Source organism: Jiangella aurantiaca, from assembly GCF_004349105.1.
GTDB lineage: Bacteria > Actinomycetota > Actinomycetes > Jiangellales > Jiangellaceae > Jiangella > Jiangella aurantiaca.
In genome coordinates, this window is record NZ_SMLB01000006.1 from 115,344 (window position 1) to 219,595 (window position 104,252).

At 72.7% G+C, this 104,252-nt stretch carries 99 protein-coding genes and 1 pseudogene (1 of these 100 only partly in view); 65 read left to right on the plus strand and 35 right to left on the minus strand.

Features of this window, described 5'->3' with window-relative positions:
* The 3 genes in view from E1262_RS06670 to E1262_RS06680 are tightly spaced (at most 2 nt apart) and all read left to right on the plus strand, a layout consistent with a single transcriptional unit that may run on beyond the window.
* Window positions 1-1,041, plus strand: partial view of a vWA domain-containing protein gene (locus E1262_RS06670; RefSeq protein WP_132102355.1) — the 3' portion only. It extends 165 nt beyond the left edge of the window; only the last 1,041 of its 1,206 coding nucleotides appear in the window; its start codon lies off the left edge, out of view; it ends in the stop codon at window positions 1,039-1,041.
* A gap of 2 nt (window positions 1,042-1,043) precedes the next feature.
* Window positions 1,044-2,162, plus strand: a complete 1,119-nt coding sequence (locus E1262_RS06675; protein WP_132102446.1) for an XdhC family protein — start codon at window positions 1,044-1,046, stop codon at window positions 2,160-2,162.
* Window positions 2,152-2,730: a nucleotidyltransferase family protein gene (locus E1262_RS06680; RefSeq protein WP_132102447.1), complete on the plus strand. Its 579-nt coding sequence runs from the start codon at window positions 2,152-2,154 to the stop codon at window positions 2,728-2,730. Before E1262_RS06675 ends, E1262_RS06680 begins: the two co-directional genes overlap by 11 nt.
* 102 nt (window positions 2,731-2,832) lie before the next feature.
* Here E1262_RS06680 and E1262_RS06685 read toward each other — a convergent pair whose 3' ends face one another.
* Genes E1262_RS06685 through E1262_RS06695 form a run of 3 tightly spaced genes read right to left on the minus strand, consistent with a single transcriptional unit; the run spans window position 2,833 to window position 6,669 of the window.
* A complete protein-coding gene (locus tag E1262_RS06685; RefSeq protein ID WP_132102356.1) occupies window positions 2,833-4,311 on the minus strand; it encodes a YlbE family protein in 1,479 nt (492 codons plus the stop codon).
* Window positions 4,304-5,800: a hypothetical protein gene (locus tag E1262_RS06690; RefSeq protein ID WP_203453631.1), complete on the minus strand. Its 1,497-nt coding sequence runs from the start codon at window positions 5,798-5,800 to the stop codon at window positions 4,304-4,306. The genes E1262_RS06685 and E1262_RS06690 overlap by 8 nt, the downstream gene beginning before the upstream one ends.
* Window positions 5,797-6,669: an oxamate carbamoyltransferase subunit AllH family protein gene (locus E1262_RS06695; protein WP_132102357.1), complete on the minus strand. Its 873-nt coding sequence runs from the start codon at window positions 6,667-6,669 to the stop codon at window positions 5,797-5,799. Before E1262_RS06695 ends, E1262_RS06690 begins: the two co-directional genes overlap by 4 nt.
* A gap of 76 nt (window positions 6,670-6,745) precedes the next feature.
* Here E1262_RS06695 and E1262_RS06700 point away from each other — a divergent pair, with 76 nt between their 5' ends.
* Window positions 6,746-8,461: a PucR family transcriptional regulator gene (locus tag E1262_RS06700; protein WP_132102358.1), complete on the plus strand. Its 1,716-nt coding sequence runs from the start codon at window positions 6,746-6,748 to the stop codon at window positions 8,459-8,461.
* Between the two features lie 60 nt (window positions 8,462-8,521).
* Here the strand turns inward: E1262_RS06700 and E1262_RS06705 are convergent, their stop codons facing one another.
* Window positions 8,522-9,496, minus strand: coding sequence for an RNA polymerase subunit sigma-70 (locus tag E1262_RS06705; RefSeq protein ID WP_132102359.1), 975 nt, complete (start codon window positions 9,494-9,496; stop codon window positions 8,522-8,524).
* Between the two features lie 83 nt (window positions 9,497-9,579).
* On the opposite strand from E1262_RS06705, the gene E1262_RS06710 reads away from it, so the two are divergent.
* Window positions 9,580-9,972: a nuclear transport factor 2 family protein gene (locus E1262_RS06710; RefSeq protein ID WP_132102360.1), complete on the plus strand. Its 393-nt coding sequence runs from the start codon at window positions 9,580-9,582 to the stop codon at window positions 9,970-9,972.
* Window positions 9,950-10,108: pseudogene (locus E1262_RS06715) on the plus strand (PPOX class F420-dependent oxidoreductase); the annotation flags it as partial. The gene E1262_RS06710 and the pseudogene E1262_RS06715, both read left to right, overlap by 23 nt.
* Window positions 10,109-10,123: 15 nt before the next feature.
* Here E1262_RS06715 and E1262_RS06720 read toward each other — a convergent pair.
* Window positions 10,124-10,660 (minus strand): GNAT family N-acetyltransferase, encoded by a 537-nt coding sequence (locus E1262_RS06720; protein ID WP_132102361.1) that lies wholly within the window; start codon window positions 10,658-10,660, stop codon window positions 10,124-10,126.
* A 685-nt stretch (window positions 10,661-11,345) separates the two neighbouring features.
* Between E1262_RS06720 and pyrR the strand changes: the two genes are divergently transcribed.
* The 13 genes from pyrR to E1262_RS06785 all read left to right on the plus strand — a co-directional run bounded on the left by pyrR (window position 11,346) and on the right by E1262_RS06785 (window position 26,743).
* Window positions 11,346-11,921, plus strand: coding sequence for a bifunctional pyr operon transcriptional regulator/uracil phosphoribosyltransferase PyrR (gene pyrR / locus E1262_RS06725; protein WP_132102362.1), 576 nt, complete (start codon window positions 11,346-11,348; stop codon window positions 11,919-11,921).
* On the plus strand, window positions 11,918-12,859 hold the full coding sequence (locus E1262_RS06730; protein WP_132102363.1) for an aspartate carbamoyltransferase catalytic subunit: 942 nt from the start codon (window positions 11,918-11,920) through the stop codon (window positions 12,857-12,859). Before pyrR ends, E1262_RS06730 begins: the two co-directional genes overlap by 4 nt.
* Entirely contained in the window at window positions 12,856-14,169 is a 1,314-nt protein-coding gene (locus tag E1262_RS06735) for a dihydroorotase (RefSeq protein WP_132102364.1), read from the plus strand. Before E1262_RS06730 ends, E1262_RS06735 begins: the two co-directional genes overlap by 4 nt.
* Window positions 14,166-15,311, plus strand: coding sequence for a glutamine-hydrolyzing carbamoyl-phosphate synthase small subunit (gene carA / locus E1262_RS06740; protein WP_132102365.1), 1,146 nt, complete (start codon window positions 14,166-14,168; stop codon window positions 15,309-15,311). The genes E1262_RS06735 and carA overlap by 4 nt, the downstream gene beginning before the upstream one ends.
* Window positions 15,311-18,595 carry a carbamoyl-phosphate synthase large subunit gene (gene carB / locus E1262_RS06745; protein ID WP_132102366.1) on the plus strand — a complete coding sequence of 1,095 codons (3,285 nt, stop codon included), beginning with the start codon at window positions 15,311-15,313 and terminating at the stop codon, window positions 18,593-18,595. The genes carA and carB overlap by 1 nt, the downstream gene beginning before the upstream one ends.
* Before the next feature lie 121 nt (window positions 18,596-18,716).
* Window positions 18,717-19,784, plus strand: coding sequence for a quinone-dependent dihydroorotate dehydrogenase (locus tag E1262_RS06750; RefSeq protein ID WP_132102367.1), 1,068 nt, complete (start codon window positions 18,717-18,719; stop codon window positions 19,782-19,784).
* A complete protein-coding gene (pyrF, locus tag E1262_RS06755) occupies window positions 19,784-20,641 on the plus strand; it encodes an orotidine-5'-phosphate decarboxylase (RefSeq protein WP_132102368.1) in 858 nt (285 codons plus the stop codon). Before E1262_RS06750 ends, pyrF begins: the two co-directional genes overlap by 1 nt.
* Window positions 20,642-20,825: 184 nt before the next feature.
* Window positions 20,826-21,140: an integration host factor, actinobacterial type gene (mihF, locus tag E1262_RS06760; RefSeq protein ID WP_026875881.1), complete on the plus strand. Its 315-nt coding sequence runs from the start codon at window positions 20,826-20,828 to the stop codon at window positions 21,138-21,140.
* Complete coding sequence (gene gmk, locus E1262_RS06765) at window positions 21,137-21,739, plus strand: guanylate kinase (RefSeq protein WP_238992861.1); 603 nt, start codon at window positions 21,137-21,139, stop codon at window positions 21,737-21,739. The genes mihF and gmk overlap by 4 nt, the downstream gene beginning before the upstream one ends.
* 2 nt (window positions 21,740-21,741) lie before the next feature.
* A complete protein-coding gene (gene rpoZ, locus E1262_RS06770; protein WP_420810511.1) occupies window positions 21,742-22,077 on the plus strand; it encodes a DNA-directed RNA polymerase subunit omega in 336 nt (111 codons plus the stop codon).
* A 31-nt stretch (window positions 22,078-22,108) separates the two neighbouring features.
* The gene (coaBC, locus tag E1262_RS06775) at window positions 22,109-23,314 is read left to right on the plus strand and encodes a bifunctional phosphopantothenoylcysteine decarboxylase/phosphopantothenate--cysteine ligase CoaBC (protein ID WP_132102370.1); all 1,206 of its coding nucleotides are present in this window, start codon (window positions 22,109-22,111) and stop codon (window positions 23,312-23,314) included.
* Window positions 23,315-23,447: 133 nt separating this feature from the next.
* Window positions 23,448-24,638, plus strand: coding sequence for a methionine adenosyltransferase (gene metK / locus E1262_RS06780; RefSeq protein ID WP_132102371.1), 1,191 nt, complete (start codon window positions 23,448-23,450; stop codon window positions 24,636-24,638).
* An 83-nt stretch (window positions 24,639-24,721) separates the two neighbouring features.
* A complete protein-coding gene (locus tag E1262_RS06785; RefSeq protein ID WP_132102372.1) occupies window positions 24,722-26,743 on the plus strand; it encodes a primosomal protein N' in 2,022 nt (673 codons plus the stop codon).
* Window positions 26,744-26,839: 96 nt separating this feature from the next.
* Here E1262_RS06785 and E1262_RS06790 read toward each other — a convergent pair whose 3' ends face one another.
* Both E1262_RS06790 and ypfJ read right to left on the minus strand, forming a co-directional pair.
* Entirely contained in the window at window positions 26,840-27,517 is a 678-nt protein-coding gene (locus E1262_RS06790) for an energy-coupling factor ABC transporter ATP-binding protein (RefSeq protein WP_132102373.1), read from the minus strand.
* On the minus strand, window positions 27,514-28,413 hold the full coding sequence (gene ypfJ / locus E1262_RS06795) for a KPN_02809 family neutral zinc metallopeptidase (protein ID WP_132102374.1): 900 nt from the start codon (window positions 28,411-28,413) through the stop codon (window positions 27,514-27,516). Before ypfJ ends, E1262_RS06790 begins: the two co-directional genes overlap by 4 nt.
* 107 nt (window positions 28,414-28,520) lie before the next feature.
* On the opposite strand from ypfJ, the gene E1262_RS06800 reads away from it, so the two are divergent.
* The 3 genes from E1262_RS06800 (at window position 28,521) to E1262_RS06810 (ending at window position 33,051) form a co-directional block, all read left to right on the plus strand.
* Entirely contained in the window at window positions 28,521-30,119 is a 1,599-nt protein-coding gene (locus E1262_RS06800; RefSeq protein ID WP_132102375.1) for an ABC-F family ATP-binding cassette domain-containing protein, read from the plus strand.
* A 125-nt stretch (window positions 30,120-30,244) separates the two neighbouring features.
* A complete protein-coding gene (locus E1262_RS06805; RefSeq protein WP_074946318.1) occupies window positions 30,245-30,466 on the plus strand; it encodes a helix-turn-helix domain-containing protein in 222 nt (73 codons plus the stop codon).
* Between the two features lie 695 nt (window positions 30,467-31,161).
* On the plus strand, window positions 31,162-33,051 hold the full coding sequence (locus tag E1262_RS06810; protein WP_238992868.1) for an ABC transporter ATP-binding protein: 1,890 nt from the start codon (window positions 31,162-31,164) through the stop codon (window positions 33,049-33,051).
* A gap of 85 nt (window positions 33,052-33,136) precedes the next feature.
* Here the strand turns inward: E1262_RS06810 and E1262_RS06815 are convergent, their stop codons facing one another.
* From E1262_RS06815 to E1262_RS06825, 3 genes are all read right to left on the minus strand, one after another.
* Entirely contained in the window at window positions 33,137-33,898 is a 762-nt protein-coding gene (locus E1262_RS06815) for an SDR family oxidoreductase (RefSeq protein ID WP_132102376.1), read from the minus strand.
* Between the two features lie 70 nt (window positions 33,899-33,968).
* Window positions 33,969-35,756 (minus strand): glycoside hydrolase family 15 protein, encoded by a 1,788-nt coding sequence (locus E1262_RS06820; protein WP_132102377.1) that lies wholly within the window; start codon window positions 35,754-35,756, stop codon window positions 33,969-33,971.
* A 10-nt stretch (window positions 35,757-35,766) separates the two neighbouring features.
* Window positions 35,767-36,528: an SURF1 family cytochrome oxidase biogenesis protein gene (locus E1262_RS06825; protein ID WP_132102378.1), complete on the minus strand. Its 762-nt coding sequence runs from the start codon at window positions 36,526-36,528 to the stop codon at window positions 35,767-35,769.
* Between the two features lie 111 nt (window positions 36,529-36,639).
* Here E1262_RS06825 and moaA point away from each other — a divergent pair, with 111 nt between their 5' ends.
* Window positions 36,640-37,629 carry a GTP 3',8-cyclase MoaA gene (gene moaA / locus E1262_RS06830; protein ID WP_132102379.1) on the plus strand — a complete coding sequence of 330 codons (990 nt, stop codon included), beginning with the start codon at window positions 36,640-36,642 and terminating at the stop codon, window positions 37,627-37,629.
* A 203-nt stretch (window positions 37,630-37,832) separates the two neighbouring features.
* On the opposite strand, the gene E1262_RS30215 is transcribed toward moaA, so the two are convergent.
* Window positions 37,833-38,156: a DUF3099 domain-containing protein gene (locus E1262_RS30215; protein WP_162605804.1), complete on the minus strand. Its 324-nt coding sequence runs from the start codon at window positions 38,154-38,156 to the stop codon at window positions 37,833-37,835.
* Window positions 38,157-38,234: 78 nt separating this feature from the next.
* Between E1262_RS30215 and E1262_RS06840 the strand changes: the two genes are divergently transcribed.
* Genes E1262_RS06840 through E1262_RS06855 form a run of 4 tightly spaced genes read left to right on the plus strand, consistent with a single transcriptional unit; the run spans window position 38,235 to window position 41,263 of the window.
* Window positions 38,235-38,444, plus strand: a complete 210-nt coding sequence (locus E1262_RS06840) for a dodecin (protein WP_132102381.1) — start codon at window positions 38,235-38,237, stop codon at window positions 38,442-38,444.
* A gap of 52 nt (window positions 38,445-38,496) precedes the next feature.
* Window positions 38,497-39,201, plus strand: coding sequence for a beta-ketoacyl-ACP reductase (locus tag E1262_RS06845; protein WP_132102382.1), 705 nt, complete (start codon window positions 38,497-38,499; stop codon window positions 39,199-39,201).
* Window positions 39,201-39,965: an enoyl-ACP reductase FabI gene (fabI, locus tag E1262_RS06850; protein WP_132102383.1), complete on the plus strand. Its 765-nt coding sequence runs from the start codon at window positions 39,201-39,203 to the stop codon at window positions 39,963-39,965. Before E1262_RS06845 ends, fabI begins: the two co-directional genes overlap by 1 nt.
* Window positions 39,962-41,263 carry an alpha/beta fold hydrolase gene (locus E1262_RS06855; protein WP_238992862.1) on the plus strand — a complete coding sequence of 434 codons (1,302 nt, stop codon included), beginning with the start codon at window positions 39,962-39,964 and terminating at the stop codon, window positions 41,261-41,263. Before fabI ends, E1262_RS06855 begins: the two co-directional genes overlap by 4 nt.
* A 111-nt stretch (window positions 41,264-41,374) precedes the next feature.
* Here the strand turns inward: E1262_RS06855 and E1262_RS06860 are convergent, their stop codons facing one another.
* A complete protein-coding gene (locus E1262_RS06860) occupies window positions 41,375-42,475 on the minus strand; it encodes a polyprenyl synthetase family protein (RefSeq protein ID WP_203453634.1) in 1,101 nt (366 codons plus the stop codon).
* Window positions 42,476-42,705: 230 nt separating this feature from the next.
* On the opposite strand from E1262_RS06860, the gene metF reads away from it, so the two are divergent.
* The gene (gene metF, locus E1262_RS06865) at window positions 42,706-43,623 is read left to right on the plus strand and encodes a methylenetetrahydrofolate reductase [NAD(P)H] (protein WP_132102384.1); all 918 of its coding nucleotides are present in this window, start codon (window positions 42,706-42,708) and stop codon (window positions 43,621-43,623) included.
* A gap of 13 nt (window positions 43,624-43,636) precedes the next feature.
* On the opposite strand, the gene E1262_RS06870 is transcribed toward metF, so the two are convergent.
* The gene (locus E1262_RS06870; protein WP_132102385.1) at window positions 43,637-44,794 is read right to left on the minus strand and encodes a phytoene desaturase family protein; all 1,158 of its coding nucleotides are present in this window, start codon (window positions 44,792-44,794) and stop codon (window positions 43,637-43,639) included.
* Window positions 44,795-44,800: 6 nt separating this feature from the next.
* Window positions 44,801-45,301, minus strand: coding sequence for a YbaK/EbsC family protein (locus E1262_RS06875; protein ID WP_203453635.1), 501 nt, complete (start codon window positions 45,299-45,301; stop codon window positions 44,801-44,803).
* A gap of 109 nt (window positions 45,302-45,410) precedes the next feature.
* Here E1262_RS06875 and E1262_RS06880 point away from each other — a divergent pair, with 109 nt between their 5' ends.
* Together E1262_RS06880 and E1262_RS06885 are read left to right on the plus strand one after the other, a co-directional pair.
* Complete coding sequence (locus E1262_RS06880) at window positions 45,411-45,926, plus strand: SAV_6107 family HEPN domain-containing protein (RefSeq protein WP_162605805.1); 516 nt, start codon at window positions 45,411-45,413, stop codon at window positions 45,924-45,926.
* A 119-nt stretch (window positions 45,927-46,045) separates the two neighbouring features.
* Entirely contained in the window at window positions 46,046-46,978 is a 933-nt protein-coding gene (locus tag E1262_RS06885; RefSeq protein WP_132102387.1) for a proteasome assembly chaperone family protein, read from the plus strand.
* A gap of 35 nt (window positions 46,979-47,013) precedes the next feature.
* On the opposite strand, the gene E1262_RS06890 is transcribed toward E1262_RS06885, so the two are convergent.
* Window positions 47,014-48,042, minus strand: coding sequence for a M48 family metallopeptidase (locus E1262_RS06890; RefSeq protein ID WP_132102388.1), 1,029 nt, complete (start codon window positions 48,040-48,042; stop codon window positions 47,014-47,016).
* Between the two features lie 92 nt (window positions 48,043-48,134).
* On the opposite strand from E1262_RS06890, the gene E1262_RS06895 reads away from it, so the two are divergent.
* The 3 genes from E1262_RS06895 to E1262_RS06905 are packed head-to-tail and all read left to right on the plus strand — an operon-like array spanning window position 48,135 to window position 51,111.
* Window positions 48,135-49,196: a permuted SH3 domain-containing protein gene (locus E1262_RS06895; protein ID WP_132102389.1), complete on the plus strand. Its 1,062-nt coding sequence runs from the start codon at window positions 48,135-48,137 to the stop codon at window positions 49,194-49,196.
* Complete coding sequence (locus E1262_RS06900) at window positions 49,193-49,915, plus strand: ABC transporter ATP-binding protein (protein ID WP_132102390.1); 723 nt, start codon at window positions 49,193-49,195, stop codon at window positions 49,913-49,915. The genes E1262_RS06895 and E1262_RS06900 overlap by 4 nt, the downstream gene beginning before the upstream one ends.
* Window positions 49,912-51,111, plus strand: coding sequence for an ABC transporter permease (locus tag E1262_RS06905; RefSeq protein WP_132102391.1), 1,200 nt, complete (start codon window positions 49,912-49,914; stop codon window positions 51,109-51,111). Before E1262_RS06900 ends, E1262_RS06905 begins: the two co-directional genes overlap by 4 nt.
* Before the next feature lie 5 nt (window positions 51,112-51,116).
* Here the strand turns inward: E1262_RS06905 and E1262_RS06910 are convergent, their stop codons facing one another.
* Window positions 51,117-54,137, minus strand: a complete 3,021-nt coding sequence (locus E1262_RS06910; protein ID WP_132102392.1) for a S8 family serine peptidase — start codon at window positions 54,135-54,137, stop codon at window positions 51,117-51,119.
* A 203-nt stretch (window positions 54,138-54,340) separates the two neighbouring features.
* Here E1262_RS06910 and E1262_RS06915 point away from each other — a divergent pair, with 203 nt between their 5' ends.
* From E1262_RS06915 to E1262_RS06930, 4 genes are read left to right on the plus strand one after another with little or no spacing between them, the layout of a single operon-like run.
* Window positions 54,341-55,309, plus strand: coding sequence for an ABC transporter ATP-binding protein (locus tag E1262_RS06915; RefSeq protein WP_132102393.1), 969 nt, complete (start codon window positions 54,341-54,343; stop codon window positions 55,307-55,309).
* Entirely contained in the window at window positions 55,306-56,115 is an 810-nt protein-coding gene (locus E1262_RS06920) for an ABC transporter permease (RefSeq protein ID WP_132102394.1), read from the plus strand. Before E1262_RS06915 ends, E1262_RS06920 begins: the two co-directional genes overlap by 4 nt.
* Window positions 56,097-57,377 (plus strand): sensor histidine kinase, encoded by a 1,281-nt coding sequence (locus tag E1262_RS06925; protein WP_132102395.1) that lies wholly within the window; start codon window positions 56,097-56,099, stop codon window positions 57,375-57,377. The genes E1262_RS06920 and E1262_RS06925 overlap by 19 nt, the downstream gene beginning before the upstream one ends.
* The gene (locus tag E1262_RS06930; RefSeq protein ID WP_132102396.1) at window positions 57,374-57,979 is read left to right on the plus strand and encodes a response regulator transcription factor; all 606 of its coding nucleotides are present in this window, start codon (window positions 57,374-57,376) and stop codon (window positions 57,977-57,979) included. The genes E1262_RS06925 and E1262_RS06930 overlap by 4 nt, the downstream gene beginning before the upstream one ends.
* Window positions 57,980-58,020: 41 nt before the next feature.
* Here E1262_RS06930 and E1262_RS06935 read toward each other — a convergent pair whose 3' ends face one another.
* A complete protein-coding gene (locus E1262_RS06935) occupies window positions 58,021-59,343 on the minus strand; it encodes a DNA polymerase IV (RefSeq protein WP_132102397.1) in 1,323 nt (440 codons plus the stop codon).
* Window positions 59,344-59,434: 91 nt separating this feature from the next.
* On the opposite strand from E1262_RS06935, the gene E1262_RS06940 reads away from it, so the two are divergent.
* The 6 genes from E1262_RS06940 to E1262_RS06965 all read left to right on the plus strand — a co-directional run bounded on the left by E1262_RS06940 (window position 59,435) and on the right by E1262_RS06965 (window position 65,308).
* The gene (locus E1262_RS06940) at window positions 59,435-59,845 is read left to right on the plus strand and encodes a universal stress protein (RefSeq protein ID WP_119661514.1); all 411 of its coding nucleotides are present in this window, start codon (window positions 59,435-59,437) and stop codon (window positions 59,843-59,845) included.
* A 16-nt stretch (window positions 59,846-59,861) separates the two neighbouring features.
* Window positions 59,862-60,434: an HhH-GPD-type base excision DNA repair protein gene (locus E1262_RS06945; RefSeq protein ID WP_132102398.1), complete on the plus strand. Its 573-nt coding sequence runs from the start codon at window positions 59,862-59,864 to the stop codon at window positions 60,432-60,434.
* Window positions 60,435-60,439: 5 nt separating this feature from the next.
* On the plus strand, window positions 60,440-62,044 hold the full coding sequence (locus tag E1262_RS06950) for a SpoIIE family protein phosphatase (RefSeq protein ID WP_132102399.1): 1,605 nt from the start codon (window positions 60,440-60,442) through the stop codon (window positions 62,042-62,044).
* A 126-nt stretch (window positions 62,045-62,170) separates the two neighbouring features.
* Entirely contained in the window at window positions 62,171-63,685 is a 1,515-nt protein-coding gene (locus E1262_RS06955) for an RNA polymerase sigma factor (RefSeq protein WP_132102400.1), read from the plus strand.
* 144 nt (window positions 63,686-63,829) lie between these two features.
* On the plus strand, window positions 63,830-64,570 hold the full coding sequence (locus E1262_RS06960; protein ID WP_203453636.1) for an arginase family protein: 741 nt from the start codon (window positions 63,830-63,832) through the stop codon (window positions 64,568-64,570).
* A gap of 141 nt (window positions 64,571-64,711) precedes the next feature.
* The gene (locus E1262_RS06965) at window positions 64,712-65,308 is read left to right on the plus strand and encodes a rhomboid family intramembrane serine protease (protein ID WP_132102401.1); all 597 of its coding nucleotides are present in this window, start codon (window positions 64,712-64,714) and stop codon (window positions 65,306-65,308) included.
* On the opposite strand, the gene E1262_RS06970 is transcribed toward E1262_RS06965, so the two are convergent.
* Window positions 65,262-65,702: a hypothetical protein gene (locus E1262_RS06970; RefSeq protein WP_132102402.1), complete on the minus strand. Its 441-nt coding sequence runs from the start codon at window positions 65,700-65,702 to the stop codon at window positions 65,262-65,264. The two genes, E1262_RS06965 and E1262_RS06970, sit on opposite strands and share 47 nt — an antisense overlap.
* A 58-nt stretch (window positions 65,703-65,760) precedes the next feature.
* On the opposite strand from E1262_RS06970, the gene E1262_RS06975 reads away from it, so the two are divergent.
* Both E1262_RS06975 and E1262_RS06980 read left to right on the plus strand, forming a co-directional pair.
* Window positions 65,761-66,066 (plus strand): ArsR/SmtB family transcription factor, encoded by a 306-nt coding sequence (locus E1262_RS06975; protein ID WP_132102403.1) that lies wholly within the window; start codon window positions 65,761-65,763, stop codon window positions 66,064-66,066.
* 12 nt (window positions 66,067-66,078) lie between these two features.
* Window positions 66,079-66,255, plus strand: coding sequence for an SRPBCC family protein (locus E1262_RS06980; protein ID WP_132102404.1), 177 nt, complete (start codon window positions 66,079-66,081; stop codon window positions 66,253-66,255).
* 163 nt (window positions 66,256-66,418) lie between these two features.
* Here the strand turns inward: E1262_RS06980 and E1262_RS06985 are convergent, their stop codons facing one another.
* The gene (locus tag E1262_RS06985) at window positions 66,419-66,637 is read right to left on the minus strand and encodes a DUF7455 domain-containing protein (protein ID WP_203453637.1); all 219 of its coding nucleotides are present in this window, start codon (window positions 66,635-66,637) and stop codon (window positions 66,419-66,421) included.
* 236 nt (window positions 66,638-66,873) lie between these two features.
* Here E1262_RS06985 and E1262_RS06990 point away from each other — a divergent pair, with 236 nt between their 5' ends.
* The 8 genes from E1262_RS06990 (at window position 66,874) to mnhG (ending at window position 75,857) form a co-directional block, all read left to right on the plus strand.
* Window positions 66,874-69,003 carry a DNA gyrase/topoisomerase IV subunit B gene (locus E1262_RS06990; protein WP_132102456.1) on the plus strand — a complete coding sequence of 710 codons (2,130 nt, stop codon included), beginning with the start codon at window positions 66,874-66,876 and terminating at the stop codon, window positions 69,001-69,003.
* 157 nt (window positions 69,004-69,160) lie between these two features.
* Window positions 69,161-69,565: a hypothetical protein gene (locus E1262_RS06995; RefSeq protein WP_132102405.1), complete on the plus strand. Its 405-nt coding sequence runs from the start codon at window positions 69,161-69,163 to the stop codon at window positions 69,563-69,565.
* A 93-nt stretch (window positions 69,566-69,658) separates the two neighbouring features.
* On the plus strand, window positions 69,659-72,610 hold the full coding sequence (locus tag E1262_RS07000) for a Na+/H+ antiporter subunit A (protein WP_132102457.1): 2,952 nt from the start codon (window positions 69,659-69,661) through the stop codon (window positions 72,608-72,610).
* Window positions 72,607-73,092 carry a Na(+)/H(+) antiporter subunit C gene (locus tag E1262_RS07005; protein WP_132102406.1) on the plus strand — a complete coding sequence of 162 codons (486 nt, stop codon included), beginning with the start codon at window positions 72,607-72,609 and terminating at the stop codon, window positions 73,090-73,092. Before E1262_RS07000 ends, E1262_RS07005 begins: the two co-directional genes overlap by 4 nt.
* A complete protein-coding gene (locus E1262_RS07010; protein ID WP_132102407.1) occupies window positions 73,089-74,669 on the plus strand; it encodes a Na+/H+ antiporter subunit D in 1,581 nt (526 codons plus the stop codon). The genes E1262_RS07005 and E1262_RS07010 overlap by 4 nt, the downstream gene beginning before the upstream one ends.
* Window positions 74,666-75,244: a Na+/H+ antiporter subunit E gene (locus tag E1262_RS07015; RefSeq protein ID WP_132102408.1), complete on the plus strand. Its 579-nt coding sequence runs from the start codon at window positions 74,666-74,668 to the stop codon at window positions 75,242-75,244. The genes E1262_RS07010 and E1262_RS07015 overlap by 4 nt, the downstream gene beginning before the upstream one ends.
* Window positions 75,241-75,513, plus strand: coding sequence for an MrpF/PhaF family protein (locus E1262_RS07020; protein WP_132102409.1), 273 nt, complete (start codon window positions 75,241-75,243; stop codon window positions 75,511-75,513). Before E1262_RS07015 ends, E1262_RS07020 begins: the two co-directional genes overlap by 4 nt.
* Window positions 75,510-75,857 (plus strand): monovalent cation/H(+) antiporter subunit G, encoded by a 348-nt coding sequence (gene mnhG, locus E1262_RS07025; RefSeq protein ID WP_132102410.1) that lies wholly within the window; start codon window positions 75,510-75,512, stop codon window positions 75,855-75,857. The genes E1262_RS07020 and mnhG overlap by 4 nt, the downstream gene beginning before the upstream one ends.
* Window positions 75,858-75,886: 29 nt before the next feature.
* Here the strand turns inward: mnhG and E1262_RS07030 are convergent, their stop codons facing one another.
* Both E1262_RS07030 and E1262_RS07035 read right to left on the minus strand, forming a co-directional pair.
* Entirely contained in the window at window positions 75,887-76,435 is a 549-nt protein-coding gene (locus E1262_RS07030) for a dihydrofolate reductase family protein (RefSeq protein WP_132102411.1), read from the minus strand.
* A gap of 58 nt (window positions 76,436-76,493) precedes the next feature.
* Entirely contained in the window at window positions 76,494-76,976 is a 483-nt protein-coding gene (locus tag E1262_RS07035; protein ID WP_132102412.1) for a GNAT family N-acetyltransferase, read from the minus strand.
* A 61-nt stretch (window positions 76,977-77,037) separates the two neighbouring features.
* Between E1262_RS07035 and E1262_RS07040 the strand changes: the two genes are divergently transcribed.
* A complete protein-coding gene (locus tag E1262_RS07040) occupies window positions 77,038-77,898 on the plus strand; it encodes an LLM class F420-dependent oxidoreductase (protein WP_132102413.1) in 861 nt (286 codons plus the stop codon).
* Window positions 77,899-77,912: 14 nt separating this feature from the next.
* Here the strand turns inward: E1262_RS07040 and E1262_RS07045 are convergent, their stop codons facing one another.
* From E1262_RS07045 to E1262_RS07060, 4 genes are read right to left on the minus strand one after another with little or no spacing between them, the layout of a single operon-like run.
* Entirely contained in the window at window positions 77,913-78,413 is a 501-nt protein-coding gene (locus E1262_RS07045) for a beta-class carbonic anhydrase (RefSeq protein WP_132102414.1), read from the minus strand.
* Between the two features lie 10 nt (window positions 78,414-78,423).
* Window positions 78,424-79,344, minus strand: a complete 921-nt coding sequence (locus tag E1262_RS07050) for a sucrase ferredoxin (protein ID WP_132102415.1) — start codon at window positions 79,342-79,344, stop codon at window positions 78,424-78,426.
* Window positions 79,341-81,104: an MFS transporter gene (locus tag E1262_RS07055; protein WP_132102416.1), complete on the minus strand. Its 1,764-nt coding sequence runs from the start codon at window positions 81,102-81,104 to the stop codon at window positions 79,341-79,343. The genes E1262_RS07050 and E1262_RS07055 overlap by 4 nt, the downstream gene beginning before the upstream one ends.
* Window positions 81,088-81,810 carry an LppX_LprAFG lipoprotein gene (locus E1262_RS07060; protein WP_132102417.1) on the minus strand — a complete coding sequence of 241 codons (723 nt, stop codon included), beginning with the start codon at window positions 81,808-81,810 and terminating at the stop codon, window positions 81,088-81,090. The genes E1262_RS07055 and E1262_RS07060 overlap by 17 nt, the downstream gene beginning before the upstream one ends.
* A 203-nt stretch (window positions 81,811-82,013) precedes the next feature.
* On the opposite strand from E1262_RS07060, the gene E1262_RS07065 reads away from it, so the two are divergent.
* Window positions 82,014-83,618: a DHA2 family efflux MFS transporter permease subunit gene (locus E1262_RS07065; protein ID WP_132102418.1), complete on the plus strand. Its 1,605-nt coding sequence runs from the start codon at window positions 82,014-82,016 to the stop codon at window positions 83,616-83,618.
* A gap of 6 nt (window positions 83,619-83,624) precedes the next feature.
* Window positions 83,625-84,227 carry a TetR/AcrR family transcriptional regulator gene (locus E1262_RS07070; protein ID WP_132102419.1) on the plus strand — a complete coding sequence of 201 codons (603 nt, stop codon included), beginning with the start codon at window positions 83,625-83,627 and terminating at the stop codon, window positions 84,225-84,227.
* A 164-nt stretch (window positions 84,228-84,391) separates the two neighbouring features.
* On the opposite strand, the gene E1262_RS07075 is transcribed toward E1262_RS07070, so the two are convergent.
* From E1262_RS07075 to E1262_RS07095, 5 genes are all read right to left on the minus strand, one after another.
* Window positions 84,392-86,908 (minus strand): DNA gyrase/topoisomerase IV subunit A, encoded by a 2,517-nt coding sequence (locus E1262_RS07075; protein ID WP_132102420.1) that lies wholly within the window; start codon window positions 86,906-86,908, stop codon window positions 84,392-84,394.
* A 60-nt stretch (window positions 86,909-86,968) separates the two neighbouring features.
* On the minus strand, window positions 86,969-87,565 hold the full coding sequence (locus E1262_RS07080; protein WP_132102421.1) for a hypothetical protein: 597 nt from the start codon (window positions 87,563-87,565) through the stop codon (window positions 86,969-86,971).
* A gap of 414 nt (window positions 87,566-87,979) precedes the next feature.
* A complete protein-coding gene (locus E1262_RS07085) occupies window positions 87,980-88,558 on the minus strand; it encodes a hypothetical protein (protein WP_132102422.1) in 579 nt (192 codons plus the stop codon).
* Window positions 88,559-88,569: 11 nt separating this feature from the next.
* A complete protein-coding gene (locus E1262_RS07090; RefSeq protein ID WP_203453640.1) occupies window positions 88,570-89,979 on the minus strand; it encodes a sensor histidine kinase in 1,410 nt (469 codons plus the stop codon).
* 1 nt (window position 89,980) lies between these two features.
* Entirely contained in the window at window positions 89,981-90,658 is a 678-nt protein-coding gene (locus E1262_RS07095) for a response regulator transcription factor (protein WP_132102459.1), read from the minus strand.
* A 135-nt stretch (window positions 90,659-90,793) separates the two neighbouring features.
* Here E1262_RS07095 and E1262_RS07100 point away from each other — a divergent pair, with 135 nt between their 5' ends.
* The 8 genes from E1262_RS07100 (at window position 90,794) to E1262_RS07135 (ending at window position 99,736) form a co-directional block, all read left to right on the plus strand.
* Complete coding sequence (locus tag E1262_RS07100) at window positions 90,794-92,008, plus strand: LolA family protein (protein ID WP_132102423.1); 1,215 nt, start codon at window positions 90,794-90,796, stop codon at window positions 92,006-92,008.
* Between the two features lie 210 nt (window positions 92,009-92,218).
* The gene (locus E1262_RS07105; protein WP_132102424.1) at window positions 92,219-93,685 is read left to right on the plus strand and encodes a uracil-xanthine permease family protein; all 1,467 of its coding nucleotides are present in this window, start codon (window positions 92,219-92,221) and stop codon (window positions 93,683-93,685) included.
* Between the two features lie 4 nt (window positions 93,686-93,689).
* The gene (locus E1262_RS07110) at window positions 93,690-94,598 is read left to right on the plus strand and encodes an FAD binding domain-containing protein (protein ID WP_132102425.1); all 909 of its coding nucleotides are present in this window, start codon (window positions 93,690-93,692) and stop codon (window positions 94,596-94,598) included.
* Window positions 94,595-95,104: a (2Fe-2S)-binding protein gene (locus E1262_RS07115; RefSeq protein WP_132102426.1), complete on the plus strand. Its 510-nt coding sequence runs from the start codon at window positions 94,595-94,597 to the stop codon at window positions 95,102-95,104. Before E1262_RS07110 ends, E1262_RS07115 begins: the two co-directional genes overlap by 4 nt.
* The gene (gene cutA, locus E1262_RS07120; RefSeq protein ID WP_132102427.1) at window positions 95,101-97,491 is read left to right on the plus strand and encodes an aerobic carbon-monoxide dehydrogenase large subunit; all 2,391 of its coding nucleotides are present in this window, start codon (window positions 95,101-95,103) and stop codon (window positions 97,489-97,491) included. The genes E1262_RS07115 and cutA overlap by 4 nt, the downstream gene beginning before the upstream one ends.
* Window positions 97,488-98,153, plus strand: coding sequence for an SRPBCC family protein (locus tag E1262_RS07125; RefSeq protein ID WP_132102428.1), 666 nt, complete (start codon window positions 97,488-97,490; stop codon window positions 98,151-98,153). Before cutA ends, E1262_RS07125 begins: the two co-directional genes overlap by 4 nt.
* A gap of 125 nt (window positions 98,154-98,278) precedes the next feature.
* Complete coding sequence (locus E1262_RS07130) at window positions 98,279-99,175, plus strand: carbon-nitrogen hydrolase family protein (RefSeq protein WP_132102429.1); 897 nt, start codon at window positions 98,279-98,281, stop codon at window positions 99,173-99,175.
* Window positions 99,176-99,190: 15 nt separating this feature from the next.
* On the plus strand, window positions 99,191-99,736 hold the full coding sequence (locus E1262_RS07135) for a hypothetical protein (RefSeq protein ID WP_132102430.1): 546 nt from the start codon (window positions 99,191-99,193) through the stop codon (window positions 99,734-99,736).
* Window positions 99,737-99,743: 7 nt separating this feature from the next.
* On the opposite strand, the gene E1262_RS07140 is transcribed toward E1262_RS07135, so the two are convergent.
* Together E1262_RS07140 and E1262_RS07145 are read right to left on the minus strand one after the other, a co-directional pair.
* The gene (locus E1262_RS07140; RefSeq protein ID WP_132102431.1) at window positions 99,744-100,553 is read right to left on the minus strand and encodes a MerR family transcriptional regulator; all 810 of its coding nucleotides are present in this window, start codon (window positions 100,551-100,553) and stop codon (window positions 99,744-99,746) included.
* Between the two features lie 58 nt (window positions 100,554-100,611).
* Window positions 100,612-101,490: an LLM class flavin-dependent oxidoreductase gene (locus E1262_RS07145; protein WP_132102432.1), complete on the minus strand. Its 879-nt coding sequence runs from the start codon at window positions 101,488-101,490 to the stop codon at window positions 100,612-100,614.
* A 91-nt stretch (window positions 101,491-101,581) separates the two neighbouring features.
* Between E1262_RS07145 and E1262_RS07150 the strand changes: the two genes are divergently transcribed.
* Window positions 101,582-101,920: a winged helix-turn-helix transcriptional regulator gene (locus E1262_RS07150; protein ID WP_132102460.1), complete on the plus strand. Its 339-nt coding sequence runs from the start codon at window positions 101,582-101,584 to the stop codon at window positions 101,918-101,920.
* A gap of 10 nt (window positions 101,921-101,930) precedes the next feature.
* On the opposite strand, the gene E1262_RS07155 is transcribed toward E1262_RS07150, so the two are convergent.
* The 3 genes from E1262_RS07155 to E1262_RS07165 form a co-directional block, all read right to left on the minus strand.
* Entirely contained in the window at window positions 101,931-102,308 is a 378-nt protein-coding gene (locus E1262_RS07155) for a TipAS antibiotic-recognition domain-containing protein (protein WP_132102433.1), read from the minus strand.
* Window positions 102,309-102,340: 32 nt separating this feature from the next.
* Window positions 102,341-103,225, minus strand: coding sequence for an RICIN domain-containing protein (locus E1262_RS30815; RefSeq protein ID WP_132102434.1), 885 nt, complete (start codon window positions 103,223-103,225; stop codon window positions 102,341-102,343).
* A 111-nt stretch (window positions 103,226-103,336) separates the two neighbouring features.
* Window positions 103,337-104,252: MFS transporter (locus E1262_RS07165; RefSeq protein ID WP_132102435.1), on the minus strand; the 916-nt coding region annotated here is incomplete at its 5' end.

The following is a 104,252-nucleotide window of genomic DNA, read 5'->3' on the forward strand; positions in this document are numbered from 1 at the left end:
GGGTCGCCGGAGGACGTCGAGCGGTACGACCGCGTGTTCGCCGCCTACTTCGGCCGCCGGCCCGGCCGCCCGGCGCGGCGGGTCACCGTCCCGCCGGTCACCCGGCTGGTCGCCCTGCCGGTCGACGCGGGCGACGGCGCCCGCGACGGCGACGAGGCCGATCCGGACCGGCAGTGGGTCGCCACCTCCAGCCGCGTCGAGGTGCTCCGGCACCGCGACGTGTCAACGCTCGGCCCGGCGGACCGCGCCGAGGTCGGCCGCTACGTCAGCGCGCTGCTGCCGGCCGCCCCCGACCGCACCACCCGCCGGCTGCGCCCGTCGCCGTCGGGGCCGGTCGACGCCCGCCGCACGGTCCGCAGCATGCTGCGCCACGGCGGCGAGCCGGTCGACCTTCGGCGGCACCGGCACGGACGGCGGCAGCGGCGGCTGGTCTTCCTCATCGACGTCAGTGGATCGATGGCGCCGTACGCCGAGACCCTGCTGCGCTTCGCCCACGCCGCCTGCCGGGTCCGTCCCGGGACGGAGGTGTTCACCGTCGGGACCCGGCTCACGCGGGTCACGCGTGAGCTGCGCCGACGCGAGCCGGCGGCGGCGCTGGCGGCGGCATCGTCGGCCATCGACGACTGGAGCGGCGGTACCCGGCTGGGCGACGAGCTGAAGGAGTTCCTCGACCGCTGGGGGCAGCGCGGGACCGCCCGTGGCGCCGTCGTCGTCATCGGCAGCGACGGCTGGGAGCGCGGCGACCCGGCGTTGCTCGCCACCCAGATGGCCCGGCTGGCGCGGCTGGCCCGGCGCATCGTCTGGGTGAATCCGCACCGGGGATATCACGGATACAGTCCTAGTACCGGCGGCATGCGGGCCGCGCTCCCGTACGTCGACCGGCTCGTGGCCGGCCACTCGCTCGGCGCGATGGAGGAGCTGGCCGGGCTGCTCGGCGGACGCGACCCGCGGGAGCGGGTACGACTCGTCTGGGGGATCGCCGGGCGCCGACCGCGAGGTCCCAGCCGGGGGCGGGTCCCGCAAGGAAAAGGGGAGGCGTGACGGTGCAAGACGTCATGCGGGAGCTGGTGACCGCCGTCCGCGACGGCGAGCGGACCGGGCTGGTCACCGTCGTCAGCACGTTCCAGTCCGCGCCCCGCCAGCCCGGCGCGTCGATGGCCGTCACCCACGCCGGCGAGGCGGTCGGCAGCGTCTCCGGCGGCTGCATCGAGGGCGCCGTGTACGAGCTGGCGCAGGAGGTCATGGCCGGCCGGCCGCCGGTGCTGCAGCGCTACGGCGTCAGCGACGACGACGCGTTCGCGGTCGGGCTGACCTGCGGCGGGATCATTGACGTGTTCGTCGAGGCGGTGGACCGCGAGACGTTCCCGTCGCTCGTGGAGGTCGCGGAGAGTGTCGAGGCGTCCTCGCCGGTCGCGGTCGCGACCGTGGTCGCCGGGCCGGGGCAGATCGGCGCGCACCTGGTCGTCTGGCCCGACCACACGGCCGGGACCCTCGGCGGGCAGCGGCTCGACGACGCCGTCGCCGACGACGCCCGCGGCATGCTCGACCAGGGCATGACCGGTATCCGCCGCTACGGCGCCTCCGGCGAACGGCGGCTGGACGACCTCCAGGTGTTCGTGCAGTCGTTCGCGCCGCGGCCGCGGATGCTGGTCTTCGGGGCCATCGACTTCGCCGCGGCGCTGGTCCGGGTCGGCCGGTTCCTCGGTTACCACGTGACGGTGTGCGATGCCAGGCCGGTGTTCGCGACGTCGCGCCGGTTCCCCGACGCCGACGAGGTCGTGGTCCAGTGGCCGCACGACTACCTCGCATCGACGACCGTCGATTCGCGGACCGTGATCTGCGTGCTCACCCACGACCCCAAGTTCGACGTGCCGCTGCTGGCCGCCGCGGTCCGCACGCCGGCCGCGTACATCGGGGTCATGGGCTCGCGGCGCACTCACGACGACCGGCTGGCCCGGCTGCGGTCGGAGGGTTTGACCGATGCGGAGCTGGCGCGGCTGGCGTCGCCGCTGGGCCTGGACATCGGCGCCCGGACGCCGGAGGAGACGGCGGTGTCGATCGCCGCCGAGATCATCGCGTCGCGGTGGGGCGGTTCGGGCCGTCGGCTGCGCGACACCAACGGGCCGATCCACCGTGAACCGCTCGCGGCGGATGTCGGCTGAGGCCGCGGGCCACGTCGCCGGGCTCATCCTCGCGGCGGGCTCCGGCTCCCGGTACGGCGCGCCGAAGGCGCTGGTCGAGTACGAGGGGGAGCGGCTGGTCGACCGCGCGGCGCGGCTGCTGTCCGGTGGCGGCTGCTCGCCGGTGGTCGTGGTGTCCGGCGCGGTTCCCCTGACCGTGCCCGGCACGATCGTCGTGCACAACCCCGACTGGGCGACCGGGATGGGGTCGTCGCTGCGCGCCGGGCTGCGGGCACTGAGCTGGTCGGCGGCGGAGGCGGTGGTCGTCGCCCTGGTCGACCAGCCCTGGGTTGGGGTGGAGGCGGTGACGCGGCTCCGTGCGGCGTGGTCGTCGTCGGCTGGCGGGGTGTCGGTCGCGGTGGCGACCTACGACGGTGTGCGTGGCAACCCCGTCCTGCTGTCCCGAGGCGTCTGGGACGAGGTCGCGGCGCTGGCCGAGGGCGACGTCGGCGCTCGTCCATTCCTGGCGGCCCACCCCGACCTGGTGATCCCCGTCGACTGCACCGGCACCGGCACCCCATTCGACGTCGACACTCCCGCCGACCTCTAGCCGTGAAGCTGCGGTCGGGCCATCACCACGCTTCCTCGAGCGTCAACACGATTGCAGGCGTGGTGCGCTCCAGAGAACGTGGTGACATGCCCCGGATCGTCGTCACCCATCACGGCGGCTCACGTGAGAAGCGCCCGCGGACCGGATCGGAGAGCCCGGAACTTCCGGAGCGGGACGTGGGGCGAGTGGGGGAGCGGCGGCGGCCAGGGCGGAGAGGGCCGACGTGAAGCACTCCATCGGGGGCTGGACGAGGCCGGCGCCGACCTGGCCCGTCCCGGCGACCCGGCCGGCGATCCCGGTGTTGATCTGTGGCAACACGCCGGTCCGGGTCACCAGCGTGACGTCGATGCCGGTCGGTGCGCCGCGGAACTCCAGGATCGGGATCGCGTACGCCGGGTTCTCGCCGATGGTGATCTCGTACATCAGCCGGCTGGTCGCCAACGCGTCCGGCACCGACCCGCCGACGAACCGGACGATCGCCGGCGCGGCGGCCATCGCGAACCCGCCCAGCCCGATCGTCTCGGTGATCGCGGAGTCGCCGATGTCCGGGTTCGCGTCGTCGGGGCCGAACGCGCCCAGGTAGAGGCCCTCAGGCGTACTCGCCGGCGCCGTGAACCACCGCCCGCCGGTCCCGGACACCTGGATGCCGAAGTCGGTGCCGTTGCGGGCCATCGTGGTGACGACGGTGCAACCGGGGAGGTCCGCGGCCGCCGAGGTCTGCAGCTTCCCGGCCGGCATGACGAGGTTGAGGAAGAAGTGGTCGTTCCCGCCGACGAACTCCGCCACCGCCGCGACGTCCGACGACGGCGCGCCGCCATCGACCAGCGCGGGCAGCAGGTCGCGCAGCAGCATCAGCGTGCCGGCGCGGTTGCGGTTGTGGCCCTCGTCGCCCATCTGGACCATCTGCGCGATGATCCCTTTGACGTCGATCCGCTCGCGCCGGCGGACGGCCGCCTGCAGCAGCGGCCCCAGGACGGACGCCATCCAGCGCAGCCGGTCGACGACGTCCGGCCCATACGCGCCGTAGCGCAGCACCGTCCCGAGGCCCTCGTTCAGCGAGCACCACGCCGTGCGCCCGGTGGCCTCGTCGCGCAGTTCGAACAGCCACATCGACGGCGACACGACCCCGGCCATCGGGCCGACACCGCCGCTGTCGTGACACGGCGCCCATTCCACCCCGTCGCCCGCGGCCAGCAGAGCTTCAGCCGAGGACGGCGTCGCGGCCAGGCCCTCGAACAGTGCCGCACCGATCAGCGCGCCACGCAGCGGCCCGGACGCCCGCTCCCACGTGATCGGTGGCCCGGCGTGCAGGAACTGCCCGGACTCGAGCCCGAGCACCTCGCGGGCCGGACGGACGTCGACGAGGTCGGCGCCCGCGGCGAGCATCCGGGACAGCGCCAGCGCGTTCGCGTCCGGCCGCCGCGGGTCGGCGAGCACCCTGGCGAGGTGGTCCTCCGTCCCGGCCACCGGCGGCCGCCAGTCGACCGTCGTCACCGGCACCGCCTGGGCAGCCAGCGCGTTCGCGAACAGGTCGACGCCGGCGCTGACGACGCGCGGCTCCTCACGCAGCAGATCAGTCACCGCCACCCCCGTTCACCAGCGCGATCGCCGCCCGGGCGGCCGCGGCGTTGGACAGGTGCACTGACGCCCCGGCGTCGCGCAGCGCCCGCGCCTGCTCCTCCAGCCCCTGCGGGTCGTCGGCGGAGCCGATCAGCGCGACGACGACGGCGAGGTCACGGCCGCGCGCCCCGGCGACGTTGCGGGCCCGGACAATCGCCTGCGCCAGCTCGGCGGCCGGATCCGGGTGCGCGCCATGGCCCAGCACGACGTCGAGCAGGACGACGCCACACGATGGGTCGCGGGCCTCGGCCAGCAGCCGCTCGATCCGCAGCGAGTTGTCGATCATCGGGTGCGGCCGGCCGCGGGTCATCTCGTCGTCGCCGAAGTCGATCATCGTGTGCCCCTTGGACGGCAGCCCCGGCTCGAGCGCCCACGACGGCTCCAGCGGGATGTTCGAGAGCACCGGCCCGAGCGCCGCGCTGACCAGCAGCATCGCCTCGTCGCAGAGCGTGCCGCCGGCGAACAGGCCGCGGACGTGCGGGTACGGACCGGCGACCGGCGCCGTCGACGGCCACGACCGCGGCGCGCGCCACTCGGCGCCGGCGGTGGTCACGACGGTCTGCGCGACGGCGGTGAGGTCTGGCCGGCCAGGTCCGAGCAGCGCGAGGACGACCGGTTTGCCGAGCTTCTCGGCCCGCTCCCGGACGGAGTCGGCCACCTCCGGCGCGGGCGGTTTGCTCACCACGACCACGACCTCGGTCGCGTCGTCGTCGGCCAGCAGGTCCAACGCCGCCAGGGTCGACGCGCCGCCGACCGCGGCGGACAGGTCGCGCCCGCCGACGCCGAGGCAGTGGCTGATGCCGACGCCCGCGCCGTCGAGCAGGCCGAGCAGTTGCTGTGCGCCGGTCCCGGACGCCGCGACGATGCCGACCGGCCCCGGCCGCACGACGTTCGCGAACCCGAAGCCGACGCCGCCGACCACTGCCGTCCCGCAGTCCGGCCCCATGACCAGCAGACCGCGCTCGTGAGCCTCCTGCTTGAGCCGGACCTCCTGCTCGACCGGCACGTTGTCGGAGAACACGACGACGTGCAGGCCGTGCTGCAGCGCGTCCATCGCGTCGGAGAACGCGTACGGCCCCGGCGTGGAGACGAACGCGACGGTGGCGCCGTCGCGGCGGGCGGCCGAGCCGACGGTGCGCGGCGCGGCCGCGGCGCCGAAACCACCCGCCCCGGAGTCCTCGGACGAGCGGGCGGCCAGCGCCGACTCCACGCGGGCCAGCGCCCGGCCGAGTGCGGCGTCGTCGTCCGCCGTCACGCCGATGACCAGGTCGTTCGGGCTCGCCGTGGGCACGTCGAAGCCCATGCCGCCGAGCAGGTCGAGGTTGAGCTGGGTGGCCATCGCGACGAGCGCGCCGCCGACCCCCTCCTCGCCCTGGACCGCCTGGCTGACCTGCATCAATGTCACTGAGTCGTGGTAGGTGCCGGCGCGCACCTCGACGTGTCTGATCACCGCGCGGTCCCCGCGAGCGCAGCCAGCGCGACCCGCGCGCCCAGCCGCAGCGCCGCCCCTGACGTGTGGCCGACGGCGAGCAGCCGCCGCTCGGCCACGCCGACGTCGCCGCGGTCCGCGCCGAGCGCGGCCAGGTACGCGGTGAGCTGCGGGACGGCCAGCCCGCGGGCCGCGTAGTGCAGCAGACCGGCGGAGACGGCGGTGGTCCGGTGCAGTGGCCCGGCGGCCTCGACGGCGGCGGCCAGCCGTTTCGCGGCGCGCGGTCCGGCGGCGGTGGCGACCACCAGCGCGCCGGCGAGCACGTCGTCGCCGGCCGGGGTCAGGCCGGGGCCGAGCCCCAGCAGCCCGCCGACCGCGTCGGCGAGCTCGTCGTCGTCACCGCAGAGCAGCGCCAGGCCGAGCCGCCCGGCGGCAGCGACGACCCCACCGTCGAGCCCGGGCCGGTCCACCTGTCCGGCGGTGCGCTGACGGGCCAGCGCCACGTCGCCGATGACGGCCGGCCGCGTCCGCCACCAGCGCCCGACGGTGACGACGGCGCCGTCGGACTCGTCGCCGATGCGCACCTCGCCCTCGCCCACCAGCGCCGGGTGACCGGGCCGGAGCCCGGACACCGGCCACGGCGTGACGACGGCGCACGGCAGACGCACGGCGGCCGGGCCGGTGAGGCACAGCAGCACCGGCCCGGCGCCGTGGTCGACCAGGACGGCGGTCAGCGTGCGGGTGGCGGCCACGACCTCCCCGGTGAGCCGTGGACCCCCCACGAGGGCGGCGACGGCGGTGCTCGCGGCGCCCGGCAGGACCTGCCGTGACGCGTCACCCGGCCACGGCCGGATGGCCCGGACCCCGGTCGGGACCGTCGGTGCCGGCACTCGCGACCTCCGTTCCGTCCAAGATCACCTGAACTGGGACTGCCACGAACGTAGCGGGGACCGCTACCGTCATCGCATGGGCAAACTTGCCAACGATCCGGCCCCGGGTTCGCCGGAGTTGCCAGCGGCCGGCGGCAAGTGGTCGTCGCGCGCCGTGGCAGGGTTGACGGTGCGCAAGGCGATGGAGATCCCCGCGTTGGCCGGCGCGCGGCTGCTGGCGGGGGAGGACGGCCTGGACCGCGTCGTCCAGCGCGCCAACATCATGGAGGTGCCGGACATCCTGCCGTGGGTGAAGCCGCACGAGCTGCTGCTCACGACCGGATACCCCCTGCGCAACACCCCGCAGGGCCTGCCCGGCCTCGTCGCCGAGCTGGACGCGCGCGGGCTGGCCGCGCTCGGCGTCAAGCTGCATCGCTACCTCGACGCGCTGCCGGAGGAGATGGTCCACGAGGCTGATCGGCTCGGCCTGCCGCTGTTGCTGCTGCCCGACGCCGTCGGGTTCGACGACATCCTCAACCAGGTGCTCACCGGCGTGCTGAACAAGCAGGCGGCGGCGCTGGAACGGTCCTGGGAGGTGCACCACGCGCTGCTGTCGGTGGTGCTCGAGGGGGGCGGGCTGACCGAGCTGGTCACGAAGACGGCCGCGGTGCTCGGGGTGCCGGTCATGGTGACGACGGCTGACGGGCGGGTGCTGGCCGAGGGCGGCAACGTCGACGACCTCGGGTCATGGCGGCACACGCCGTGCTTCGACACGTCCGGCCGGTTCCGCACCGAGTATGAGCCCGGCGGCGTCCATTCCCATGTGGACGTGCCCGGCTGGCACGCCGTCGTGTCGATCGTCGCCGGCCGGGTCGACCACGGGCGCATCGTCGCGTTCGCCCGGCACCGCGCCCTCGACGACGCCGACGTCAACGTGCTGGAGCGGGCCGCGACGGTCGCCGCGCTGGCGGTGAACAAGCAACTCGCCGTCACCGCCGTCGAGAGCAAGTACCGCGGCGACTTCCTGCGCGACGTGCTGTCCGGCCGGGCCGGCGATCGGGAGCGGATCGTGGCGCACTGCGAGTCGCTCGGCTGGGACGTCGGCCGCGACCTCGTCGTCGTCGTGGCCGAACTGGACCCGGAGAGCGGGCCGGCCGCGTCGTCGGGGCTGCAGCTGCGGCCGGTGCAGGAGCGGTTCACCGTGGCGTGGCAGTCGGTCGTGCAGCGGCGGGACCCGAAGGCCGCCGTCGTGGGCTTCGCGCAGGAGGTGGTCGCGCTGCTGCCGGTGGGGCCCCGGGCAGCCGACCCGGAATCCGCCGTCCGCGACGTCGTCCGCCAGGTCGCCGGCGACGGTGGCGGCGGCCGGCGCTCGTTCTCCACCGGCGTCAGCCGCGTCGTCGACGACCCCTCGCGCCTGCCGGTCGGGTACGAGCAGGCCCGCCGCGCTGTCGACGTCGGGCGGCAGATGAACGGCCGCGGGTCGTTGGCACATTTCGACAGCCTGGGCTCGTTCCGGCTGCTCAGCCAGATCGAGGACCGCGAGGAGCTGCGCGGCTTCGTCCGCGAGACCCTGCACGGCCTCGCCGCCGAGGACGACCCCGAGATGGAGGACCTGCGGCACACGCTCAAGGTGCTGCTCGACACCAACCTCAACGTCGCCGAGGCGGCCCGGCAGCTGCACTTCCACTACAACACGCTGCGCTACCGCATCAGCAAGCTGGAACGCATGCTCGGCCCGTTCACCACCGACCCCGAGCTGCGGCTGGACCTCGCGCTGGCGCTCAAGGTGCTGCAGATGCGCGGGCTCAGCTGAGCGCAGACGCGCACCACCCGCACGTCCGGAAGGTGGTCGCGCGCGCCGGCCGAAGCCGGGTCAGCCGAGTGCGCCTGCGTCGACGCTCGCCGGCAGGCCGAACCGGGGGTAGAGGGTGTCGTCCATGAAACGCGTGACGCGGGCGACGCGGTCGCCGTCGAGGGTGAGGACCACCAGGCCGGCGGGTGCGGCGTCGAGGTAGAGGCCGAACGCGGGCTGGCCGTTCGCCCTGGTCGGCAGGCACGTGTACCGCCGGCCGGCCCGCCAGTCCGCGCTGGCGCGGAGGAACCCGGCGATCGCCGCCGCCCCGAGGTACTGGTGCGGCGCCGGCGGCATGGCCAGCCAGGCGTCGTCGGTGAGCAGGGCAATGACGGCCTCGACGTCGTCGGCGACGAAGGCGGCCGTGAACCGCCCCGTGAGGTCGCGTTCGGCCGCCGAGCCCGCGGGCGGCGCCGGTCGGCGCGGGCCCGGCGTCGTCGTCCGCAGCGTCGAGCGGGCCCGCTGCAGCGTCCCCTTCACCGCCGTCGTCGTCGTGTCCAGCATGTCCGCCGCCTCCGCGAGCGGGAAGCCGAGCACGTCGCACAGCACCAGCGCGGCGGTCTGCCGCGGCGGCAGCTGCTGCAGCGCCTCGACGAAGGCCAGCTCGACCTGCTCGCGCCGCAGGTAGGCCGGCTCGGGGAGCATCGCGTCCGGGCACGGCTGCACCCAGGGGACCTCGTGGTGACGGCTCGGCTCGGGTGCCTCGAACGGCGGGACCGGGGCGAGCGGCGGCCGACGCCCGGCGTCGCGGATCGCGTTGAGGCAGCGGTGTGTCGCGATGCGGTACAGCCAGCCGCGCACCGACGCTCGCTCCTCGAACTCCGGCAGCCCACGCCACGCCGCCAGCAGCGTCTCCTGCACCGCGTCCTCGGCATCGGGGAGCCGGCCGAGCAGCCGGTAGCAATGCAGCTGCAGCTCCCGCCGGTACGGGTCGACGAGCTCGGCGAACGCGTCGTGGTCGCCTGTCCGCGCGCGGGTGAGGAGCACCGAGGTCACCGTCGCATCGTCGCACGACCGTTCCGATCCAGGCGGCGCCGGTGTCAGTACGTCGGAAAGGATCCATCGAGAAGGGAACGATCATGACTCGTGCCGCCCTGGACGTCGCGCTCGCCTACCACCACGCGTGGGCGGGCGGCGACTTGGACGCCGCGCTGCGCTACATCGCCGACGACGTCGTCTGCGAGGCCCCGCCCGGCGTGCTGGAGGGGATCGACGCCTACCGGGCGTTCCTCGAGCCGTACGTGTCGCAGCTGGTCAGCGCCTCGCTGATCGCCGCGTTCGGCGACGACGAGACGGCCCTCGTCATGTACGACTCGGTGACGCAGTTGGTGGCGCGGGCGCCCGGCGCGGAGTGCGTCCGCGTCGCCGATGGCCGCATCGTCCGCAGCTGGTTCGTCTTCGATCGGGCGCCGTTCATGGCCGCCCGGGCGGCCATGGTCGGATCACGGGATGCCCAAGGCTCCGCTCCCTGACGACGTCAGCGCATTCCTCACCCGGCCCAACCCGGCCGTCATGGCGACGCTAGGACCGGCCGGGCCGGTCAGCGTCGCGACCTGGTACCTGTGGGAGGACGGCCGGGTGCTGGTCAACCTCGACGAGGGCCGCCGCTGAGCTCCGCATCGCTCAGCGGAGGCCGACGGCGTCGTGGCGCCAGAAGATCTCCGGATAGACGAGGGTGCCGGTCATCCACGGCTCGTACGTGCTGAGCGTCCGGACCTGGAACGCGGCGTCGGGGATTCGCAACGACGGCTTGCGGAACCCGAGCGGCTCGCCGGGCCGGAACCCGAACCTCGGGTAGTAGCCCGGCGAGCCCTCCAGGAACACCGCCGGCGCGCCCTGTTCGTCGGCCAGCGCGAGGCCGCGGGCGATCAGGGCGCTGCCGATGCCGTTCTTCTGATGCTCCGGCAGCACCCCGATGGGGCTCAGCACCAGCACGTCGACCAGCCGCTCGGGTGCATCGAGGATGCCGCGGGTGAACAGCACGTGCCCGACGATGTCGCCGTCCTCGACGGCCACGAGTGAGAGGCCGCTGGTGGGCGTGAGGAGGCCGCGGAGGTCGTCGGCGAGGGTGGCGACATGCTCGCCGTCGTCGCCGAACGCCTCGCGGTGCACGTGGTGGACGGCTGCGTGGTCGGCGGGTTCCTCCGGGCGCAGCTCCATGGCGGTCACCGTAGGCGGAGGTGCCGGCGGGCCGCACGGCAATTTCCGGCCGGGCGGACCTTGGCACGGCTGCCGTGGTGCTTGGCACGGCTGAGCGTCGCTGGCGCGCTCGGTTCGTCCGCATCGGAGCGACGCCCAGGCGTGCCAAGCCATGTAGGGGCGTGCTCGTAGCGGTCGCTGTGACATCCCTGCTCCATCATCCCGCGATGGCACGCTGGTGCCCGCGGATCCGGCGGATACCCGCGAAACAGGCGGATAGCGCCCCGATTCCGCCGGCAAGCGTTGGTTTCGCGGGTATCAGCCGGAAATCCGGGCAACGTCGCCACTCCGGTGCAGGAGATCGTCGACGACCTGCGTGGTGAGCGATGACCGTCTACGTGGAGACGTCGGCGGCGGCGAAGCTGCTGATCGAGGAGGCGGAGTCCGCGGCCCTGGCGGACTACCTGGACGGGCAGCAGGCCGCCGGCTTGCCGCTGATGTCGAGCATGCTGCTGGAGACCGAGCTGCGCCGCCTCGCCACGCGCACCGGGATCGGACAGGAGCGCGTCAGCGACCGAACCGGCGGTGTGACGGGGCCGACAGCGTGCCGCTCACGAGCGCGCCCGGCGCCGCTGATAGGCTCGCACCTGAAACCGACGTCCTTTAAGTCCCGTCCCGTGAGGCGGGGAAGGAGGTCCTGCGAAGCATGTCTCGCGACCTGTCCGGCGCCCGCGAGGTGCTCGACGGCGACGACGTCGCCCGGGCCCTGACGCGTATCGCCCACGAGGTGGTGGAGCGCAACAAGGGCGCCGCCGACCTCGTCCTCCTCGGCATCCCCAAACGCGGCGTCCCGCTCGCGTACCGGCTTGCCGAACGCATCTCCGCGGTAGAAGGCACCGAGGTCCCCGTCGGGGCACTCGACGTCACGATGTACCGCGACGACCTGCGGCTGCGGCCCGCCCGCGCCCTGGAGCACACGGACATCCCGCCCGGCGGGATCGACGACCGCATCGTGGTGCTGGTCGACGACGTCCTGTTCTCCGGGCGCACGATCCGGGCCGCGCTCACGGCGCTCGAGGACATCGGGCGGCCGCGCGCCGTCCGCCTCGTCGTCCTCGTCGACCGCGGGCACCGGCAGCTGCCGATCCGCGCCGACCACGTCGGCAAGAACATCCCGACGTCGCTGGTCGAGAGCGTGAAGGTCCGGCTCGCCGAGACCGACGGCCACGACGGCGTCCTCCTCGACAAGCCGGCCCCGCAGACCACGGAGGTGCTGCCGTGATCCGTCACCTCCTGTCCGCCGGCGATCTGTCGCTCGACGACGCCACGCTCGTGCTCGACACCGCGGACGAGATGGCCCGGCTCACCGAGGGCCGCGCGGTGAAGAAGCTGCCGACGCTGCGCGGACGCACCGTGGTCAACCTCTTCTTCGAGGACTCCACCCGCACCCGCACGTCCTTCGAGCTGGCGGCGAAGCGCCTGTCCGCCGACGTCATCAACTTCTCCGCCAAGGGGTCCAGCCTGTCCAAGGGCGAGAGCCTCAAGGACACCGCGCTGACGCTCGAGGCGATGGGCGCCGACGGCGTCGTCGTGCGGCACTCCGCCAGCGGCGCGCCGTACCGGCTGGCGACGTCGGGCTGGATCAACGCCTGCGTGGTCAACGCCGGCGACGGCACCCATGAGCACCCCACCCAGGCACTGCTCGACGCGTTCACCATGCGGCGGCACCTGGGCGAGCTGGCCGGCAAGCAGATCGTCATCGTCGGCGACGTCCTGCACAGCCGGGTCGCGCGCAGCAACGTCCTGCTGCTGGCGACGCTCGGCGCGAAGGTCACGCTGGTCGCGCCGCCGACGCTGCTGCCCAACGGCGTCGAGCACTGGCCCTGCGCGACGAGCTACGACCTCGACGACGCGCTGACCGGCGCCGACGCCGTCATGATGCTCCGCGTGCAGAAGGAGCGCATGAACGCCGCGTTCTTCCCGTCGGCCCGCGAGTACAGCCGCCGCTACGGCCTCGACGCCCGCCGCCAGGCGCTGATGCCGCCCGAGGCGCTGGTCCTGCACCCCGGCCCGATGAACCGCGGCATGGAGATCACCGCCGACGTCGCCGACAGCGCCCGCTCGGTCATCGTCGAGCAGGTCACCAACGGCGTCTACGTCCGCATGGCCGTGCTGTATCTGATGCTCGCCGGCAACGCGACCACGGAGGAGGCGGCATGACCACCACGCTGATCACGAACGCGCGCGTCCTCGGCGGGGAGGCGCAGGACATCCTGATCGACGACGGCGTCATCGTCGCGCTCGGCGCCGACGCGGCCACCCACGCCATAGTCGCGAACGCCACGACCATCGACGCCACCGGGCTCATCGCGCTGCCCGGCCTTGTCGACCTGCACACACACCTGCGCGAACCCGGGCGCGAGGACGCCGAGACGGTCGAGACGGGCACCCGGGCCGCGGCCAGGGGCGGGTTCACCGCCGTCCACGCGATGGCCAACACCGACCCCGTCGCCGACACCGCCGGCGTCGTCGAGCAGGTCTGGCGGCTGGGCCGAGAGGCCGGGCACGCCGACGTCCGCCCGGTCGGCGCCGTCACCGTCGGGCTGAGGGGCGAGCGGCTGGCCGAGCTCGGCGCCATGGCCGAGTCCGCCGCCGGTGTGCGGGTCTTCTCCGACGACGGCGTCTGCGTGCACGACGCGATGCTGATGCGCCGCGCGCTGGAGTACGTCAAGGCCTTCGACGGCGTCATCGCCCAGCACGCACAGGAGCCGCGGCTCACCGAGGGCGCGCAGATGAACGAGGGCGAGCTGTCCGGCCGGCTCGGGCTGCGCGGCTGGCCGAGCGTCGCCGAGGAGGCCATCGTCGCCCGCGACGTGCTGCTGGCCGCGCACGTCGGCTCGCGAGTGCACATCTGCCACCTCTCGACGAAGGGATCGGTCGAGATCGTCCGGCTGGCCAAGGAACGCGGGCTGCCGGTGACGGCCGAGGTCACGCCGCACCACCTGCTGCTCACCGACGAGCTGGTGGCCGGCTACGACCCGCGCTACAAGGTCAACCCGCCGCTGCGCTCCGCCGCCGACGTCGCGGCGCTGCGCGAGGCGCTGGCCGACGGCACCATCGACATCGTCGCCACCGACCACGCGCCGCACCCGGTCGAGGCGAAGGACTGCGAGTGGGACGTCGCCGCGTTCGGCATGCTGGGGCTGGAGACGGCGCTGTCGGTCGTCCAGCACACCATGGTCGACACCGGGCTGCTCGACTGGGCCGGCGTCGCCGACCGGATGTCGTTCGCGCCGGCCCGCATCGGCCGCAGCGACACCGGCGGCCAGCCGCACGGCCGGCCCATCGCGGCGGGCGAGCCGGCCAACCTCACCCTCGTCGACCCGAGCACCACCACCACGATCGACCCGTCGGCATCGGCGTCGCTGTCGCGGAACACACCGTACGAGGGGATGAAGCTGCCGGGCACCGTCGTCGCGACATTCCTGCGCGGCCGGCTCACGCACGACACAACTGGGGGACACGCATGACGACGAACGCACCGGCGCTGCTCGTGCTCGAGGACGGCCGGACGTTCCGCGGCCGCTCGTACGGCGCGCCCGGCGAGACGTTCGGCGAGGCCGTCTTCTCCACCGGCATGACCGGCTACCAGGAGACGCTGACCGACCCGTCCTACCACCGCCAGGTCGTCGTGCAGACGGCGCCGCACATCGGCAACACCGGGGTCAACGACGACGACCCCGAGTCCGGCCGCATCTGGGTCGCCGGCTACGTCGTCCGCGACCCCGCCCGCCGCGCGTCGTCGTGGCGGTCGCGGCGCAGCCTCGACGACGAGCTGGCCGCTCAGGGCGTCGTCGGCATCAGCGGCATCGACACCCGCGCGCTCACCCGCCACCTGCGCGAACGCGGCGCCATGCGGGTCGGCATCTCCACCGTCGAGACCGACGCCGACGCGCTGCGGCAGCGGGTGCTCGACAGCCCGGAGATGCTCGGCGCCGACCTCGCCGCCGAGGTCAGCACCAAGGAGCCGTACGTCGTCCCGGCCGACGGCGAGCGCCGGTTCACCGTCGTCGCGCTCGACCTCGGCATCAAGTCGATGACGCCGCGGCGCATGGCCGAGCGCGGCATCGAGGTGCACGTGCTCCCGGCGACGGCGGGCATCGACGACGTGCTCAGCCGCGAGCCGGACGGGCTGTTCCTGTCCAACGGACCGGGCGACCCCGCGACGGCGGACGGCCCGATGCATGTCGTCCGGGCGGCGCTGGAGCGCGACCTGCCGTTCTTCGGCATCTGCTTCGGCAACCAGGTGTTCGCCCGCGCCCTCGGCTTCGGCACCTACAAGCTCGGCTACGGCCACCGCGGCATCAACCAGCCGGTCCAGGACCGCGGCACCGGCAAGGTCGAGGTGACGGCGCACAACCACGGCTTCGCGGTCGACGCGCCGCTGGACGGCCCGACGGAGACGCCGTACGGCGCCGCCGAGGTCAGCCACGTCTGCCTCAACGACGACGTCGTCGAGGGGCTTGCGCTGCGCGACCAGCGGGGCGACCTCAAGGCCTTCTCCGTCCAGTACCACCCGGAGGCCGCGGCCGGCCCGCACGACGCCGCCTACCTGTTCGACCGGTTCACCGACGTGATGTCGGCGGCACCGTCCGCCGCGAAGGAGGTCTGATGCCCAGGCGCACGGACATCGACAGCGTCCTGGTCATCGGCTCCGGGCCGATCGTCATCGGCCAGGCGTGCGAGTTCGACTACTCCGGGACGCAGGCCTGCCGGGTGCTGCGGGCCGAGGGCCTGCGGGTGATCCTGGTCAACAGCAACCCGGCGACGATCATGACCGACCCCGACATCGCTGACGCCACCTACGTCGAGCCGATCACCCCGGAGTTCGTCGAGAAGGTCATCGCGCTGGAGCGGCCCGACGCGCTGCTGGCGACGCTGGGCGGGCAGACGGCGCTGAACACGGCCGTCGCGCTGCACGAGCGCGGTGTGCTGGAGCGGTTCGGGGTCGAGCTGATCGGTGCCTCCATCGACGCCATCGAGCGGGGCGAGAACCGCGAGTCGTTCAAGAAGATCGTCGAGGAGGTCGGCGGCGAGACCGCGCGGTCGGAGATCTGCCACTCGATGGACGACTGCTTCGCGGCCGTCGAGAAGCTGGGCTACCCGGTCGTCGTCCGCCCCTCGTTCACCATGGGCGGCGCCGGCTCCGGCATGGCCTTCGACGAGGAGGATCTGCGCCGCATCGCCGGCGCCGGCCTCGACGCGTCGCCGACCACCGAGGTGCTCCTCGAGGAGTCGATCCTCGGCTGGAAGGAGTACGAGCTCGAGGTCATGCGCGACGGCGCCGACAACGTGGTCATCGTCTGCTCGATCGAGAACGTCGACCCGATGGGCGTGCACACCGGCGACTCCGTCACCGTCGCCCCGGCCCTGACCCTGACCGACCGCGAGTACCAGGTCATGCGCGACCAGGCCATCGCGATCATCCGGGCGGTCGGCGTCGACACCGGCGGCTGCAACATCCAGTTCGCCGTCGACCCCGACGACGGCCGGCTCATCGTCATCGAGATGAACCCGCGGGTCTCCCGCTCCAGCGCCCTGGCCAGCAAGGCGACCGGCTTCCCGATCGCCAAGATCGCCGCGAAGGTCGCTCTGGGGTACACGCTGGACGAGATCCCGAACGACATCACGGGGGAGACCCCGGCCTCGTTCGAGCCGACGCTGGACTACGTCGTCGTCAAGGCGCCGCGGTTCGCGTTCGAGAAGTTCCCGGCCGCCGACTCCACGCTGACCACGCACATGAAGAGCGTGGGCGAGGCGATGGCCATCGGCCGCAACTTCACCGAGGCGCTGCAGAAGGCGCTGCGGTCGCTGGAGAAGTCCGACGGCGCGCTGGACTTCGCCTCCGAGCCTGGTGACGCGAAGGAGCTCACCGAACGCGTCAGCCGCCCCTATGACGGCCGGCTGCGCGATGTCGTCGACGCCCTCCGCGCCGGCGCCACCGTCGACGACCTCTATGCCGCCACCCGCATCGACCCGTGGTTCCTCGACCAGCTGCTGCTGCTCACCGAGGTCGCCGACGACGTCCGCAAGGCGCCGCAGCTCACGCCCGACGTCCTGCGTGAGGCCAAGCGGCACGGCTTCTCCGACGTGCAGCTGGCGGCGCTGCGGGGCACGTCCGCCGAGGTCGTCCGGGGGGTCCGGCACGCGCTGGGCATCCGGCCGGTGTTCAAGACGGTCGACACCTGCGCCGCGGAGTTCGCCGCCAAGACGCCGTACCACTACTCCTCCTACGACGAGGAGACCGAGGTCAGCGCGCGCGAGCGCGAGGCCGTCATCATCCTCGGCAGCGGCCCGAACCGTATCGGCCAGGGCATCGAGTTCGACTACTCCTGCGTGCACGCCGCGATGGCGCTGCACGAGGCCGGCTACGAGACCGTCATGGTCAACTGCAACCCGGAGACGGTCTCGACCGACTACGACACCTCCGACCGGCTCTACTTCGAGCCGCTGACGCTGGAGGACGTGCTCGAGGTCGTGCACGCCGAGCGGCAGGCCGGCCCGGTCGCCGGGGTCATCGTCCAGCTGGGCGGGCAGACGCCGCTGGGGCTGGCGGCCGCGCTGGCCGAGGCCGGCGTCCCGATCGTGGGCACGTCCCCGACCGCGATCGACCTGGCCGAGGATCGCGGCTCGTTCGGGCGGGTGCTGGGCGAGGCCGGGCTACCGGCGCCGAAGCACGGCACGGCCAGCTCGTTCGAGCAGGCCCGCGAGATCGCGCACACCATCGGCTACCCGGTGCTGGTACGGCCGTCCTACGTGCTCGGCGGGCGGGGCATGGAGATCGTCTACGACGACGCCACGTTGGCCGACTACATCGGCCGGGCCACCGAGGCCTCGCCCGAGCACCCGGTGCTGGTCGACCGGTTCCTCGACGACGCCGTCGAGATCGACGTCGACGCGCTGTTCGACGGCGACGAGCTGTACCTCGGCGGCGTCATGGAGCACATCGAGGAGGCCGGCATCCACTCCGGCGACTCCGCGTGCGCACTCCCGCCCATCACGCTCGGCCGCGACGAGCTGACCCGCATCAAGGCCTCGACCGAGGCGATCGCCCGCGGCGTCGGCGTGCGCGGCCTGCTGAACGTGCAGTACGCGCTGGCCGGCGACGTCCTCTACGTGCTCGAGGCCAACCCACGCGCGTCGCGGACGGTGCCGTTCGTGTCCAAGGCGACCGGCGTGCCGCTGGCCAAGGCCGCCGCCCGGGTCATGCTCGGCGCGACGATCGGCCAGTTGCGGGCCGAGGGACTGCTGCCCGCCGCCGGTGACGCCGTCGACCTGCCCGCCGACGCCCCGGTCGCGGTGAAGGAGGCGGTCATGCCGTTCAACCGCTTCCGCACGCCCGACGGCCGCACCGTCGACACCCTGCTCGGCCCGGAGATGCGCTCCACCGGCGAGGTCATGGGCATCGACGAGCAGTTCGGCACCGCGTTCGCCAAGTCCCAGTCCGCCGCGTTCGGCGCGCTGCCGACGTCCGGCACGGTGTTCGTCTCGCTGGCCAACCGCGACAAGCGGCACATGATCTTCCCGGTCAAGCGGCTGGCCGACCTCGGCTTCACGATCCTGGCCACCGCCGGGACGGCCGAGGTGCTGCGCCGCAACGGCGTGACGGCCGAGGTGGTGCGCAAGCGGTGGGTCGGCCACGAGCCCGACGGCACCCCGACGATCATCGGCCGTATCCTCGCCGGCGACGTCGACCTCATCATCAACACCCCCAGCGGAACCACCACCGGCGGCAGCCCGCGCGCCGACGGCTACGAGATCCGCCGCGCCGCCATCCAGGGCAACATCCCGTGCATCACCACCACGCAGGGGCTGGCCGCGGCGGTGCAGGGCATCGAATCGCTGCGCGCGGAGTCGGTCGGCGTCCGGTCGCTGCAGTCCTGGGCCGACCGCTGATGCCCCGCCGGCCCCTCCCGCCCCGTCCCGAAAAGTTGATCTTGGAGTTTCCGGGGTATTCATCGGACATTCCGGGCGGCAACTCCACGGTTACTCCAAGATCAACGGGGGAGGGGGCGGCGTGACGGCGTACGACGTGCTGTTCCGGCGGGTGCTGTCGAAGCTCGACGCCGAGACCGCGCACAAGGGCGCGTTCGCCGCGATGCGACTGGCCGCCCGGGTGCCGGGGCTGGCGGCGTACGGACGGCGCAAGCTCGGCCCACCCTCGGCAGGCGCCGTCGAGGCCTTCGGCCTGCACTTCCCGGGACCGCTGGGCCTGGCCGCCGGGTTCGACAAGAACGCCGTCGGCATCGACAGCCTGGCCGCACTGGGCTTCGCGTTCGTCGAGGTCGGGACGGTCACCGGACGGCCGCAGCCGGGCAACCCGCGGCCGCGGCTGCACCGCCTGGTCGCCGACCGCGCCGTCGTCAACCGCATGGGCTTCAACAACGACGGCGCCGCGGTGGTGGCCGCCCGGCTGGGGAAGCGGCGCCGGCGCCGGAACGCGCTGCCGGTCGTCGTCGGCGTCAACATCGGCAAGTCCAAGGCGGTGCCCGAGGCCGAGGCGATCGCCGACTACGAGGCCAGCACCCGGCTGCTCGCCCCGTACGCCGACTACCTGGTGGTCAACGTCAGCTCGCCGAATACGCCCGGCCTGCGCGACCTGCAGGCTGTGGAGAAGCTGCGGCCGCTGCTCACCGCCGTCCGGGCGCAGGCCGACGCCGTCACGACCCGCCGGGTGCCGCTGCTGGTGAAGATCGCCCCCGACCTCGGCGACGACGACGTCCTCGCGGTCGCGAAGCTGGCGCTCGAGCTGGAGCTGGACGGCATCATCGCGACGAACACCACCATCGGCCGCGACGGCCTGCGCTCCACGCCGCTCGCGGTCGAGCGGGCCGGCGCCGGCGGGCTGTCCGGGGCGCCGCTCGCGGCGCGGTCGCTGGAGGTGCTGCGACTCCTGCGTGGCGCCGTGGGGGAGCGGCTCACGCTGGTCGCGGCCGGCGGCGTCACGACCGCCGGGGACGCGTACGAGCGGCTGCGGGCCGGCGCCACGCTGGTCCAGGCGTACACCGCGTTCATCTACGGCGGCCCGCTCTGGCCGGCCCGCGTGCAGCGCGAGCTGGCGCGGTTGATCGAGGAGGATCGTTGATGGAGCCCTTCGGGCGGCGGCTGCACGCCGCGATGAAGGCCCGCGGGCCGTTCTGCGCCGGCGTCGACCCGCACCCGGGTCTGCTCACCGCCTGGGGCCTGGCCGACGACGTCGCCGGGCTGGAGCGGTTCGCCCGCACGGCCGTCGAGGCGCTGGGCGAGACCGTCGCGGTGCTCAAGCCGCAGTCGGCGTTCTTCGAGCGGCACGGGTCGCGCGGCGTCGCGGTGCTGGAGCGGGTGATCGCCGACGCGAAGGGCGCCGGCGCGCTGGTGCTGCTGGACGTCAAGCGCGGCGACATCGGCTCGACGATGCAGGCCTACGCCGACGCCTACTGCGACCCGGCGTCGCCGCTGTGCGCCGACGCCGTCACCGTCTCGCCGTACCTGGGCTTCGAGTCGCTGCGCCCGGTGCTCGACACCGCGGCGGCACACGGCAACGGCGTGTTCGTGCTCGCGCTGACGTCCAACCCGGAGGGCCCCGAGGTGCAGCACGCCCGCGCCGCCGACGGCCGCACCGTCGCCGGGACCATGCTGGACCATGTTCGTGCCGCCAACGCCGCCGCGCTGGCCGCCGGTGACGCACTGGGCGGCGTCGGGGTGGTCGTCGGCGCCACGACCGGTGGATCCGGCGAGGATCTCGCCGTCGGGGGGCCGCTGCTGGCGCCCGGCATCGGCGCTCAGGGCGCTACCGTCGCGGACCTCGCGACGGTGTTCGGAGCGGCTTTGCCGCAGGTCGTGCCATCGGCGTCGCGAGAGGTCCTGTCCGCCGGACCGGACCCGCGGGCACTCCGCGAGGCAGCGGCCCGGACCATCGAGGACGTCCGTGACCTGCTGTTTCGTGCCTCCGCCGGTGCCTGACCGGCACGAATCCAGGGACTTCCGGCGCGACACGCGGGGGACGTCGTACCGTGGATTCGTCCGGACAGGTACGGTGGATTGCGTTGCTGACCTGGTGGTTCACTCGCTAGGTTCCTGAAACAAGGCCGCCGAAGCGGTGGTCGGACCCACATCCACACAACGACACAACAGAGGTGACCCGCTCGTGGCGCTCCCTAACCTGACTCCCGAACAGCGCGCGGCCGCTCTCGAGAAGGCTGCCGAAGCTCGCCGGGAGCGTGCGGAGGTCAAGAACCGCCTGAAGAACGCCGGAGCCCGTCTCGGCGACGTGCTCAAGGAAGGCGAGAAGAATGAGGTCATCGGCAAGATGAAGGTTTCCGCCCTCCTCGAGTCGATGCCCGGCGTCGGTAAGGTCCGCGCCAAGCAGATCATGGAGGAGATCGGCATCGCCGAGACCCGTCGCGTCCGTGGCCTGGGTGCCAACCAGTCGGCGGCTCTGATCGAGCGTTTCGGCGGTTGAGCCTGCACACGTCCCATCCGCGGTCGGCCCCGCGGGTCATCGTCCTGTCGGGGCCGACGGCGGTCGGAAAAACCACCGTCGTCAAGAAGCTGCGCGCCGCTCACCCGGAGTTGTGGATCTCGGTGTCCACGACGACCCGGCCGCCGCGGCCGCGAGAGATCGACGGCGAGCATTACCACTTCGTCGACGACGCCACGTTCGACAAGATGATCGAGCAGGGCGAGTTCCTCGAGTGGGCCGTGGTGCACAAGCGGGCGAAGTACGGCACGCCCAGGGGGCCGGTCGAGCGCGCGCTCGCCGCCGGCCACTCAGTGCTGCTCGAGATCGACCTGCAGGGCGCCCGGCAAGTCAGGGAGACCATCCCCGACGCGCTGTTCGTGTTCCTCGCGCCGCCGAGCTGGGACGAGCTGGTCCGCCGGCTCATCGGCCGGGGCACCGAGACCGAGGCCGAGCGCGAGCGCCGGCTGACGACCGCGCGCGAGGAGCTGGCCGCGGAGGCCGAGTTCGACGTCACGCTGGTGAACACGGACGTCGAGACGGTTTGCGAAGAGTTGGTAGCCTTGATGCGTACACCCCACTTGACGAGCCCGGAGGCATGAGCGTGTCCGGTACCCAAGGCGTTGCCGAGGGCATCACTTTCCCACCCATCGACGACCTGCTGGCCAAGACCGACTCCAAGTACGGCCTGGTCATCTACGCGGCCAAGCGGGCGCGCCAGATCAACGCCTACTACTCGCAGCTGGGCGAGGGCCTGCTCGAGTACGTCGGGCCGCTCGTCGAGACCCACGTGCAGGAGAAGCCGCTGTCCATCGCGCTGCGCGAGATCGACGCGGGCCTGTTGACGGCCGAGCACATCGACCCGAACGACATCGACGCCGAGCTGCCGGTCGCCCCGGCCGCCACGGCTGACGAGCCCGCGGCCGAGCAGCAGAGCTGACGGCCGGCGGCCGGTTGATGGCTGATGGCTGATGGCTGAGATCGTCCTCGGCGTCGGGGGTGGCATCGCCGCCTACAAGATCGCCGAGGTGCTGCGCCGGCTCACCGAGTCCGGCCACGGCGTCACCGTCCTACCCACCAGGTCGGCCCTCCGCTTCGTCGGGGAGCCGACCTGGGCCGCGTTGTCGGGCCGTCCGGTGCGCACGGAGGTCTTCGACGACGTCCACGAGGTCCCGCACGTCCGCATCGGCCGGCACGCCGACCTCGTGCTGGTCGCCCCGGCCACGGCCGACCTGATGGCCAAGGCCGCCGCCGGGCTGGCCGACGACCTCCTGACGTCGACGCTGCTCACCGCGCGCGGGCCGGTGATCTTCGTACCGGCCATGCACACCGAGATGTGGGAGCACCCGGCCACCGTCGCCAATGTCGAGACGCTGCGCAAGCGCGGCGCGCTCGTCGTCGAGCCCGCCGTCGGCCGGCTCACCGGCGCCGACACCGGCAAGGGCCGGCTGCCAGAGCCCGCCGACATCTTCGCCTACGTCACCGACGTGCTGAGCCGCGGCGGCGCTGGGCCCGACCTCACCGGCCGGCACGTCGTCGTCTCCGCCGGCGGCACCCGCGAGCACCTCGACCCCGTCCGGTTCCTGGGCAACCGCTCGTCCGGCCGGCAGGGCTACGCGCTGGCCCGGGCCGCGGCCGCGCGCGGTGCCCGCGTCACGCTGGTGGCGGCGAACGTGACGCTGCCCGACCCCGCCGGCGCCGACATCGTGCGGGTCGGTTCCGCGGCGCAGCTGTACGACGCCATGGTGGAGGCCGCGGCCGGCGCCGACGCCGTCGTCATGGCCGCCGCCGTCGCCGACTTCCGGCCGGCCGCCTACACCGACACGAAGATCAAGAAGTCGGCCGACGGGTCGACCCCGGTCATCGAGCTGGAACGCACCACCGACATCCTCGCCCACCTGGCCGCGCACCGGCCCAGCCCGCGGCAGGTCGTCGTCGGGTTCGCCGCCGAGACCGGCGACGCGTCCGGCAGCGTGCTCGACCACGGCCGCGCCAAGCTCGCCGCCAAGGGCTGCGACCTGCTGGTGGTCAACGAAGTGGGCGCCGACCGCGGGTTCGAGTCCGAGAACAACGCCGCGGTCGTGCTGGGCGCCGACGGCAGCTCCGTGACCGTCGAGAGCGGTCCCAAGTCCGCCCTCGCGCACGTCGTCTGGGACCTCGTCCGCGCCCGCCTCTGATCGGCGGGTGCGCCCGTGTCTCAGGATGCGGGTGAAAACCGTCCAGTGCGTGGACGTTCGCAGGCCGGGTCCGCGACATTACCCTACAGTTGGGCTGCCTGGGTGTAGTCCGCGTCATGAGAGGGGGCATGGGTTGTCTCTACGTCTGTTCACGTCCGAATCCGTCACCGAGGGTCATCCGGACAAGATCTGTGACCAGATCAGTGACGCCGTGCTCGACGCGCTGCTGAAGGACGACCCCAACAGCCGCGTCGCGGTCGAGTCGATGGTGACCACCGGCCTGGTCCACGTGGCCGGCGAGGTGACCACACAGGGCTACGCCGACATCCCTGGCATCGTGCGCGACACCATCCTCGGCATCGGATACGACTCGTCGACCAAGGGCTTCGACGGCTACTCCTGCGGCGTGTCGGTGTCCATCGGCTCGCAGTCGCAGGACATCGCGCAGGGTGTGGACTCCGCGTACGAGCATCGCGTCGAGGGCGACCTCGACCCGCTGGACCTGCAGGGGGCGGGCGACCAGGGGCTGATGTTCGGCTACGCGAGCGACGAGACGCCGGAGCTGATGCCGCTGCCGATCATCGTCGCGCACCGGCTGGCGCAGCGGCTGGCCGAGGTGCGCCGGTCCGGCGCGGTGCCGTACCTGCGTCCGGACGGCAAGACGCAGGTCACCATCGAGTACGACGGCGACCGCCCGGTCCGCCTCGACACCGTCGTCGTGTCGACGCAGCACGCGGCCAACATCGACCTCGACCAGCTGCTCACCCCTGACATCACCAACCAGGTGGTCAAGCCGGTGCTCGAGACGTTCGAGCTCGACGAGCACGACTTCCGGCTGCTGGTGAACCCGACCGGCCGGTTCGAGATCGGCGGCCCGATGGGCGACGCCGGCCTCACCGGACGGAAGATCATCATCGACACCTACGGCGGCATGGCCCGGCATGGCGGCGGCGCGTTCAGCGGTAAGGACCCGTCGAAGGTGGACCGCTCCGGCGCCTACGCCATGCGCTGGGTGGCGAAGAACGTCGTCGCGGCCGGGCTCGCCCGCCGCTGCGAGGTGCAGGTGGCCTACGCCATCGGCAAGGCTGAGCCGGTGGGCCTGTTCCTGGAGTGCTTCGGTACCGAGCGGGTGCCGGTGGAGCGCATCGAGAACGCCGTCACCGAGGTCTTCGACCTGCGTCCCGCCGCGATCATCCGCGACCTCGACCTCAAGCGGCCCATCTATGCCCAGACGGCCGCCTACGGTCACTTCGGCCGCGAGCTGCCCGACTTCACGTGGGAGCGCACCGACCGCGTCGATGCGCTGCAGGCGGCCGCCGGCTGATCGGCCGAGGCCGAGCGATGCCCGGCCGGATCCGTCCTGTGGACAACCGCGGGCCGGGTCCGCCAGTGCGGTAGAAACGGTCTGTGAGCGCATCCGAGCAGGCCGAGCCCGATCAGCTGGCGCTGGTCGCCGCGCCCGGCCGGCGCCGGTTCCGAACCCGCGCGCCCGAGCCGGTCGCGGAGGAGCGGCCGGTGGCCGCCGTGCTGGTCGACGTCGGCCTGCCGCATCTGGACCGGCCGTTCGACTACCTCGTGCCGGTCTCCATGGCCGACGACGCCGTCGTGGGCGCCCGCGTGTCGGTGCGGTTCGCCGGCACCGATCAGGACGGCTTCGTCGTTGCCCGGAAGGACTCCAGCGACCACGAGGGAAAGCTCGCGCGGCTGCGCCGGGTGGTCTCGCCCGAGCCGGTGCTGGCGCCCGAGATCGCGATGCTGGCCCGCACCGTCGCCGACCGCTACGCCGGCACCGTCTCCGACGTCCTGCGCCTCGCCGTCCCGCCCCGGCACGCCACCGCCGAGAAGGCCGCGTCGCCCGACCCGCCGGTTCCGCCGGCCCGGCCCGACCCCGGCGGCTGGGCCCAGCACGTCGACGGCGTCGCGCTGCTCGACGCGCTGGCCGCCGGGGGAGCGCCGCGCGCCGTCTGGAACCCCGGCCCGGCAGCCGACTGGCCCGACCTCGTGGCCCGGCTGGTCGCCACGACACTGTCCGGCGGACGGGGCGCGCTGGTGGTGGTGCCCGACGGCCGCGACGTCGCACTGGCGTCGTCGGCGCTGACGGAGCTGCTGGGCGAGGGCCAGCACGTCGAGCTGGAGGCCGACGCCGGGCCGTCCACCCGGTACAAGCGCTGGCTGTCGGTGCGCCGGGGCGCCGTGCGGGCCGTCATCGGGACCCGGTCGGCGGCGTTCGCGCCCGTGCACGACCTCGGGCTGGTGGTCCTCTGGGACGACGGCGACGACCTGCACGCCGAGCCGCGGGCGCCGTACCCGCATGCGCGCGAGGTGCTGCTGCTGCGCGCCCACCAGGCCGGCGCGGCCGCCGTCGTCGGGGGGTTCGCGCGCACCGCCGAGGCCGAGCAGCTGCTGGCCACCGGCTGGGCGCGGCCGGTGACTCCGTCGCGGCAGGCGGTCCGGGCCGCGTCGCCGCACGTGCACGCCAGCGGTGACGACCACGAGCAGGCCCGCGACGAGGCCGCCCGCACCGCCCGGCTGCCGTCGCTGGCCTGGCGGACGGCGCGGGCCGGGCTCGCGCGCGGCCCGGTGCTGGTGCAGGTGCCGCGGGCCGGATACCTGCCCGGCGTCGCCTGCGCCCGCTGCCGCACGCCGGCGCGCTGCGCGGCCTGTTCCGGGCCCCTGGTGCTCGGCCAGGCCGACCGGCCGCCGCGATGCGCTTGGTGCGCGACGACGTACCCGTCGTGGCGGTGCGGGGAGTGCGGGCACGGCACGCTGCGGGCGACGGTCGTCGGCGTACGGCGGACGGCGGAGGAGCTCGGCCGCGCGTTCGCGGGCGTGCCCGTGCTGCTGTCACGCGGCGACGCCGTGCGAGATACTGTCGGCGCGGAGCCGGCGCTGGTGGTGGCGACGCCCGGCGCTGAGCCGGTCGCTGATGGTGGCTACACGGCGGCGCTGCTGCTGGACGGCACCGCGCTGCTGGCCCGGACCGGCCTGCGCGCCGCCGAGGAGGCGCTGCGCCGCTGGCTGCGCGCGGCCGCGCTGGTCCGTCCCGGGACGATGGGCGGGGAGATCGTCGTGGTCGCGGACTCCTCCGCGCCGGCCGTCCAGGCGCTGGTCCGCTGGGACCCGGCCGGCTTCGCCACGCGCGAACTGGCCGAGCGTTCGGCGCTCCACCTGCCGCCCGCCGCGCGCGTCGCCGAGCTCACCGGTGCCGCCGCCGACGTCGACGACCTCCTCATGCACGCCGAGCTCCCGCCCGACGCCGAGGTCATCGGCCCGGTGCCGGTCGACGACGGCGCACGGGCGATGGTCCGCGCGCCCCGGGCGGCGGGGACGGCGCTCGCGGCGGCGCTGCGGGCGGCGGCCGGCATCCGCTCCGCCCGCCGCACCGGCGGCTCCGTCCGCGTCCGCATCGACCCCGTCGACTTCGGCTGACGCTCAACTCCATGATCATCAAGGATTCGACCCTCTATGGTGTGGTGGATCCTTGATGATCACGGGATCGCGGCGACGGCCCTCGGGCCAGACCCCCTACTCGAGACGCGACGCGAGGTCCACGTAGTACGCGACGGCGTCGGCCGGCAGACCGTCGAACACCAGGCGACCGTCGTCGAAGACCAGCACGCGGTCCATCGCCAGGACGGCGTCGAGGTCGTGCGTGACCAGCACGACCCGCTGCGGCACCTCGGCCAGCAGCGCCAGCACCTTCCGGGTGTTGCGCAGGTCGAGCAGCGTCGTCGGCTCGTCGCACACGAGCACCTTCGGGTCCGTCACCAGCACCGAGCAGAGCGCCAGCAGCTGCTTCTGCCCGCCGGACAGCAGGTGCGCAGGATGGTCGGCGTGCCCGGCCAGCCCGAAGCGCTCCAGCGCCTCCGCCACCCGCGCTTCAACCGCCGACCGCGGCAGGTCCCGCAGCCCGAAGGCGACGTCCTCGGCGACCGTCGGCATGAGGATCTGCGCGTCCGGGTCGGTGAACACGAAGCCCACCGACCGCCGCACCTCGGCCCCGGACCGCCGCGTCGACAGCCCGTCCACCGTCACCGACCCTGACGACGGCAGCACCAGGCCGTTGAGCAGCCGCGCGAACGTCGACTTGCCCGACCCGTTCGCCCCGATCACGCCGACCCGCTGCTCCGTCAGCGTCACCGTCACGTCGCGCAGGACGGTGCGGTCGCCGTACCGGTGCGTGACGGCGTCGACCTCGATCACAGCGACGACGCGGCGAACGTGTCGCAGGCCGCGATGTCGCCGGTCTCGAGACCCGTCCTGAACCACGCCTGCCGCTGGTCGCTGGAGCCGTGTGTCCACGACTCCGGCGTGATGGTGCCCTGGAACCGCTCCTGGATGTAGTCGTCGCCGACGGTTCCGGCGGCGGCCAGCGCGTCGGTGATGTCCTGGTCGGTCAGCTCGGTGATCAGCGGCTGGCCGGTCTCGTCCTCGGCGGTGGTGGCGTGGTGCGCCCACATGCCGGCGTAGCAGTCGGCCTGCAGCTCGAGGCGGACGGCGTCGGAGTCGGGCCCGGACTGGGTGCGGACCCGCTGCATCTGACCGGTGAGGTTCTGCACATGGTGACCGTACTCGTGGGCCAGCACGTACGCCTCGGCGAACTGGCCGCTCGGCCCGCCGTACGTGGTGCGCAGCTGGTCGAAGAACCCGAGGTCAAGGTAGACCTGCTGGTCACCGGGGCAGTAGAACGGCCCCACCTGCGACGACGCCGTGCCGCATCGGGTGGTGACCGCGGAGGTGAAGAACGTCGTCGTCGACGGGCTGTACTGCTCGCCGGCGGCGGCGAAGTAGTCCTCCCAGAACGCCTGGACCGAGTTCACGTAGAGCACGAACCGGCAGTCGGGGTTCTCGTCGATGTCCGCGACCACCTGGCACTCACGCTCCAGCTCGCCCTCGGACCCCGGCTCGGCCTGGATCTGCGGCGTGCCGCCGTCGCCGCCGAGGACGTCGGCCGGGTTGGTGCCCGTCAGCAGCGCGAGCAACGCGAGGATGACCACCCCGATGCCTCCACCGGCCGCCGCCGTGCGGCCGGCCGGGCGCCGGCCACGCTGGTCGGACACCTGGGAAGGATCCAGGCGTGCCCGCCGGTTGAACTTCATGGCCGATTCACCTCACGCGTAGACTGCTCACCATGATGCCCGTGGCGGACTGATCGTGCTGGACCGATCGCCCACCCCATCCCAGGCCACGGAGAGTTCACCCTGACATGATCACCGCTCACCAGCTAGAAGTGCGCGCAGGCGCGCAGGTGCTTCTCGAAGACGCCAGCTTCCGCATCGGTCCCGGCGACAAGGTCGGCCTCGTCGGCCGCAACGGCGCCGGCAAGACCACGCTCACCCGCATCCTGGCCGACGAGGGCCAGCCCGCCGCCGGCTCGGTGGTGCGCAACGGCCCGATCGGCTACCTGCCGCAGGACCCGCGAGCCGGCGACCCCGAGATCGTCGCCCGCGACCGCATCCTGAGCGCCCGCGGGCTCGACGTCGTCGTCGCGGGCATGCGCAAGGCCGAGAAGCAGATGGCCTCCAGCGATCCCGACGAGCACGAGCGCGGCATGCGCCGCTACGCCCGGCTCGAGGCCGAGTTCCTGGCGGCCGGCGGGTACGCCGTCGAGAGCGAGGCGGCCACCATCGCCGCCAGCCTCGGGCTGCCCGACCGCGTGCTCGCGCAGCCGCTGAAGACGCTCTCCGGCGGCCAGCGGCGCCGGGTCGAACTGGCCCGCATCCTGTTCTCCGACGCCGACACGCTGCTCCTGGACGAGCCGACGAACCACCTGGACGCCGACTCCATCGTCTGGCTGCGCGACTTCCTGCGGGCCTACAAGGGCGGCCTGGTGGTCATCAGCCACGACGTCGCGCTGCTCGACAAGACCGTCAACCGGGTCTTCCACCTCGACGCCAACCGCGCCGCCCTCGACGTCTACAACATCGGCTGGACGGCGTACCTCGCCCAGCGCGAGACCGATGAGCGACGCCGGCACCGCGAGCGGGCGAACGCGGAGAAGAAGGCCGCCGCGCTCAAGGCGCAGGCCGACCGCATGCGCTACAAGGCCACCAAGGCCACCGCGGCGCAGAACATGGACCGCAGGGCGCAGCGGCTGCTGGCCGGCCTCGAGGAGCAGCGGCGCCAGGACAAGGTGGCCAAGCTGCGCTTCCCCGACCCCGCGCCGTGTGGCAAGACGCCGCTCACGGCGTCCGGCCTGTCGAAGTCGTACGGGTCGCTGGAGGTCTTCACCGACGTCGATCTCGCCATCGACCGCGGCAGCCGGGTTGTCATCCTGGGCCTCAACGGCGCCGGGAAGACGACGCTGCTGCGGCTGCTGGCCGGCGTCGAAGAGGCCGACACCGGCACCGTCGAGCCCGGGCACGGGCTGCGGCTGGGCTACTACGCCCAGGAGCACGAGACGCTCGACACCTCGCGCACGGTGCTCGAAAACCTCCGCAGCGCCGCTCCGGACCTCCCGGAGCTCGAGGCGCGCCGGGTGCTCGGCTCGTTCCTGTTCTCCGGCGACGCCGTCGACAAGCCCGCCGCCGTGCTGTCCGGCGGTGAGAAGACCCGGCTGGCGCTGGCCTCGCTGGTCGTGTCCAGCGCGAACGTGCTGTTGCTGGACGAGCCGACGAACAACCTCGACCCCGCCTCCCGCGAGGAGGTGCTGGCCGCGTTGCGCGGGTTCGCCGGCGCGATCGTCCTCGTGACCCACGACGAAGGCGCCGTCGAGGCGCTCGGCCCGGAGCGGGTCGTGTTGCTTCCGGACGGAGTCGAAGATCTGTGGAACCCTGACTATGCGGAGCTCGTCTCACTCGCATAGGAGAGGTCGATCCACCCTGCGCTTTTTCGTTCCCTGGAGGCACGATCCGGCCTTCGACTGGCGAAAAAGCGTAATGGAGCGGATCATTGTCCTCTGTCATGCAGGACAACGAAACGGGAGGACGCGTGGCCGAGAAGTTGGTAAAAGGCGCGCGGATCAGTGGGGGGCAGCGTGACAAGCTCGCCTCTGACCTGAAGAAGAAGTACGAAGGTGGTCGGAGCATCCGCGAGCTCGCCACTGAAACCGGGCGTTCCTACGGGTTCGTCCACCGGGTTCTGTCCGAGTCCGGAGTCAACCTACGAGGCCGCGGAGGGGCCACACGAGGCAAGGCGAAGAAGCAGGCCTGAACCAGCCCCAGTTGGTCGAGATGCCGGAGGAGGGTGGCCTCCAGCAGCTCGATCACCCCGACACACGCTTCGTCACCCACTGCGCGGTCCCCGGCGCGCACGCCTCCCCAGGCGATGCGGCGGCGAATCACCGAGTCAGCCCGGCCGGTGAATCGTTCGGCGGATTCTCGAGTCGTCGTACTCGAACCCGAGGGGCCTTCTTTCCGATCAGTTGATCTTGGTCAGAGGTGAAGAGAGCCGATCGGCAAGTCCGACATATCGGACAGCCTTAAACGGTCGCACTCCGCACTGTTGATCTTGATTCACGCCATTGCCCGAGTAATCGGTGTGCTTTCACGCAGAGTGACGTGAAGGCAGTGTCGATGCCCGTTCGCGTCTTTTGCGCGAGGGAGGCCATCGGGCGCTTCAGCATGCCCGGAAACGCCGCCATCGGCCGGCCGGACGACGCTCCGGCCGACGTTCGGTGCGTTCCGGTACGGACCGGTCTGTAACGTTGCGTGACGGATCGGGGAACGGCCGCCCGTGCCGCGGGGCGCCGATTCGATCACGGTGCGTGACGATCCGCGCGTGGCCGCGGCACGCGCGGTCGGCTCGCCTCTGAGCGAACGGGGGAAGAACCGTCGGCTGGGCGACGTTGTCGGCGGCGGGTCGCATGATGGTCGGCAACAGACGCGAGGAGGTCGACGCCGGTGTCGATGGGGATGGGTCACGCCTGGCGCGCATCGAGGTCGTTCTCGAGCGACCAGTCGGTCACGCACCAGCGGCTGGCCCGCGGCACGGTCAAGCGGATCGCCGGGTACGGCCGGCCCTACCGTTTCCAGCTGACCGTCTTCCTCGCCACCACCATCGCCGCGGCGGCGTCCGCGGCCGCCGTCCCGCTGCTGCTGAAGGTGCTCATCGACAGCGGCGTCAGCGCCGGCGACCGCGCGGTCGTCGTCTGGGCCGCGCTCGCGGTGGCCGGGCTGGCCGTCGTCGACGTCGTGCTCGGGCTGCTCGGCCGGTGGATGTCCGCCCGCGTCGGCGAGGGGCTCATCTTCGACCTGCGCCGCCAGGTCTTCGACCACGTGCAGCGCCAGCCGGTCGCGTTCTTCACCCGGACGCAGACCGGCTCGCTGGTGTCGCGGCTCAACAGTGACGTCATCGGCGCCCAGCAGGCGTTCACGGGCACGCTCTCGCAGGTCGTCAGCAACTTCGTGACGCTGGTGCTGGCGCTCGGCGCGATGATCGTGCTGTCGTGGCAGATCACCCTGATCGTGCTGGTACTGGTGCCGCTGTTCCTCCTGCCCGCCCGGTTCATCGGCCGGAAGCTGGCCGACATCAGCCGCGAGGCCATGCAGCTCAACGCCGCGATGAGCCAGACCATGACGGAGCGGTTCAACGTGTCCGGCGCGCTGCTGGTGAAGATCTTCGGCCGCTACCAGAACGAGAACGCCGACTTCGGGCAGGCCGCCGGCCGGGTCCGCGACATCGGCGTCGTCCAGGCGCTCTACGCGCGCTACTTCTTCCTCGGCCTCACCTTCCTCGCCTCGCTGGCCACCGCGGTCGTCTACGGCGTGGGCGGCTGGCTGGCCGTCGGCGGCACCCTCGAGGTCGGCACGCTGGTGGCGCTGGCCGCGCTGCTGACCCGCCTGTACGGGCCGCTGACCGCGCTCTCGAACGTCCAGGTCGACATCATGACGGCACTTGTCAGCTTCGAGCGGGTCTTCGAGGTGCTCGACCTGCGGCCGATGGTCCGGGACGCCCCCGGTGCCCGCCCGCTGCCGGCCGGCGACGAGCAGCTGTCGGTGGAGTTCGACGACGTCCACTTCGCCTACCCGGGCGCCGACGACGTCTCACTGGCCTCGCTCGAAGCGGTGGCCCGGCCGATGACGGCGTCGCCCGAGCCGGTGCTCGAGGGTGTCTCGTTCGACGTCGCGCCCGGCCAGCTCGTGGCGCTGGTCGGCCCGTCCGGCGCCGGCAAGTCGACCATCACGCACCTGGTGTCGCGGCTCTACGACCCCACGTCGGGCGTGGTGCGGGTCGGCGGCCACGACCTGCGCGACGTCACGCTCGAGTCCCTGCACGAGGCCGTGGGCGTGGTCACCCAGGACGCGCACATGTTCCACGACACCATTCGCTACAACCTCGCCTACGCCCGCCCCGGCGCCACCGACGACGATCTGTGGGCGGCGCTCGAGGCGGCGCAGATCGCCGGGCTGGTCCGCTCGCTGCCCGAGGGCCTCGACACCGTCGTCGGCGACCGCGGCTACCGGCTGTCCGGTGGCGAGAAGCAGCGGCTGGCGATCGCCCGGCTGCTGCTCAAGGCGCCCCGCGTGGTGGTGCTGGACGAGGCGACGGCGCACCTGGACTCCGAGTCGGAGCTGGCCGTCCAGCGGGCCCTCGAGACCGCGCTGGCCGGCCGCACGTCACTGGTCATCGCGCACCGGCTGTCGACCATTCGCGGCGCCGACGTCATCCTCGTCGTCGACGACGGCCGCATCGTCGAGCGCGGCACCCACGAGCAGCTGCTGGCCGCCGGCGGCACCTACGCCGAGCTCTACCGCACCCAGTTCGCCCTGCAGGACGTCTCCACCCGCACCGCCTGACCGCCCTGGAGTTGATCACGTTGAGTTGGGGTGATCACGCTCACCCAGGAACGCAGGCCTGGGGATGCGGTAGGACGCCTGGTGATCAGAGGGAGCGGATCGAGCCGCCGTCGACGGCGATCACCGAGCCGGTGAGGTACGACGCGGCGGGGGAGAGGGCGAACGCGGCCACCCGGCCGAACTCCTCGGGCCGGCCGTAGCGACGCAGCGGGATGGTCTTCTCCGCGGCCGCCTTGACCTCCTCCGGGTCGCGGCCGGACATCGTGGCCAGCTCGCGGAGCCGGTCGGTCTCGATGCTGCCGGGGAGCAGGCCGACCGTCCGCACGCCGTCGGGCCCGAGCTCGTCGGCCAGCTGCTTGATCACCATCGCGAGGCCGGGCCGCAGCCCGTTTGAGGCCGCGAGGCCGGCGATCGGCGCCTTCACCGAGCTGGACAGCACGAACGCCAGCGCGCCGCCGCCGGACAGCTGGGCGGCGACCACCCGCGCGAGCCGCACGGCGCCGAGGAAGACGCTGTCGAACGCGGCCCGCCATTGATCGTCGGTGATCTCGGTGACGGGGCCGGCGGGCGGCCCGCCGACGCTGACGAGGGCGCCGTCGAGCCGGCCGAACCGGTCGAGCGCGGCGGCCACCAGCCGGTCCGGCGTGTCCGGGTCGGCGTTGTCGGCCGCCACGCCGACGACGGAGGCGGTGCCGAGCTCGTCCACCGCCGCGTCGACCGCATCCTGCGAGCGCGACGTGACGACGAGCCGGGCGCCGTCGGCGACCAGGGCCTCCGCCCCGGCCCGGCCGAGCCCGCGCGTGCCGCCGGTGACGATGTAGACGCGATCCTTGAGGCCGAGATCCATGGTCGATGATGGTAGCCACCAAAGCCGACCCGGGCGGCGGCGAGCACCACGACGGAAAGGAAACTGGTGGTCAGGCGTGGCCGGTGGCCGGTCCGGGCAGCTCCGCGAGCAGGTAGGCGGCCGTCACCAGCGGGATGTGGCTCAGCGCCTGCGGGAAGTTGCCGACCATGCGGCCGATGCGCGGGTCGTACTCCTCCGCCAGGAGCCCGAGGTCGTTGCGCAGGCTCAGCAGGTGCTCGAACAGCTCGCGCGCCCGTTCCGTCCGCCCGGTCAGGTGCAGCGCCTCGACCAGCCAGAACGAGCAGGCCAGGAACGCGCCCTCGTCGCCGGGCAGGCCGTCGACGTCGTGCTCGGTGCGGTAGCGCAGCACCAGCCCGGTGTCGGTGCACAGCTCCTTCGCGACGGCGTCGACGGTCCCGACGACGCGCGGGTCGTCGGGGGGCAGGAAGCCGACGATCGGGATCTGCAGCAGCGCGGCGTCGAGCGCCGGGTGGCCGTAGGACTGGGTGAACGTGTTGCGCTCGGCGTCGTAGCCGTGCTTGAGGACGTCGTCCATGATGGTCGCACGCAGCGCCTTCCACCGGTCGGGCTGCCCGCTGACGCCGTCGCCCTGCAGGGCGTCGACGGCGCGGTCGGCGGCCACCCAGGCCATGACCTTGGAGTGGACGAAGTGCCGGCGCGGCCCGCGGACCTCCCAGATGCCCTCGTCGGGCTGGGTCCACGCGCCCTCGAGGTGCTGCAGCAGCTTCTCCTGCAGCGCCCACACGTGCCGTTCCAGCGGCAGTCCGTGCTGGCGGGCACGGGCCAGCGTGTCGATGACCTCGCCGTAGACGTCGATCTGCAGCTGCTCGGCGGCGGCGTTGCCCACCCGCACCGGGCCGGACGCCTCGTAGCCGGGCAGCCAGTCGATCTCGTACTCCTGCAGCCGACGCTCGCCGCTGATGCCGTACATGATCTGCAGGTCGCCGGGGTCGCCGCCGATGGCCCGGATCAGCCAGTCGCGCCATGCCCGCGCCTCGTCGACGTACCCGCTGCGGATCAGCGCGTCCAGCGTGAACGCGGAGTCGCGCAGCCAGCAGTACCGGTAGTCCCAGTTGCGCACGCCGCCGATGCCCTCGGGCAGCGATGTCGTCGGCGCCGCGACGATGCCGCCGGTGGGCTGGTACGTCAGCGCCTTGAGGGTGATCAGCGAGCGCATGACGGCGTCATGGTACGGGCCGTCGTAGGTGCACTGGGCCGCCCAGTCGTTCCAGAACTTCTCCGTGGCGTCCAGCGCCTCGAAGGCGTCGACGGGTGACTCGGGCGGGTCGTGCGACGGGCCCCACGCCAGCACGAAGCTGATGCGGTCGCCCTCGCCGATGGTGAAGTCGGAGTGCGTCGTCAGCGCCCGGCCGTACGTCGGCACCTCGCAGTGCAGCGCGACGGAGTCGGGACCGGCCACGCCGACGATCAGGCCGTCCTTGCGGTGCACCCACGGCACCGAGCGGCCGTAGTCGAACCGCAGCCGCAACTCGCTGTGCATCGGGACCCGCCCCGACAGCCCCTCGACGATGCGAACGACGTCGTGCTGACCTGTGCTCTCAGGCATGAAGTCGATGACCTTGACGCTGCCGTTCGGGGTGTCCCAGACGTGCTCGAGGATGAGGGTGTCGCCGCGGTACCAGCGCCGGTCGGCCTGGCCGGCGCCGATCGGGGCGATCCGCCAGAACCCGTGCTTGGCCGTACCGAGCAGCGACGCGAAGCAGGCGGAGGAGTCGAACCGGGGCAGGCAGAGCCAGTCGATGGTGCCGTCACGGTCGACGAGCGCCGCGGTGTGGAGGTCGCCGATGATGCCGTGGTCCTCGATGAGACCCGTCATCTACCCATGTCTACCCGACGGACTGAGTTCGTGCCTGTGACTCCCTGCCGGTGTCGTCGTGTGTCTCGTCACGTCCACGCGCCTCGGCTCGGATGAGCAGCACGAACCCGCCGACGCCCACGACGGCGAACAGGAACCACTGGATGGCATAGGACAGGTGCGGCCCGGACTCAGTCGCGGGCGCGTCGATCAGCTGCAGCGACGTCGAGGGCTCCGGGTTCTGGGTGATCAGCTCGCCCCAGGCGCCGTAGAGCGGGTAGGGGAGATCGGCGGCGATCGCCTCGACATCGACGAACCGCACCGACCCCGACGACGGGTCGACGTCGTGGCCGGTCTCGCTGGATCGGACCCGTGCGGTGACGGTCACCTCGCCGTCCGGCGGTGGCGGCAGCTCGATCTCGTCGTCGTCGCGGCCGTCGGCGGCGACGAACCCGCGGTCGACCAGCAGCGCCGTGCCGTCGTCACCGACCAGCGGAGTCAGGGCGTGGACGCCGCGAGTGCCGTCGACCGGGCGCAGCCGCAGCCGGAGCTCGTTGTCGACGTCCCAGTGCCCGGTGACCTCGACGGTGCGCCACTTGTCGTGGTCGGCCAGCGGCTGCCCGGGGGGTGCGAGCTGCGCGGCCGGTACCGGGTCGTCGCCGACGTTGGCCTCGATGACGGCGTTGCGGTCCTGCCGCTGCTCGTTGCGGTCGAGCTGCCAGAGCCCGAGCCTGACGCACAACAGCACCAGCAGCACGCCGGCGAGTGTCAGCAGGAGCCAGCGGCGAATCATTTGCGCCCTCGGCGGAAAAGCGTGCCTCGGTCGGTCGCCAGGAACCTGTACACCCCACTGACGGTACGCCGACGGCGTGTGGTCCGGCCCGCCGGGGCTTAGGCTTGAACGGTGCTGGTTGACCGATATGGACGCGTGGCCACCGACCTGCGGGTCTCGCTGACCGACCGGTGCAACCTGCGCTGCACCTACTGCATGCCCGAGGAGGGGCTGGCCTGGCTGCCGCGCCAGGACGTCCTCACCGACGACGAGGTGGTGCGGCTGGTCCGCATCGCCGTCGAGCGGCTGGGCGTGCGCGAGGTCCGGTTCACCGGCGGCGAGCCGCTGCTGCGCCGCGGCCTGGTCGACATCGTCGCCGCCTGTGCCCGGCTGGAACCGCGGCCGGAACTGTCGCTCACGACGAACGCCGTCGGGCTGGCCCGGGTGGCCGGCGCGCTGGCCGAGGCGGGGCTCGACCGCGTCAACGGCTCGCTCGACACCCTGCGGCCGGACCGGTTCGAGACGCTGACCCACCGGCGCCGGCTCGACGACGTGCTGGCCGGGCTGGCCGCGGCGCGCGAGGCCGGGCTCGATCCTATCAAGATCAACACGGTCCTCATGCGCGGCATCAACGACGACGAGGCGCCCGAGCTGCTCGCCTGGGCGCTCGAGCACGACTACGAGCTGCGGTTCATCGAGCAGATGCCGCTCGACGCGCAGCACGGCTGGGACCGCGCCACCATGGTGACCGCCGAGGAGATCCTCGCGTCGCTCCAGTCGGTGTTCTCACTCACCCCGCAGGGCGACGTCGAGCGCGGCAGCGCGCCGGCCGAGACCTGGCTGGTCGGCGGCGGCCCGGCCCGCGTCGGCGTCATCGCGTCGGTGACCCGCCCGTTCTGCGGCAGCTGCGACCGCACCCGGCTCACCGCCGAAGGCCAGGTGCGTAACTGCCTGTTCGCGCGGGAGGAGTCCGACCTGCGCGGCGCCATGCGCGGCGGCGCTGACGACGCCGAACTGGCGCGCCGCTGGGAGATGGCGATGGCCGGCAAAGCGGCTGGTCACGGCATCGATGACCCCGGGTTTCTACAGCCGTCGCGGCCGATGTCCGCGATCGGCGGCTGATTCCGTCGAAACCACCGGTGAACTGCGGCGATCGGCCGTTGATCAGCAGCGAGAGGCGGCGACTCGGCCGGAAGATGAGGACGACGCCGGGCAGCCACGGGGGAAGCCGCCCGACGTCGCCGGTACGCAACGCACCGACGGGGGAATACGGAACGTGCGCCTGGGGAGTATTGCACGTTCCACAACGACTTCGGAAGGCCCTGTCAATGTTCGATTCGATCTTTGGCCACCGGGGCCTCCGGAAGCTCCAGTCGCGGCGGCGGGACCACCGGTGAGAGGGCACTGTGGCGCGGCTGGCGGGTCGCGTTGGCGATGACCACCGCGATGTACGGCAGCACGACCGCACCCAGGATGAACACGATGCGCAGCCAGCCCTGGCTGATGACGGCCAGGGGCAGGCACGCGAGGCGGATGCCCATCATGATGAGGTACCGGCGTTGCCGGCTGGCGAGGTCGTCACTGCGCGGCGCCGCGGCCGTCGTGACCGACGGCACAGGATCGCTGCGACGCGCGCCGTGACCGTTCACCCTTCCACGGTAGGCCAGAATCGTGCGATCAAGTGCAGCCGGGCCGCCCAATGCGCCGGCGACTGGAGGGAGAGCGTCATGAACCGCACCTATCGGGTGACCGAGATCGTCGGCACGTCCACTGAGGGAATCGACGCGGCGGTGCGCAACGGCATCGGCCGAGCCGCTCAGACCCTGCGCCATCTGGACTGGTTCGAGGTCACGGAGGTCCGCGGTCAGATCGTCGACGGCGAGGTCCAGCATTTCCAGGTCGGGATGAAGGTCGGCTTCCGGCTCGAGGACGCCTGACGGTAGCGTCGGCGCGGACGCACGAGACGCCCTAGCAGGAGGAGACAAGGACGTGGGTCGGTCCGTACTGGTGACCGGTGGCAATCGTGGCATCGGCCTGGCCATCGCGCGCTCGTTCGCGCAGGCCGGTGACGACGTCACCATCACCTACCGCAGCGGCGAGCCGCCCGAGGGGCTGGCCGGGGTGCGCTGCGACGTCACCGACAGCGAGTCGGTCGACGCGGCGTTCACCGAGGTCGAGGCCGCGCAGGGGCCGGTCGAGGTGCTGGTCGCCAATGCCGGCATCACCCGCGACACGCTGCTGCTGCGGATGAGCGAGTCCGACTTCACCGACGTCCTCGACACCAACCTGACCGGCGCGTTCCGGGTCGCTAAGCGGGCCGCCAAGGGCATGTTGCGGGCCCGGAAGGGCCGCGTCGTGTTCATCTCCAGCGTCGTCGGTCTGCTCGGTTCGCCGGGGCAGATGAACTACGCCGCCAGCAAGGCCGGCCTGGTCGGACTGGCCCGGTCGATGGCGCGCGAGCTGGGCAGCCGCAACATCACCGCCAACGTCGTCGCGCCGGGGTTCGTCGAGTCGGCCATGACCGCCGAGCTCACCGACGAGCGGCGCAAGGAAATCCTCGACGGCATCCCGCTGGGCCGCTACGCCAGCGCCGACGAGGTGGCGCGGGTGGTGCGCTGGGTGGCCAGCGACGACGCGGCGTACGTGACGGGAGCCGTCATTCCGGTGGACGGCGGATTGGGGATGGGTCACTGATGGGCATTCTGGAGGGCAAGCGGATCCTGGTCACCGGGGTCCTGACGGAGGCATCGTTCGCGTTCCACGTGGCGCGGCTCGCGCAGCAGGAGGGCGCCACCGTCGTGCTCACCGGGTTCGGCCGGATGAGCCTGGTGGAGCGCATCGCCAAACGGCTGCCGTCGACGCCGCCCGTGATCGAGCTGGACGTGCAGAACACCGAGCACCTCGACACCCTGGCCGCCCGGGTCAAGGAGCACGTCGACGGCCTCGACGGCGTCGTCCACTCGATCGGCTTCGCCCCGGCGACGGCGCTCGGCGGGAGCTTTCTGGAGACGCCGTTCGAGGACGTCTCGACCGCTGTCCACGTGTCGACGTACTCGCTGAAGTCGCTGACCATGGCCACGCTGCCGCTGATGCCCGACGGCGGCTCCGTCGTCGGCCTCGACTTCGACGCGCAGGTGGCCTGGCCCGGCTACGACTGGATGGGCGTGGCGAAGGCCGGCATGGAGGCGACGGCGCGGTACCTCGCCAAGTACCTGGGCGAGAAGAACATCCGGGTCAACCTCATCTCCGCCGGGCCCGTGAAGACGATGGCGGCGCGGTCGATCCCCGGGTTCTCCGACTTCGAGGGCGTGTGGAACGAGCGCGCGCCGCTGGGCTGGGACCTGTCCGACCCCGAGCCGGGCGCGCGCGGCGTCGTCGCGTTGCTGTCCGACTGGTTCCCTAAGACGACCGGTGAGGTCATCCACGTCGACGGCGGTGTGCACGCGGTGGGCGCGTGATCCCGGCCGGCCGCGACGGTTCGGTCCGGCTGGGTGGGCTGGTCCTGCGGGACCACTGGTTCGACGCCCCGCTGGACCATGCCGGTGCGCCGGGCGGGGAGACGATTCCGCTGTACGCGCGCGAGGTCGTGTCTGCGGAGCGGGCCGCCGACGGGTCCGACCGCGAGCAGCCGTGGCTGCTGTTCCTCCAGGGCGGCCCAGGCGGGAAGGCGACCCGGCCGCCCGGCGCGTCAGGCTGGATGGGCCGGGCGGTCAAGGACTTCCGGGTGCTGCTGCTCGACCAGCGCGGCACCGGCCGGTCGACGCCCGCGACGGCGGCGACGCTGGCCCGGCGCGGCGACGCGGCCGCGCAGGCGGAGTACCTGGCGCATTTCCGGGCCGACGCGATCGTGGCCGACTCCGAGCTGATCCGCCGTCAGCTGGTCGGCGACGACGGGCGCTGGCACGTGCTCGGCCAGTCCTACGGCGGGTTCTGCTCGCTGACCTACCTGTCGTTCGCACCCGAGGGTCTGGCGTCGGTGATGCTGACCGGCGGCCTCGCCCCGGTCGCCGTCGGCGCCGACGACGTCTACGCCGCCACCTATCGCACCGTCGAGCGGAAGAACGAGCGGTTCCACGCCGCGTACCCGTGGGCCCGCGCGCGGCTGGAGGAGGTGGCCGCGTTCGTCCGTGCCAACGAGGTCGTGCTGCCGGACGGGTCGCGGCTCACCGTCCCGCGGCTGCAGGCGCTGGGGCACGGGCTGGGCGCGAGCTCGGCGATCCCCGGGATCGCCTACCTGCTGGAGGAGGCGTTCGCCGCCGACGGCGTGCTGTCCGACACTTTCCTCGTCGGGGCATGGCAGGCGCTGTCGTTCGCGAGCCAGCCGCTGTACGCCGTCCTGCACGAGGCCTGCTACGCCCATAACGCCTCGACCCAGTGGTCGGCGCAGCGGGTAGGCGCCGGGCTGCCGCAGTTCTCGCCCGACGCGGACCCGCTGCTGCTCACCGGCGAGATGATCTACCCCTGGATGTTCGAGCACGACCCCGCGCTGGTCCCGCTGCGCGAGACGGCCGAGCTGCTCGCCGAGCGGTCGTGGGGTCCGCTCTACGATCTCGACCGGCTGGCCGCCAACGACGTCCCGGTCGTTGCCGCCCTCTACACCGAGGACATGTACGTCGACGCCGGCCTGTCCCGCGACACCGTGGCGCGGGTCCGCGGCCTGCGCGCGTGGGAGACCAACGCCCACGAGCACGACGGCCTGCGCGAGACCGAGGACGTCGTCGACCGGCTGATCCGGATGAACCGAGGAGAGCGCTGACTGCGGACAGAGGCGACCGAGCCGAGCTGTGCCGGCGACAGCAGGAGGCGCTCCAGGTGGCCGAGCGCCCGCCGGCGGCGGGTGGGGTGCGGTCGTGCGGCGACCCGGCGGTCAGTGCGTCCGCTCCGTCGCCAGCTCGATGAGCTGCGACAGCGCCTTGCGGCCGACGTCGGTGACGTCGGCGGCGTCGAGGGTGGCGCGGGCGTCCGCGACCAGGTCGGTGACCAGCGCCTCGACCCGGGCCAGCGCGCCGGTGCCGACCAGCACGCCGCGCAGCGCCGTCACCCCGTCGAGGTCCAGCCCGGGGTCGCCGAGCAGCGACCCGACCATCGCGGCCTCCTCCACCGATGCCCGCTCCAGGGCGTACGCGATGAGCAGCGTCCGCTTGCCCTCGCGCAGGTCGTCGCCGGTGGGCTTGCCGGTCTGCGCGGGGTCGCCGAACACGCCGAGCACGTCGTCGCGGAGCTGGAACGCCTCGCCGAGGGCCGCGCCGAACCGCCGGTACGACGCCAGCACCGGATCCGGCGCCCCGGCCAGCGCACCGCCGATGACCAGCGGATGCTCGACGGAGTAGCGCGCGGACTTGTAGCGGATCACCGTCCGGGCGCGGTCAGCTTGACCCCCCGGCAGCCCGCCGCCGCTGACCTGCTCGAGCATGTCGAGGTACTGGCCGCCGCCGACCTCGGTGCGCATGCGGTCGAACACCGCCCGCGCGGCCCGCAGCCGGTCGCCGTCGACGACGGCGTGGTCGAACAGCTCGGCGCTCCATGCCAGGAGCATGTCGCCGAGCAGGATCGCCGCGGCCGTGCCGAACGCGTCCGGGTCGCCCTGCCAGCCGGAGTCGCGGTGCAGCGTTGCGAACCGGCGGTGGACGGACGGCAGCCCGCGGCGGGTGTCGGAGCCGTCGATGAGATCGTCGTGGACCAGCGCCGAGGCCTGGAACAGCTCCAGCGCCGCCCCGACGGTCACCAGCGCGTCGTCCGCCGGGTCGCCGCCGGCTGCCCGCCAGCCCCAGTAGCAGAACGTCGGGCGCAGCCGCTTGCCGCCGGACAGGAACGCCGCCGAGGCGTCGACCAGCGGCAGCGTCTGCGGGCTGGCCTCGCCCAGCAGTTGGCGCTGGGTGTCGAGGAACGCGTCGAGGGCCTCCTGGACGCGAGGCCGCAGGAGGCCGACCGGGTCGTCGGGGCCCGCGAGGGGCGCAAGGTTCACCACGCCTGCAAGGCTAGGGGTGCCGGTCGCGTCCGGCCCGGCCAGGGCGGCCTCCAGGTCGTCGACGATCGCGTGCGCCGACGACGTGATCGTCTCGCGGGCGCCGGTGTTCTGCCCGTTGGCCAGGACGAAGATTCGCGCGCGCGCAGGTCGTCCTAACGCCGAAGATCGCCAGCTGCCCGACCGCTGAGACGATCTGTCCGAAACCCGGACGTGGTCGGTACGCTGAGCGAATGGCTCTGGGACTTCCGTCGACGATGCCCGGCGGTGCGCGCACCATCCGGGAGCTGTTGGCCGCCGGCGGGAGATCGTTCTCGTTCGAGTTCTTCCCCCCGAAGAGCGAGCAGGGCGAGATCACGTTCTGGCAGACCATGCGCGAGCTCGAGCGGCTGCAACCGACGTTCGTCTCGGTCACGTACGGCGCCGGCGGCACCACGCGCGACAAGACGGTGCGCATCACCGAGGGCGTCGCCCGCGACACCACGCTCACCGTCGTCGGCCACCTCGCCGCGGTCAGCCACTCGGTCGCCGAGCTGCGCAACGTCATCGGCCAGTACGCGGACGCCGGGGTGCGCAACTTTCTCGCGTTGCGCGGCGACCCGCCGGGCAATCCGCGGGGCGAGTGGGTCAAGCATCCGGAGGGCTTCGAGTTCGCCGAGGACCTGGTCCGGCTGATCCGCGCCCACGGCGACTTCTGCGTCGGCGTGGCCGCGTTCCCGGACAAGCACCCGCGCTCGCCCGACCTCGAGACCGACGCCCGGTTCCTGGCCCGCAAGTTCCAGGCCGGCGCCGACTACGCCATCACCCAGATGTTCTTCCACGCCGACGACTACCTGCGGCTGCGCGACCGCGTCGCGGCGGCCGGCGGAGAGGCGCCGATCATCCCGGGCATCATGCCGGTGACGAACCTGCGGCAGATCCAGCGCTTCGCCGAGCTCACGGCCGCCGACTTCCCGGCTCCACTGGCGCAGCGGCTGCTCGCCGTCGAGGACGACCCCGAGGCCGTGCGCGCGATCGGCGTCGAGGTGGCGACCGAGTTGTGCGAGCGGCTGCTCGCCGAGGGCGTCCCCGGGTTGCACTTCATCACGCTGAACAAGTCGACGGCGACGCGCGAGATCTACCAGAACCTCGGGGTCGGCGCCCTGTCCTGAGAGTCGTCAGGCGTCAGGCCCGGCCGATCCGGTCGGTGACGATCGCGGCCGACAGCGCGACCAGTGGGATGCCCGGGCCGGGGTGCGCGCCCGCGCCGGCCAGGTAGAGGCCGCGGACCCGGGTGACGTTGGCCGGGCGGCGGAAGATCGCGGTGACGCGGCCGGCGGCGGCGCCGTGGACGGCGCTCGGGGCGACGTGCTCCACGCGGCCGTCGGGCGTGTCGTAGGTGATCGTGGCCGGGCCGCCATCAGCCGGGAAGCGGACAGACGGGGTGGAGCCAGGTTCCGCGTCTGCCGGGAGCGGCGTGACGACGGTGCGGACGGCGCCGGGCGCGGGCTCGCGGTGGTCCCGTCGGCGCCGGAAGAGGCCGCGGCGGTCGTCGGCGATCCCGCCGGGCAGCAGCCGCGGTGATGCCGTCCACACGACGGCGTCGGCGTGCACCGTCTCGCCGCCGGCCAGCACCACGCCAGTGACCCGTTTGCCGTCCAGCGCCGGGCCGGCCGCCGGCGCGTCGTAGCGGAACGTCGCGCCGCGCTCCGTCGCCCGCGCCGCCAGCACGCCGACCAGCCGCGTCAGCCCGTCGGGCACCGTCCACACCCCGAACGTCTGCTCCAGGTACGGCAGCACGGTGAGCGCGGCGGGCGCCGTCGCCGGGTCCGCGCCGTGGCGGGTCGCGTACGACCCCAGCACCGCCCGCAGCCGCGGCTCCCGCAGTGACGCGGCGACGTCGCGCAGCGTCTCGCCGGACGGAGCGGGCTTGGCGCCGGCGTGCCCGAGCACGAGCGGCCGCAGCTCCCGCCAGGACCGGTCGCCGTGCGCGACGACGGCGTCCCACTGCGCGCCCGTGCCGGCGCCGAACGCCTGGTCGAGGGCACGCCGGGTGCCGGACGGGCTGGCGTTCGGGACGCTGACCCCAGTGCCGTCGGCGAACACCCAGCGGGCCGCGGGGTCGACCGGGACGACGTCGAGCTCGCGCTCCAGCGGCCGGCCGGTCTTGCGGAACAGGTCGCGCAGGACCGCCGGCAGTGTGAACGGCTGCGGAGGGAAGACCAGCTGGCCGCCCGGCGCCGGACCGGACTCTAGCACCGTCACGTCGTGGCCGAAGTCGGCGAGGGCGAGGGCGGAACAGAGCCCGGCCAGGCCGGCGCCCACGACGACGACGCGCGCCATGTGCCGTCAGGCGGTGACGTCGACGGGGGTGCCGCCGGTGACCCGGACCAGCTCGTCGAACGTCGTCGGGAAGACGGTGTGCGGGTGGCCGGCGGCGGCCCAGACCCGGTCGTACTTGGCCAGCCAGACATCGACCAGCGTGCGCACCGGCGCCGGGTGGCCGACCGGCGCGACGCCGCCGATGGGCTGGCCGGTGTGCGTGCGGACGAACGCGGGGTCGGCCCGCCCGACGGTGGCGGCCCCGGCCGCGCGGGCCAGCGCCGCGACGTCTGCCCGGTGGGCGCCGCTGGTGAGAACGAGCAGGGGAGCGCCGTCGCAGTCGAAGATCAGCGAGTTGGCGATCGCGCCGACCTCGCAGCCGAGCTGTTCGGCCGCAGCTGCGGCGGTCGGCGCGGAGTCGGTGAGGGCGACGACCTCGGGGCTTGCGCCCGCCGCCGCGAGCGCCGCCCGGACACGCTGGACGTTCGGGTGGGCGAGGACCTTGTCGGCACTGTCAGAGCTGGTCACAGGGGTCGACCCTACCGCCTTCGCCGTCGTCCTCGAGACGTTGTCGGTGCCGGGGTGTACATTGCTCAGTGAGGTCGAACAGTCGTTCGAACATGATGCGGAGGCGGCCATGACTGTCGAGGTTCAGGAGTTCAGCAGGGTTGCGGGCGGCCACGGTCTGCCGGCCCGGCGGACGCGGCCGCCCCTGGGTCACGCCACCCTCGATCTCATCGAGCACGCGCGCCTGTGCCTCGCCGAGGCGGCGTCGGCCGGCCACGCGGGCGACCGGTTCGCCGCGGCGCACCTGGCGGCGCTGCGGGCCGCGGCCGCTGTGCTGGCGGCGAAGGCCCGGCCGGCCCAGACCGGAAAGGGCCGCGGCCGGCGCGGGCACGGGCCGCGCAACGTGTGGGAGCTGCTGCCCGGGGTCGCGCCCGAGCTGGCCGAGTGGGCCGCGTTCTTCGGCGCCAATGCCGGCAAGCGGGCCGCCGCGCAGGCCGGGCTGCCCGGCGCGGTCACCCCGCGCGAGGCCGACGACCTGCTCCGCGAGGCCGACACTTTCCTCGGGCTGGTCTGCGTCCTGCTCGGGCTGCCGTACCAGGAGCCGCTCGACGGCCCGGTCGTGGCGCTGGTCCCCGGCGCGGCCTGACAGCCGACGCGGCGTGGGCCGCCGGCGCCGGTCGGCATCGCCGGTCCGGGAAGCCCTGGGGCGGCCGCTGCGTTACAGAGGTTGTTTGGTCTTGTCTGTCCGATGTCGGGAGTGCCGCCATGCCGAGCCGCAGTGAGCTGTACGAGCTCGTCGAGGAGCCGTCCGGGCTGGAATCGCCCGTTCTGGTCTACTGGTTCGACGGTTTCGTGGACGCGGGCCGGGCCGGCGGCGGTCTCGTCGACCACCTGCTCGCGACCCTCGACACCGAGGTGGTGGCCCGCTTCGACGTCGACTCGCTGATCGACTACCGCTCCCGCCGCCCCGAGATGCGATTCGCGGACGGCGCGTTCCAGGACTACGACGCGCCGGAGCTGACGCTGCGGCTGGTCCGCGACGACGTCGGCTCGCCGTTCCTGCTGCTGTCCGGCCCCGAGCCCGACATGCGGTGGGAGGCGTTCGTCTCCGCGGTCACCGACCTCATCGAGCGGCTCGGCGTACGGCTGTCCATCGGGGTGCACGGCATCCCGAACCCGGTGCCGCACACCCGACCGCTGAGCGTGCTCACCCACGCCAACCGGCCCGGCCTCCTCGACGACGCAGCGCTGGTCGATGTCGAGCTGCGCGTGCCCGGCAACGTCGCATCGCTATTGGAGTACCGCCTGGGCCAGACCGGCCACGACGCCATCGGCCTGGTCGCCCGCGTCCCGCACTACCTCGCCGAGTCCGAGTACCCGCAGTCGTCGCTGACGCTGCTGCGCGCGCTGAGCGCCACCACGGGTCTGCTGCTGCCGTCCGGCGAGCTGGCCGAGGCCGCCCGCCGCACCGACGAGCTGGTCCGCGAGCAGGTCGAGGGCAACGACCAGGTCGCCAAGGTCGTCCACGCGCTGGAGAACCAGTACGACGCCTTCGCCGGCGGCGACACCCGCGGCAGCCTCATCGCCGAGCAGCGGGCCGTGCCCAGCGCCGACGAGATCGGCGCCGAACTCGAGCAGTTCCTCGCCGACCTCGACGACCGCGCCGACTCCGAAGACGAGGACCCCGGCGACCGCTAGCCGCAGTCGCGCTTGGGCGGGCGGTTCGCCGGCCGCTACTCCGAGTCGGACGGGCGGCGCATGCGGTTGGTGATGTTGTCGAACAGCTTGCCGCCCGCGTCGCCGACGCCGCTCAGGATGTCGCGCAGGGTGCTGATCAGCGGGTCGGAGGTCCGGTTCCACGACTCCTGGTAGGACTTCGCGGCGTTGCGGACCTCCTGGTTGATGGAGGCGTCGTGGTCGTCGGAGCGGCGCGGGTAGTCGCCGGCGAGGATGCGGCTGTACTCGCCGGACGCCGCCCACCGGTCCAGCTCGGCCAGCCGGACCACGGCCTGCGGGTGGGTGCGGCCCATGAGGCTCATCAGCTTGATCAGGCCGTCGCGGGCGTCCTCGCCGGCGTCGTACTCGCGGGCCTGCTGCAGGAACGCGTCGATGTCCATCTCGGCGAGACGGGAGCCTCCGGCCATCTTCATCAACGAGCGCTTCGCGGCCTCGGGATCCTGCGACGACAGCAGTCCGGCGCGGTCGGCGGACAGCTCGGACTTGCGCTGCCACTCCTCGAGTGCGAACACGATGGCGCGCAGCCCGACGTAGCCGAGCGGGATCCACGCGACCCGCAGCGCGAGCCGGGTCAGCATGAGCAGCAGCGTGCGGTAGACGGCGTGCCCGGACAGGATGTGCCCGACCTCGTGGCCGATGGCGACCCGCCGCTCCTCGGCGTCGAGCAGGTCGAACAGCCCGGTGGTGAGGACGATGAACGGCCGGTCGGTGCCGATGGCCATGGCCCGCGGCTGCGGGTCCTGGACGATGTAGAGCTCGGGCCGCTCGACGTCGAGGATGTGGGCGGCGTCGACGACGTCCTGGTAGACGTCGCGGAACTGGGTCTCGCCGACCCGGACCGCGCTGGACAGGAAGTGCAGCCGCAGGCTCCGCTCGTTGAACAGGCCGGACATCTTCCGTAGCAGGGTGTCGAACCCGCGCAGCGACCGCATGGCGACCAGCGCGCCGCGGTCGGCCGGGTGCTCGTACGCGCGCGAACTGAGGTCGGGGAAGCGGACTCGGCTGCGGTCGGGCTCAGTCGTCATACAGCCATCGTAGACTGCCCTATTGACAATGCACATACTCGGTATACAAGCTGTGCTCCCACAGAGTCCGGAGCCCGAGAGGGAGCACGTACGTGGGCGTCACGCGCCGCATCGTCCTGCCGACGATCAAGATTTTGCTGCTGGCCGTCATCGCGGTGGCCGCGGTCCGCCTCGCGTTCGGAGGCGACGACGAGTCGACGGCCGACGACGACCCGGCGGTCCCGTCCGTCGACATCGTCCAGCCGGAGGTCCCGGCGAGCATCGGCACCGTCGTCAACACCGTCGAGGTCGACGCGGTCATCACGGCCGACGCGCCGACGCCGGTCCGCGCGACCGACGGGGGCGAGGTGACGGTGTTCCTGGCCGACCCCGGCGACATCGTCGAGGAGGGCGACCCGCTGCTCGAAGTCGTGTTCGAGGAGGAGGGCGAGCCCACCACCGAGACCGACGACGAGGGCAACGAGGTCGAGGTGCCGGGCGAGCCGGTCCGCCGGTTCCGCACCATCGAGGCGCCCGCCGCCGGCACCGTCGGCGAGTACGACGTGCTCGTCGGCGAGACGGTCGCAGTCGGCGACACCGTCGGCAGCATCGCCACCGGTGGCTTCACGGTGTCCGGCGCGCTGTCGGCGGAGCAGCAGTACCGGCTGGTCAGCGGCCCGACGTCGGCCGAGGTGCAGGCCCGCGGCGGCCCGGCCCCGTTCGCCTGCACAGAGCTGCGCACCGGCCGCTCGGCCTCAGGCGACGGCGGAGGCGGCGAGAACGGCGGGGACGGCGGCGCCGTACCGCCGCAGGACCCGATGGCGCCGCCGGACCAGGGCGGCGGCTCCAGCACCGCCGTCTCGTGCACCGTCCCACCCGACGTCACCGTGTTCGACGGGCTGGCCGCGACAATGGTGATCGAGGCCGGGCGGGCCGAGAACGTACTGGTCGTTCCGGTGACGGCGGTCGAGGGCGCGTTCGAGTCCGGCAACGTGTGGAAGGTCGGCCCCGACGGTGAGCCGGTGGAGACGCCGGTGACGCTCGGCCTCACCGACGGTGAGCTGGTCGAGATCCGCGAGGGCCTGGCCGAGGGCGACGCCGTCCTCGAGTTCGTCCCCGGCGGCGCACCGGACGAGGAGATGGTCGGTCCCGAGATGGTGGGCGAGGCCGGATGAGCCTCATCGAGCTCGACGGCGTCGGCCGGACGGTGATCCTGCCCGACGGCGAGCGCCTGGAGATCCTGCGCGACGTCACGCTCGCCGTCGAGGTGGGCGAGCACGTCTCGATCGTCGGCCGGTCCGGGTCGGGCAAGTCGACGCTGCTCAACCTCATGGGCCTGCTCGACACACCGACCGAGGGGGAGTACCGGCTGGACGGCCGGGCTACCAGCGGGCTGTCGCAGCGGCAACGGGCGCGGCTGCGCGGCGCCGGGTTCGGCTTCGTGTTCCAGCAGTTCAACCTGCTGCCCGGCCGCACCGCGCTGCAGAACGTCGCCGCGCCGCTGCTGTACTGCGGCGGCCGCGACTTCTGGCGCCGGAACCGGCTGGCCGCCGACATGCTAGAGCGGGTCGGCTTGGGCGAGCGCGCCGACACCATGCCGGAGAAGCTGTCCGGTGGCGAGCAGCAGCGGGTCGCCATCGCCCGCAGCCTGATCCGCTCGCCGCGCGTCATCCTGTGCGACGAGCCCACCGGCGCGCTGGACGTGCAGACCGGCACCGAGATCATGGACCTGCTCGACGCCGTCGCGGCGGAGTCCGGCGCGACGCTGGTCACCATCACGCACGACACGATGGTCGCCGCGCGGGCGCACCGGCACTATCGCCTCGACGCCGGCGTGCTCGGCCCGCTGGACCCGGCCGTGCTGGTCCCGCCCCGTCAGGTGATCGCGTCGTGACGGGACTGGTCGCGGCGTTCGCCGAGGCGTGGGACGAGGTCCGCATCCACAAGGTCCGCGTCATCGTGTCGCTGATCGGCGTGCTGATCGCCGTCGCCGCGATGACGGTGATCACGGCGCTGGGCGACATGGCCCGCCAGGCCAACGCCGAGCACTCCGAGCGCACCAGCGGCCGCCCGGCGACGCTGCAGGTCAGCGCCTGGACGATGGACGGCTCGATGCTCCCGGCCGAGACGCTCACCGATGCCTACGCCGAGCTGGTCGAGCGCCACTCGGTCGCGTACTCGTCGGTCCTGAGCAACACCGAGCTGCGGTTCCGGCTCGCCGACGGCACCGAGCCGGTGTGGACCACGTACATCGACCGCTCGTACGGCGAGATGCACCGCATCGAGCCGGAGCAGGGCCGCTGGTTCACCGCCGCCGACGAGCGCCGGTTCGCCCCCGCGGTCGTCGTCAACGAGGCGTTCCACCAGCGGATGGGCGAGCCGGACCTGCGCACCAACCCGACGGTGGTGATCGGCGGCGAGCGGCCGGTGCGGGCCACGGTCATCGGCGTCACGCCGAACGCCTACAGCGACGAGATGCCGTCGGCGTACCTGCTCCACGCGCACCAGGCGCAGTGGGGCATCCAGGGCCTCTACCCGATCCCGCCGATGCTGGAGCTATGGGTCCCGCCGGAGAGCGCCGAGGAGCTGACCGGCGTGCTCACCTCCGACCTCGCCGGCCTGCTCGGCGACGACCTGCAGATCGACGTGTACCGGATCGACCCGTCCGACTTCGACGTCATCGACGGCCAGCTGCAGTGGGTGATCCGCGGCGTCAGCGTCATCGCGCTGGGGATGGGCGCGCTGGGCCTGGTGAACATCGCGCTGGTGACGGTCCGGTACCGGGTCCGCGAGATCGGCGTGCGGCGCAGCTTCGGCGCGACGTCGGGCCGGGTGTTCTTCTCGGTGATGATGGAAAGCGTGTTCGCGACGGCGGTCGCCGGCCTGGCCGGGGTCGTGCTGGCCGTCGCCATCGTCGAGAACGTGCCGATCGAGGAGCTGATCGGCGGCAGCGTCACCGACGTGCCGCCGTTCCCCGTCCGGGCCGCGGTCGAAGGGCTGGTCGCGGCGACCCTGGTCGGGGCCCTGGCCGGGATCATCCCCGCCACGGTCGCCGTCCGCGTCAAGGTGATCGACGCGATCCGCTTCTGACGGCGCTACCCGACGGCGACCACCGTGACGCTGGACGTGGCGGCGTAGCCGACCAGCCCGAGGTGCGGCACGCCCGCCTGGAGGCCGGTCCACCCGACCGTCACGTCGGAGGGCTCGCCGGCCCGGCCGGGCAGCGGGTCGGGTGCGACCGTCGCGTTGCCGGCGGCGTCCGCCCCGACGGCGAAGTTCCGCAGGCTGAAGTCGACCACCGACCCGTCCGGGCTGGAGAACATGTGCACCAGCACCTGGTACGTCCCCGGCTCGGGCGCCATCACGTCGACCCGTTCGGAGGCCGCGCCGGTCGCACCGTTCACCGGCAGCTCCGCGCCGTCGGGACCGTAGACGTACATGTCGTAGTCGGCTGACTCCTCCGCCGCGACCAGATCGAACCGGGCGAGCGACGTGCCCTCCGGGATCTCGAACGACACCAGCCGGGATGACGCGTTGCCTTCCGGGTCCGGCCCCTCGCCAGGCGTCAGCGACCCGTCCGTGACCTCGCCCGGCACCAGGCCGCGCAGCGTGAGGTCGACGTCGCCGGTCGTCGACGTCGTCACCGGGTAGGTCACCGAGCCGGCCGCGCCGGTACCGGTCACCTCGGCCGGCGCGGCGACGGCGACCGGGCGGGCCACGATCGGGCTGCGCACCGTCGTCCCGGCGCCGCTCCAGGTCAGTATGCCGTGCGCGTACTCATCCAGCGCCGCGCGCGTCCGCGTGAGGGTGACCTCGAACGTCTTGCTCTGCCCGGGCCGGCCGAAGTGCAGCACCGACGGCGTGACCCGCGCGGTGAAGCCGGGCACGTCGATGCCGGCCCGGTAGAGCCCCGGGATGACGGCGGTGACGGTGCGGGTGATCGTCTGCCGGCCGGCGAGCGCGCCGATTGCGATGGACGGCTGATTGAGCTCGGACGGGTCGATCGGCTCGACGCCTGGGACGCCGGTATCCTCGCCGGCGCCCTCCATGAACGCCAGCCAGTCGCGGACGCCGGACTCGTACACCAGGCCGGGGTCGAGGAACCGGGCCGGATCGACGTGCCCGGCACCGGCGTGGAACCGGTCGCGGTCGGGCTCATCCGATGCCACGACGAGGTCGTACGCGGTCGTCATCATCGCCGACTTGATCGCGGGCGCCGACCACTCGGGGTGCTCGGCCCTGATCAGCGCCGCCAGCCCGGCGATGTGCGGCGCCGCCATCGACGTCCCGGAGAGGAAGTCGTAGTCGTTCCCGTGGTGCGGTCCGGGCGCGACCGCCGCGAGCACGTCGACGCCCGGCGCGGAGATGTCCGGCTTGAGCAGGTCGCCGCCGTTGGCCAGCGCCGGGCCGCGGGAGGAGAACCCGGCCAGCACGGGCTTCGGCGTCGGCGGCAGGTCGGTCTGGTCGCCGACCAGCAGCGCCGCGGTGGCGCCGTCCGTTGCCGCATACTCCCTGATCACCGCGGCGTCGGCCGCGCCGACGTGCGTGGTCGGGATGACGTGGAAGTCGGCGTTCAGCGTCTCGGCGGGGTCGAGATTGCCGAGCACCGTCCCGAGGCCGCCGGCCCGCTGCACCTCGGCCGACTTCGCGACACGGTCGTAGACGCCGCGGTCGCAGATCACCACCGCGCCGGCCGCCCGCGCGCCGTCCAGCGACGACGGCGCGCACAGCGCCGCCTCCTCCGGGTCGACGCCGGACGCTGCGATGTCGCGCGCGTAGACCAGCGGTGTCTGCTCCGGGACGCCGGCGTCGCTGATCATGGAGCCGCGGAAGCGCCGGCCGTCGCCCACCTCGACGGTGCCCTCGTAGACCTGGTGCGTGCTGGCCGCGACGGTGGTGACCCACGGGCTGTTGTGGGCGACGGTCGACTCGTCCGGCCCGGAGTTCCCGGCCGACGCGGCTATGAAGACGTTCGCCGACGCCGCGGAGAGGAAGGCCAGCTCGACCGGGTCGACAAGCGTGTCGGTGGCGCCGGAGATCGAGTAGTTGATGACGTCGACGCCGTCGAGGATCGCCTGGTCGATGGCGGCGACGGAGTCGGACGGGTAGCAGCCGCCGGTCGCCTCGTCGTCGTCCTGCCAGCACACCTTGTACGCCGCGATGGACGCGCCCGGCGCCATGCCCGATCCGTCGCCGAAGTCACGCCCGTTCACCGACATCGGCACGCCGTGGTTCCCGGCCGCCGTGCCGGCGGTGTGGCTGCCGTGGCCGTCGACGTCACGCGTGGAGAGGTGTTCGCTCGGGTCGCGGTGCTCCGGCGGGACGTTGGCGACGAAGCCGTCGTCGTAGTAGCGGGCCGACACGAGCTTGCCGTTGCACAGGCCGGCGGTCCAGTTCTCGCCGGTCTCGCACTCGCCGGTGAACGTGTCGCCGTTCGCCTTCAACACCGCCGTGCCGGTGTCGGACGTCCGGTAGGCGGTGCCGATCTCGCCGGTGGGTCCGCCGGCGAGCTCCGGCCCGGCGAACGACGCGCTCTCCGGCCAGATGCCGGTGTCGATGACGCCGACGACGACGCCGCTCCCGGCCTCGGCCGTCCCGCCCAGCTGCGACCAGAGGCCGTCGTCGCCGGTCAGGCCGAGGAACTCCGGCGACGCGACGGTGTCGACGGCGCGTGGCTCGTCCGGGACGACGGCGAGCACCTGCGGGTCGGCGGCCAGCTCGGCGGCCTGCGCCGCGGAGAGCTCGGCGGCGAACCCGTTCACCGCGACCGTGTACTGGTACAGCGGCTCGGCACCGACGTCGGCGGCCAGCGCCCGCTGCCGCTCGCCGAGGTGCGCCCGATAGTCGCGGACCGCGCGGTCGCCGGCCCGCAGCCGCTCGCCGTCGCCGGGAGCCGTCGCCGCCAAGCCCCGCACCCCGCCGTCGTAGGTGGCCGCCGGATCGCCGGTCAGCACGACGACGTAGGAGCCGTCGGCGTAGTGCCGCGGCGCCGGCGCGGCCAGGTCGCCGGACGCGGACGGTGCGGCGCCGGCGACGGCGACGGCGCTCGAGGCGGCGGCCGCGACGACGCCGGCCAGCGCGAGGGCCAGGCGGGGGCTGGGGATCGGGTTCGGCACGGGCGTCCTCCGGTGGGCTTGGGGCCGGGACGATGGTGGTCGCCCGGGTGACGGCGGTCAACGCGTTTCGTCCGCTTCGGTCCGTTCGGACGAGGCGGCCCGGCGTGCCCGTGACATTCGTCATGGGCCGCCCCCGCGTCCGTCATCGAGGCCCGTGACATCACCCACCGGATCAGGCCGCGTGCCCCGGCCACGATGGGGTCATGGAAGGGATCGAACCATTTCCGGTGACCCGAGGAGGGGACGTGGCTGAGGTCGTCGAGGTCTCGGACGTGCGCCGCAGCTACGGCGACTACGAGGCCGTTCGGGGCGTCACGTTCTCCGTCGCGCGCGGCGAGCTGTTCGCGCTGCTCGGCACGAACGGCGCCGGCAAGACGTCCACCCTGGAGGTGGTCGAGGGACTGGCCCGGCCCAGTGGCGGCCGGATCCGGGTGCTCGGCCACGACCCCTACGCCGGCCGCGCCTCCGTCCGGCCGCGGATCGGCGTCATGCTCCAGCAGGGCGGGTTCCCGGCCGACCTCACCGTGACGGAGACCGCGGCGATGTGGGCGGGGACGCTCACCGCGCCGCGACCGGTCGCCGAGGCGCTGGAACTCGTCGATCTCACCCACCGCGCCGGTGTCACCGTCAAACAGCTCTCCGGTGGTGAGAAGCGCCGCCTCGACCTCGCGCTCGCCGTTCTGGGCCGGCCGGAGGTGCTGTTCCTCGACGAGCCGACCACCGGGCTGGACCCGGAGAGCCGCCGCAACACCTGGGCGCTGGTCCGCACGCTGCTCGACGACGGCGTCACCGTGCTGCTGACCACCCACTATCTCGACGAGGCCGAGGAGCTGGCCGACCGGCTGGCGATCATGCACCGGGGCCGGCTCGTCCGCACCGGCACGGTCGCCGAGGTGGTCGCCTCGCAGCCGGCGACGGTGTCGTTCGCGCTGCCGCCGTCGGTGCCCCGGGAACGGCTGCCGGAGCTGGCCGGCGCGCTCGTCGTCGACGACGGCAACCGGGTCGAGGTGCACACGGACACCATGCAGGCGACGCTGACCGGCCTGCTGCTGTGGGCCCGCGACCACGACGTCGAGCTGCGCGAGCTGTCGGCGCGGCCGGCGTCGCTGGAGCAGGCATTCCTGGCGGTGGCCTCCTCCCCGGAGGAGCGAGACGTGGAGGTGGCTGCATGAGGGCGTTGACGACGACCGGAGCGCCGCGGCGGGTCCGTGCCATCGCGACGGCCGAGCTCCGGCTCCTGGTGCGCAACCGCACGGCGATGTTCACCGCGCTGGCGCTGCCGCTGATCACCGTCGCCGGGCTGAGCGCGATCGGGTTCGGCGAGAACGGCGACCTGCCCCTAGGCGCGCTGGTCGTGACGATGCTGGCCGGCTTCACCCTGCTGTACGTCGTCTACTACAACCTCGTGTCAGCGTACGTAGCCCGGCGCGAGGACCTGGTGCTCAAGCGGCTGCGGGTCGGCGAGCTGACCGACGCGGAGATCCTGGCCGGCACGGCGCTGCCGTCGGTCGTCGTGGCGGTCACGCAGGTCGTGCTGACCGCTGTCGTCGCGGCGCTGGCGCTCGGCCTGGACATGCCGGCGAACGCGCTGCTGGTGGTCGTGGCCGTCGTCGGTGGCGTGGTGATGTTCGTGCTGCTGGCCGCGGCCTCGACGGCGTTCACCCGCAACGTCGAGATGGCGCAGGTCAGCACGTTGCCGGTGCTGTTCCTCTGCATGGGCAGCCTGATCTTCTCCGGCGTCGTGGTCCCCGCGGACTCGGTGCCGGACGCGGTGCAGGATGTCTTCCAGTTCGTCCCGCTGACTCCCGTGCTCGACCTCCTCCAGCTCGGGCTGACCGGGCGGACGGCGGACGGCGACACCGTCGGGTTCGGCGCGAGCTTCTCAGCGGCGGCCTTCCCGCTGATCATCATGGGATTGTGGATCGTCAACGGCATCGCGGCCCTGCGCCGGTGGTTCCGGTGGGAGCCACGTACCTGATCGGGCGCCGTGACAAGCTGATGTCCGTGTCGATGGTCACCCGGTGGTGGGAGGAGCGCAGCGCGCTGCAGCGCTTCGACCTCTACACCCGCGGGACCCTGTACTCGATGCTCGCGGCGGAGCCACTGGTTGCGTTGTTCATCGCGTCGTCCAGTGAAGACCTCGCGTCGCCCGCCGCGGTCGCCGCCTTCGCCGTCGTCGTCGCCGGGCACGCGGCGATCGGCGCCGTCGTCCTCCGGGCCGGGATGGAGTGGTATCTCGGCCGCGGCCCGTGGCCGTATCGCTGGACGGTGGCGCTGCTGCTGGTGACGGCGTGCGCGGTGGCCGCGGCGGTGGTGGCCTTCGGCTGGGACGGGCCGCCGGAGCCGGGCGTCATCACCGGTGGGGTCACCGCCCAGCTGGCGATCCTCATGGTCCTCGGATTCACCGTCGGGGCGCTGGCCCCGCGGCTGGACAGCCGGCGGCTGGTGGTGCTGGCGGTCGGGATCGCGGCGGGCCTGGCCGCGGCCGGGTTCCTGAGCGGCTGGCCGCGGCCCAGCGCTATCGCGGCGGGGATCTCGGCGCTGTTCGCCTACCTCGGTGGCTGGTCGGCGTTCCGGGCGTCGGTGTGGATGCTGGGTGTCGTGTTCGAGCTGGACCGGTCGCGGCAGGTACAGGCCGACCTCGCCGTCGCCGAGGAACGGCTGCGGTTCGCCCGCGACCTGCACGACATCCTGGGCCGCAATCTCTCCGTCATCGCCGTCAAGAGCGAGCTGGCCGCCGCGCTGGCTCGGCGTGGCCGCGACGAGGCGGGGGAGGAGATGATGGCCGTCCGCGACATCGCCCAGGAGTCGCTGCGCGAGGTCCGCGACGTCGTCCGCGGCTACCGCGAGGTCGACCTGACGACCGAGCTGGCCGGCGCCCGCTCCGTCCTGCGCTCGGCCGGCGTCGCCACCCGCGTCGTCGGCGAGGTTTCGCCGCTGTCGGCGGAGGTGCAGGCGGTGCTCGGCTGGGTCGCCCGCGAGGGCACGACGAACGTGCTGCGGCACAGCTCGGCGTCGACCTGCGTCATCACCGTCGGGCGGTCCGACGGGAGCGTGACGCTGACCATGGAGAACGACGGCGTGCGGGCGGCGTCCGACGGGCGCGGCTCGGGGCCTGGGTCCGGGCTGTCCGGGCTGGCGGAGCGGCTGGGCGACCTCGGCGGGTCGTTGTCGGCCGACCGGCTCGACGGCGACCGGTTCCTGCTGTCCGCCCGGGTGCCGTCTGGGGTGATGCCGTGATCCGCGTCCTGCTGGCCGACGACGAGAACCTCATCCGGTCCGCGCTGCGGGCGCTGCTGTCGCTGGAGGACGGCATCGAGGTGGTCGCCGAGGCCGCCACCGCCGACGAGGCGCTGGCGATGGCCCGATCCTCTGCGCCTGACGTGGCCGTGCTGGACCTGCAGCTGCCGGACCGTGACGGGATCTCGCTGGCGGCCGACCTGCACGCCCAGGTGCCCGGCTGCCGGACGATGATCGTCACCAGCCACGGGCGGCCCGGGTACCTCAAGCGGGCGCTGGCCGGGGGAGTGGGCGGCTTCCTGCCCAAGACGGTGTCGGCCTCGGTGCTGGCCCAGGTCGTCCGCACCGTCCACGACGGCGGCCGGTACGTCGACCCGGAGCTGGCCGCCGAGGCGATCAGCGCCGGCGACAGCCCGCTGACGGCGCGGGAGGCGGACGTGCTCGAACTGGCCGCCGAGGGCGCGCCGGTCGAGGAGATCGCCCGTCGGGCCGCGCTGACGCCGGGTACGGTGCGCAACTATCTGTCGTCGGCGGCGTCGAAGCTCGGGGCGGCGAATCGGCACGAGGCCGTGCATGTCGCTCGTCGGCATGGGTGGATCTAGGGTCCAGCCCCGCCCCTACTCAACATGATCAACCAGAGCGATCAGGCGGCGGCGAGCGGGTCGGTGGGGATCACCGGCGGGGGAGCGGGCGACAGCTCGGGGTCGTCGACGGCGAAGGTGCGGACGGGCCCGGGCGGGGTGGACGCCGTCTCGAATCGGACCGTGACCCGGCCGCGTCCGGACCCCCACACCCAGCCGGCACCGTGCACCGCGTGGACGACGTCCATGCCGGGCGACCAGCCGCGGCGCTCGTGCAGGACCTCCTCGACCTGGTCGGCGGGGTCGTCGGCCGCCTCGGCCCGCTCCGAGACGAACAGGTCGTCCTGCACCCAGTCGGACAGCCCCGACACGCCGACCCCGAGCAGCCGGACTCCGCCCGTGGTGTCGACGTCGTCCAGCAGGCGGGTCGCCACCCGGGAGAGCACGCGGACGTCGTCGGTCGGCGCGGGGAGGGTGGCCGAGCGGGACAGCGTGGTGAAGTCGTGCAGCCGCGTCTTCAGCGTGATGGTCCGCCCGGACAGCCCGGCCTCGACCAGCCGCGCCGCCACCCGCTCGGCCAGCCGGGCGACGATCGCCGCCAGCAGCGCCGGGTCGGTGAGGTCGCGGTCGAAGGTGTCCTCGACGCTGACGGACTTCGACTCGCGCTCGGCGCTGACCGGCCGGTCGTCCTGCGCGAGCGACAGCCGGTGCAGGGAACGGCCGTGCGCCTCGCCGAGCAGGTCGACGAGGTCGGATTCCGTGATGCGGGCGAGGTCGCCGACGGTCTTCACGCCGAACCGGGCCAGCCGGGCGGCCGTCGCCGGGCCGACGCCGGGCAGCGCGCGGATCGGCAGCGGGTGCAGCAGCTCGAGCTCCGTCCCCGGCTCGACGACGACCAGACCGTCGGGCTTGGCCTGCTCGGAGGCGATCTTCGCCATCAGCTTGGACCCGGCGACGCCGACGGAGGCGGTCACGCCGGTCTCATCGACGATCGTCGATCTCAGCTCAGCGGCCAGCGTCCGCACCTCGGCCACGGACGAGGGCACGCCGCCGGCACGACCGGCGAGGTCGACGAACGCCTCGTCCAGCGACAGCGGCTCGACCACCGGCGACAGTGCCCGCAGCCGCGCCATGACCACCGCGCTGACCGCGCGGTAGACGGCGAACCGGCCGGACAGGTAGGCGGCGTGCGGGCAGCGCGACCGGGCCTCGCTCATCGACATGGCCGACCGGACGCCGGATGTGCGCGCCTCGTAGGACGCCGTCGACACCACGCCGCGCGGCCCGAGCCCGCCCACGATGACCGGCTTGCCCCGCAGCGACGGCTTGTCGCGCTGCTCGACCGAGGCGAAGAATGCGTCCAGGTCGAGATGGAGGACGCGCATCCCCCGATCGTCGCACGCCGCACCGACACCCGGTGGCTGCGGTACGGTTGCGCCGCGACCGGAGTTCACGCCGGAGTGAGAGAAGGTTCCGATGACCGCGATCGTCGTGGGCTATGTCCCCAAGTCCGAGGGCCGCGCGGCACTGCGCCGGGCCGCCGAGGAGGCGCGGCTGCGCGGGGCCAGGCTGATCGTCGTCAACTCCGCCCGGGGCGGGCGTGAGTTCGACGACGACGACGCCATCCGCGCCGACGCCGAGCTGGCCACCGTCAGCCAGCAGCTGAAGGACGCCGGCATCGAGGCCGAGGTGCGCCAGCTGGTGCGCGGCATGGACGTGGCCGAGGACCTCATCGCGGTGGCCGAGGAGAACGCGGCCGACTTCATCGTCATCGGCCTGCGCCGCCGAAGTCCCGTAGGAAAACTGATCTTGGGAAGCAACGCCCAGCGTATCCTGTTGGACGCACCGTGCCCTGTCCTGGCCGTCAAGGCCGAGGACGTGGACTGAGAAGGGTTCCGCGAACGTGACCACGCTGTACCTGGCCGGCACTCCCGAGGCCGACGCGCTGCTAGCTCGTGACCCGTTCGCGCTGCTCACCGGCATGTTACTGGACCAGCAGGTGCCCATGGAGAAGGCCTTCTCCGGCCCGGCCGTCATCGCCGAGCGCATGGGCGTCGACCACCTCGACCCCGCGGCCATCGCCGCGTACGACCCCGAGGCGTTCGCCGAGATCTTCTCCCGCACCCCGGCCGTCCACCGATTCCCGGGGTCCATGGCCGAGCGGGTGCAGAAGGTGGCCGCGTACGTCGCCGAGCACTACGGCAACGATGCGGCGAACATCTGGGCCGACGCCGGCACCGGCACCGAGCTGCTGAAGCGGCTCAAGGCGCTGCCCGGGTTCGGTGAGCAGAAGGCCAAGATCATGGTCGCGCTGCTGGGCAAGCAGATCGGCGTGCGGCCCGAAGGCTGGCGCGAGGCGGCCGGCGACTACGGCGCCGAGGGCGCCACCCGGTCGGTGGCCGACGTCGTCGACGCCGACACGCTGGCCCAGGTCCGGGCGACGAAGCGGGAGATCAAGCGTGCGGCGAAGGCCTAGCGGCGATGCGACCGGCTGACGCCCAGCGCCTGCTCGGTGCGCTGGCCGGGGTCGACGCGCCCGTGGGGTTCGCGGTCTTCGACGAGGAACACCGGTACCTGGCCATCAACGCCGCCCTGGCGGAGCGGTCCGGCAAGAGCATCGCCGATCACCTCGGACGGACGCCGGCCGAGGTGCTGCCGCCGGAGCTGGCCGCGCACACCGACGAGATGATCGAGCGCGTCCTGCGCACCGGCGAGTCGGTCGAGGCCGAGGAGCCGGCCGTCTCCGGGCGCACCGACACCTATCACCTGCACTCGTCCTGGTACCTGGTCGACGAGGGCCGCGGCCGCGAGGTCGCCATGTTCGTCGTCGACGACACGTCGCACCAGCGCGCCATCTCGTCGCTGCGCCGCAGCCGGGCCCGCAACGCGCGGCTGCTCGAGGTGTCCGACGTGCTGTCGCGGGCGGTGACGGTGCGCGAGGTCGCCGACGGCGCCGCCGCCATCGGCCGGCGCAACGTCCAGGCGCTGCGGACCGCCGTCACGCTCATCGGGCCCAACGGCCGCCCGTACCCCGTCACCACCGGGATCGGCGAGAGAGAGGCCGTCGCCGTCTGGCCGCACCAGGCCGTCACGCCCACCGACGAGGTGCTGCGCAGCGGCTGGCCCATGTTCCTCGGCAGCCGCGACCGCGCCCGCGCCGCCGCGCCCGGCGACCCCGTCTTCGGCGACTTCCTCGACCGCACCGACGAGCGCGCCTGGGCGGTGCTGCCGCTGGCCGGCGAGGACGGCTGCGTCGGCGCCGTCCGGTTCTCCTTCGCCACGGAGCAGGAGTTCGACTCCGACCAGTGCCGGTTCCTGCGCGCCGTCGCCCAGCAGTGCTCGCTGGCCTTCGCCCGGGCCCGGCTGTTCGAGCGGGAGCGGACGGCGGCAGTGTCGCTCAGCCAGGGGCTGCTGCCGCGCCGGCTCCCGACGGTGGCCGGCATCGATCTGGCGGCCCGCAGCCGCACCGACGTCGGCGAGCACTCCGTCGGCGGCGACTGGTACGACGCGCTGGTGATGCCCGACGGCGAGCTGGCCCTGGTGGTCGGCGACGTCATGGGTCACGGCGTCACGGCCGCCAGCGCGATGGGGCAGATGCGGGCGGCGCTGCGGGCGCTGGCGCTCACCGACCCCGATCCCGCGGCGGTGCTCGGCGGGCTGGACCGCCTGGTCGAGCGCGACGACGCCGTCGAGATGGTCACCGTCGTCTACGCCCTGGTCGACCCGATCAACGGGACGGTCCGGGTCGGCGACGCCGGCCACCTGCCCCTGATCCGCATCCCCGAGGTCGGCGCCGTCGAGTTGGTCGACGCCGGCGCCGGCACCACGCCGATCGGCGTCACCGAGCCGCGCAGCACCCAGTCCGTGCGGCTCTGGCCGGGTGACGTGCTCATCGCGTTCACCGACGGGCTGATCGAGAGCCGGCTGCGTTCGCTCGAGGAAGGCTTCGCCCAGCTGCTGCGTTGCCTGGAGGAACAGCGCGGCGTGCCGCTCGAGCAGATGCTCGACGCGGTCGTCCGTTGCATGCAGATCGACGGCGCCGCCGACGATCAGACGATTCTCGCGCTACGGTGGGCCGGGCGATGAGAACCGTCGGTGTGGGCGGCGGCCTTTCGGGATGAACGGGACCGTGCTGCTGTGCCACAATGATGTGTTGCCGTCGCCACCTCGCGTACTGCGCTGCCCCTAACCAAAGACATCGAGAGGTCGTACGTGTCGTCGAGCTCGTCCAGCACCAAGAACGCCCGGATCCTGGAGCTGCCGTCCGTCCAGGCGCTCGTGATCCAGGGACGGAAGTCGGGCTCGGTCACCGCCGAGGACGTCCGGGTCGCATGCGGTGCGGCCAACCTGGCGATGAAAGAGAGCCGGTTCGTCGTCGAGCATTTGAAGTCGACCGGTATTACCGTCGAGGTAGCGGCAGCGGACTCCCGCAGTCCGCGCAAGCGTGTCGCCGCGGCGACGTCCACCCGTTCCACGGCGGTGGCGACCGCGGCAGCCAACAAGACCGAGCCGGCGGCCAGGAAGGGCGAGGGATCTGTGAAAACGGCGGTGAAGAAGGCGAAAGCCGACGTCCACGACACGGCCGGTGCCGGCGCTACCGAGGAGCCCGCCGCGGCGGCGCCCAAGGGCCGGGGCCGCAAGAAGGCCGCCAAGACGGCCGAGGCGCCGGCCAAGGAACCCGGCGCAGTCGGCCCCGACGGCGAGCCCGACCTCGGCGACCTCGCCGCCGAGGAGGCCCGGGTCGAGGACGAGGGCTTCATCCTCTCCGAGGACGACGACACCGACGAGCCGGAGCAGCAGGTCGCCGTCGCCGGCGCCACTGCCGACCCGGTCAAGGACTACCTCAAGCAGATCGGCAAGGTGCCGCTGCTGAACGCCGGCGAGGAGGTCGAGCTCGCCAAGCGCATCGAGGCCGGCCTGTTCGCCGAGGAGAAGCTGGCCAACGAGGGCGACACCATGCCGGCCAAGCTCCGCAACGAGATGGAGTGGATCGCCGAGGACGGCCGCCGCGCCAAGAACCACCTGCTCGAGGCCAACCTCCGTCTGGTCGTCTCGCTGGCCAAGCGCTACACCGGCCGCGGCATGCTCTTCCTCGACCTCATCCAGGAGGGCAACCTCGGCCTCATCCGTGCGGTCGAGAAGTTCGACTACACCAAGGGCTTCAAGTTCTCCACCTACGCCACCTGGTGGATCCGGCAGGCCATCACCCGCGCCATGGCCGACCAGGCCCGCACCATCCGCATCCCGGTGCACATGGTCGAGGTCATCAACAAGCTGGCCCGGGTGCAGCGGCAGATGCTGCAGGACCTCGGCCGCGAGCCGACCCCGGAAGAGCTGGCCACTGAGCTGGACATGACCCCCGAGAAGGTGGTCGAGGTCCAGAAGTACGGCCGCGAGCCCATCTCCCTGCACACGCCGCTCGGCGAGGACGGCGACAGCGAGTTCGGCGACCTCATCGAGGACTCCGAGGCCATCGTCCCGGCCGAGGCGGTCTCGTTCACGCTGCTGCAGGAGCAGCTGCACGCCGTCCTCGACACCCTGTCCGAGCGCGAGGCCGGCGTCGTCTCCATGCGGTTCGGCCTCACCGACGGCCAGCCGAAGACGCTCGACGAGATCGGCAAGGTCTACGGGGTCACGCGGGAGCGCATCCGGCAGATCGAGTCCAAGACGATGTCCAAGCTGCGCCACCCGTCGCGGTCCCAGGTACTGCGCGACTACCTCGACTGAGCCGTGAGGTTGATCTTGGAGTAACGGTGGAGATGCGGTCCGATTCGCCCGATTGATTCCACAGTTACTCCAAGATCAACTCAGCGTCGCCCGGATGTCCGCACGGATGCCCGGCTGTTCGGGGACCAGTGGCAGAATCGACCGATGACCCGCATCCTCGTGCCCTACCACCTCGACGAGCACCGGCCCGGCCTCGACGTGCCGTTCGAGCCGGGGGTGACGGTGACGCGCGAACTGGCCGGTGACGACGTCTGGGCGCGGCTGGCCGGGCTGTACGACGAGGTCGCCGACGTCGTGGCGGCCGACGTGCGGGGCGGCGAGGTGCCGCTGGTGATGTCCGGCGACTGCATGGTGTCGCAGGCGGTCGTCGCCGGGGTCGAACGGGCCCACGACGGCGCGCCGCCGTCGGTCGTCTGGTTCGACGCGCACGGCGACGTCCAGACGCTGGAGACGACGACGTCCGGGTACCTCGGCGGGATGCCGCTGCGCATGCTGGCCGGTTACCGGCCGGAGCTGCTCGCCGACGGGCTCGGGCTGGCGCCGGTCCCGGAGGACCGCATCGTGCTGGTCGACGGGCGCGACCTGGACCCGCCGGAGCGCGACTACCTGGCCGCGTCGGAGATCCGGCAGGTCTTCACGGCCGAGCTGCACTCGTCCCGGGTTCCGGACGGCCCGGTCTACCTGCACGTCGATCTGGACGTGATCGACGGCGCGCAGCTGCCGGGCCTGCTGTTCCCGGTCCCGGGCGGGCCGTCGGCGAGCGAGGTCGGCCAGGCCGTCCGCCGCGTGCTCGACACCGGACGGGTCGCGGCCGTCGGCCTCGGCTGCACCTGGCACGACGGCCAGGGCGCGGCCGCGCGCGTCCGCGGCGCGCTGCCGTTCTGACGGCCACCGCCCACCTGGTGTTGATCTTGGAGTTGTTCGGCCATCTATCGGACATTTCACCCCGCAAATGCCGAACAACTCCAAGATCAACGCGCGGGAGAGCCTCGTCTCGCAGGCGGCGGGCGTGCATAGACTGGGGAGATGTCGTCCTCGGGTCAGATCACGCCCCGTCGATCCGTGCCGCCGGCCCTGGCGGGCACCGTCTCGGTGTTCGTCCTCGTGCTGCTCATGTGGGCCGAGGAGATCGTCGACGCGTTCCCGGGCGTGAATCTCGACCAGTACGGCATCCAGCCGCAGGACCCCGAGGGCCTCGTCGGCATCGCCGCGGCGCCGTTCCTGCACGGCGGGTTCGGCCACCTCATCGCCAACACCGGCGCGTTCCTGGTGCTGGGCTGCCTCATCGCCATGACGACGCGGCGGTTCTGGCCGGTGACGATCGGCGTGGCGCTGGTCGGCGGGTTCGCGACGTGGCTCGCGGCCGCGCCCAACACCGTGCACATCGGCGCCAGCGGACTGGTCTACGGCTACGCCGCGTTCCTGGTGGCGTGGGGCGTGTTCAGCCGGCGGGCGCTGGCCATCGTGGTCGCGGTCGTCGTGGTGCTGATGTACGGCGGCATCGTGGTGGGCGTGCTGCCCGGCCAGCCCGGCATCTCCTGGCAGGGACACCTGTTCGGCGCGCTGGCCGGTGTGCTCATGGCGTGGCTGCTGCGGGGGAGCGGCGCTCGTCAGCGCGCGTGAACCGCATGTCCATCCAGTGCCGCCACTCGCCGGCGTCGTCGCGGCGGTCCCAGCGCGCGGCCATGCTCGCGCCGTCGCCGGCCACGATCAGCCGCGCCCGCGACGCCGGCCCGGTCAGCGTCACCACCCCGGCCTCGTCGGCCCGCACGGTCATCGTGCCGGTCTCGCCGTCGCTGTCGTAGGCGCGCGCGACGACGGCGTCGCCCTCGGCGCCGAACACCTCCAGCGCCTGGTACCGCCGTCCGTCGATCGTCACGTCGACGTGGTGCACCAGGAAGTACCGACCGGGCAGCCACTCGTAGACGTCGCTGCCCTCGATCCGCACGACGGGGTCGTCCACCGTCTCGCCCTCCGAGCGCCAGGCACCCGTCAGCGCGTCCAGTTTCTCGATCACGACCGCTCCCCAAGCTAGGCTGTGTAAGCAACTTCTTACACAGACTACTGGGAGGGACGTGGACGACGCACTGCGCGCGGTCGCAGACCCGACCCGCCGGGCGATCATGGAGCTGGTGCGCGACGGCGAGCGCTCGGCCGGCGACATCGCGGCGGGCTTCCCGGCGATGAGCCGCCCGGCCGTGTCCCAGCACCTCAAGGTGCTCGCCGACGCAGGGCTGGTGGACGTGCGCCGCGACGGCAATCGGCGACTCTACGCGCTGCGGCCGGAAGGGCTGGCCGACGCGGCCGGGTTCATCGAGCGCATGTGGTCGTTGCAGCTGCGGCGGCTCAAGAAGGCGGTGGCAGCCGACCGCGAGGTCTGACGCCAGTCCCCGATGTTGAGTGGAGAACGAAGGATCGAGCAGGCCATCCGCATCGACGCGCCGCCGGAACGGGTGTGGGCGTACCTCACCGATGCGACCAGACTGGCGCGGTGGTGGGGCAGGGCGCAGGCCGACCCGCGTCCCGGTGGCCTCCTGCGCGTCGCGATGGACGGCGGGCCCGAACCGTGACCCTCCGCCACGGTGGTCTGCCGGCGACGCTGCGCGGCGAGACCACCGACGGCTGGCTGATCGTGCTCCGTCGCCTGGCGGAAGAGGCGGCCGCAGGCCACTAGGAGATGGCTCGGCCGCCTCGCGAAGGAGGCGGCCGGCGGCGTCTAGGAAGAGCGGAAGATCAGTCCGTCACGGGGGTGGACTGGGGCTGGAGGCGGTCGGTCTCGTCGTGCCACTCCACAGCGATGGGGCGGAGCTTGGCCTCGTGCCGGCGGCCGTGGTGGCCGCAGAACAGCAGCTCGCCCTCGTTCAGGACGACGCGGATGTACGCCTGGGCGCCGCAGCTGTCGCAGCGGTCGGCGGCCTTCAGCGGGCTGGTAGCGAGAGCCGTAGTAGTCACGTCGCCTACCTTCCTGATCGTTGGTCCACCGAAGGATCCGGTGGTGTCGTGCATCCGTACCAACATGTAATCACCCCCAGACGTTCCCGCATCTCCAGCGTGGGGTGGTTCGCTCTCCGCGTAATCGGCCCAGCTGTGACGGTGGTCACCTGATCGACTCGTCAACACGTTCGGACGTGGTGATCTCCGCGCGCCTGCGCCGGTTCTGCTGGCCCGAGGGCTTACGCTGGCACAGCATGTGCTCATCAGCAGGAGGGAACCGCGACGTGACCGCCGAGCGCGCCGACGCCGTGACCACCGGTGGCGACTACACCGCCCGCCACCTGTCGGTGCTGGAAGGGCTGGAGGCGGTCCGCAAGCGCCCGGGCATGTACATCGGCTCGACCGACGCCCGCGGCCTCATGCACTGCCTCTGGGAGATCATCGACAACGCCGTCGACGAGGCGCTGGGCGGGTTCTGCGACCGCGTCGAGGTCGTCCTGCACGCCGACGGCTCGGCCTCGGTCAGCGACAACGGCCGTGGCATCCCGGTCGACATCCACACCAAGTCCGGGCTGTCCGGCGTCGAGGTCGTCTACACCAAGCTGCACGCCGGCGGGAAGTTCGGCGGCGGGTCGTACGCTGCCACCGGCGGCCTGCACGGCGTCGGCGCCAGCGTGGTCAACGCGCTCTCGGTCCGGCTCGACGTCGAGGTCGACCGCAACGGCCGCACGCACGCCATGTCGTTCCGCCGCGGCGAGCCCGGCGTCTGGGACGGCGACGGCCCGGCCGCCGCGTTCGCGCCGTTCACCGACCACTCCGAGCTGCGCATCACCGGCCGGGTGGCCAAGCGGGTCACCGGCACCCGGGTCCGCTTCTACGCCGACCGCCAGATCTTCCTGCGCGAAGCCGCGTACTCGTGGGACGACCTCGTCTCCCGCGCCCGGCAGACGTCGTACCTGGTCCCCGGCCTGCAGCTGGTGATCCGCGACGAGCGTGGCGACGAGATCGCCGAGGAGACGTTCCGGCACGACGGCGGCATCAGCGAGTTCGTCGAGTTCCTCAGCCCGGGCGCGCCGGTCACCGACGTCCTGCGGCTCACCGGCGAGCAGACCTTCCGCGAGACCGTCCCCGTCCTCGACGACGACGGCCAGCTGGTCAGCAAAGACACCGAGCGTGTCTGCCAGGTCGACGTCGCGCTGCGGTGGGACACCGGCTACGACACCGTCGGCCGCTCGTTCGTCAATGTCGTCGCCACCCCGAAGGGCGGCACGCACGTCACCGGGTTCGAGCAGGGCCTGCTCAAGGCGCTGCGCGACCAGGTCAAGGTGAACGCCCGGCGGCTCAAGGCCGGCAACGACAAGATCGAGAAGGACGACGTGCTCGAGGGCCTCACCTCGGTGGTCACCGTCCGGCTCGACGAGCCGCAGTTCGAGGGCCAGACCAAGGAGGTCCTCGGCACCGCGGCCGTCCGCGCCATCGTGGCGAACGTGGTCGAGCGCGAGCTCAAGAGCGTCCTGACCTCCACCAAGCGCAACGACAAGTCGCAGGCCGCCGCGCTGCTGGAGAAGGTCGTCCAGGCCGCCAAGGCCAGGGTCGCAGCCCGGCTGCACAAGGAGACCGTCCGCCGCAAGAACGCACTCGAGACCAGCTCGTTGCCGACCAAGCTGGTCGACTGCCGGTCCAACAGCCTGGAGCGCTCCGAGCTCTTCATCGTCGAGGGCGACTCCGCGCTCGGCACCGGCCGCTCCGCCCGCGACGCCGAGTACCAGGCGCTGCTGCCCATCCGCGGCAAGATCCTCAACGTGCAGAAGGCGTCCGTCGCCGACATGCTGAAGAACGCCGAGTGCGCCGCCATCATCCAGGTGCTCGGCGCCGGCAGCGGCCGCACGTTCGACATCGATCAGTCCCGCTACGGCCGGGTCATCCTGATGACCGACGCCGATGTCGACGGCGCGCACATCCGCACGCTGCTGATCACGCTCTTCTACCGGTACATGCGCCCGTACGTCGAGGCCGGCCGGCTGTTCGCCGCGATGCCGCCGCTGCACCGCATCGAGCTGGCCAACCCGAAGAAGGGCCAGGACAAGTACATCTACACCTACACCGACGCCGATCTCGACCGCACGCTGCGCGATCTCGCCCGCAAGGGGGTCCGGGTCAAGGAGACCCCGCAGCGCTACAAGGGCCTCGGCGAGATGGACCCCGACCAGCTGGCCGAGACGACGATGGATCCCCGGCACCGGCGGCTGCGGCGCATCAACGCCAAGGACGCCGAGCAGTCCGAGCGCGTGTTCGAACTGCTCATGGGCAACGACGTCGCGCCGCGCAAGGAGTTCATCATCGCGGGCGCCGCCGAGCTGGACCGCGCCCGCATCGACGCCTGATCGCTGGGAGATTCCTCACCTCACCGGCCGGAATACCGGCGCGGCGACGCTGGTGACGGCGAATCCGGTGGTCCGCGCGTCCCGCCGGCGGTCCGGAGGCGACCCTCCGGACCGATAGGGTGAGGGCGACGCACGAGCAGCGGGGGAGGGACGACGCATGGTCACCGCGCCCCGGACCGTGCTCCGGAACCTCGTCGCCGCGCTGCTCGCCGCCGGCCTCGTCGTGCTGGCGGCCGCCATGGTCACCGGGGGCGGCGACACCGTCCGTGGCCTCGGCCCGGCCATCCACCCGGCCGCGGAGATCACTCCCAACTCGCTGCCACGCGCCGACGACGACCAGCACCCGCTCGACGAGGTCGCGCGGCACACTCCCGACGACGGCGCCACCTCGGCCGGCGACCACGCCGGCCCTGACTCCGCGGCCGTCGTCGGCGACGCCGCGCCCGGCGGTGCCGCCCGCACCGGTACGGACCGGGTCCACGACACCACTGCGCGGCACGCGGCGTCCGCTCCCACAGGCACGGTCGACGGCCGCGCGCCACCTGAACCCGGCGCCCGCTGACCGTCCCGTCCGTGTGAATGTGCCCCTGCGACCCTCCGCAGGCGGCACGATCGAAGGGCTTCCCGTGTCGACCGTCCGTGAGAGCCGCTCATGATGCTGGCCCTGATCGCCGCGCACTTCGCCGCCGCGGCGCTGGCGCCTGCCCTCGTGTCCTGGCTGCGCCGCCGTGCGCTGCTGCTCCTGGCCGTCGTCCCCGCCGCCGGGTTCGTCTGGGCCGCCGCGATGACCGGCGAGGTCCGGCACGGCGACGCCGTCGAGCAGCGGATCCGCTGGGTCGAGACGCTCGGCCTGGAGCTGTCGTTCCGCCTCACCACGCTCACCTGGGTGATGACGCTGCTGGTCACCGGCGTGGGGGCGCTGGTGCTGGCGTACTGTGCGGCCTACTTCCGGCGCGACGACGCCGGACTGCCACGGTTCGCGGGGCTGCTGACGGCGTTCGCCGGGGCGATGCTCGGGCTGGTCATCGCCGACGACCTGCTGGTGCTGTACGTGTTCTGGGAGCTCACGACCGTCCTGTCGTACCTGCTCATCGGGCACAACCCCGAGCGCAAGGCGAACCGCCGGGCGGCGATGCAGGCGCTCATGGTGACGACGTTCGGCGGGTTGGCCATGCTGGTCGGCGTCATCGTCATCGGGCAGGCGGCCGGGACGTACCGGATCTCCGAGGTGCTGGCGAACCCGCCCGGCGGCGACGCCGTCACCGTCGCCGTCGTCCTGGTGCTGATCGGGGCGGTGTCGAAGTCGGCGCTGATCCCGTTCCATTTCTGGCTGCCGGGCGCGATGGCCGCGCCGACCCCTGTCAGCGCCTACCTGCACGCCGCCGCCATGGTGAAGGCCGGCGTGTACCTGGTCGCGCTGTTCGCGCCGGCGTTCGCCGGGCTGCTGCCGTGGCGGCCGCTGCTGCTGACGCTCGGTGTGTTGACGATGCTGCTGGGCGGGTTGCGGGCGCTGCGGCAGACCGACCTCAAGCTGCTGCTGGCGTATGGGACGGTGAGCCAGCTCGGCTTCCTCGTCGTGCTGGTCGGCGCCGGCACGCGGGCGGCGGCCATGGGCGGCGTCGCGATGCTGGTGGCGCACGCGCTGTTCAAGGCGGCGCTGTTCCTGGTGGTCGGCCTGGTCGACCGCGCCACCGGCACCCGCGACCTGCGTGAGCTGTCCGGGCTGGGCCGCCGGCTGCCGGTGCTCATGGTGACGTCGGTGCTGGCGGCGGCGTCGATGGCGGCCATCCCACCGCTGGCCGGGTTCGTCGCCAAGGAGACCGCGTACGCCGCGGCCGTCGACATCGCCGAGACCGGCGACGGTACCGGCGTCGGGACGATGGCCGGCTGGGCGCTGGTCGCCGGACTGGCCGTCGGCTCGGCGCTGACCGCCGCGTACAGCATCCGGTTCGTCTGGGGCGCGTTCGCCGTCAAGCCGGGTGTGCCGCCGATCGCCGCGTCCGAGTGCCGGTTCCCGACCGCCGGGTTCTCCGCCGCGCCGGTGGTGCTGGCGGCCGCCGGGCTGGCGCTGGGCTTCCTCGGCCCGGCCGAGACCGAGCTGCTGGAGCCGTACGCCGCGCTGTTCCCCGAGGGCGCGCACGAGCCGGAGCTGAGCCTGTGGCACGGCGTCAACACGGCGTTGCTGCTGTCGATCGCGTCGGTCCTGGCCGGCATCGTCCTGTTCCGCTGGCGCAATCGGGTCGACCGGTGGCAAGGCCGGCTGGTGGCCGGCGGCGACGCCGAGGTGGCCTACCGGGCGATCATGCGCGGCGTCGACCGGCTCGCCGTCGAGGTCACGGGCGCCACGCAGCGCGGCTCGCTGCCCAGCTACCTCGCCGTCATCTTCCTGGTGGTGGTCGCGGTGCCGGGTGGGGTGCTGGTGGCCGGGCAGCCGTGGACAGACGCCTCCGGCGGAGTCGGTGTGCGGGCGTGGGACAACGTCGGGCAGGCCGTGGTCGGCGCGATCATGATCGCCTCGGCGGTGCTGGCCGCGCGGTCGCGGCGCCGGCTCAAGGCGGTGCTGCTGGCCGGCGGCACCGGCTACGGCATGGCGATGCTCTTCATCCTGCATGGCGCGCCGGACCTCGCGCTGACCCAGGTGCTCGTCGAGACCGTGACGCTGGTGATCTTCGTGCTGGTGCTGCGTCGACTGCCGACGTACTTCTCCGACCGGCCGCTGACCAAGTCGCGCTGGTGGCGCATGGGCCTCGGGATCGCCGTCGGCCTGGTGATGGCCGGGCTGGCGCTGGCCGCGGCGGGCGCCCGGACCGCCGAGCCCGTCTCCGACGGTTTCGCAGAGCCGGCCGTGTCGTACGGCGGCGGGCACAACATCGTCAACGTGACGCTGGTCGACATCCGGGCGTGGGACACCATGGGCGAGATCTCCGTCCTCGTCGTCGCCGCGACCGGCGTGGCCAGCCTGATCTTCCTCATCACCAGCCGGAACGGGCGGTGGCGGCCGGACGACGCGATCGCCAGCGCGCCCACGTCGCCCGATCGCCTTCCGCACCGCAACCTGTGGCTGCGGGCCGGCCGCACCGTCGCGCCGGAGGGCCGCTCGATCATGTTCGAGGTGGTCACCCGGCTGGCGTTCCACGTGGTCATCGTCTTCTCGATCTACCTGCTGTTCGTCGGGCACAACGAGCCGGGAGGCGGGTTCGCCGGGGGTCTGGTGGCCGGGCTCGCGCTGATGGTCCGTTACCTCGCCGGAGGCCGGCACGAGCTGAACGAGGCCGCCCCGGTCGACGCCGGCCTGGTGCTGGGCATCGGGCTGTTCATCGCGACCGGCAGCGGGCTGGTGCCGCTGGCCTTCGGCGGCGACGTCCTGCAGAGCGCCGTGGTCGACTTCGAGCTGCCGCTGGTCGGGCACGTGCACTTCGTGACGTCGCTGTTCTTCGACGTCGGCGTGTACCTCGTCGTGGTCGGGCTGATGCTCGACGTGCTGCGCAGCCTCGGCGGCGGCGTCGACAAGCAGGCCGGCGACGACGCCGAGCCGGGCGAGACCATCGAGTCCGCGGAGGAGGCGTCTACTGCGGCCCGCCGCGAGGCGTCAGGGGGTAATCAGTGAGCGCGAACCTGGTCCTCGTCGTCGTGGTCGGCGTGCTGTTCGCCGCCGGCGTCTACCTGCTGCTCGAGCGCAGCCTGACCCGCGTGCTGGTCGGTGTGATCCTCATCGGCAACGGCGTCAACACGCTCTTCATGGTGGCGTCCGGGCCGGCCGGGCGGGCGCCGATCGTTGGCCAGGGCGACGTCGACGACATGAGCGACCCGCTGCCGCAGGCGCTGGTGCTCACCGCCATCGTCATCACCCTCGGGGTGACGGCGTTCCTGCTGGCCATGGCGTACCGGGCCTGGCAGCTCAACGGCCACGACGACGTCCAGGACGACGTCGAGGACGCCGCGATCCGCCGCCGCGCCGAGCGCGACGAGGTGTCGTCCAGCTACGACGACAGCGCCGGCGGCACGATGGACGAGGAGGGCAGCGATGACGCAGCCGAGTCGTCCGAAGCAGCGGCGGCCGGCGTCGGGCCCGAGGGTGAGCGCCGATGAACGCGTCCGTACTCGTCCCGCTGCCCGTCGTGCTGCCGCTGCTCGGCGCCGGGCTGGCGCTCGCGCTGGGCCGGTCCGCTCGGGCGCAGCGGGTGGTCAGCGTCGTCGTCCTCGCCCTGATGGTGATCATCGCGGCGGTCCTACTGGCGCACGCCGACGCCGACGGCCCGCAGGTCATGCACGTCGGCGGCTGGCCCGCCCCGATCGGGATCTCGTTGGTGGCCGACCGGCTGTCCGCCCTGATGCTGCTGGTGTCGGTGGTCGTGGCGCTGTGCGTCCTGGTGTACTCGCTGAGTCAGGGCCTGGTGGAGTACGGGCCGGACACCCCGCTGTCGATCTACCACCCGACGTTCCTGATCCTGGTCGCGGGCGTGTCGAACGCGTTCCTCTCCGGCGACCTGTTCAACCTCTACGTCGGCTTCGAGATCCTGCTCGCGGCGTCGTACGTGCTGCTCACGCTGGGCGGCACGGCCGACCGGATCCGGGCCGGCAGCACGTACGTCGTCGTCAGCCTGGCGTCGTCGATCGTGTTCCTGACGGCGCTGGCGCTGGTCTACGCCGCCACGGGCACCGTCAGCCTGGCGCAGCTGGCCGGGCGCCTGGACGAGCTTCCGTCCGGGGTGGCCCTGCTGCTGCAGCTCATGCTGCTGACGGCGTTCGCGATCAAGGCCGCGGTGTTTCCGCTGTCGGCGTGGCTGCCGGACAGTTACCCGACGGCGCCGGCGCCGGTGACCGCGGTCTTCGCCGGCCTGCTGACGAAGGTCGGTGTCTACGCGATCATCCGGACGCAGACGCTGCTGTTCCCGGACAGCCCGCTGTCGGACCTGCTGCTGTGGGCGGCGCTGCTGACCATGGTGATCGGCATCCTCGGCGCCGTGGCGCAGGACGACCTCAAGCGAATGCTGTCGTTCACGCTGGTCAGCCACATCGGCTACATGGTCTTCGGGGTGGCGCTGGCCAGCGACGACGGCCTCTCGGGCGCCATCTACTACGTCGTGCACCACATCGTCATCCAGACCAACCTGTTCCTCGTCGCCGGGCTGATCGAGCGGCGCGGCGGCAGCACGTCGCTGGAACGGCTGGGTGGCCTGGCGCGGCTGTCGCCGGTGCTGGCGCTGCTGTTCTTCGTCCCGGCGATGAACCTGGCCGGCATCCCGCCGTTCTCCGGGTTCCTCGGCAAGCTGGGCCTCATGCAGGCCGGCGTCGACGACGGCGACCGGCTGGCGTACGTGCTGGTCGGGGGGAGCGTCGTCACCAGCCTGCTGACGCTGTACGCGATGGCGAAGGCGTGGAACCGGGCGTTCTGGCAGCCGCCGGCGGCGGAGCCGGACGGTGCGGCCGGGCCGACCACCGATCTGCACCGCAAACCGCTGCGCACCGACGCGCCGGTCTCCAGCCGGGTGGCTGCGGTCGCCCTGCGGGCCGGGATGGCCGGACCGGCCGCCGTCCTGCTGCTGGTCGGCGTCGCGATGACGGTGTTCGCCGGGCCGCTGTTCGGGCTCACCGACCGCGCCGCCGCCGACCTGCGCGAACGCGCCCCATACATCGAGGCCGTCCTGCCGGGAGGTGCACCATGAGCCGTACCGCGTCGAACGACGTGCCGGGCGACGTGCCGGTGCGGCGCCACGGCGTGCAGTGGCCGATGCTGATCGGGCTGACCGTCGTCTGGGTGCTGTTATGGGGCGGCCTGACGGTCGCGAACGTGCTGTCCGGGCTCGTCGTGGCCGTGATCGTCACGCTGGTGTTCCCGCTGCCGCCGATCGTGTTCAGCGGCCGGCTGCGGGTGCGCGGGCTGGCCGTGCTGATCGGCTGGTTCGTCGTCGAGCTGGTCGTCGCCAGCGTGCAGGTCTCCGGCCAGGCGCTGCGGATCGGCCGGCGGCCGCTGAACGCCGTCATCGAGGTCGACCTGCGCAGCCATTCCGACCTCTACCTGACCCTCACCGCCGAGCTGCTGTCGCTCGTCCCCGGCAGCCTCGTCGTCGAGGTCCGCCGCTCGACGTCGACGCTGTTCCTGCACGTCCTGGGCGTGCGCGACGACGCCGACGTCGAGGAGGCCCGGCGGCGGGCGCTGCGGCAGGAGGAGCGGGTCATGCGTGCGCTGGCGTCGGACGAGGAACTGGCCCCATATCTGTCCGAGGTGGTGGGCCGATGACCGTCGTGATCTGGGTGTGCGCGGCCATGCTGAGCGTTGCCGCCGTCCTGGTGCTGGCCCGGATGACCATCGGCCCGACGATGCTCAACCGGGTCGTCGCGATGGACGTTCTGATCGCGATCGTCGTCGCCGGCCTCGGCCTGGAGGCGGCGCTGAACCGGCACGCCACCACGTTGCCGATCCTGGTCGTGCTCTCGCTGGTCGGCTTCGTCGGCTCGGTCAGCGTCGCCCGTTTCGCCGCCCACGACGACAAGGGGGAGGGCTCGTGAACTGGTTCGACGTCGTCTCCGCCGCGTGCCTGGTGACCGGGTGCGCGCTGTCCCTGATCGCCGCCGTCGGCCTGATCCGGTTCCCCGACCTGCTCAGCCGCATGCACGCCGGCACCAAGCCGCAGGTGTTCGGCCTGCTGCTCATCCTCGTCGGCATCGGCCTGCGGCTGCGCGACTGGAGCGACGTCGGCATGCTGCTCGCCGTGGCGATGTTCCAGCTGCTGACGGCGCCGGTGGCGGCGCACATGGTCGGCCGGGCCGCGTACCGGCGAGGTGCGGTGCGTCGCGACACGCTGCTGGTGGACGAGCTGACGCCGGTGCTGGAGGCCGAGCGGCGCGACTGACGCCGCCGCCCCTCGGCTGGTCGAGATGGCTACCTTCTCGGCTCGTACCTCATCGCCACCGCCCCCGAGCCGAGCTCCATCCGGCTCACGAGCTTCAAGTCGACATGCTTCGACAGCCCTGCGAACAACGTCGGCCCGTGGCCCGCGAGCCTGGGATGCACCACGAACTCGTACTCATCGATCAATCCCAGCTCGGTCAACGCCAGCGGGAGCTTCACGCCTCCGACGAACAGTCCCTTGCCCGACTCCCGCTTCAGCCGCTGAACGGCCTTGCCCAGATCCCCGCGCACGAGTTCCGCGTTCCAATCAACCCGCTCCAGGGTGCTCGACACGACGTACTTCTGTGCCGCGTCGATCGTCCGGGCGAAGGGTTCCATCCATTCAGGTCTCGCTCCCGTCGGCGCCGGCGGCCGCCACGCTGATTCCATCATTTCGTAAGTCACCCGGCCGAAGAGAAGGGCATCGGCCTGGTCGAGGTTCTCGACCGCGTGACGATGCAAGTCTTCGTCCGCGGGGATCGCGCGATGATCGCAGCACCCGTCCAATGTGACGTTGATGGAATACCGAAGGGGTCGCATTTCGCAAGAGTACGGCCGATGGGATGTCGGCGATGTGCCGCTACAACAGTTGGCTCGCTCAGAGCGGGCGGGTGTAGTAGCGGACGGACTTGCCCTTGCCGATCAGCTCGGCCGAACCCACCGGCGTGAACCCCATCGACGTGTGCAGGGCGTCGGAGGCGGGGTTCGGCGGATCGAGGTTGACCTCGGCGCACAGCATCGTCTGGCCCTCCGCGCGGGCGGCCGCGATGACGTCCTCGTAGAGCGCCCGCGCCAGCCCCTGCCCACGCGCGGCCGGCGCCACCACGACGCGGTCGACGTAGGCGAAGCGCGGGTAGCGCTCCTTGAACCAGTCGAAGTTCTGGCTGGACCGGACCGTGTCCTGGTCGAACGCGATGACCATGGCGGTGAGGTCGTCGGTGACGCGGACCCTCCAGGCGACCTTCAGCAGTTCGCGGAACTCGTCAGCCGTCTGCTCGGACAGCTCCAGGGCGTGGTCGTTGTTCAGCTGGAGCAGCGAGGCTTCGTCGGCCTCGGCGGGGGCACGGAACGTGTGTGGCACCCGTCGAGCCTAACCGCGGACCTGCGGGAAGACGCGGCGCAGTCCTGGGGTTGCCGTTGTCATGGCGATCGACGTGGGACGCGCCGGCGTGTGGGTCGGCGCGCGGAACTGGCCCGACGACACCGCCGAGGTGGCGGACGCGTTCGCGGAGCTGGAGACGCTCGGGTACGGCGCGGCCTGGCTGGGCCGCGCCGAGGCGGACCTCGTCAGACCCGAGCAGATCCTCGCCGCCACGACGACCTTGATAGCGGCGACCGGCATCGTCAACGTCTGGACGGAGCCCGCCGACGAGGTGGCCGCGGCGTTCCACCGGGTCGACGGCGCGTACCCCGACCGGCTGCTGCTGGGCATCGGCGCCGGCCACGCGAAGTTCGTCGAGCAGCGCGGCCAGCAGTACCAGCGTCCGTACAGCAAGGTCGTCGAGTACCTCGACCAGCTCGACGCGGCGGGGATCCCGGCGACGAAGCGCGCCGTCGCGGCGCTCGGGCCGCGGACGATCCGGCTCGCCGGGGAGCGCAGCCTCGGCGCGCACCCGTACCTCGTCACGCCCGACCACACCCGTCTGGCCCGCGACGTCCTCGGCGACGGGCCGCTGCTGGCGCCGGAGCAGAAGGTCGTCCTGTCGACCGACGAGGACGAGGTGCTGCGCATCGCCGGCCGGGTGGTCGCGTACTATCTCGGCCTGCCGAACTACGTGAACAACCTGCGCCGCCTCGGCTTCACCGACGACGACCTGAGCGGCTCGGGCAGCCGCCGGCTGGTGGAGGGGCTGGTCGCCTGGGGCGACCCCGAGACGATCGCCGCCCGGATCGCCCAGCACCACGTCGCCGGCGCCGACCACGTCTGCGTCCAGGTGCTCACCGGCCGGCCCGGCCTCCCGCGTGCGGAGTGGCGTGCGCTCGCGCCGGCGCTGATGGGGTAGTCAGGGCCGGAGCCTCAGGCGAGCTGCGTGAGGCGGCCTGTGTCGACGTCGTAGAGGAAGCCGCCGACGGGGACGCCCGGCGGGAGGAAGGGCCACGAGCGGATCTTCTGCACGTCCTCGGCGAGGGTGGCCTTCTGGTCCCTGATCAGCTGAAAGTCGAGGCTGCGCACGTCGATGCCGGACGACTGCTCGATCGCCGCGACGACCTCGTCGGACGTCGCGCTGGCCATCTTGCACTTCGTGTGCGCCACCACCATGATCCGCGTCACGCCGAGCAGATGGGTTGCGAGCGCCAGGGTGCGCAGCACGTCGGTGGTGACGCGGGCGCCGGCGTTGCGCATGATTTTCGCGTCGCCCGGCTTCAGGCCGAGCATGTCCAGCGGCTCGATGCGGGAGTCCATGCACGTGACGACCGCCAGCCCGCGTGCGGCCACCGGCTCGAGGCCGGCTAGCGCGAACCGGGCGGCGTAGTCGTCGTTGCCGGCCAGGACGTCGGCGAACTCCTCGGGCTGCATCGGGCTCCTCTCACCGCGGAACAGGGACATCGGCACGGTACGCGATCGGTGTGACGGGCGGTTTACCGCACGACTCCGGACGGGGCGGCTGCTGCTCCTCGGCGCGGACGGCGACCGTCCAGGTTCGCCCGTCCCGGTGCTCGACGACGGCGCGCCAGGCCGTGTCGGCGACGGACACCACCGACGACACGGCGAGGTCGTCCAGCCCGGTGTCGCCGAGTACCCGGCGGACGGCGGCCTCGGCGGACTGGCCGGGCCGGTCGAACGTACTGCGCCCGCGGTACCCGTCGTCGAGGAAGCGGCCTGCGCGCGCCTCCTCGACCAGCAGCAACGCCAGCTTGTCGTCCATCCGCCCGTACGCGACGCCGTGCGGCAGCAGCACCGCCGTCGGCGCGAACCGGTGGCCACCGAGATGCGTCGTCTCCCAGACCCGGCCGAGCACGTCGTCGCGCAGATCGGCGACCAGCTGGCGGCCCTTCGCGGCGCAGCACAGGTCGCGCCGGCCGTTCGTGCAGACCAGCAGCAGCGGCTCGTCCTCGTGGCGCAGTTCCGGCCGAGCGGCCAGCAACCCGTCGACGTCGCCCGAGCGCAGCGCCGCCCACGGCAGCGACCGCAGCACGTCGACGGAGGTCAGCCAGCCGCCGAGCAGGAACGTCGCACCAGGTGTCGTGCCGGCCAGCCAGACGCGGCGCGCGGCGGGGTAGTGGGTGTCGGGGTGCCACCGCGGCCGGCGGACGAGTGCGACGCGGCCGCCGTGCTCACCAGCGGCGGCGTCGAGTGAAGCCCCGAGCGCGGCGTCGAGGTGCGACTGCGTCAGCGCCTTCGCGCCCCACGGACCCGGCTGCTCGACGACCAGCCACCAGGCCGCGACGGGCGCCGTCCCGGCCAGCGGTTCGGCCAGCTCACGGCCGAGGTCCGAGCAGAGCGTCACCCCTCCACGGTACGGGTCCGGTGCCGCAGCAGCAGTACCGCACCCACCGCGGCGGCCGCCGCGCACACAGCGGCGCCGGTGAACGTCGCCTGCAGCTGCTCGACGATCGCCTGCCGGACGGCGTCGTCGTACGGGCCGCAGTCGGTGGGGGAGTCGGGGCACAGGACGGCCGGCGACTCGATGTCGGCCTGGACGGAGTACAGCCGCCGTAGGCCGATCGCGGTCAGCGCGGACAGACCGGCCAGCATGCCGACCATCCGGGCGACGACGAGCAGTGCGCTGGCCACGCCGTGGGTCGCGCCCGGCGCCGCGGCCAGCAGCGCGGCGTTCACCGGGGCGATCGCCAGCCCGAACCCGAGCCCGGCCGCCACCAGCACCGCGTCGTCGCCGATGCCGTCGAGGGAGCCCACGCCCCACGTCGCCATCACCGCGAGCCCGGCCGTGCCCAGCGCCATGCCGGCGCCGGCCAGCAGGGCGGAGCCGTACCGGCGCAGCAGCCAGCCGCCGAGCATGGCGCCGACCGGCAGTGCGACCAGGAACCGCAGCAGCACCAGCGCGGCGTCCAGCTGGTCGGCGCCGTCGAGGACGGTGCGGGCCAGGATCGGCACGTCGACGACGACGGCGACCAGCGACGCGCCGACGAACAGGCTCACGACGAGCGCGCCCCACGCCGGCCGGGCCCGGACGGCGTCGGGCGGGACGAGGGGGGTGGCGGCCCGGCGCTGCCGCCAGCCGAACGCCACCAGCGCGACCGCGGAACCGGCCAGCAGCCACGGCCCGGACGGCGCCATCAGCTCGACGGCGGGGTCGGCGACGGCGAACGTCAGCACGATCCCGCCGAGCGCGACGCCGAGCAGCAGCGCGCCGGGCAGGTCCGCCGCGCGCAGCACCGCCGGGGTGCGGCGCAGCGGCAGAAGCGGCCGGCGGGCGGTCAGCTCCCGGGCGACGAACAGCACCACCAGCACGAACGCGGCCAGCGCGAGCGGTGTCGTCCACTCACGACCATCGAGCCGGGGGACCAGCAGCTCGCCCCACCGGACGCTCTGCTCCAGCGACGCGGGGCGCGTGACGGCGACGCCGGCGCAGGCCAGCGCGCCCAGCCCGAGGACCGCGCCGAGGACGTCGAACCGCCCTGGCGGCGCCTCCGCCTCGGCCTCGGCGACCTCGGCGACCTCGGCGGCCGTGGCCCGTCGCCGCCCGGCAGCGGTCCCGGCGAACAGCACGGCGCCGACCACGAAGTTCACCCAGAAGATCGCCCGCCAGTCCGCCACCGCGAGCACCGCCGCGCCGAACAGCGGCCCCAGCACCGACCCCAGCTCCTGCACCGCGCCGACCAGCCCGAGCGGCACCCCCCGGCGCTCGGGCGGCCACAGGTCGGCGACCAGCGCCAGCGTCACCGGGACCAGCGCGCCGCCGCCCGCGCCCTGCAGGAACCGGCCGACCACGGCGCCCGCGACGCCGTCGGCCGACGCCGTCAGCAGCGACCCGGCCGTGAATACGAGCAGCGAGCCGGTCAGTACCGGCAGCCGCCCGGTCACGTCCGACACCCGCCCGACCAGCGGCAGCACGACCACGTAGCCGAGCAGGAACATCGAGACCAGGGGAGCGGCGCGCTGGAGTTCGTCGACGTCCAGCCCGACGCCCACCATCATGTCCGGCAGCGCCAGGACGATGACGTAGGTGTCGGCGGCGGCCAGTAGGACGCCGACGACGCCGAGGACGAGCGCGGCGCGGCCGGTCCGCTCAGCTCTCCGGAGCACTGATCTCGGCGGGCTCGTCGTACTTGTCGAGTCGGACGGTGTAGGTCTGCTCGTCGCCGTCGTCGTAGAACGGGCCGGTCAGCGTGGCCTGGCGTAGCTGGCCGGTCTCGGCGTCGAGCGCCCACACGGCCTGGACCTCGGCGGACGGGTCGGCGATGGTGAGGACCTCGCCGACCAGCTCGCCCGGCAGCACCGACTCGACCTGGTCGTAGACGTCGCCGTCGACGCGCACCTGCTCGCCGGCCGTGATGTCGGTGCCGGACGTGAGCAGCCGGCTGACGCCGTGGTCGGGGTCGATCAGCAGGCCGGGGTCGCCGAAACCGAGCTCCTCGGCGTCGACCTCGTCGAATCCGCTGGTCAGCGGCAGCTGCGCCCACAGCTTCCCGTCGACGGAGACGACCTTGATGGTCGCGGGCAAGGCGCCCGCGCGGATGCGGATCTCGCCCTCGAACGACGACGGCGGCACCGCGACGCCCTCGCCGCCGACGACGACCGTCCCGTCGTCGGGGAGGTCCTCGCCCTCGAGCACGAAGGTGACGCTGGACGCCTCGTTGAGCAGGTCGGCGGCAGCCTCGAGCTGCGCCTGCGGGTCGCCCTCGGGCGTGCCCCCGTCGCCGTCGCCGTCGCCGTCGTCGCTGCACGCGGTCAGGGCCAGCGTGGCGGCGACGAGCGCGGCGGGTAGGCAGCGGCGAGCGACGTGGCGCATGACGGCAGTCTGCCAGCCTTTCCATGCCACGTGACCCACGACACCCGACCTGGACATCGACTGCTCTCCTCACGTTCGGTGCGCGGCCACGATGCGGGCTGGCGGCTGTGATTTCGCTGAGAGTTCGCGAAATATCGATACGCGACGGTTGCGTATCGCTCGGGGCGGGTCTAGCGTCGTCCGCGAGAACCGATACGGCACGGATGCGTATCGAAAGAGCACAATGCAGGGAAGGACCCGCCATCGTGGACCAAGCGACGATCCACAACCGGCGATGGAGCATCCTCGGCGTCCTCGTCGTGAGCCTGCTCGTCGTCGTGCTCGACAACACGGTGCTCAACGTCGCGCTCCGAACGATCCAGGACGACCTCTCGGCCACCCAGAGCGAGCTGGAGTGGGCGATCAACTCCTACACCCTCGTCTTCGCCGGACTGCTGTTCACGTTCGGCCTGCTCGGCGACCGGTTCGGCCGCCGGCGCATGCTCATGCTCGGCCTGCTGCTGTTCGGCATCGCCTCGGCCGTCTCCGCCTACGCGTCGTCACCCGAGCAGCTCATCGCCGCCCGGGCGTTCATGGGCGTCGGCGCGGCCGCGGTCATGCCGGCCACGCTCGCGATCATCACCAACGTCTTCGAGCCGGAGGAGCGCGGCCGGGCCATCGGCATCTGGGTCGCCTCCGTCGGCATCTCCGTCGTGCTGGGGCCGGTCCTGGGCGGCGCGCTGCTGGAGCGGTTCTGGTGGGGGTCGGTGTTCCTCATCAACGTGCCGGTGGTGGTCATCGGGCTGGCGCTGATCGCGTGGCTGGTACCGGAGTCGCGCAACCCCGAGCCCGGCCGGCTGGACCCGGGTGGCGTGCTGCTGTCGATCATCGGCCTGACCCTGCTGGTCTACGGCATCATCGAGGGCGGCGAGCGAGCCACTGTCACCGACCCGCTGGTCTGGGGCTCGACGCTGGGCGGTCTGGCCGTGCTGGTGCTGTTCATCTGGTTCGAGCGGCGCTCCACGCACCCCGCGCTGGACGTCGGGCTGTTCCGGAATCCGGTGTTCTCCGCGTCGGTGACGACGATCGGGCTGGTGTTCTTCGCCATGCTCGGGACGTTCTTCTTCATGACGTTCTACCTGCAGATCGTCCGCGGGTACACGCCGCTGGAGGCCGGCCTGATGTTCCTGCCGTTCGCGGTGGCGCAGACCGTCTTCTCGACGTTCTCGTCGACGGCGGTCCGCCGGTGGGGCATCCGCGCCGTCACCGCGACCGGCCTGAGCCTGGTCGCGTTGAGCCTGCTTGCGATGGGGTTCATCGACGAGACCACCCCGCTGTGGTTCCTGCTCGCCGCGTTCTTCGTCCAGGGCGCCGGCATCGCCAACGTCATGCCGCCCGCCACGACCGCCGTCATGGCCGCCGTCCCGCGCGAGAAGGCCGGCGTCGGCTCCGCCGTCAACAACACGATGCGGCAGGTCGGCGGCGCGCTCGGGGTCGCCGTCCTGGGTGCGGCGCTGTCGGCGCGCTACCGCTCCGGCGTCGAGGAGGCCGTCGGCGTGCTGCCGGAAGGGGTGCGGCACGCGGCCGCCGAGTCGCTCGGCACCACGATGATGGCGGCCGAGCAGGCCGGTGTCGTCGCGCAGGTGCGTGGCCCGGCGTTCGCCGCCTTCCTCAGCGGCGTGCACTGGGTAGCCTTCTTGGGAGCCGCGGTCGCGGGGCTGAGCGTGGTCGTCGTCGCGGTGTTCCTGCCCGGGCGGTCGCGCGGCCCGGCGCCGTCGGAGGTGGCAGGGGCACCGGAGGCACCGGAGCCGGAGACAGCGAGGACGTGACCTGACATGACGGAGATCGCTCCGGTGGAGCAGCGCCGCGCCGGGCGGCCGCGCAGCGAGGACGCGGACCGGGCGATCATCGAGGCGACCCTCGACCTGCTGGCGGACTACGGCATCGCCGGCACCACGATCGAGGGCATCGCCGCCCGGGCCGGCGTCGGCAAGACCACCATCTACCGGCGGTGGAAGGGCCTGGAGAGCCTCATCTGCGACGCCGTCGCCGAGCTCAAGGGCCCGCTGCCGGCGCTGCCAGGGACGTCCATCCGCGACGACATGCTGGTGCTCTTCGAAGCGGCCGCCCGCAGTCGCGAGTCGGCGCGCAACCGCAAGGTGTACGCGTGCTTCATCGGCGAGATGACCCGCTACCCGGCACTGGACGCCCAGTACCGCGAGTCGGTCATCAAGCCGCGCCGCGCGCTGACGCAGACGGCCCTCCAGCGCGCGGTCGAGCGGGGCGAGCTCCGTGACGATCTCGACCTCGACGTGATGGCCGAGATCGTCACGGCGCCGACCCTGCACTGGATGCTGCACAACCCCGACCGCAGCCCGACCCGTGAGCAGCTGGAGCAGTTCCTCGACGGCGTGCTTCACGGCGTCGCCAAGCGCTGAACGACTCCCGGCCGTCGCGCGTGGGTGGAGCCATCAACAGGATTTCTGCAGCGTCGACACGATTACAGGCGTAGTGCGACATGAGTTTTCGTGGTGAACCTGATGCCCATACCGCAGCGGACCCGAACACCAGCGGGCATGGGAGCCGGGGCCGGCGAACGTTGCTACTCCAGCTCCAACGTTCCCTGTTCGCCGTCAGCGACTGGAGTCGGCGCAGGACCGTCGTCGCCCGGGGAACCGCCGAGGGGTCCACCGACCGCGGCGATCGGCTGCGCCACCGCGATACCCGACCCATCTCGCCGCCCGACATCCGAAGGCAGCTCGATCGGCACACCGCTCGCGGCCGCCCCCAAGGGCGGTGCCGCCCCGGCCCACGCCAGCAGCAGCGTGTCCTCGCCCTTGAGGAACCGGTGGCAGCGCACGCCGCCCGTCGCCCGGCCCTTCGCCGGATACTCCGAGTACGGCGTCACCTTGACCGCGCCCGGCTGGGTCCCGGGCAGCGCCGTCGACGACCCCGACACGGTGACCACGGCACCGGCCCGGGACGCGTCGACCGCGCCGAAGAACGTCACCTTCGCGCCGGGCCCGAGCTTGATCCCGGCGATGCCCCCGCCCGCCCGGCCCTGCGGCCGGACCGCCGACGCCGAGAAGCGCAGCAGCTGGGCGTCCGTCGTGATGAACACGAGGTCCTCGTCGCCGGTGCGCAGCTCGACGGCGCCGACGACGCGGTCGCCGTCGTCGAGGCGGATGACGTCGTAGGCGTCCTTGCCGGGGTGGTCCGGGACGACCCGCTTGACGACTCCGCGCTCGGTCCCGAGCGCCAGCCCGGGCGACTCCGCGGAGAACGTCGTCAGCGCCAGCGCCCGCTCACCGGCGTCGAGCTCGATGAACTCCTTGAGCGCCGCACCGCCGGCCAACGTCAGCGCCGCCGTCGGCGGGAGTGCCGGCAGGTCGAGCACGGACAGCCGCAGGATCCGGCCGGCCGACGTGACGACGCCGACCTGGCCGCGCGCCGTCGACGCGGCCACCGACACGACGACGTCGTGCTTGGACCGTTTGTCGCCGTGGACCAGCGGCTCCTCACCGGCGGTGCGGGCCAGCAGGCCGGACGACGACAGCAGCACCTGGCACGGGTCGTCGGCGATCTCGAGCGAGGCGGCGCCGGCCCGCGTGGTGACCGCGCCGGACTCCTCCAGCAGGACGGTGCGCCGCGGCGTCGCGTGCTTGGCGGCGATCTCGGCGAGCTCGTCGGAGACCGCCTGCCGCAGCAGCGCCTCGTTCTCCAGCAGCGCGGTCAGCTCGGCGATGGTGCGGCGGAGGTCCTCGCCCTCCTTCTCCAGCTCCAGCCGGTCGTACCGGGTGAGCCGGCGCAGCGGGGTGTCGAGGATGTAACGGGCCTGGATGTCGGACAGGTCGAAGACGGCCATCAATCGCTCGCGGGCCGCCGAAGCGTCGTCCGACGACCGGATCACCGCGATGACCTCGTCGATGTCGAGCAGCGCGATCATCAGGCCGTCGACGAGGTGCAGCCGGTCGGCGGCCTTTGTGCGGCGGAACTCGCTGCGTCGCCGGACGACGTCGAGGCGGTGCGCGATGAAGACCTGGAGCAGCTCCTTCAGGCCCAGCGTGCGCGGCTGGCCGTCGACCAGCGCGACGTTGTTGATGGAGAAGGAGTCCTCGAGCGGGGTGAGGCGGTACAGCTCTTCCAGCACCGCCTCTGGAACGAACCCGCTCTTCAGCTCGATGACGAGGCGCAGCGTGGTGTTGCGGTCGGTGTAGTCCACGACGTCGGCGACGCCCTGCAGCTTCTTGTTGCGGACCAGCTCGACGATGCGCTCACGCACCCGCTCCGGGCCGACCATGTACGGCAGCTCGGTGATGACGATGCCCTTGCGGCGGGCGGTGATGTTCTCGATCCGGGCGGTCGCGCGGGTCTTGAACGCGCCGCGGCCGGTCTCGTACGCCTCGCGGACGCCGTCGAGCCCGATGATGCGCCCGCCGCTGGGGAGGTCGGGCCCGGGGACGAACCGCATGAGGTCGTCCAGCGAGGCGTCCGGGTTGGTCAGCAGGTGCCGCGTGGCGTCGATCACTTCGCCGAGGTTGTGCGGCGCCATGTTCGTGGCCATGCCGACGGCGATGCCGGTGGCGCCGTTGACCAGCAGGTTCGGGAACGCCGCCGGCAGCACCTCGGGCTGCTCGAACTGGCCGTCGTAGTTCGGCACCATGTCGACGACGTTCTCGTCGAGCGACCGGACCAGCAGCATGGCCGGCTCGCTCATGCGGCACTCTGTGTACCTGTAGGCCGCCGGTCCTGCGTCGAGCGAGCCGAAGTTCCCGTGCCCGTCGACCAGCGGCACCCGCATGGCCCACGGCTGCGCCATGCGGACCAGCGTGTCGTAGATGGCGCCGTCGCCGTGCGGGTGCAGCTTGCCCATCACGTCGCCGACGACGCGGCCGCACTTGACGTGCGGGCGGTCGGGGCGCAGGCCCATCTCGTTCATCTGGAACAGGATCCGGCGCTGCACCGGCTTCAGCCCGTCGCGGGCGTCCGGGATGGCGCGGGAGTAGATGACGGAGTAGGCGTACTCGAGGAAGCTGCCCCGCATCTCCTCCGAGACGTCGACGTCGAGGATGACCTCGTCGAAGTCCTCGGGCGGGGGTGTGGTGGTCCGGCGTGCCATGCCGACCATTGTCGCCCCGCCGAGGCCGTGCTCCGTGCAGCGACCCGCACGGCGAGGTGGTCAGGACGAGAATTCGAGCGAGATCGCGAAGATGGCCGCCACCGAGGGCACGACGACGAGGGCGCCGGCGAGGACGGGGTAGCGCTCGAGGACGGGGACGGCGTACGGGTAGCGGCGGGCCAGGGCGCGCGGCGAGGCGAGCCGGCCGAGCTTGTGGGTCTCGACGCCGAGGGTGGCGATGAGCCGGCGCATGTCGTCCTCGACCCAGCGGCTGCCCTTCATCCGGGCGATGCGCCGGCCGCCGCGGTCGAGGACGTACAGGTGGGCGAGGCTGCGGCTGTTCTTGTGGGTGCGCGGGAGCGCCGCGGTGACGATCGACCCGACGGCGTCGCGCGGGACGCGGCGGGTGCGGACGAGGCCGGTGACGGCGAGCTCCGACGGCGTGACGGTGATCGCGGCGCGCCGGAACCAGGCCGGCCCGATGCTCGACGCCAGCGCGATGACGATGAGCGACACGACGGCGCCGAACCCGCCGCCGCGGAACAGCAGCGCCGCGAGGAGCACGACGATCGGCAGCAGCGACCACTTGACGGTGCTCAGGTAGCGGCGCAGCGACGGCCGCAGCACGAGCGCGGCTCCGGGCAGGGGTCCGGGCACGGCCAGCATCATAGGTGCGGTCGGGTCAATCCGACAGGGCCGTGACCAGGACCCGCGCGCCCGGCCTGGGTGCCATGAGGGGAACGGGCGGGTCTGGCCACCTCACCAGCTGGCTGGGGCGGCGAAGATCGCCGATGATCATCACTGTCCACAACCCCCAGATACGTTCACCGACGGCCAGTACGGTGCTGATCGTTGTTCACCGCGGCGGCTCACAGACGAGGCCGACCCACGGACCGCATCCCTGCTGATCATGCGCCCGGATGGCACCTCACCCGCGGGAGGGCCGTGACCGGGACCCGTACGCACGCCATGTGGCGTTCAGGCGAGTGAGGTGTCCTCGCGACAGGTCAGGACCCTGGATGATGCCCGCGAAACCGGCGGATGCCCGCACCGCGGACGGATGGAGCCACATCAGATCACAGTGGCTGCGATGATCACCGCGATGATGATCACCAGGACAACGATTCCCCCGGCGACGCCGAACGCGAACCTGAACGGGTGCCGCTCGATCCACGGCACGATCCCGGGGTAGCGCCGCGCCAGCTCGGCGGCCGTCACCGGCCGGTCGGCCGTCATCGCCGGCAGCCCGAGATGCTCCACCAGGCGGTCGAGATCCGCGGTCGGGTAGTTGACGCCGTGGATGCGCAGCAGCGGACGCTCGTCGCGGTCCAGAAGGAAGACCGTGTCGTTCAGCGGGGCGCGCGGAGCGACCAGCATGGCCCGCACCACCGACGCCGCCTGAGAGCGGTCCACCCGCTTATGAGTGACGAACCCGCGGACGGCGATCTCCGACGGCGTGACGACGATCCGTGAGCGCAGCAGGTGGCCGGCGATCGGCACGACGACCAGGGCGGCGACGCCCAGCCCGATCAGCACGCCCGGCCACCCGGCGCCGGCACCGGAGACGACGGCGATCGCGACGAACAGGACGACGGGCACCAGGGCCCAGGGCCGGTGCCGGACGGTCGGCCGCAGGACGAGCTCGGGCATGGGCGCCGAGCCTATCGGCCGTCGGTCCGGGCCCGCGGGGGCACGGCCTCGGGCGCGCCGACCGTGGTCTTGGCGGCCGGCAGCCTGACGATGAACCGGGCGCCCGGCGCGGCGTCCTCGACCACCAGCGTGCCGCCGTGCACGACGACGATCTCCCGGGCGATGGCCAGCCCCAGGCCGGACCCGCCCGCGTCGCGGTCGCGGGCGTCGTCGAGGCGGGTGAACCGCTCGAAGATCCGCACCCGGTCCGCCTCGGGCACGCCGGCGCCGTCGTCGGCCACCGCCACCCGCGCGGAGCCACCGCCCCCGGACACCGACACCGTCACCTGCGACGACGCGTGCCGGACGGCGTTGTCGACCAGGTTGCGCAGCACCCGGGAGAGCGAGTCGCGGTGTGCGCGCGTGAACACGCCGCCGTCGTCGGCCACCCGCACGGGCACCCGGCCGCCGCGGACGCCGTCAGCGACCTCCAGCGCCAGTTCGCCCAGGTCGACCAGTTCCTCGCGGCGGACCGGGCGTGGGCTGTCCAGGTGCGCGAGCACCAGCAGGTCGTCGACCAGCCGGGCCATCCGCTCGACCTCGACCAGCGCCTCGCGGGCGGTGTCGTGCGGGTCGACGGCGTCGGGGTGCGCCAGCGCGACCTCGAGCTCGGTCCGCAGCGCCGCGATCGGGCTGCGCAGCTCGTGGGCGGCGTCGGCGACGAACGCGCGCTGCCGGGCCGCCGCCGCGTCCAGCCGGCCGAGCATGTCGTTGAGGGTCACTGCGAGCCGGCTGAGCTCGTCGCCGCCGGCCGGGACCGGCAGCCGGTGCCCGCCGCCGGCGCCGGTGATCTCCTCGGCGCCGCCGCGCAGCCGGTCGACGGGGCGCAGCGCGCGGACGATGACCAGCCAGCTCAGCACCGCCAGCGCGGCCGTGACGGTGAGGCCGCCGACGGTCACGCCGATCTTCGCGAAGTGGACGCTGCGCTGCTGCTCCTCGAGCGAGACGGCGACGATGACGATCCGCGGCTCGCCGGCGGCGTCGGTGGGCACGCCGACGACGCGCAGCGGCTCCGGCTGGCCGAGCCGGGTGCCGTCGAGGTCGATCGCCTCGCCGGCCCGGACGGCGGCGAGGTCGTCGCCTGCGACGACGGGGGTGAGGCGGTCGCCGCCGGGCGTGGACGCGACCACGCGGTCGTCGGCGTCGAGGACCTGTGCGACGACGGCGCCGAAGCCGGGCAGCGGGTCGGGCAGCCGGCCGGACTCGACCAGCGTCGCGATGTCCTCGCCCTGCCGCCGCGCGGTCTCGTCCAGCGCGCCGAGCAGCGCCCGGTCCAGCGCGACGATCAGCAGGATGCCGCCGATGCCCAGGCCCACCGCCGCCATCGCGGTGGCCGCCAGGGTGAGCCGGGCCCGCAGGCTCATCCGGCCGAACACGGACACGTCAGCCGCCGTCGCCACTCAGCCGGTAGCCGGCGCCGCGCACCGTCTGCAGCGCGGCCCGGCCGAACGGGGTGTCGATCTTGCGCCGCAGATACCCGACGTAGACCTCGACGACGTTCGGGTCGCCGTCGTAGTGGGCGTCCCAGACGTGCTCGAGGATGTCGCGCTTCGAGACGACCTCGTCGGCGCGGCGCATGAGGAACTCCAGCACGCCGAACTCGCGGGGCGTCAGCGTGATCTCGGCGCCGCCGCGGCGCACCGTCTTCGCGCCCGGGTCGAGCTCGAGGTCGCCGGCGGTCAGGACGGCGGGCCGGGCCGGCGCGCCGCGGCGCAGCAACGCCCGCAGCCGGGCCACCAGCACGACGTACGAGAACGGCTTGGTGAGGTAGTCGTCGGCGCCGACGTCGAGGCCGTCGGCCTGGTCGTACTCGCCGTCCTTCGCCGACAGCATGAGGATGGGCACCCAGTTGCCCTCGGCCCGCAGCGTCTGGCAGATGCGGTAGCCCGACAGCGACGGCAGCATGATGTCGAGCACGATGACGTCGTAGGTGTTCTCGCGGGCCAGATGCAGGCCGTCGAGGCCGTCGTGGGCCAGCTCGACGGAGAACCCCTCCGCCGACAGCCCGCGGTGCAGCGCGCGGGCCAGCCCGCGCTCGTCCTCGACCACCAGCACCCGCATGTCGTCAAGGATGCCCTGCCCGCGACGGCGCCGGGCGGCGGCTCTCAGGGATCTCACAGCGACGGCGAGGCAACCTTGGTGTCATCGGGGTGACACCCGACGCACCGAGACGCACCGAGCACGTCAGGAGACGACATGCCGAACTCCCTTCTCAGCACCCCGGCCAGGCGGTGGGCGACCGGGGCCACGGTCGCGACCGTGGTCGTCGGCGCGGCCGTGGCCGGTCCGCTGATCGCCGGTGCCGACTCCGAACTGCCCGACCGCACGGCCGCCGAGCTGCTCGTCGACCTCGCGGGCCTGGAAGTCCAGCCGTTCGCCGGCACCGTCGTGCAGTCCGCCGACGTCGGCCTGCCCGAGCTGCCCAGCGGCGGCACCACGTCGCTGCCGACGGCCGTGCTGTCCCTGCTCAACGGGTCCTCGACGGCCCGCATCTGGTACACCGACGGCGACACGTACCGGTTCGCCTTGCAGGACGACCAGGCCGAGTCCGACCTGCTGCGCAACGGCCAGGACGTCTGGTTCTGGAGCAGCGAGGCAGCCACCGCGTCGCATGCGGTCCTCCCCGAGGACGCCGAGGACGACGGCGGCCACGGCCCGTTCGGCGGCGAGAGCCCGTTCGGCGGCGAGAGCCCGTTCGGCGGTGAGGGCATGCCGGAGGATCTGCCGACGAACATCCCGACGGAGGCCGCGTCGCTGGCGCTGGGGCTGATCGAGCCGTCCACCCAGGTCGACGTCGACGGCACCGCCACGGTCGCCGGCCGAGCCGCATACGAGCTGGTGCTGCGGCCCAAGGACGAGCAGTCGCTGATCGGCTCGATCCGCCTGGCCATCGACGGCGAGACGTCCATGCCGCTGCGCGTGCAGATCGTCGCCCGCGACGCCGCCGAGCCGTCGTTCGAGGTCGGCTTCTCGTCGGTCTCCTTCGACGAGCCCGACGCGTCGACGTACGAGTTCACCCCGCCGCCCGGCACCACGGTCGAGGAGATCCAGCCCGACGAACTCGGCGACGCCGCCGCGGAGCACCACCCGCGGCCGGGTGTCGGCCCCGACGGCGACCTCGGCGTGGAGCCGTCCGACATGTCGGTGGTCGGCTCCGGCTGGAGCAGCGTCTTCGTGCTCCGCGGCGTCGACCTCGACGCGCTCACCGCCGGCCTCGAGGGCGACGCGGCGGCCATGGCCGACGCGTTCCTCGCCGAACTGCAGGACGTCAGCGGCCCGTACGGCACCGGCCGGGCCATGATTAGCGACCTGTTCACCGTCCTCCTCCTCGACGACGGCCGCATGCTGGCCGGCGCCGTCCCGCTGGAGGTCCTCGAAGAGGCCGCGCAGGACCCCGCCGCCGCGTTGTAGCGGCACCGCGCGACGCATGGGCGGGGGAGGCCGCCGCGGGACGACCCGCGGCGGCCTCCGCGTGTTTCCGGCCGAGTGCAGACATTGCCGATGATCAGGTGATCTTGTCGGCACTTCGTGCCCATGCCCCGGAAACGTGTGGTGCCTAAGTTGCCTGCAACGTGTCCGCACGGGTGACGTGCGTCACCCGCCCCGCGTGAGGAGGCCTCCGTGGCACTCGGCTGGAAGGTGGTCTACGACGGCAAGACACCGCCACCGGGGGCGGTGGTCCGGCCGGACGAGCGGCTCTCGTGGGGCCGGACGGTCGGCCTGGGCGCGCAGCATGTGGTCGCGATGTTCGGCGCGACGTTCGTGTTCCCGATCATCATGGGGCTGAACCCCCAGCTGGCCATCATGATGAGCGGCGTCGCGACGATCTGCTTCCTGCTCATCGTCAAGGGCGCCGTGCCGAGTTACCTGGGCACCAGTGCGTCCTTCGTCGGCGGTGTGGTGGCGATCCGCGCGCAGGAGGGCGACTCGGCCGACGTCACGGGCGCGATCCTGGTGGCCGGCGTCGTGCTGGCGCTGTGCGGCCTGTTGATCCACTACCTCGGCTCCGGCGTCCTCCACACGGTGCTGCCCCCAGTCGTCACGGGTGCCGTGGTCATGCTCATCGGGTTCAACCTGGCGCCGGTCGTCGCGGACGTCTACTGGCCGCAGGACCAGTGGATCGCGCTCATCGTGATGACCGTCGTGATCCTGATGGCGGTGGGGCTGAGAGGATTCTTCGGCCGCATCGCGATCTTCGTCGGCCTGGTGTTCGGGTACGCGCTGTCGTGGGTGTTCGACCGGCTGTTCGGCCAGATCACCTCGCCCGACGGCACCGGCGAGGTGGTCACGCGGGACCGGGTGAACTTCGATAGCCTGCGCGAGGCCGACTGGTTCGGCTTCCCGGACGAGACATTCGTCAACGCCGAGGGCACCGAGGTCGCAGGCTGGCACCTGCCGAGCTTCAGCATCACGTTCATCCTGCTGGTGCTGCCCGCCGTCATCGCGCTCGTCGCGGAGAACACCGGCCACGTCAAGGCGGTCGCGGAGATGACCGAGCGCGACCTCGATCCGGTCATGGGCAAGGCGATCGCCGCCGACGGTGTGGGCACCGTCATCGCGACCTCCGTCGGCGGCTCGCCGACCACGACGTACGCGGAGAACATCGGCGTCATGGCCGCCACCCGGGTGTACTCGACGGCGGCCTACTACGTGGCGGCGCTGGTGGCGATCCTCTTCGGGTTCTCGCCGAAGTTCGGCGCGCTGGTGGCGGGCACGCCGGGCGGGGTGCTCGGCGGCATCACCGTCGTGCTCTACGGCATGATCGGCCTGCTCGGCGCCCGCATCTGGATCGAGAACCGGGTCGACTTCTCGAATCCGGTCAACCTCGTGCCGGTGTCGGCGGGCATCATCATCGCGATCGGCGACACGTCGCTGGAGATCACCGACGACTTCGTCCTGTCCGGCATCGCGCTCGGGACCATCGTCACCGTGGTGGCCTACCACCTGGCCCGGGCCGTCGCGCCGCCGCACCTGCGCGAGCCCGGCGGCGGCGCCGTCGTCACCGTCGGTGAACCGGGCGTGATGCGGGAGGACGGCGCGGCGGACGACGAGCCCCCGAGCGAAACGCGGCGGGACGAGAGAGGATGATGCCGTGAAGCCAGCGGGGTTCACCTACCACCGGCCGGCCACCGTCGACGACGCCGTCGCGGTGCTGGCCGAGGTGGGCCCTGCCGGCAAGGTGCTGGCCGGCGGGCAGAGCCTGGTGCCGCTGCTGAACATGCGGCTGGCCGCGCCGGAGCACCTGGTCGACGTCAACCGGCTCTCCGACCTCGCCTACGTGCGGGCCGACGGCGACGGCGTCACCGTCGGCGCGCTGGCCCGTCACGCCGACGTCGAGCGCGACGAGGCCGCGTACGCCGTCCTGCCGCTGCTGCGCGACACGCTGCGGCACGTCGCCCACCCGACCATCCGCAACCGCGGCACGACGGTCGGCAGCATCGCGCACGCCGACCCGGCCGGCGAGCTCACCGCGGTGCTGGCGCTGCTGGCGGGGACGGTCACGCTCCGCTCGGCGGCCGGCGAGCGCACCGTCACCGCCGCCGACTTCTTCACCGGACCCATGTCCACCTGCGCCGGCGCGGCCGAGCTGGTCACGTCCGTGACGTTCCCGGTACCGGAGGGCCGTACCGGGACCGTCTGGACGGAGGTGGCCCGGCGGCACGGCGACTACGCCGTCTGCGGAACAGGAGTGGTGGTGACACTGGACGACGACCTGCGGGTCGCCGGTGCCAGAGCGGCGTACGTCTCGGTGGGGCCGGAGCCGGTGGTGCTCGACCTCACCGAGGCGGTCGCGGGGGAGATGCACGACGCCGCGGACTGGCCGGCGGCCGGACGCCTGGCCGCCGGCCGGCTGGACCCCGACGACGACATCCACGCCACGGCCGCCTACCGCACGCGCCTGGCGGAGGTGCTGACGACGCGGGCGCTGCGCGAGGCGGCCGGCCGGGCGGCGGGAGCGACGACTGCGGCCCGCCGCGAGGCGTCAGGGGGCGATCAGTGAGCCCCGCCGAGGAGCTGTACGAGGTCACGCTGGTGGTCAACGGCGTGCCGCGGTCGGCGACGGTGCCGGCCAGGCGGCTGCTGTCGGACTTCCTGCGCCACGATCTCGAGCTGACCGGCACGCACGTCGGCTGCGAGCACGGCGTCTGCGGCGCCTGCACCGTGCTGGTCGACGGCCGGCCGATCCGGTCCTGCCTGCAGTTCGCCGTCACCGTCGACGGCGCCGAGGTCACCACCGTCGAGGGCTGCACCCGCCCGGACGGCGAGCTGGGCCCCGTCCAGCAGGCGTTCCGCGACTGCCACGGCCTGCAGTGCGGCTTCTGCACGCCCGGCTTCGTCACGACCGTCACCGCGTACCTGGAGGAGAACCCGGCACCGACGACGGAGCAGGCGCGCGAGGCGATCGCCGGCAACCTGTGCCGCTGCACCGGCTACCAGAACATCGTCGCGTCGGTGCTGCGCGCGGCCGAGCTGCGGCAGACGCCGGCCGAGGAGGCGAGCCGATGACGACGAAGGCGTTCGGCGAGCCGATCGCGCGGCTGGAGGACCCGCGGCTGCTCACCGGACAGGGCCGGTTCCTCGACGACATCGGGCACCGCGCGCTGGCCGCGGCGTTCGTCCGCAGCCCACACGCGCACGCCCGCATCGCCGCCATCGACGTCACCGACGCGGTCGGCGTCGACGGGCTGGTGGCGATCTACACCCACGACGACCTCGACGGCCGGGCCGGCGAGCCGCTGCCGCTGCTCATCCCGCACGAGGCGCTGACCCACGGCCGCACCGGGTACGCGCTGGCCAAGGACGAGGTCAACCACGTCGGCGAGCCGATCGTCATGGTCGTCGCCACCGACCGGTACGTCGCCGAGGACGTCTGCGCCCGGATCCGGGTCGAGTACGAGTTCCTGCCGCCTGTGGTCGGCATCGAGGCGGCCCGTGCCGCGGAGCTGCTGGTACACGACGACGTCCCCGGCAACGTCTCGGCCCACATGGTCCAGGAGAACGGCGACGTCGACGCCGCGTTGGCCGCCGCCCCGCACGTCCTCGAGCTGGACCTCGACATCGAGCGCAGCGCGTCCACCCCGCTGGAGGGGAAGGGCGTGCACGCGCGCTGGGACGCCGACGACGCCAGCCTGCGGGTGTACACGTCCACGCAGGCGTCGACGTCGGTGCGGGCGGCGCTGGCCGCGCGGCTGGAGCTGCCGCTGGACCGCGTGGAGGTCATAGCGCCCGACGTCGGCGGCGGCTTCGGCGTGAAGATCGTGCACCCGTGGCCGGAGGAGGTCATGGTCCCCTGGGCGGCGATCCGGCTCGGCCGCGAGGTCAAGTGGACCGAGGACCGCCGCGAACACTTCGTCGGCGCCACCCATGAGCGCGGCCAGTTGCAGCACGTCAAGGTCGGGTTCGACGACGACGGCCGGCTGCTCGGCCTCGACGTCACCGTCTGGCACGACAACGGCGCCTACACGCCGTACGGCATCATCGTCCCGATCGTCACGACGACGCAGCTGCTCGGGCCGTACAAGCCGGGCGCGTACCGGGCGGAGTTCTTCAGCCTCTACACCAACACCGTCACCGTGACGCCGTACCGCGGCGCCGGCCGGCCGCAAGGCTGCTTCGCGATGGAGCGCACGATGGACGCCATCGCGGCCTACCTCGGGTTGGACCGGACGGTGGTGCGCGAGCGCAACTTCATCCGGCCCGACGAGATGCCCTACGACCACGGGCTGATCTTCCAGGACGGCCGGCCGCTGATCTACGACTCCGGCGACTACCCGGCAACGCTGGACAAGTTGAAGAAGCTGATCGGCTGGGAGGAGTTCGAGGCGTTCCGGGCCGAGGCGCGGGCGGCCGGGCGGCGGGTCGGCATCGGCATCGCCTGCTACGTCGAGGGCACCGGCGTCGGGCCCTACGAGGGCGGCTGGGTCAAGGTCGAGACCGACGGGACGGTGGTCGCGGCGACCGGACTGACCACTCAGGGCCAGGGTCACCGGACGGTGTTCGCGCAGGTCGTGGCCGAGGAGCTGGGCGTGCCCGTCGACCGTGTCACCGTCACGACCGGGGACACCCGGCGGTTCGGCTACGCCGTCGGCACGTTCGCCTCACGGGCGGCCGTCATGAGCGGCAATGCGCTGGCGTCGGCCGCCCGCAAGGTGCGTCAGAAGGCGCTGCGGGTCGCCGGCGAGGCACTGGAGGCCGACCCGCGCGACCTCGAGATCGTCGACGGCGTGGTGCGGGTGATCGGGTCGCCGTCCGGGGCACCGGGCGGGAGCATCCCGCTGGCCACGGTCGCCGTCCTCGCCAACCCGCTGCGCTACGCGTTCGACCGCGAGGCCGAGCGGGCCACCCAGTTCGGCGGCCCGGTCGACATCTCCAAGCCGCCGGTGGCCGAGGGCGACTCGCCCGGGCTGGAGGACACCGGGTTCTACTCGCCGCCGCGGTCGACCTTCGCCAACGGCATGCACGCGGCCATCGTCGAGACCGACCCCGACACCGCCGAGATCAGCATCCTTCGCTACTGCGTCGTCCACGACTGCGGCACGCTGATCAACCCGCGCATCGTCGAGGGCCAGATCCACGGCGGCGTCGCCCAGGGCGTCGGGGGAGCGCTGTACGAGCGGATGGTCTACGACGACGCCGGTCAGCTGCTGAACGCGTCGTTCATGGACTTCCTCATGCCGTACGCGACCGAGGTGCCGGTCATCGAGACCGACCACCTGGAGACGCCGTCGCCGCTGAACCCGCTCGGCATCAAGGGCGCGGGCGAGGCCGGCGTGATCCCCGGCTCCGCGGTGCTGGCGTCGGCGATCTCCGACGCCGAGGGGTTCGCGATCACCCGGATGCCGATCTCGCCGTCGGACCTGTACTCGCTCCGTCTGGAAAGGCAGCCGCGATGAAGGTGACCGGAACCGCCGTCCTGCACGCCCCGCGCGACGAGGTGTGGAAGGCGCTGAACGACCCCGCCGTCCTGGTGCGGACCATCCCCGGCTGCCACCGGCTGGAGGAGGCCGGGCCGGACCGGTACAAGATGACGGTCACCGCCGGCGTCGGCTCGATCAAGGGCACCTACGCCGGTGACGTCGCACTGCACGACCAGCAGGAGCCGGCCTCGTTCGTCATGACGGCGTCCGGCGCCGGCGCGCCGGGCACGGTGAGCGCCGACGTCCGGGTGAGGTTGACGGAGGACGGCTCCGGGACCACGCGCCTGGACTACGACGCCGACGCCATCGTCGGCGGCATGATCGGCGGCGTCGGACAGCGGATGCTCGCCGGCGTCGCGAAGAAGACGGCGGGCGAGTTCTTCGCCGCGGTGGACGACGTGCTGACGGGCGCTGCTGCGGCTCCGGCCGCCGCGGTTCCGGAGCGGGCCGCGGGGAGCAGCGCGGAGCCGCAGGTGCCTGTCGCCAGCGCTCCCGGCGTGTACGAGGCGCCGCTTCCGGCGCGCGTCTCCGCCGCCGCACCCGCCGACTTCATGCGCGGCGTCCTGGTGGGCGCGGCGGTCGCCCTGGCCGGTGTCGCCCTCGGCGGCTGGCTGGCCGGCCGTTCCCGGCCTCGTTGATCTTGGAGTAATGCGGCCATCTATCGGGCAAAGCGGACTGCAATGGCCGAACAACTCCAAGATCAACGTCGAGGGCCGGGTCGGGCCGGCGATACGCTGAACCAGGCCCATGAGGAGGTGGCGGCATGCGAGCGTTCACCGTGGCCGCGGTCCAGGTGCGGCCGCTGGCCGAGCCGCTGACCGCGCAGAGCATCAAGGCGAACATCGAGCACGCGCTCGACTATGTCGAACGCTGCGCCGGCGACACCGGCGCGGAGCTGATCGTGCTGCCTGAGTCGGTGACCACCGGCTTTACCCCGGCGCTGCCGGCCGAGGAGCTGTGGGACCTGGTCACAGACCTGCCCGGCGCGCTGGCCGAGCCGTTCCAGGAGACCGCCCGCCGGCTCGGCGTCCACCTGGCTTGGGGGACGTACGAGCGCGGGGCCGACCGTGGCGTGGTGCACAACTCCGCGGTACTGGCCGGCCCGGACGGCGAGATCGCCGGCGTCTACCGCAAGACGCATCCGTTCTGCACCGAACTGGCTTCGCGCGGCGGCTGGGTCACGCCCGGCGACGAGGTCTGCGTCGTCGACACCGGCCTCGGCCGCATCGGCATGATCATCTGCTTCGACGGCGACTACCCGGAGCTGTCGCGGATCACCGCCGTCCGCGGCGCCGAGGTGATCCTGCGCCCGTCGGCGCTGCTGCGCTCGGCCGACCTGTGGGAGCTCACCAACCGGGCCCGCGCCTACGACAACCACGTCTTCGTGGTCGGCGCCAACGCGACCGGCGTCGACCCGGCCGGCGTGCTCTACTTCGGCAACTCGATGATCGTCACCCCGATCGCCGAGGTCGTCGCGCGGGCGGCCAGCCACGAGTGCTGGGTCTCCGCCCGGCTGGACCCGGACGCGGCGCTGCGTTCCCTCACGCCGGGGTCCAGCATCGAGCAGAGCTTCGACCACCTGGCGGATCGCAACCTGGAACTGATCCGGCGGCACACCGACGAGCTCACCCGCCCGGCTGCCAGCCCCTTCCGCCCATGAGTCCGAGGATCTAGTGTGAGCTTCATCACATTTGATCTTGGGGGCATCATGGAACTCCAGCCGAGCATCGGCGTGGGCGCCGGTGACCTGCAGCACGCCGTCCGTGCGGAAACAGCGCGCATCCTCAGGGAGACGAAGGGCGACGCGCTCGCCCAGAGCAAGCTCCTCCTCGGGCGGATCCGCGACCTCGACCTGATCACCGAGGCCGAGGTCGACTCTCTCTACCGGCTGGCGGAGATCGAGCACGAGGCGGCGGCGGAGCGGACGGACGCGGGCCGGGCATACTTGGAATCGCGCGCCATCTACAACGACCTGCTCGCTCGCGGTGGGGCCAGCCCCGTCGCGCTCGTGCTGGCGTCGTCGTCGGTCGGCTCCTACACGATCACCGGGAGCCCCGACCGCTCCGGCGGCGTCGTCTTCAAGAAGAACACCGGCGCCTGGGAGAGCCGGGGGCAGAAGATCGGTGCGCTCGTCGGCGCCAACTGGGGCCCGGCGGGTGCGGCGATCGGCGGCGCCATCGGTGGTGCCGTCGGCGCCGCCGTCGACGGGTGCCTCGACTGACGCGCGATCAGCCGCGCCGGACCGGCCAGACGATCTCGGTCTCGAGCTTGGCCGGGTCGCTCACCTGGGACGGGTCGTTGAGGTAGACGTCGTACGGTGCGCCGTTCGAGGTCAGGCCCTGGGCCTCGATCCACGCCTCGACCTCGCGGTAGGCGAGGCCCAGCTCCTCGTACGGGCCGACGTGGCGGGTGAGGGCGGCCAGCCCGCCGGGCGCCCGGCGGAGGCTGAATCCGTCCGGCGCCTCGGACACCCCGGCCACCGGCACGCACGCCTCGATCGTCCAGGCGTCGTCGGCCATGTCGAGGTAGACCATGCGCGGCGGACCGTCAGGCCGCCCGCCGGCCGCCGCGATGGCCTCGTAGAGCCGGTGGTAGGCGACGGCGCTGGTCTCTGAGAGCGAATCCGGCGTCGTCGGGTACGTGGTGCCGAGGACGTCGGCGGGCGCGGTGTCGCGGGTGGTGATCTGGTAGGCCATGACGGCTCCCTTCCGGATGAAGGTCTCGACACGGTTGAGCATGTGCCGATGACGGTCGATGCGCCGTTCGAGCACCACGCGGTAGGCGTCGAGGAGGTCGCGGACGCGGTCCGGATCGGGCTCGGCCAGCACCTCCCTGATCGACGCCAGCGGCATGTCGAGCGAGCGCAGGGTGGCGATGACCCGAGCCGTCGCCGCCTGGTCCGGCCTGTAGTACCGGTAGCCGGAGTCAGGGTCGACGTAGGCGGGGCGCAGCAGACCGGTCTCGTCGTAGATCCGCAGCGCCTTGATGCTCAGCCAGCACAGCCGGGAGAACCGGCCGATCGGCAGCAGCTCGTCCATCGCCACCTCCTTTCACCCTTCGGAGCCTGGAGTCTTCCCTTGGGGACGAGTCAAGCACTCAGCGCAGCTTCGGCACGACCTCCAGCGCGAGCCGCTCGAACCGGTCGACGTCGGCGGCCAGCGGCCAGCCGACGACGAACTCGGTGAAGCCGGCCGGCGCGTACCGGTCGACCAGCTCCTCCAGCGTCGCCGGCCCGGTGAGCGCGTCGGTGGCGGCCCACAGCAGCACCGACTTGCGGATCGCCGACGGGTCGCGGCCGGCCGCGGCGGCGAACTCGTCGACCCGGCGGCTCCAGTCGGTGGCGAGCGCGACGTTGTCGTCGAGGCTCGCGTCGGGGCGGCCATTGGTGTTCCACACGTCGGCCCGCTCGGCGGCCACCCGCAACACCGTCGGCGCCTGGCCGCCGACGATGAGCGGCGGGCGCGGCCGCTGCATGGCGGCCGGGTCGGTGGGCAGGTCGCGGACGGTGTACCAGTCGCCATCGAACGTGTACGGGCCGCCGTCGCGGCGCAGCACCTCGTCGAGGACCCGGACGTACTCGGGGTAGCGGGCGACCCGCTCCTTGACCGTCCACGGCGTCGTGCCGGTGGCGTGGTGGTCGGACTCCATGATGCCGGCGCCGATGCCCAGCTCCAGCCGGCCGCCGGACAGCTGGTCGACGGTGAGCGCCTCCTTCGCCAGCACAGCCGGCGGGCGCAGGATCGGGTTGCTCACCAGCGTGCCGACCCGGACGGTCGACGTCGTCAGCGCGGCCGCGGCGGTCATCGTCCAGCCGTCCAGCCAGGGCGGCTCGGTGGCGAAGATGTTGCCGATGTGGTCGGGAAGGAACAGCTGGTCGAAGCCGAGCTCCTCGACCCGGCGGAACCGGTCGAGCAGCGTGGGCGCGCCGGCGTCGGGCAGGACCAGGACGCCGAAACGGCGGGGGTGCGTCGTCATGTCCTCGATCGTCGGCGTCACGCTTGCCGAAGATCAAGTACTGACTATATTGTCAGGTACTCACGAAAAAGTCAGTACAGGAGCGTGCGCGATGGCCCGGAACCGGCCTTACACCTGCGGACTCGACGCCGCCATCGACGTCGTCGGCGGCAAGTGGAAGGCGACCGTGTTGTGGATGCTGGAGGACCAGGGGCCGCTGCGCTTCGGCGAGCTGCGGCGGCAGATTCCGGCGGTCACCGAGAAGATGCTCATCCAGCAGTTGCGCGAACTGGAGGCCGACGGCTTGGTGCATCGCGAGGCGTACCATCAGGTGCCGCCGAAGGTCGAGTACTCGCTCACCGACTACGGCCGCACGCTCGAAGTGGCGTTGCGGCCGCTCGGTGAGTGGGGACACGCCAACATGGCCCGCATCGAGGCGACCCACGCCTGACCGCCGGCGATCACGCCATCCTCGTCCGGGCGTAGGCCGCCACGGCGTTGCGCTGATAGGCCGCCAGGCCGGGACTGATCTGGTCGAACAGTCGCCGCACCTGCTCGTCCTCGGCACAGAGCTGTCCGAGGCACGTGAACAACTCGGCCGTCGTGAGTCCATACCGTGTCGCCATCTGGTGGTACCACTCGACCTCGTCCAGCACGGTGGGGTCGTCGGCACGGGTGTCCGCGACCATGAGCCCGGCCAGGCGGACCATCCGGTCGGCCAGGTCGCGCTCCTCAGCATCGAGACCTTCGGGCCAGTTCTGCCGGTCGCCGGTGTCGGCGAGCGGCGTGGCGAACCCATCCAGCAGGCGTTCGGGTCGATTGATCCCTGGCATCTCCATCGCGCCGCCTCCTCGTGACACGCCGATCCCGTTCAGTACTTCCACCGCTGGTTCGCCCCGCCCCACCAGTCCCACTGCTGGATGGCGGCGCCGTCGGCCTCGGAGAAGCCCGCCACCTCGATGACCTTCCCGCTGTGCTTGGCGGTCAGCTTGACCTCGCCGAAGCCGTACACCTCGGGGAGGAACTTCTGGTTGTCGCCACCCCACCAGTCCCACTGGATGATGCGCGCGCCGTTGTCCGTCGACAATCCGGCGACGTCGAGCACCTTGCCGCTGTGCTTCGCCCGGATTCGGACGTAGCCGCCGCCGACCGGATCCATGGACCAGAGTTGGTTCCAGCCGCCCCACCAGGTCCACTGCTGTGCCGGTGCACCGCTGGCCGTCGAGATGCCGGTGACGTCGATGACCTTGTTGTCGGTGTGCTTGGCGAACAGCGCCCGAGCCGGTGACCGGGCGAACGTCACGGCGTACACCCACTCGTCGGCGCTGCCGTTGTGGCTGGCCGAGAAGCCCATGTGGGTGTAGTCGGGGTCCTCGATGCGCTGGCGGTGCGGTGCGCTGACGTTGATCCACCAGTTGACCGGTGCGTCGCCGTTGAGCTGCGCACCGCCCCAGTAGAGGATCTCACCGGTACGCCCGTTCTCCGGCGCCCACCCGCCGGCCGCGGCCGCGTCGGTGATGCGCTTCTGGGCGGTGGTCTGGTTGTCCGAGCTCAGGTGCGCGTCCCGGTTGGGCGTCTGGTAGATCCAGGGATTCGCCGCCATGTCGGAGGTATGGCGATTGGCCGCCTCGGACAGCCGCGCGTCCACGAACACCGGCAGACGGCCCAGTGCCGCCCGGTGCTGGTTGATGCGCTTCTGGATGCCGACCCCGGCCAGAGCGACACCACCGACGAGGTCGAAGATTCCCACAGGCATGGTCCGCCTCCCCCCAGGGCACAGGACCCACACCGCGGACGCGCGAGTCGACGTCCCCCCAACGTTGATCGACTACGTTGTCGTCGAGCATCCTCCGGCCCCGAGACGCCGTCAAGACCCATCGCCGCCGCGGAACGCGCTGAGCAGCGCCGACAGCGCGACCAGCAGCGCGACCACACGAATCGCGCCGGCGAGCGCGTACGGCGCCCGCAGCCCGAACGCGTGCGCGACGACACCGCCGAGCAGCGCCCCGAACGGGATGAAGCCCCACCCCACCAGCCGGTGGACACCCATCACCCGGCCCAGCAGCTCGGCCGGCACCAGGCGCTGCCGCAGGCCGATGCTCACCAGGTTCCACAGCGTGACGCCGAGCCCAGTGATCGCCAGCAGTGCCCCGAGCACGACGGCGTCAGGGCTCAGGCCCATCGCGGCCACGGCGCCGGCGTTCACGGCCAGGGCGGTGAGTAGCACAGCCCGGTCGCCGAGCCGGCGCAGCAGCCACGGACCGGCCACGCCGCCGGCCAGACTGCCGATCGCCGCGGTCGCCAGCAGCACGCCGAACCCGCGCGCCGACACGCCCAGCTCCTCCGTCGCCAGCAGCACGAGCGTCGCGTTGCCGAGCTGGAAGCAGAACGTGTTCACCGCGGCCAGCAGCGTCAGCGTGCGCAGCAGCCGGTGCGCGGCCAGCCAGCGCAGCCCGGCCCCGATCTCGGACCGCAGCGACGACGGCGCATGCCGCGGCTCCGCCCGGCCCGCCGAGGGTGCCCGCCGGACCAGCGTCGCCAGCAGCGCCGCCGCGACCGCCAGCACGACCGCGTCGGCGCCGAACGGCAGCCCGACGGCGACGGCGAACAGCAGGCTGCCCGCCGGCGGGCCGATGAACTGCTGCCCGGCGACCACGACGGTCTGCTGGTAACCGTTGGCCGACGGCAGCCGGTCCGGCCCGGCCAGCGACGGCAGCAGCGCCTGCGCCGCCGTCCCGGCCACCACCTGGCACGCGCCCAGCCCGAACGCGAGCGCCGCCAGC

Excerpts from the sequence above, each read along its gene's own strand:
- E1262_RS06890 (WP_132102388.1), bottom strand. The coding sequence starts at position 48,042 with ATGACGACTGAGCCCGACCGCAGCCGAGTCCGCTTCCCCGACCTCAGT.
- E1262_RS06900 (WP_132102390.1), top strand. The coding sequence starts at position 49,193 with ATGAGCCTCATCGAGCTCGACGGCGTCGGCCGGACGGTGATCCTGCCC.
- E1262_RS07155 (WP_132102433.1), bottom strand. The coding sequence starts at position 102,308 with ATGGAGATGCCAGGGATCAATCGACCCGAACGCCTGCTGGATGGGTTC.
- E1262_RS06980 (WP_132102404.1), top strand. The coding sequence starts at position 66,079 with ATGTTGAGTGGAGAACGAAGGATCGAGCAGGCCATCCGCATCGACGCG.
- E1262_RS06800 (WP_132102375.1), top strand. The coding sequence starts at position 28,521 with ATGATCACCGCTCACCAGCTAGAAGTGCGCGCAGGCGCGCAGGTGCTT.
- E1262_RS06990 (WP_132102456.1), top strand. The coding sequence starts at position 66,874 with ATGTGCTCATCAGCAGGAGGGAACCGCGACGTGACCGCCGAGCGCGCC.
- E1262_RS06920 (WP_132102394.1), top strand. The coding sequence starts at position 55,306 with ATGAGGGCGTTGACGACGACCGGAGCGCCGCGGCGGGTCCGTGCCATC.
- fabI (WP_132102383.1), top strand. The coding sequence starts at position 39,201 with ATGGGCATTCTGGAGGGCAAGCGGATCCTGGTCACCGGGGTCCTGACG.
- E1262_RS06720 (WP_132102361.1), bottom strand. The coding sequence starts at position 10,660 with ATGGAGCTGCGCCCGGAGGAACCCGCCGACCACGCAGCCGTCCACCAC.
- carA (WP_132102365.1), top strand. The coding sequence starts at position 14,166 with ATGACGACGAACGCACCGGCGCTGCTCGTGCTCGAGGACGGCCGGACG.
- E1262_RS06735 (WP_132102364.1), top strand. The coding sequence starts at position 12,856 with ATGACCACCACGCTGATCACGAACGCGCGCGTCCTCGGCGGGGAGGCG.
- E1262_RS07060 (WP_132102417.1), bottom strand. The coding sequence starts at position 81,810 with ATGCGCCACGTCGCTCGCCGCTGCCTACCCGCCGCGCTCGTCGCCGCC.
- E1262_RS06680 (WP_132102447.1), top strand. The coding sequence starts at position 2,152 with ATGTCGGCTGAGGCCGCGGGCCACGTCGCCGGGCTCATCCTCGCGGCG.
- E1262_RS06710 (WP_132102360.1), top strand. The coding sequence starts at position 9,580 with ATGACTCGTGCCGCCCTGGACGTCGCGCTCGCCTACCACCACGCGTGG.
- E1262_RS07095 (WP_132102459.1), bottom strand. The coding sequence starts at position 90,658 with ATGCGGGTGCTGGTGGTCGAGGACGAGCGCGGGCTGGCCCGCGCGCTG.
- E1262_RS06960 (WP_203453636.1), top strand. The coding sequence starts at position 63,830 with ATGACCCGCATCCTCGTGCCCTACCACCTCGACGAGCACCGGCCCGGC.
- E1262_RS07030 (WP_132102411.1), bottom strand. The coding sequence starts at position 76,435 with ATGCGACCCCTTCGGTATTCCATCAACGTCACATTGGACGGGTGCTGC.
- E1262_RS06870 (WP_132102385.1), bottom strand. The coding sequence starts at position 44,794 with ATGGCGCGCGTCGTCGTCGTGGGCGCCGGCCTGGCCGGGCTCTGTTCC.
- E1262_RS30815 (WP_132102434.1), bottom strand. The coding sequence starts at position 103,225 with ATGCCTGTGGGAATCTTCGACCTCGTCGGTGGTGTCGCTCTGGCCGGG.
- metF (WP_132102384.1), top strand. The coding sequence starts at position 42,706 with ATGGCTCTGGGACTTCCGTCGACGATGCCCGGCGGTGCGCGCACCATC.
- pyrR (WP_132102362.1), top strand. The coding sequence starts at position 11,346 with ATGTCTCGCGACCTGTCCGGCGCCCGCGAGGTGCTCGACGGCGACGAC.
- E1262_RS07040 (WP_132102413.1), top strand. The coding sequence starts at position 77,038 with ATGGCGATCGACGTGGGACGCGCCGGCGTGTGGGTCGGCGCGCGGAAC.
- E1262_RS07020 (WP_132102409.1), top strand. The coding sequence starts at position 75,241 with ATGACCGTCGTGATCTGGGTGTGCGCGGCCATGCTGAGCGTTGCCGCC.
- E1262_RS07015 (WP_132102408.1), top strand. The coding sequence starts at position 74,666 with ATGAGCCGTACCGCGTCGAACGACGTGCCGGGCGACGTGCCGGTGCGG.
- E1262_RS06825 (WP_132102378.1), bottom strand. The coding sequence starts at position 36,528 with ATGATTCGCCGCTGGCTCCTGCTGACACTCGCCGGCGTGCTGCTGGTG.
- pyrF (WP_132102368.1), top strand. The coding sequence starts at position 19,784 with ATGGAGCCCTTCGGGCGGCGGCTGCACGCCGCGATGAAGGCCCGCGGG.
- E1262_RS07140 (WP_132102431.1), bottom strand. The coding sequence starts at position 100,553 with ATGGACGAGCTGCTGCCGATCGGCCGGTTCTCCCGGCTGTGCTGGCTG.
- E1262_RS06995 (WP_132102405.1), top strand. The coding sequence starts at position 69,161 with ATGGTCACCGCGCCCCGGACCGTGCTCCGGAACCTCGTCGCCGCGCTG.
- E1262_RS07145 (WP_132102432.1), bottom strand. The coding sequence starts at position 101,490 with ATGACGACGCACCCCCGCCGTTTCGGCGTCCTGGTCCTGCCCGACGCC.
- E1262_RS07000 (WP_132102457.1), top strand. The coding sequence starts at position 69,659 with ATGCTGGCCCTGATCGCCGCGCACTTCGCCGCCGCGGCGCTGGCGCCT.
- E1262_RS06700 (WP_132102358.1), top strand. The coding sequence starts at position 6,746 with ATGGGCAAACTTGCCAACGATCCGGCCCCGGGTTCGCCGGAGTTGCCA.
- E1262_RS06915 (WP_132102393.1), top strand. The coding sequence starts at position 54,341 with ATGGAAGGGATCGAACCATTTCCGGTGACCCGAGGAGGGGACGTGGCT.
- E1262_RS07070 (WP_132102419.1), top strand. The coding sequence starts at position 83,625 with ATGACGGAGATCGCTCCGGTGGAGCAGCGCCGCGCCGGGCGGCCGCGC.
- E1262_RS06840 (WP_132102381.1), top strand. The coding sequence starts at position 38,235 with ATGAACCGCACCTATCGGGTGACCGAGATCGTCGGCACGTCCACTGAG.
- E1262_RS07100 (WP_132102423.1), top strand. The coding sequence starts at position 90,794 with ATGCCGAACTCCCTTCTCAGCACCCCGGCCAGGCGGTGGGCGACCGGG.
- E1262_RS07045 (WP_132102414.1), bottom strand. The coding sequence starts at position 78,413 with ATGCAGCCCGAGGAGTTCGCCGACGTCCTGGCCGGCAACGACGACTAC.
- E1262_RS06885 (WP_132102387.1), top strand. The coding sequence starts at position 46,046 with ATGCCGAGCCGCAGTGAGCTGTACGAGCTCGTCGAGGAGCCGTCCGGG.
- E1262_RS07010 (WP_132102407.1), top strand. The coding sequence starts at position 73,089 with ATGAACGCGTCCGTACTCGTCCCGCTGCCCGTCGTGCTGCCGCTGCTC.
- E1262_RS07075 (WP_132102420.1), bottom strand. The coding sequence starts at position 86,908 with ATGGCACGCCGGACCACCACACCCCCGCCCGAGGACTTCGACGAGGTC.
- cutA (WP_132102427.1), top strand. The coding sequence starts at position 95,101 with ATGACGACGAAGGCGTTCGGCGAGCCGATCGCGCGGCTGGAGGACCCG.
- E1262_RS06965 (WP_132102401.1), top strand. The coding sequence starts at position 64,712 with ATGTCGTCCTCGGGTCAGATCACGCCCCGTCGATCCGTGCCGCCGGCC.
- E1262_RS06880 (WP_162605805.1), top strand. The coding sequence starts at position 45,411 with ATGACTGTCGAGGTTCAGGAGTTCAGCAGGGTTGCGGGCGGCCACGGT.
- E1262_RS06810 (WP_238992868.1), top strand. The coding sequence starts at position 31,162 with ATGGGGATGGGTCACGCCTGGCGCGCATCGAGGTCGTTCTCGAGCGAC.
- E1262_RS06935 (WP_132102397.1), bottom strand. The coding sequence starts at position 59,343 with ATGCGCGTCCTCCATCTCGACCTGGACGCATTCTTCGCCTCGGTCGAG.
- E1262_RS06820 (WP_132102377.1), bottom strand. The coding sequence starts at position 35,756 with ATGACGGGTCTCATCGAGGACCACGGCATCATCGGCGACCTCCACACC.
- E1262_RS06950 (WP_132102399.1), top strand. The coding sequence starts at position 60,440 with ATGCGACCGGCTGACGCCCAGCGCCTGCTCGGTGCGCTGGCCGGGGTC.
- ypfJ (WP_132102374.1), bottom strand. The coding sequence starts at position 28,413 with ATGAAGTTCAACCGGCGGGCACGCCTGGATCCTTCCCAGGTGTCCGAC.
- E1262_RS07150 (WP_132102460.1), top strand. The coding sequence starts at position 101,582 with ATGGCCCGGAACCGGCCTTACACCTGCGGACTCGACGCCGCCATCGAC.
- carB (WP_132102366.1), top strand. The coding sequence starts at position 15,311 with ATGCCCAGGCGCACGGACATCGACAGCGTCCTGGTCATCGGCTCCGGG.
- E1262_RS06940 (WP_119661514.1), top strand. The coding sequence starts at position 59,435 with ATGACCGCGATCGTCGTGGGCTATGTCCCCAAGTCCGAGGGCCGCGCG.
- E1262_RS07125 (WP_132102428.1), top strand. The coding sequence starts at position 97,488 with ATGAAGGTGACCGGAACCGCCGTCCTGCACGCCCCGCGCGACGAGGTG.
- E1262_RS07065 (WP_132102418.1), top strand. The coding sequence starts at position 82,014 with ATGCGTATCGAAAGAGCACAATGCAGGGAAGGACCCGCCATCGTGGAC.
- E1262_RS06815 (WP_132102376.1), bottom strand. The coding sequence starts at position 33,898 with ATGGATCTCGGCCTCAAGGATCGCGTCTACATCGTCACCGGCGGCACG.
- E1262_RS07130 (WP_132102429.1), top strand. The coding sequence starts at position 98,279 with ATGCGAGCGTTCACCGTGGCCGCGGTCCAGGTGCGGCCGCTGGCCGAG.
- E1262_RS07085 (WP_132102422.1), bottom strand. The coding sequence starts at position 88,558 with ATGCCCGAGCTCGTCCTGCGGCCGACCGTCCGGCACCGGCCCTGGGCC.
- coaBC (WP_132102370.1), top strand. The coding sequence starts at position 22,109 with ATGGCTGAGATCGTCCTCGGCGTCGGGGGTGGCATCGCCGCCTACAAG.